At 65.5% G+C, this 113,712-nt stretch carries 112 protein-coding genes, 1 tRNA gene and 2 pseudogenes (2 of these 115 running past the window's edge); 63 read left to right on the top strand and 52 right to left on the bottom strand.

What is annotated here, in order from left to right; all coding sequences use genetic code 11:
- The 4 genes in view from EXR94_03295 to ispE are tightly spaced (at most 32 nt apart) and all read left to right on the top strand, a layout consistent with a single transcriptional unit that may run on beyond the window.
- On the top strand, nt 1–405 hold the 3' portion of the coding sequence (locus EXR94_03295; GenBank protein ID MSR01755.1) for a pyridoxine 5'-phosphate synthase. 318 nt of this gene lie to the left of the window's left edge; 405 of the gene's 723 nt are visible here — the last part of the coding sequence; the start codon falls outside the window, past its left edge; it ends in the stop codon at nt 403–405.
- Between the two features lie 32 nt (nt 406–437).
- Nucleotides 438–935, top strand: coding sequence for a hypothetical protein (locus tag EXR94_03290; GenBank protein MSR01754.1), 498 nt, complete (start codon nt 438–440; stop codon nt 933–935).
- The gene (locus tag EXR94_03285; protein MSR01753.1) at nt 925–1,941 is read left to right on the top strand and encodes a flippase-like domain-containing protein; all 1,017 of its coding nucleotides are present in this window, start codon (nt 925–927) and stop codon (nt 1,939–1,941) included. Before EXR94_03290 ends, EXR94_03285 begins: the two co-directional genes overlap by 11 nt.
- Nucleotides 1,869–2,804 carry a 4-(cytidine 5'-diphospho)-2-C-methyl-D-erythritol kinase gene (gene ispE / locus EXR94_03280; GenBank protein MSR01752.1) on the top strand — a complete coding sequence of 312 codons (936 nt, stop codon included), beginning with the start codon at nt 1,869–1,871 and terminating at the stop codon, nt 2,802–2,804. Before EXR94_03285 ends, ispE begins: the two co-directional genes overlap by 73 nt.
- Before the next feature lie 4 nt (nt 2,805–2,808).
- Here the strand turns inward: ispE and EXR94_03275 are convergent, their stop codons facing one another.
- A complete protein-coding gene (locus EXR94_03275; protein ID MSR01751.1) occupies nt 2,809–3,675 on the bottom strand; it encodes an acetolactate synthase in 867 nt (288 codons plus the stop codon).
- A gap of 140 nt (nt 3,676–3,815) precedes the next feature.
- On the opposite strand from EXR94_03275, the gene EXR94_03270 reads away from it, so the two are divergent.
- The 6 genes from EXR94_03270 (at nt 3,816) to ychF (ending at nt 9,446) form a co-directional block, all read left to right on the top strand.
- Nucleotides 3,816–3,886, top strand: a tRNA-Gln gene (locus tag EXR94_03270).
- A gap of 57 nt (nt 3,887–3,943) precedes the next feature.
- On the top strand, nt 3,944–4,903 hold the full coding sequence (locus tag EXR94_03265; protein MSR01750.1) for a ribose-phosphate pyrophosphokinase: 960 nt from the start codon (nt 3,944–3,946) through the stop codon (nt 4,901–4,903).
- Between the two features lie 21 nt (nt 4,904–4,924).
- Complete coding sequence (locus EXR94_03260) at nt 4,925–5,596, top strand: 50S ribosomal protein L25 (protein ID MSR01749.1); 672 nt, start codon at nt 4,925–4,927, stop codon at nt 5,594–5,596.
- Nucleotides 5,597–5,599: 3 nt separating this feature from the next.
- Nucleotides 5,600–6,187, top strand: a complete 588-nt coding sequence (locus EXR94_03255; GenBank protein MSR01748.1) for an aminoacyl-tRNA hydrolase — start codon at nt 5,600–5,602, stop codon at nt 6,185–6,187.
- A 24-nt stretch (nt 6,188–6,211) separates the two neighbouring features.
- On the top strand, nt 6,212–8,275 hold the full coding sequence (locus tag EXR94_03250; protein ID MSR01747.1) for a sodium-translocating pyrophosphatase: 2,064 nt from the start codon (nt 6,212–6,214) through the stop codon (nt 8,273–8,275).
- Nucleotides 8,276–8,348: 73 nt separating this feature from the next.
- Nucleotides 8,349–9,446, top strand: a complete 1,098-nt coding sequence (gene ychF, locus EXR94_03245) for a redox-regulated ATPase YchF (GenBank protein MSR01746.1) — start codon at nt 8,349–8,351, stop codon at nt 9,444–9,446.
- Here the strand turns inward: ychF and EXR94_03240 are convergent.
- The gene (locus EXR94_03240; GenBank protein ID MSR01745.1) at nt 9,436–10,080 is read right to left on the bottom strand and encodes an MOSC domain-containing protein; all 645 of its coding nucleotides are present in this window, start codon (nt 10,078–10,080) and stop codon (nt 9,436–9,438) included. The two genes, ychF and EXR94_03240, sit on opposite strands and share 11 nt — an antisense overlap.
- Before the next feature lie 168 nt (nt 10,081–10,248).
- Between EXR94_03240 and rpsF the strand changes: the two genes are divergently transcribed.
- From rpsF to EXR94_03185, 11 genes are all read left to right on the top strand, one after another.
- A complete protein-coding gene (gene rpsF, locus EXR94_03235) occupies nt 10,249–10,602 on the top strand; it encodes a 30S ribosomal protein S6 (GenBank protein ID MSR01744.1) in 354 nt (117 codons plus the stop codon).
- Entirely contained in the window at nt 10,599–10,820 is a 222-nt protein-coding gene (gene rpsR, locus EXR94_03230; protein MSR01743.1) for a 30S ribosomal protein S18, read from the top strand. Before rpsF ends, rpsR begins: the two co-directional genes overlap by 4 nt.
- Before the next feature lie 53 nt (nt 10,821–10,873).
- On the top strand, nt 10,874–11,752 hold the full coding sequence (locus tag EXR94_03225; GenBank protein MSR01742.1) for a DUF2232 domain-containing protein: 879 nt from the start codon (nt 10,874–10,876) through the stop codon (nt 11,750–11,752).
- The gene (locus tag EXR94_03220) at nt 11,733–12,176 is read left to right on the top strand and encodes a 50S ribosomal protein L9 (GenBank protein MSR01741.1); all 444 of its coding nucleotides are present in this window, start codon (nt 11,733–11,735) and stop codon (nt 12,174–12,176) included. Before EXR94_03225 ends, EXR94_03220 begins: the two co-directional genes overlap by 20 nt.
- Nucleotides 12,177–12,179: 3 nt before the next feature.
- On the top strand, nt 12,180–14,018 hold the full coding sequence (locus EXR94_03215; protein MSR01740.1) for a DegV family protein: 1,839 nt from the start codon (nt 12,180–12,182) through the stop codon (nt 14,016–14,018).
- On the top strand, nt 13,978–14,391 hold the full coding sequence (gene rsfS, locus EXR94_03210; GenBank protein ID MSR01739.1) for a ribosome silencing factor: 414 nt from the start codon (nt 13,978–13,980) through the stop codon (nt 14,389–14,391). Before EXR94_03215 ends, rsfS begins: the two co-directional genes overlap by 41 nt.
- A 2-nt stretch (nt 14,392–14,393) precedes the next feature.
- A complete protein-coding gene (locus EXR94_03205; protein MSR01738.1) occupies nt 14,394–17,651 on the top strand; it encodes a hypothetical protein in 3,258 nt (1,085 codons plus the stop codon).
- Nucleotides 17,621–19,075: a hypothetical protein gene (locus EXR94_03200; protein ID MSR01737.1), complete on the top strand. Its 1,455-nt coding sequence runs from the start codon at nt 17,621–17,623 to the stop codon at nt 19,073–19,075. The genes EXR94_03205 and EXR94_03200 overlap by 31 nt, the downstream gene beginning before the upstream one ends.
- 78 nt (nt 19,076–19,153) lie before the next feature.
- Complete coding sequence (gene smc / locus EXR94_03195) at nt 19,154–22,633, top strand: chromosome segregation protein SMC (GenBank protein ID MSR01736.1); 3,480 nt, start codon at nt 19,154–19,156, stop codon at nt 22,631–22,633.
- 6 nt (nt 22,634–22,639) lie between these two features.
- The gene (gene aroF / locus EXR94_03190) at nt 22,640–23,680 is read left to right on the top strand and encodes a 3-deoxy-7-phosphoheptulonate synthase (protein MSR01735.1); all 1,041 of its coding nucleotides are present in this window, start codon (nt 22,640–22,642) and stop codon (nt 23,678–23,680) included.
- 3 nt (nt 23,681–23,683) lie between these two features.
- Entirely contained in the window at nt 23,684–24,448 is a 765-nt protein-coding gene (locus EXR94_03185) for an outer membrane lipoprotein carrier protein LolA (GenBank protein ID MSR01734.1), read from the top strand.
- Here the strand turns inward: EXR94_03185 and EXR94_03180 are convergent.
- From EXR94_03180 to EXR94_03135, 10 genes are all read right to left on the bottom strand, one after another.
- Nucleotides 24,445–24,792: a DUF2520 domain-containing protein gene (locus EXR94_03180; GenBank protein MSR01733.1), complete on the bottom strand. Its 348-nt coding sequence runs from the start codon at nt 24,790–24,792 to the stop codon at nt 24,445–24,447. The genes EXR94_03185 and EXR94_03180 overlap by 4 nt on opposite strands.
- The gene (locus EXR94_03175; protein ID MSR01732.1) at nt 24,737–25,297 is read right to left on the bottom strand and encodes a hypothetical protein; all 561 of its coding nucleotides are present in this window, start codon (nt 25,295–25,297) and stop codon (nt 24,737–24,739) included. The genes EXR94_03180 and EXR94_03175 overlap by 56 nt, the downstream gene beginning before the upstream one ends.
- A gap of 1 nt (nt 25,298) precedes the next feature.
- Nucleotides 25,299–26,606 carry a PDZ domain-containing protein gene (locus tag EXR94_03170; GenBank protein ID MSR01731.1) on the bottom strand — a complete coding sequence of 436 codons (1,308 nt, stop codon included), beginning with the start codon at nt 26,604–26,606 and terminating at the stop codon, nt 25,299–25,301.
- Nucleotides 26,606–27,250 (bottom strand): dTMP kinase, encoded by a 645-nt coding sequence (tmk, locus tag EXR94_03165; GenBank protein ID MSR01730.1) that lies wholly within the window; start codon nt 27,248–27,250, stop codon nt 26,606–26,608. The genes EXR94_03170 and tmk overlap by 1 nt, the downstream gene beginning before the upstream one ends.
- Entirely contained in the window at nt 27,250–27,603 is a 354-nt protein-coding gene (locus EXR94_03160; protein MSR01729.1) for a YlbF family regulator, read from the bottom strand. The genes tmk and EXR94_03160 overlap by 1 nt, the downstream gene beginning before the upstream one ends.
- Nucleotides 27,600–28,466 carry a peptide chain release factor N(5)-glutamine methyltransferase gene (prmC, locus tag EXR94_03155; GenBank protein MSR01728.1) on the bottom strand — a complete coding sequence of 289 codons (867 nt, stop codon included), beginning with the start codon at nt 28,464–28,466 and terminating at the stop codon, nt 27,600–27,602. Before prmC ends, EXR94_03160 begins: the two co-directional genes overlap by 4 nt.
- Nucleotides 28,459–29,517, bottom strand: coding sequence for a peptide chain release factor 1 (locus tag EXR94_03150; GenBank protein MSR01727.1), 1,059 nt, complete (start codon nt 29,515–29,517; stop codon nt 28,459–28,461). The genes prmC and EXR94_03150 overlap by 8 nt, the downstream gene beginning before the upstream one ends.
- Before the next feature lie 3 nt (nt 29,518–29,520).
- Nucleotides 29,521–29,745: a 50S ribosomal protein L31 gene (locus EXR94_03145; GenBank protein ID MSR01726.1), complete on the bottom strand. Its 225-nt coding sequence runs from the start codon at nt 29,743–29,745 to the stop codon at nt 29,521–29,523.
- 109 nt (nt 29,746–29,854) lie between these two features.
- Nucleotides 29,855–30,394: a hypothetical protein gene (locus tag EXR94_03140; GenBank protein MSR01725.1), complete on the bottom strand. Its 540-nt coding sequence runs from the start codon at nt 30,392–30,394 to the stop codon at nt 29,855–29,857.
- The gene (locus EXR94_03135) at nt 30,391–30,852 is read right to left on the bottom strand and encodes a hypothetical protein (protein ID MSR01724.1); all 462 of its coding nucleotides are present in this window, start codon (nt 30,850–30,852) and stop codon (nt 30,391–30,393) included. The genes EXR94_03140 and EXR94_03135 overlap by 4 nt, the downstream gene beginning before the upstream one ends.
- Before the next feature lie 105 nt (nt 30,853–30,957).
- On the opposite strand from EXR94_03135, the gene EXR94_03130 reads away from it, so the two are divergent.
- From EXR94_03130 to EXR94_03120, 3 genes are read left to right on the top strand one after another with little or no spacing between them, the layout of a single operon-like run.
- Nucleotides 30,958–31,635, top strand: a complete 678-nt coding sequence (locus EXR94_03130; GenBank protein ID MSR01723.1) for a Crp/Fnr family transcriptional regulator — start codon at nt 30,958–30,960, stop codon at nt 31,633–31,635.
- On the top strand, nt 31,586–32,491 hold the full coding sequence (locus EXR94_03125) for an MBL fold metallo-hydrolase (protein ID MSR01722.1): 906 nt from the start codon (nt 31,586–31,588) through the stop codon (nt 32,489–32,491). Before EXR94_03130 ends, EXR94_03125 begins: the two co-directional genes overlap by 50 nt.
- Entirely contained in the window at nt 32,367–33,200 is an 834-nt protein-coding gene (locus EXR94_03120; protein MSR01721.1) for a tetratricopeptide repeat protein, read from the top strand. Before EXR94_03125 ends, EXR94_03120 begins: the two co-directional genes overlap by 125 nt.
- A gap of 2 nt (nt 33,201–33,202) precedes the next feature.
- Here EXR94_03120 and EXR94_03115 read toward each other — a convergent pair whose 3' ends face one another.
- The 11 genes from EXR94_03115 to larE all read right to left on the bottom strand — a co-directional run bounded on the left by EXR94_03115 (nt 33,203) and on the right by larE (nt 41,195).
- On the bottom strand, nt 33,203–34,468 hold the full coding sequence (locus EXR94_03115) for a DUF4105 domain-containing protein (GenBank protein ID MSR01720.1): 1,266 nt from the start codon (nt 34,466–34,468) through the stop codon (nt 33,203–33,205).
- Entirely contained in the window at nt 34,465–35,694 is a 1,230-nt protein-coding gene (locus tag EXR94_03110) for a Gfo/Idh/MocA family oxidoreductase (GenBank protein ID MSR01719.1), read from the bottom strand. Before EXR94_03110 ends, EXR94_03115 begins: the two co-directional genes overlap by 4 nt.
- Nucleotides 35,561–36,769, bottom strand: a complete 1,209-nt coding sequence (locus EXR94_03105; GenBank protein MSR01718.1) for a SpoIID/LytB domain-containing protein — start codon at nt 36,767–36,769, stop codon at nt 35,561–35,563. The genes EXR94_03110 and EXR94_03105 overlap by 134 nt, the downstream gene beginning before the upstream one ends.
- Before the next feature lie 34 nt (nt 36,770–36,803).
- Nucleotides 36,804–37,307: a YajQ family cyclic di-GMP-binding protein gene (locus tag EXR94_03100; protein ID MSR01717.1), complete on the bottom strand. Its 504-nt coding sequence runs from the start codon at nt 37,305–37,307 to the stop codon at nt 36,804–36,806.
- Nucleotides 37,308–37,316: 9 nt separating this feature from the next.
- Nucleotides 37,317–38,186 (bottom strand): RNA polymerase sigma factor RpoD/SigA, encoded by an 870-nt coding sequence (locus tag EXR94_03095; GenBank protein ID MSR01716.1) that lies wholly within the window; start codon nt 38,184–38,186, stop codon nt 37,317–37,319.
- Nucleotides 38,187–38,296: 110 nt separating this feature from the next.
- Nucleotides 38,297–38,713, bottom strand: coding sequence for a hypothetical protein (locus tag EXR94_03090; protein MSR01715.1), 417 nt, complete (start codon nt 38,711–38,713; stop codon nt 38,297–38,299).
- A gap of 32 nt (nt 38,714–38,745) precedes the next feature.
- A complete protein-coding gene (locus EXR94_03085) occupies nt 38,746–39,015 on the bottom strand; it encodes a hypothetical protein (protein ID MSR01714.1) in 270 nt (89 codons plus the stop codon).
- Nucleotides 39,012–39,206, bottom strand: coding sequence for a response regulator (locus EXR94_03080; GenBank protein MSR01713.1), 195 nt, complete (start codon nt 39,204–39,206; stop codon nt 39,012–39,014). Before EXR94_03080 ends, EXR94_03085 begins: the two co-directional genes overlap by 4 nt.
- A complete protein-coding gene (locus EXR94_03075; GenBank protein ID MSR01712.1) occupies nt 39,203–39,853 on the bottom strand; it encodes a hypothetical protein in 651 nt (216 codons plus the stop codon). Before EXR94_03075 ends, EXR94_03080 begins: the two co-directional genes overlap by 4 nt.
- Complete coding sequence (gene thpR / locus EXR94_03070) at nt 39,850–40,401, bottom strand: RNA 2',3'-cyclic phosphodiesterase (protein MSR01711.1); 552 nt, start codon at nt 40,399–40,401, stop codon at nt 39,850–39,852. Before thpR ends, EXR94_03075 begins: the two co-directional genes overlap by 4 nt.
- The gene (gene larE, locus EXR94_03065; GenBank protein ID MSR01710.1) at nt 40,398–41,195 is read right to left on the bottom strand and encodes an ATP-dependent sacrificial sulfur transferase LarE; all 798 of its coding nucleotides are present in this window, start codon (nt 41,193–41,195) and stop codon (nt 40,398–40,400) included. The genes thpR and larE overlap by 4 nt, the downstream gene beginning before the upstream one ends.
- Before the next feature lie 57 nt (nt 41,196–41,252).
- Between larE and EXR94_03060 the strand changes: the two genes are divergently transcribed.
- Together EXR94_03060 and EXR94_03055 are read left to right on the top strand one after the other, a co-directional pair.
- Nucleotides 41,253–41,660, top strand: coding sequence for an aminoacyl-tRNA hydrolase (locus EXR94_03060; protein ID MSR01709.1), 408 nt, complete (start codon nt 41,253–41,255; stop codon nt 41,658–41,660).
- Entirely contained in the window at nt 41,653–41,952 is a 300-nt protein-coding gene (locus tag EXR94_03055; protein ID MSR01708.1) for a DUF4031 domain-containing protein, read from the top strand. Before EXR94_03060 ends, EXR94_03055 begins: the two co-directional genes overlap by 8 nt.
- On the opposite strand, the gene EXR94_03050 is transcribed toward EXR94_03055, so the two are convergent.
- Both EXR94_03050 and EXR94_03045 read right to left on the bottom strand, forming a co-directional pair.
- Nucleotides 41,949–42,497: an SRPBCC family protein gene (locus tag EXR94_03050; GenBank protein ID MSR01707.1), complete on the bottom strand. Its 549-nt coding sequence runs from the start codon at nt 42,495–42,497 to the stop codon at nt 41,949–41,951. The genes EXR94_03055 and EXR94_03050 overlap by 4 nt on opposite strands.
- Nucleotides 42,494–42,991, bottom strand: a complete 498-nt coding sequence (locus EXR94_03045) for a MarR family transcriptional regulator (GenBank protein MSR01706.1) — start codon at nt 42,989–42,991, stop codon at nt 42,494–42,496. The genes EXR94_03050 and EXR94_03045 overlap by 4 nt, the downstream gene beginning before the upstream one ends.
- A gap of 130 nt (nt 42,992–43,121) precedes the next feature.
- On the opposite strand from EXR94_03045, the gene EXR94_03040 reads away from it, so the two are divergent.
- Genes EXR94_03040 through EXR94_03025 form a run of 4 tightly spaced genes read left to right on the top strand, consistent with a single transcriptional unit; the run spans nt 43,122 to nt 46,149 of the window.
- Nucleotides 43,122–43,799: a TonB family protein gene (locus tag EXR94_03040; protein ID MSR01705.1), complete on the top strand. Its 678-nt coding sequence runs from the start codon at nt 43,122–43,124 to the stop codon at nt 43,797–43,799.
- A complete protein-coding gene (locus EXR94_03035) occupies nt 43,796–44,557 on the top strand; it encodes a LamB/YcsF family protein (protein MSR01704.1) in 762 nt (253 codons plus the stop codon). Before EXR94_03040 ends, EXR94_03035 begins: the two co-directional genes overlap by 4 nt.
- A gap of 14 nt (nt 44,558–44,571) precedes the next feature.
- Nucleotides 44,572–45,204 carry a 5-oxoprolinase subunit PxpB gene (gene pxpB / locus EXR94_03030; protein MSR01703.1) on the top strand — a complete coding sequence of 211 codons (633 nt, stop codon included), beginning with the start codon at nt 44,572–44,574 and terminating at the stop codon, nt 45,202–45,204.
- Nucleotides 45,205–46,149 carry a biotin-dependent carboxyltransferase family protein gene (locus EXR94_03025; protein MSR01702.1) on the top strand — a complete coding sequence of 315 codons (945 nt, stop codon included), beginning with the start codon at nt 45,205–45,207 and terminating at the stop codon, nt 46,147–46,149.
- On the opposite strand, the gene EXR94_03020 is transcribed toward EXR94_03025, so the two are convergent.
- Nucleotides 46,103–47,077, bottom strand: a complete 975-nt coding sequence (locus EXR94_03020) for a metal-dependent hydrolase (GenBank protein ID MSR01701.1) — start codon at nt 47,075–47,077, stop codon at nt 46,103–46,105. The genes EXR94_03025 and EXR94_03020 overlap by 47 nt on opposite strands.
- A gap of 38 nt (nt 47,078–47,115) precedes the next feature.
- On the opposite strand from EXR94_03020, the gene EXR94_03015 reads away from it, so the two are divergent.
- On the top strand, nt 47,116–47,631 hold the full coding sequence (locus EXR94_03015; GenBank protein ID MSR01700.1) for a hypothetical protein: 516 nt from the start codon (nt 47,116–47,118) through the stop codon (nt 47,629–47,631).
- A gap of 187 nt (nt 47,632–47,818) precedes the next feature.
- Nucleotides 47,819–48,235 (top strand): hypothetical protein, encoded by a 417-nt coding sequence (locus tag EXR94_03010; protein MSR01699.1) that lies wholly within the window; start codon nt 47,819–47,821, stop codon nt 48,233–48,235.
- Here the strand turns inward: EXR94_03010 and EXR94_03005 are convergent.
- Together EXR94_03005 and EXR94_03000 are read right to left on the bottom strand one after the other, a co-directional pair.
- Nucleotides 48,222–49,751: an ATP-binding protein gene (locus tag EXR94_03005; protein MSR01698.1), complete on the bottom strand. Its 1,530-nt coding sequence runs from the start codon at nt 49,749–49,751 to the stop codon at nt 48,222–48,224. The two genes, EXR94_03010 and EXR94_03005, sit on opposite strands and share 14 nt — an antisense overlap.
- Nucleotides 49,752–49,854: 103 nt before the next feature.
- On the bottom strand, nt 49,855–50,184 hold the full coding sequence (locus tag EXR94_03000) for a heavy metal-binding domain-containing protein (GenBank protein MSR01697.1): 330 nt from the start codon (nt 50,182–50,184) through the stop codon (nt 49,855–49,857).
- Nucleotides 50,185–50,319: 135 nt separating this feature from the next.
- Here EXR94_03000 and EXR94_02995 point away from each other — a divergent pair, with 135 nt between their 5' ends.
- The 3 genes and pseudogenes from EXR94_02995 to EXR94_02985 all read left to right on the top strand — a co-directional run bounded on the left by EXR94_02995 (nt 50,320) and on the right by EXR94_02985 (nt 52,450).
- On the top strand, nt 50,320–51,156 hold the full coding sequence (locus EXR94_02995; protein MSR01696.1) for a hypothetical protein: 837 nt from the start codon (nt 50,320–50,322) through the stop codon (nt 51,154–51,156).
- A 19-nt stretch (nt 51,157–51,175) separates the two neighbouring features.
- Nucleotides 51,176–52,264: an alcohol dehydrogenase gene (locus tag EXR94_02990; GenBank protein MSR01695.1), complete on the top strand. Its 1,089-nt coding sequence runs from the start codon at nt 51,176–51,178 to the stop codon at nt 52,262–52,264.
- Between the two features lie 18 nt (nt 52,265–52,282).
- Nucleotides 52,283–52,450: pseudogene (locus EXR94_02985) on the top strand (SPFH domain-containing protein).
- Nucleotides 52,451–53,155: 705 nt separating this feature from the next.
- Here the strand turns inward: EXR94_02985 and EXR94_02980 are convergent.
- From EXR94_02980 to EXR94_02970, 3 genes are all read right to left on the bottom strand, one after another.
- Nucleotides 53,156–53,410 carry a hypothetical protein gene (locus EXR94_02980; GenBank protein ID MSR01694.1) on the bottom strand — a complete coding sequence of 85 codons (255 nt, stop codon included), beginning with the start codon at nt 53,408–53,410 and terminating at the stop codon, nt 53,156–53,158.
- Nucleotides 53,411–53,472: 62 nt separating this feature from the next.
- Entirely contained in the window at nt 53,473–53,823 is a 351-nt protein-coding gene (locus EXR94_02975; GenBank protein ID MSR01693.1) for a hypothetical protein, read from the bottom strand.
- A 3-nt stretch (nt 53,824–53,826) separates the two neighbouring features.
- Nucleotides 53,827–56,487, bottom strand: coding sequence for a penicillin acylase family protein (locus EXR94_02970; protein ID MSR01692.1), 2,661 nt, complete (start codon nt 56,485–56,487; stop codon nt 53,827–53,829).
- On the opposite strand from EXR94_02970, the gene EXR94_02965 reads away from it, so the two are divergent.
- From EXR94_02965 to EXR94_02915, 11 genes are all read left to right on the top strand, one after another.
- Entirely contained in the window at nt 56,471–56,917 is a 447-nt protein-coding gene (locus tag EXR94_02965; GenBank protein MSR01691.1) for a hypothetical protein, read from the top strand. The genes EXR94_02970 and EXR94_02965 overlap by 17 nt on opposite strands.
- Nucleotides 56,918–57,102: 185 nt before the next feature.
- Nucleotides 57,103–58,839, top strand: coding sequence for a D-aminoacylase (locus EXR94_02960; protein MSR01690.1), 1,737 nt, complete (start codon nt 57,103–57,105; stop codon nt 58,837–58,839).
- Complete coding sequence (locus EXR94_02955) at nt 58,836–59,558, top strand: GntR family transcriptional regulator (GenBank protein ID MSR01689.1); 723 nt, start codon at nt 58,836–58,838, stop codon at nt 59,556–59,558. Before EXR94_02960 ends, EXR94_02955 begins: the two co-directional genes overlap by 4 nt.
- Before the next feature lie 13 nt (nt 59,559–59,571).
- Nucleotides 59,572–60,891, top strand: coding sequence for an amino acid permease (locus EXR94_02950; protein ID MSR01688.1), 1,320 nt, complete (start codon nt 59,572–59,574; stop codon nt 60,889–60,891).
- 7 nt (nt 60,892–60,898) lie between these two features.
- Nucleotides 60,899–62,221: an amino acid permease gene (locus EXR94_02945; GenBank protein ID MSR01687.1), complete on the top strand. Its 1,323-nt coding sequence runs from the start codon at nt 60,899–60,901 to the stop codon at nt 62,219–62,221.
- Between the two features lie 87 nt (nt 62,222–62,308).
- A complete protein-coding gene (locus EXR94_02940) occupies nt 62,309–62,887 on the top strand; it encodes a TetR/AcrR family transcriptional regulator (protein MSR01686.1) in 579 nt (192 codons plus the stop codon).
- On the top strand, nt 62,656–64,458 hold the full coding sequence (locus tag EXR94_02935; GenBank protein ID MSR01685.1) for a TolC family protein: 1,803 nt from the start codon (nt 62,656–62,658) through the stop codon (nt 64,456–64,458). Before EXR94_02940 ends, EXR94_02935 begins: the two co-directional genes overlap by 232 nt.
- Nucleotides 64,455–65,576, top strand: a complete 1,122-nt coding sequence (locus EXR94_02930) for an efflux RND transporter periplasmic adaptor subunit (protein ID MSR01684.1) — start codon at nt 64,455–64,457, stop codon at nt 65,574–65,576. Before EXR94_02935 ends, EXR94_02930 begins: the two co-directional genes overlap by 4 nt.
- Nucleotides 65,577–67,185: 1,609 nt before the next feature.
- Nucleotides 67,186–68,877, top strand: coding sequence for an efflux RND transporter permease subunit (locus EXR94_02925; GenBank protein ID MSR01683.1), 1,692 nt, complete (start codon nt 67,186–67,188; stop codon nt 68,875–68,877).
- 7 nt (nt 68,878–68,884) lie between these two features.
- On the top strand, nt 68,885–69,325 hold the full coding sequence (locus tag EXR94_02920) for a hypothetical protein (GenBank protein ID MSR01682.1): 441 nt from the start codon (nt 68,885–68,887) through the stop codon (nt 69,323–69,325).
- Nucleotides 69,326–71,215, top strand: a complete 1,890-nt coding sequence (locus tag EXR94_02915; protein ID MSR01681.1) for an ABC transporter ATP-binding protein — start codon at nt 69,326–69,328, stop codon at nt 71,213–71,215.
- Between the two features lie 34 nt (nt 71,216–71,249).
- Here EXR94_02915 and EXR94_02910 read toward each other — a convergent pair whose 3' ends face one another.
- From EXR94_02910 to EXR94_02900, 3 genes are read right to left on the bottom strand one after another with little or no spacing between them, the layout of a single operon-like run.
- The gene (locus tag EXR94_02910; protein ID MSR01680.1) at nt 71,250–73,421 is read right to left on the bottom strand and encodes a xanthine dehydrogenase family protein molybdopterin-binding subunit; all 2,172 of its coding nucleotides are present in this window, start codon (nt 73,419–73,421) and stop codon (nt 71,250–71,252) included.
- Nucleotides 73,422–73,427: 6 nt separating this feature from the next.
- The gene (locus tag EXR94_02905) at nt 73,428–73,820 is read right to left on the bottom strand and encodes a hypothetical protein (protein MSR01679.1); all 393 of its coding nucleotides are present in this window, start codon (nt 73,818–73,820) and stop codon (nt 73,428–73,430) included.
- 1 nt (nt 73,821) lies between these two features.
- Nucleotides 73,822–76,116, bottom strand: a complete 2,295-nt coding sequence (locus EXR94_02900; GenBank protein ID MSR01678.1) for a M6 family metalloprotease domain-containing protein — start codon at nt 76,114–76,116, stop codon at nt 73,822–73,824.
- A 223-nt stretch (nt 76,117–76,339) separates the two neighbouring features.
- Here EXR94_02900 and EXR94_02895 point away from each other — a divergent pair, with 223 nt between their 5' ends.
- From EXR94_02895 to EXR94_02880, 4 genes are read left to right on the top strand one after another with little or no spacing between them, the layout of a single operon-like run.
- A complete protein-coding gene (locus tag EXR94_02895; GenBank protein MSR01677.1) occupies nt 76,340–77,521 on the top strand; it encodes a pyridoxal phosphate-dependent aminotransferase family protein in 1,182 nt (393 codons plus the stop codon).
- 17 nt (nt 77,522–77,538) lie between these two features.
- Nucleotides 77,539–78,654: an N-acetyltransferase gene (locus tag EXR94_02890; protein MSR01676.1), complete on the top strand. Its 1,116-nt coding sequence runs from the start codon at nt 77,539–77,541 to the stop codon at nt 78,652–78,654.
- Nucleotides 78,558–79,619 carry an NAD(P)-dependent oxidoreductase gene (locus EXR94_02885; GenBank protein MSR01675.1) on the top strand — a complete coding sequence of 354 codons (1,062 nt, stop codon included), beginning with the start codon at nt 78,558–78,560 and terminating at the stop codon, nt 79,617–79,619. Before EXR94_02890 ends, EXR94_02885 begins: the two co-directional genes overlap by 97 nt.
- Nucleotides 79,616–80,470: a phosphatase PAP2 family protein gene (locus EXR94_02880; protein ID MSR01674.1), complete on the top strand. Its 855-nt coding sequence runs from the start codon at nt 79,616–79,618 to the stop codon at nt 80,468–80,470. The genes EXR94_02885 and EXR94_02880 overlap by 4 nt, the downstream gene beginning before the upstream one ends.
- Here the strand turns inward: EXR94_02880 and EXR94_02875 are convergent.
- Both EXR94_02875 and EXR94_02870 read right to left on the bottom strand, forming a co-directional pair.
- Nucleotides 80,436–81,590 (bottom strand): hypothetical protein, encoded by a 1,155-nt coding sequence (locus tag EXR94_02875; protein MSR01673.1) that lies wholly within the window; start codon nt 81,588–81,590, stop codon nt 80,436–80,438. The genes EXR94_02880 and EXR94_02875 overlap by 35 nt on opposite strands.
- Nucleotides 81,591–81,725: 135 nt before the next feature.
- Entirely contained in the window at nt 81,726–82,199 is a 474-nt protein-coding gene (locus EXR94_02870; protein ID MSR01672.1) for a hypothetical protein, read from the bottom strand.
- 127 nt (nt 82,200–82,326) lie between these two features.
- Here EXR94_02870 and EXR94_02865 point away from each other — a divergent pair, with 127 nt between their 5' ends.
- The gene (locus EXR94_02865) at nt 82,327–83,085 is read left to right on the top strand and encodes a hypothetical protein (protein ID MSR01671.1); all 759 of its coding nucleotides are present in this window, start codon (nt 82,327–82,329) and stop codon (nt 83,083–83,085) included.
- 409 nt (nt 83,086–83,494) lie between these two features.
- Nucleotides 83,495–83,698, top strand: a complete 204-nt coding sequence (locus EXR94_02860; GenBank protein ID MSR01670.1) for a hypothetical protein — start codon at nt 83,495–83,497, stop codon at nt 83,696–83,698.
- Nucleotides 83,699–83,784: 86 nt separating this feature from the next.
- Here the strand turns inward: EXR94_02860 and EXR94_02855 are convergent, their stop codons facing one another.
- From EXR94_02855 to EXR94_02810, 10 genes are all read right to left on the bottom strand, one after another.
- A complete protein-coding gene (locus EXR94_02855; protein MSR01669.1) occupies nt 83,785–85,110 on the bottom strand; it encodes a hypothetical protein in 1,326 nt (441 codons plus the stop codon).
- Nucleotides 85,107–85,814 carry a c-type cytochrome gene (locus EXR94_02850; protein MSR01668.1) on the bottom strand — a complete coding sequence of 236 codons (708 nt, stop codon included), beginning with the start codon at nt 85,812–85,814 and terminating at the stop codon, nt 85,107–85,109. The genes EXR94_02855 and EXR94_02850 overlap by 4 nt, the downstream gene beginning before the upstream one ends.
- Nucleotides 85,708–86,220 (bottom strand): DUF3341 domain-containing protein, encoded by a 513-nt coding sequence (locus EXR94_02845; protein MSR01667.1) that lies wholly within the window; start codon nt 86,218–86,220, stop codon nt 85,708–85,710. Before EXR94_02845 ends, EXR94_02850 begins: the two co-directional genes overlap by 107 nt.
- Nucleotides 86,220–87,533 carry a hydrogenase gene (locus tag EXR94_02840; GenBank protein ID MSR01666.1) on the bottom strand — a complete coding sequence of 438 codons (1,314 nt, stop codon included), beginning with the start codon at nt 87,531–87,533 and terminating at the stop codon, nt 86,220–86,222. The genes EXR94_02845 and EXR94_02840 overlap by 1 nt, the downstream gene beginning before the upstream one ends.
- Nucleotides 87,534–87,573: 40 nt before the next feature.
- Nucleotides 87,574–90,642, bottom strand: a complete 3,069-nt coding sequence (locus tag EXR94_02835) for a 4Fe-4S dicluster domain-containing protein (protein MSR01665.1) — start codon at nt 90,640–90,642, stop codon at nt 87,574–87,576.
- Nucleotides 90,596–91,192, bottom strand: coding sequence for a hypothetical protein (locus EXR94_02830; protein ID MSR01664.1), 597 nt, complete (start codon nt 91,190–91,192; stop codon nt 90,596–90,598). Before EXR94_02830 ends, EXR94_02835 begins: the two co-directional genes overlap by 47 nt.
- A 166-nt stretch (nt 91,193–91,358) precedes the next feature.
- On the bottom strand, nt 91,359–92,174 hold the full coding sequence (locus tag EXR94_02825; GenBank protein MSR01663.1) for a TrmJ/YjtD family RNA methyltransferase: 816 nt from the start codon (nt 92,172–92,174) through the stop codon (nt 91,359–91,361).
- Nucleotides 92,171–92,386, bottom strand: coding sequence for a hypothetical protein (locus tag EXR94_02820; protein ID MSR01662.1), 216 nt, complete (start codon nt 92,384–92,386; stop codon nt 92,171–92,173). The genes EXR94_02825 and EXR94_02820 overlap by 4 nt, the downstream gene beginning before the upstream one ends.
- Nucleotides 92,383–93,273 carry an NAD(P)-dependent oxidoreductase gene (locus EXR94_02815; GenBank protein ID MSR01661.1) on the bottom strand — a complete coding sequence of 297 codons (891 nt, stop codon included), beginning with the start codon at nt 93,271–93,273 and terminating at the stop codon, nt 92,383–92,385. Before EXR94_02815 ends, EXR94_02820 begins: the two co-directional genes overlap by 4 nt.
- Before the next feature lie 19 nt (nt 93,274–93,292).
- A complete protein-coding gene (locus EXR94_02810; protein ID MSR01660.1) occupies nt 93,293–93,793 on the bottom strand; it encodes a ferritin in 501 nt (166 codons plus the stop codon).
- Between the two features lie 584 nt (nt 93,794–94,377).
- On the opposite strand from EXR94_02810, the gene EXR94_02805 reads away from it, so the two are divergent.
- Nucleotides 94,378–95,043, top strand: a complete 666-nt coding sequence (locus tag EXR94_02805) for a TetR/AcrR family transcriptional regulator (protein MSR01659.1) — start codon at nt 94,378–94,380, stop codon at nt 95,041–95,043.
- A 24-nt stretch (nt 95,044–95,067) separates the two neighbouring features.
- Nucleotides 95,068–96,939 carry an acyl-CoA dehydrogenase gene (locus EXR94_02800; GenBank protein ID MSR01658.1) on the top strand — a complete coding sequence of 624 codons (1,872 nt, stop codon included), beginning with the start codon at nt 95,068–95,070 and terminating at the stop codon, nt 96,937–96,939.
- Between the two features lie 37 nt (nt 96,940–96,976).
- Here the strand turns inward: EXR94_02800 and EXR94_02795 are convergent, their stop codons facing one another.
- Nucleotides 96,977–99,151, bottom strand: a complete 2,175-nt coding sequence (locus EXR94_02795) for a hypothetical protein (protein MSR01657.1) — start codon at nt 99,149–99,151, stop codon at nt 96,977–96,979.
- A 72-nt stretch (nt 99,152–99,223) separates the two neighbouring features.
- Between EXR94_02795 and queF the strand changes: the two genes are divergently transcribed.
- Nucleotides 99,224–99,610, top strand: coding sequence for an NADPH-dependent 7-cyano-7-deazaguanine reductase QueF (gene queF, locus EXR94_02790; GenBank protein ID MSR01656.1), 387 nt, complete (start codon nt 99,224–99,226; stop codon nt 99,608–99,610).
- On the opposite strand, the gene EXR94_02785 is transcribed toward queF, so the two are convergent.
- Nucleotides 99,599–100,315, bottom strand: coding sequence for a hypothetical protein (locus EXR94_02785; protein ID MSR01655.1), 717 nt, complete (start codon nt 100,313–100,315; stop codon nt 99,599–99,601). The genes queF and EXR94_02785 overlap by 12 nt on opposite strands.
- Before the next feature lie 141 nt (nt 100,316–100,456).
- Here EXR94_02785 and EXR94_02780 point away from each other — a divergent pair, with 141 nt between their 5' ends.
- Entirely contained in the window at nt 100,457–101,740 is a 1,284-nt protein-coding gene (locus tag EXR94_02780) for a citrate synthase (GenBank protein ID MSR01654.1), read from the top strand.
- A 22-nt stretch (nt 101,741–101,762) separates the two neighbouring features.
- Here the strand turns inward: EXR94_02780 and EXR94_02775 are convergent, their stop codons facing one another.
- Both EXR94_02775 and speA read right to left on the bottom strand, forming a co-directional pair.
- Nucleotides 101,763–104,576: a UPF0182 family protein gene (locus EXR94_02775; protein MSR01653.1), complete on the bottom strand. Its 2,814-nt coding sequence runs from the start codon at nt 104,574–104,576 to the stop codon at nt 101,763–101,765.
- Nucleotides 104,509–106,380, bottom strand: coding sequence for a biosynthetic arginine decarboxylase (gene speA / locus EXR94_02770; GenBank protein ID MSR01652.1), 1,872 nt, complete (start codon nt 106,378–106,380; stop codon nt 104,509–104,511). The genes EXR94_02775 and speA overlap by 68 nt, the downstream gene beginning before the upstream one ends.
- A 113-nt stretch (nt 106,381–106,493) precedes the next feature.
- Between speA and EXR94_02765 the strand changes: the two genes are divergently transcribed.
- Genes EXR94_02765 through EXR94_02750 form a run of 4 tightly spaced genes read left to right on the top strand, consistent with a single transcriptional unit; the run spans nt 106,494 to nt 109,866 of the window.
- On the top strand, nt 106,494–107,891 hold the full coding sequence (locus EXR94_02765; protein ID MSR01651.1) for a TIGR01777 family protein: 1,398 nt from the start codon (nt 106,494–106,496) through the stop codon (nt 107,889–107,891).
- On the top strand, nt 107,888–108,607 hold the full coding sequence (gene queC, locus EXR94_02760; protein MSR01650.1) for a 7-cyano-7-deazaguanine synthase QueC: 720 nt from the start codon (nt 107,888–107,890) through the stop codon (nt 108,605–108,607). Before EXR94_02765 ends, queC begins: the two co-directional genes overlap by 4 nt.
- A 6-nt stretch (nt 108,608–108,613) precedes the next feature.
- Nucleotides 108,614–109,249, top strand: coding sequence for a 7-carboxy-7-deazaguanine synthase (queE, locus tag EXR94_02755; protein MSR01649.1), 636 nt, complete (start codon nt 108,614–108,616; stop codon nt 109,247–109,249).
- 14 nt (nt 109,250–109,263) lie between these two features.
- Nucleotides 109,264–109,866 carry an HD domain-containing protein gene (locus EXR94_02750; protein MSR01648.1) on the top strand — a complete coding sequence of 201 codons (603 nt, stop codon included), beginning with the start codon at nt 109,264–109,266 and terminating at the stop codon, nt 109,864–109,866.
- A gap of 144 nt (nt 109,867–110,010) precedes the next feature.
- Here the strand turns inward: EXR94_02750 and EXR94_02745 are convergent.
- A pseudogene (locus EXR94_02745) lies at nt 110,011–110,622 on the bottom strand (carbonic anhydrase).
- Between the two features lie 295 nt (nt 110,623–110,917).
- On the opposite strand from EXR94_02745, the gene EXR94_02740 reads away from it, so the two are divergent.
- The 3 genes from EXR94_02740 (at nt 110,918) to EXR94_02730 (ending at nt 113,445) form a co-directional block, all read left to right on the top strand.
- Entirely contained in the window at nt 110,918–111,241 is a 324-nt protein-coding gene (locus tag EXR94_02740; GenBank protein MSR01647.1) for a hypothetical protein, read from the top strand.
- The gene (locus EXR94_02735) at nt 111,241–113,010 is read left to right on the top strand and encodes a serine/threonine protein kinase (GenBank protein ID MSR01646.1); all 1,770 of its coding nucleotides are present in this window, start codon (nt 111,241–111,243) and stop codon (nt 113,008–113,010) included. Before EXR94_02740 ends, EXR94_02735 begins: the two co-directional genes overlap by 1 nt.
- A 222-nt stretch (nt 113,011–113,232) precedes the next feature.
- Nucleotides 113,233–113,445, top strand: a complete 213-nt coding sequence (locus tag EXR94_02730) for a cold-shock protein (protein MSR01645.1) — start codon at nt 113,233–113,235, stop codon at nt 113,443–113,445.
- 84 nt (nt 113,446–113,529) lie between these two features.
- Here the strand turns inward: EXR94_02730 and EXR94_02725 are convergent, their stop codons facing one another.
- A protein-coding gene (locus tag EXR94_02725; protein MSR01644.1) for a translation initiation factor IF-1 crosses the window boundary here: on the bottom strand, nt 113,530–113,712 show its 3' portion. It continues 36 nt past the right edge of the window; only the last 183 of its 219 coding nucleotides appear in the window; its start codon lies off the right edge, out of view; the stop codon is at nt 113,530–113,532.

Below are 113,712 nucleotides of genomic sequence, written 5' to 3'. Positions count from 1 at the left end.
TCCGGTGACACCAGCCGGCTTCGGGCGGTCATCGACCAATTGGCCGAAGCGGGCTCCCGGGTCAGCCTCTTTATCGACCCGGATCGAGCCACCATCGACCAGGCCAAGGCACTCGGCGTTCCGGCCATCGAGCTTCACACCGGTCGGTATGCGCGAACCTATGCCGCTTCCAGTACTGCCCTTGCCGATCTCCGGACCGCGGCCGGCTACGCCGCCGCGCTCGGCCTCGCGGTGCACGCCGGTCATGGCCTGACGTATGCGAACACCGCTGCGGTGGCAGCCATTCCGGAAATCGAGGAACTGAATATCGGCCACAGCGTCGTCAGTCGTGCCGTGATGAGCGGGATGTACGGCGCCGTGTCGGAAATGAGCCGGATCGTAAGAACCAGCCGGCCTCCTCGTTGACCAGACCCCGAGAGGCGGCCTACTCTTCAGGGATGAACGTGCCGTCCGGCCGCCTCCAATGCTTCGTGCTCGAAGCCTCCCATTACTTGGAGCGTCTGGCGGGTATCGCCGCTCGGCCTGCCGCCCCGGACGGCCCCATGGCCATCCGCCGAGCGGCCGCCGCGGTGTCCCGGCTGGTCCGGGATATCGCAGACGACGGCCAGGCGAGCGGTGAGACCCCCGAAACCGAGATCGTTCCGATCGAATCCCTCGCGCCCGACGAGCCGGCGCTGCCGGCGGCCAGGACGGATTTCGAAACGAGCTTCTCGACGTACCATCGACCCCAGGCCATCGCACCGGCCTCGGAAGAGATCGAGACCGACGTCGTGCCGATTGGCGCGCTGCTTTACCGCGGCCGAGCCGCGCTCCTTCGCGCCGACGATGTCCGTCGCGAGTTGAGCGGCGCCCTCAAACGGAACCTTCCCTTCCACGGCATCGAGCCCCTCGTGAGCGAACTGATCGACCTCGTCCCCCTCGCCCTTGAAGACTAAGACAATCGCCGGTCTCATCGGGGCGATCGTGACGATCGCCCTGCTCAGCTGGGTTCTCAAGGATGTCGCCTTCGCCGACGTGTGGCAGAGCGCCCGGCAGGCGAACTGGCTGTACCTGAGTATTGCCGTCGCCCTCGCCACTCTGAGCTTCGCGGTGCGAGTGCCCCGGTGGCAGATCCTCCTTCACAACGACGACGGCACGACCATCCCCCCGTTGCCGCTTTGGCATGGGATCGCCATCGGGTTCATGGCGAACAACCTGATTCCATTTCGCGCCGGCGAAGTGCTTCGCGCCATCGCGATCAATCGACTGGCCAAAGCCGGCGTTGCCAGTGCCCTCTCCTCACTCGTCGCCGAGCGCCTGTTCGACGGGATCACCATCATCGCCTTGATGTTCGTCGGCCTGCTCACCGCCGGGATTCCGGCAACAGCGGAAATCAACGGGTTCCCGGTGGCCACCCTGGCAGGTCGGCTCGCGATTGCCCCGGCCATCCTCCTCCTGGCCTGCATCGCGACCCTGGCGTTCCCAGAGCTTGCCAAGCGGATCGTCCGCGCGGTCATTCCCTCGCCCAAATTCGTGGAACGGCTGTCCCAGTTCATCGACGGGATCCGGGCCGGCCTTGGGGCCCTGACCTCGCCAACCCGAGTACTCGGCGCCGCGGGATGGTCCATCGTCCATTGGCTCAACAACGCCCTCGCCTTCTACGTCGCCTTCAAGGCGTTCGGCATCGACGTCAGCTTCGGTGGGGCATTGCTGATGCAGAGCCTCCTGGTGGTGCTCATCGCCGTCCCGTCGACGCCCGGGTACTTCGGGGTCTTTGAGTCCGGCATTAAGGCCGTCCTGATCGTCTTCGGCGTCGACGCCAACACGGCGGTGGCCTATGCCCTGACTTTCCACATCACCACGTTCATACCGATTACCGTGCTCGGCTTGTGGTCGCTGTCCCGAACGCCGATCACCCTGACCGCCGCCTCCGAAGCCCCCTCACCTCCAGCCAGCCGGTGACCGAGCCGACGCTGACGGGCAAGGCCCCGGCCAAGCTCAACCTGTTCCTCAGGGTCCTCGCTCGGGAACAGTCCGGGTACCATGGCATCGAAACCTTGTTCTGCCGGATCGGCCTGGCCGACGACATCTCGGTCACGCTCGCCGAGCCTTCCGCGGGTGTTCAGCTCGAAGTCGACGGCCCCGACCTCGGCCCCCTGGAAGAAAACCTGGCGTTTCGGGCCGCCGAAACGGTCCTCAATGCAACGGGACGACGATTCGGCCTCCGGGTCAGGCTCCGCAAGCAGATTCCGGTCGCCGCCGGGCTCGGGGGCGGCTCCTCCGACGCCGCCACCGTGCTCGAACTCGGCAATCAACTCGCCGGTAATCCGATCCCGCGGGCCGAACTGCTCCACTACGCCAGCCGGCTCGGTGCCGATGTGCCGTTCCTCCTGTCCGGCGCATCATTGGCCCTGGCGTGGGGCCACGGCGAGCGGCTCCTCCGGCTTCCGGCGCTCCCGTCCGCACCAGTTTTGTTGCTGGTTCCTCCGGTTGGGATCAGTACGGCCACCGCGTACGGCTGGGTCGATCAAGCCCGGCAAAGCGCCGCCCCGCGGGGTGCGCTGGCCCTGGATCTCGACAGTGTCAGTCGATGGAGCGACATCGCCCGGATGGCTGGCAATGATTTTGAGTCGGCGGTCTTCGGCCGCGAACCGAAGATCCGCGAGGCATTCGAGGCTTTGGCCCGGACCCAGCCGCTGCTCTGCCGGATGACGGGGTCCGGATCGACGGTGTTCGCGCTCTACCGGACCGTCCGGGATCGGGACGATGCCAAGATGATGTTAGGCAAGAAACATGGTTTGACCCTGGCGACCGACACCGGGTGAAGGCCTACCGCTTCCGGCTCGGCACCACCACCTCGACCTGCCACTCAGCCCCCCGCCCCACCCGGTACCGGCTCGCGAAGCTCGCCTGATTGAGGGCAAACGCCAGGTCGAGCAAGCTGTCGAGGTATGCCAACGGCCGGTCCCGCCCCACCGCACCAAAACTCTTGACGAAGGGCAGCCGGCCTTGGAATCGGATCGTCCCACCCGATCGGATCGTCACGGCAAGGGAGTCGCCAAGCCGGACCCCGGCGCTGTCGAGCACCCCGGCGCGGATATTCGTCCAGACGTTGCCAAAGGGCTGATCGAGGGCCAGGATCGTACCCCGAATCACCGAGCCCACCGCGACCGGCGCGGCGTGGGGCAACTCCACCACTCCGCCTGCGACGAGCGGCCCGACCCCCTCGAAATCGATCGCGCCCGCCGCCAGTCGGGCGCCCGTATAGGCGAAGATGTCGCGGCCGTGAAAGGTATGCGACCGTTCCGAGCCCACCAGCCGATTGATCGTTTCGTCGATCTCCCGAACCGCCGCAATCCCGAGCCGCTCCGCCACGAAGGTGAAAGTGCCGTTATCGGGCCCCACGAAGAAATGCCCGGTCTTACTCTGAACAACGACGGCCCGCCGCGCGGTCCCCACGCCCGGATCGACAATGGACACGAAGACCGTGCCGGTCGGCCAGAACGGAGCCGCCTGCTGCAACCGAACGGCCGCTTCCCAGACATCGTAGGGCGGAATCAGGTGGGTCAAGTCGAAGATCCGAAGGTTCCGGTCCACCGAAAACGCCACACCCTTCATTTCCGCGATGCTGCCTTCAGCCAGTCCAAAATCCGTTTGGAGGAGGAGCGCGGGTTGACTTGCCACCGGTCGGACCATGGGGCCGGTGACGGCCGCGGCCGCGAGCAAAACCAGGCGAAAGAGGTTATTCATGGGCCGTATCTTACTCGGGGATACCCTCGACAGCGACCAGCCCTTTGACTAACTGCTTTGGCCGGTTGAGATTAACGGCCTCGTGCTGGCCCCTCGTCCAATGGCAGGACATCAGACTTTGACTCTGAGAATGGTGGTTCGAATCCACCGGGGCCAATTGAACCACCCCCTGCCAGGTTGCCCCAAACCCTGTCCTGGGCTATAGTTAGGGGCTATGGCTCTGCCGAACCAATCCCTGGTCTTAAGCCCCATGATGCTCCTCTCGGGTACCGCGAATCGGGCCCTGGCGGAGGAAGTGGCCAGAGAACTTAATCAGCCGCTCTGCAAGGCAACGATCCGGCGGTTCGCCGATGGGGAGATTTTCGTCAAGATCGACGAGAATGTCCGGGGCCGGGATGTCTACATCATTCAGCCAACCAACCCACCGGGCGACAACCTGCTCGAGTTGTTGCTGTTGATGGATGCGGCTCGGCGGGCCAGCGCGGCCCGAATTACGGCGGTCATTCCGTACTTCGGCTACGCCCGGCAGGACCGCAAGGACCAACCGCGGGTCGCGATTAGTGCCAAGCTGATGGCCAACATGGTGTCGATTGCCGGCGCCGACCGGGTCCTGGCTATCGACTTCCATCAGCACCAGATGCAAGGCTTTTTCGACCTGCCGGTCGATCACTTATACGCGGCCCCGGTGTTCGTGAACCACTACCGCCAGAAAAATCTCAAGGATCTCGTGGTGGTGGCCTCGGATGCGGGCGGCGCAAAAATGGCCCGGAGTTTCGCCAAGCGATTGAATGGCTCGTTCGCCATTATCGACAAACGCCGGACGGCGGCCAATGTCGCGGAGGTCGTCAACGTCGTCGGCGACGTCGACGGCAAAGACGTCCTGATCCCGGACGACATGATCGACACCGGCGGCACCATGGCCGAGGCGATCGTCGCCCTGAAGCGGCTCGGTGCGCGAGATATCTACGTCTGCGCCACCCATGCCCTGCTGAGTGGTCCGGCGGTCGAACGGCTGGTGAATTCGCCGGTCAAGGAAGTGGCGGTTACGAACACGATTGCCCTGCCGGAATCGAAGCGGTTCGACCGGCTCAAAGTTCTCTCGATCGCCGGCCTCCTGGCCAAAGCGGTTGGCTACACCCACAGCGACCAATCGGTCAGCTCGCTGTTCGATTGACACCGAAGGACGAGGCACGACATGGCTAAGGCAGCTCTTCTCAGCGCGAACATCCGAACCGGGGCCGGCAAAGGCGCCGCCCGTTCCCTCCGCCGCAGCGGCAAAATTCCCGCGATCGTCTACGGACGCGGCCGGGAGGCCGAGTCGCTCGAACTCGATGCGGTGGCCCTCGAACGGCTGCTGACCAAGGTCCGGGCCGGCAACACCCTCCTCGACGTCACCGTCGCGGACCGCCAGCCGATCAAGGCCCTGATTCGCGAAATCCAGCGAAACCCGGTTCGGCCGAGCGACATTCTCCACGTCGACCTGTACGAGGTCCACGCCGACGAAGCGATTGCCGTCGAGGTGCCGCTCAAGTTCGTCGGAACCGCCGAAGGCGTTCGCAATAGCGGCGGTGTCTTCGAAGCCGCCTTGCACCAGATCGAAATCAAAGTCCTTCCGGGCGATATTCCGGAGTACGTCGAGGTCGACGTCACCGCCTTGGGCCTCGGCCAGTCCCGTCACGTAAGCGATCTCGTGGCCGGCAAGTTTGAGATCATGACCGATGGGGCCGTCACGATCTGTCTCGTCGTGTCGCCGAAGGCCGAAGAAGTGGCCCCGGTCGCCGCCGCCGATGAGGCGCCGGCGTCCGAGCCCGAGCTCATCCGCAAGGCCAAGGCGACCGACGAGGACGAGGACGCCAAAAAGGACTAGGCCCTGCGGACCATCCTTGGGCTCGGCAATCCGGGCCCCGAATACGATGGCACCCGGCACAACGCTGGGTTTGCGTTGGCCGACCATCTCGCGGCCCGCTGGGGCCTCGGTGCCTTTCGCCGGGACGGACAAGCTCGTGCGGTTCGAGGGTCGGTTCGCGGTCGGGCGGTTGAGTTGTTGAAGCCCCAGACTTACATGAATCGCAGCGGGGCCATCCTCGGCCCGCTGCGGGCCCGAACGGGGTTTGATCCGGGTCGGGACCTCCTGGTATTGGTCGATGAGGTGGCGCTGCCGGTCGGCCGGTTCCGGCTCCGGGCCAAGGGCTCGGCCGGCGGCCACAACGGGCTGAAGAGCCTCGAAGGTTCGCTCCGGACTCAGGACTACGCCCGGCTCCGAATCGGGGTGGGTCCGATCCCACTGGACTATGACGACATGGCGGACTTCGTGCTCGGTGGGTTCGATCGCGAGGAGGCCCGTACGATAGAGTCGTTGCTCGATCCGATGGCGGACGCCGTCGAGTGTTGGCTCGCTGACGGGATCGAAACCGCCATGACTCGGTACAACAAGAATCCCAAGCCGACTGAGCCCTGACCCCACCCCGATAGGCTGCGGCTCATGATTGCAAACCTCACCCTCTATGCGTTGGCGATCGGCATCGTTGGCCTAGTCGCCACGTTTTTGACCTTTGCAGGGATGTGCCAGAAGCCGGCCGGCTCCGAGGCAATGAAAGACCTGGCCGAGCAGATCCATCTCGGCGCCATGGCCTTCCTCAGGGCCGAGTACCGAATTCTGCTCCCCTTCATTCTCGTCGTGGCCGGGCTGTTGGCCTGGGCGGTCGACCCCAAGACCGGCATCGCCTACGTCTTTGGGGGCCTCTGTTCGATCCTGGCCGGCTGGATCGGGATGCAGGGCGCCACCAAGGCCAACGTCCGGACGGCGGAGGCGGCCCGCGGTAGCGGCCAGGCGGCGGCTCTCAGCATCGCATTCTCCGGCGGAGCGGTCATGGGGCTTGCCGTAGCCTCTCTCGGCTTGGTAGGCATCGCCGTCGTCTTCATGTTCCTCGGGGCGCCTGAGGCCGCGGCCAATGCCCCGCTATTCTCCCAAATCATTTCTGGCTACGCCATGGGCGCCTCCTCGATTGCCCTGTTCGCCAGGGTCGGTGGCGGAATTTTTACCAAGGCCGCCGACGTCGGCGCCGACCTCGTCGGGAAACTCGAGGCCGGCATTCCCGAAGACGACCCCCGCAATCCGGCAACCATCGCCGACAATGTCGGCGACAACGTCGGTGATGTCGCCGGACTCGGCGCCGACATCTTCGAGAGCTACGTCGGGGCCATCATCGCGGCCGTCGCGTTGGCGGCGACCTCAACGCTGATCACCGACGACAATAAAATGACGGCCATGCTGCTCCCGGTGGCCTACACTGGAGCCGGTCTGGTTGCCTCGCTCATCGGGGTCCTGACCATGCGGCTTCTGGCGGCCGGCAACCCCGCCAATGCGCTCCGCCTCGTGACCGTCATCGCCGCCGGGCTCTTTCTGGTCTTCGCTTTTGTCTTGACCGGGATGATGCCGCTCGGCATGACCAACGAGGCCGGCATCGTCTACCCGCTCTATGGACCGTTCTGGGCGGTCGTCGCCGGGACGGTGTCCGGCATCCTGATCGGCCTCGCCACCGAGTACTACACCTCGAGCAAGCCGGTCGAGCGAATTGCCGAAGCGTCGAAGACCGGCCCGGCTACGAACCTGATCGCCGGCCTCGCCGTCGGGATGCAGTCCTGTGTCATCCCGGTGCTCCTGATCGCTGGAGCGATCTACGTCTCCTATGAGGTGGCCGGCCTCTACGGCATCTCGATTGCCGCTGTCGGCATGCTGGCGACAGTTGGCGTCACCATGACCGTCGATGCCTACGGACCGATTGCCGACAACGCCGGCGGCATCGCGGAGATGAGCCATCTCGGCGCCGACGTCCGGAAGATCACCGACGGGCTCGATGCCCTCGGCAATACCACGGCCGCGATCGGCAAGGGCTTCGCGATCGGCTCCGCGGCCCTGACGGCGTTGGCGCTGTTCAGCGCGTATGCCTCGGCGGTCGGACTCAACGCCACCGGGCTTAACCTGATCGACCCGATGGTCGTCATCGGCCTCTTTCTTGGCGGCGTGATGCCCTTCTTCATCGGCGCCTCGACGATGACCGCCGTGGGCCGGGCGGCCCAGGGAATGGTCGAGGAAGTTCGCCGGCAGTTCCGCGACATTCCTGGCCTGCTGGAGGGCAAACCTGGGGTCAAGCCCGACAGCGCCCGGTGCGTCGAGATTTCGACCAATGCAGCCCTCAGAGAGATGATTGTGCCCGGCATCTCCGCCCTGGCGTTGCCGGTCGTCGTCGGCGCCCTCCTCGGGGTGAAGGCGCTCGGCGGCCTGTTGGCCGGGGCCACCGTGACCGGCGTCATGATGGCCCTCTTCATGGCCAATGCCGGCGGCGCGTGGGACAACGCCAAGAAGTACATCGAGGCCGGGGCCCACGGCGGCAAGGGTTCCGACCCCCATCGGGCGGCCGTGGTCGGCGATACCGTCGGCGATCCGTTCAAGGACACCTCGGGCCCCGCCATGAACATCTTGATCAAGCTGATGAGCGTCGTCTCATTGGTGTTGGCGCCCTGGTTCGCAAGCCTGCACAAGTAGGCTCCCCGATCTTGGTTTCCCGAGAGCAATCCGGCGGTAGAAACCGACCGGTCAAACGCTTAGGTTGTACGCTATGCTTCGACTCGGAATCGTCGGTCTTCCCAACGTTGGAAAATCGACTCTGTTCAATGCGCTGACATCGGCCAAAGCTCTGGTCGCCAATTATCCGTTCGCCACGATTGAGCCCAATACCGGGGTGGTAGAGGTCCCCGATCCGCGCCTCGGCCGGATTGCGGAGTTCGTCAAGCCCGAGCGAACGGTCCCGGCGGTCGTCGAGTTCCTCGATATTGCCGGATTGGTCAAAGGGGCCAGTCAGGGCGAGGGCCTCGGCAACCAATTCCTCGCCAATATCCGGGAAGTCGACGCCATCGTCCACGTCGTTCGCTGCTTCGAGGACGACGACATTCAGCATGTGATGGGTCCCGTCGATCCGGCTCGCGATCGCGACATCATCAACATCGAACTGGGCTTGGCCGACTTGGCCGCAGTTGAAAAGCGCCTCGACAAGAGCGTCCGCGCTGCCAAATCGGGCGACCCCCAAGCCAAACTCGAGGCCAAGCTCTTGACGGCCCTCCAAGCGGCCCTGGCTGAGGGCAAGGCCGCCCGGACCGTGATTCCGTCCCAGGAGGAAGCGGCCACCTTCCGGCAATTCAATCTGCTGACCGCCAAGCCGGTTTTGTATGCGGCCAACGTCAGTGAAACCGAGATCAACACCGGGAACGCCCACGTCGAGGCGCTCCGGGCCGCCATCGTCACCGCGGGCGAAGCAGCCGAAGTGGTGTTGTTCTCGGCCAAAGTCGAGATGGAGCTCTCGGAGCTTGCCCCCGAGGACCGAAAGGATTTCCTGGACTCCCTCGGATTGACCGAATCCGGACTCGACCGGCTGGCTCGGGGGGCCTATCACCTGCTCGGTCTCCAGAGCTATTTCACCGCGGGCGAGAAAGAGGTTCGGGCCTGGACCATCCACAACGGCGATCGGGCGCCGCAGGCGGCGGCGGTCATCCACACCGACTTCGAGCGGGGCTTCATTCGAGCGGAAACCGTGGCGTTCGATGATTTCGTCCGGGTCGGCGGGTGGAAGCCCGCCCGGGAGCAGGGCCTGGTCCGTTCCGAGGGCAAGGAATACCTGGTGCAGGACGGCGACGTCCTGCTCTTTCGCTTCAACGTCTAGCGCCGAGCTTAGCCCGCCAGTCGGCAAGCAACGCCGGGCAGGACGCCAGCAGCGCGGCCTCATCGGGGTTCCGAGTCCGCTTGACCCTCGCCGCCCGGTCGATCGTCCATTGCGGGTACGGCCGGTCGAGGAGCGTGATCGGGAGGCCTTTCTCGAGCCATCCCTCATTGAGTACCCGGACGTACCACCCACTCCGATCGGTGGCCACCACTCGCTCGATCGCCTCCGGCCGCCGGAACCGCCGAACCAAGTTCATGCAGGGCTCCCTCGGCCCCGACACCTCCACCCGGAGTTCCCCTACCTGGAACAGATCGCCGACGCAGACCGATTGTTCCCGAAGGCCGCTCACGGTCACGTTCTCGCCGAACCCGCCGGGCCCAATGTCTCGCTGGCCCCACTCGGCCCGCCATTCCTGGTAGTGCTCGAGGGGATACCAGAGGAGCGCCCGCTCGGGTCCCCCGTGTCCCTTCTTATAGACTTGGGTATCGCCGGTCAGGCCCTCCGCCCCGGCCGAGACCCGCCCCTCCACCGGCTCCTTCCAGATCGCACTGGTCCAGGCCGCGTCGAGCGGATCGGCTGAGGCTGGGTTCCCCAGGGTGCGCGGCTGGCCGGCTTGGATCGATTCAACTTGCATATCAGGAAGCTAACCTTTTCAATCCAAAGGGTTTCCGTCAGGGCGACCGGCTCGGAGCTCGGGTTGTCAGGGCCCCAGCGTGCCGCTATCTTTGCGTCGTAGTCAAAATATCTCCTCCCCCGCCTTCTGCACCCAAGGCGGGGGCAACCTGACCAAAGGAAGGTGTGCATGGCCCGACCGTACGAGGTGGTCTACATTTTCGATCCGGCACTGGACGAAGAGACCATCAACACCAAGCTGACAGCGTTTCACTCGCTCCTGGCAACACCGGAGGCCGAAGCGCCCCAAGTCAATCATTGGGGCCGCCGATCGCTCGCCTACCAAATCAAGAAGCGGGACACCGGCTACTACGTGGTCGCCACGTTCGCCGCCGATTCCACGGCGCTGCCGGAGTTTGAGCGGGCCATCAAGCTCGACGACGCCGTCATCCGCCATTTGGTTGTCGTCAACGACGAACCCCCGACCCCCCCGAACTACGCGGCCGTCAAGCCGGCCGATTCCGAAGAGGGGGATGACGAATGAGCCGCCATCGCAAGGGCGATCCGTTAGCCGAACTGCGGATCCGGATTGTCGACTACAAAGACGAGAAGTTGCTCTCGCGTTTTCTGACCGAGCGCGGCAAGATCCTGCCCCGTCGGCTGAGCGGCGTCACCGCCCGCCATCAACGGCAGCTCGCCGTGGCCATCAAGCGGGCCAGATACTTGGCCATTCTCCCCTATATCAAGGGGTACGCGGGCTGACCACGCCGGCGGAGCCGGGGCAGCGCCCCGCGTTCGGGACCGCATTTCTGGTGGTGGCGTTTCTGTTCTTGGCGCCACCACTTTTTCTATTGGCTCCCCTGGCCTTACTCCTGGCTTTTTCCGGCCCGAAAACGTCCCGGGAATGGATTTGGATCCTGTTGGCGGGAGGCGGCAGCCTCAAGCTCGTTCTCGACATGGGCCGGGCCGATTTGCCCTCTCGGTTGATCGGAACGGCCGGCCTCTTGTCGGCCGCGGCGTTCGTCGTCGTGGCCAACCTCTTACCCAGGTTGTCGACGGTGGTCCGGGGCCTGATCGTGGTCGGAGTGAGCGCCGCCGGTCTGGCCACCTGGATTCTCTGGTACGCCATCGACCTCGGCCCGGTCGACACGGCCATCGCCGATCAGATCCGTCGCTCGGTCGACCTCTGGCTCCAAGGGGCGGCCGGCGATCAGGTGGCCGCGGCCAAGGAATCGGCCGCATCGGTTGCCCGGCTCTTCCCGGGGATGGTGGCGCTCCAGGCCCTCCTGGGCCTCGGTCTCTCGTGGCGCTGGTACCACCGGATCGCCAGCCGCCCGCTCCCCCCGCCACCCGACCGGTTCCGGGCGTTTCGGTTCAACGATCACCTCATTTGGGGTGCTATCCTTACGCTCGGTTTGGCGCTGGTGCCGCTCGGCGAACCGACCGGCCGGATCGCCGAGAATCTGTTGGTCATCTGGGTCGGTCTCTACGGGGCCCGCGGGCTCGCCGTGGCCCGGCACGCGTCCCGGGCTTGGCCGCTGCCTGGCAAGCTTCTGATGTTGGCATTCGCTGTCCTCGCGCTCCCCATTGCGTTGGGAACGCTCGTCACCCTTGGGCTGGCTGATACCTGGCTCGATTTCCGGAACCGTCCGGTTCCCGACGGAGGTAACACCGATGGAAGTCATTCTTCGTGAAGATGTCAAAGGCCTCGGCAAGGCTGGGGCCTTGGTCAAGGTCAAACCTGGCTACGGCCGGAATTTCCTCTTGCCCCGCGGGTTGGCGTTCGAAGCCACCGAGGGAAACAAGAAGCGGATCGAGCACGAGCAGCGCGCCCGGCTGACGAAGCACTCGGCCGAGAAGTCCGAAGCCGCCGACTTGGCCGCCAAGCTCGGCGCCGCTCACCTGACGCTCAAAGCGAAAGCCGGCGAGGGCGACAAGCTCTTCGGTTCGATCACGACCGGTGATCTCGCCGATGCGCTCGCCAAGATCGGCTTCGCCATCGACAAGCGGAAGATCGAACTCGAGCATCCCCTCAAGCAACTCGGCGTTCATGCCGTCGCGGTTCGGCTCCACGCCGAAGTCCGGGCCGAGTTCAAAGTGACGGTGGAGTCGGAGTAACCCATGCCCATCGGCATCGCGTACGTGGACGGACCGAGGCTGGCTCGCTCCATGTACGCGGCGGCCGATTGGGTCCAGGCCGGCCGGGATGAAATCAATCGGTTGAACGTTTTTCCAGTGCCTGATGGCGACACCGGAACCAATTTCAGCCTGACGCTCAGGGCCGTAGCCGACGCGCTCCGAGCTCGCGGCGACACCCCGTTGGGCGAGACGGCCCAAGTCGCGGCCCGGGCCGCGGTCCTTGGCGCTCGGGGCAACTCGGGCATGATGCTGGCCCATTTCCTCCTGGGCTTTTCCGAGTCGATCGGCAACCGGGCCACCGCAACCGCGCCCGACTTGGCCAAAGCGCTTCGGCGGGCCGCCGACGCCCTGTACTCGTCACTCGACGAACCCCGGGAAGGCACCATTCTGACCGTCGCCCGGGACGCCGCGTCGGCCGCCGAGAAGGCCGCCGAAACCAGCGTCGACATGGCGGAGTTCATGCGCCAGATGCTGGCCGAAGGGCAGGAAGCCCTGGCCCGAACCCCCTCGCTCCTGGCTGTTTTGCGGGAAGCCGGCGTGGTGGACGCCGGCGGCAAGGGCTTCGTTCGGATGCTCGAGGGGGTCGTCCGCCTGATCGAAGGCGACCCGATTCTCGCGGTCGTCGCCTCCGAGTCAACCACGGATTTCAACCCGGCCGCGGAGTTTACCGTCTCGGCCGAGCGCGGCTACCAGTTCTGCACCGAGTGCATCATCCGCGGCGAGCAGCTCCCACCATCGAACGAAGTTCGGACCCTGCTCCACCAGTTCGGCGGGTCGGTGGTGGTGGCCCAGATCGGCGACATCCTGAAGATCCATGTCCACACCGATACCCCCGAGGCTGTCTACACGGCCGTCGGCAAGTGGGGCACGATCGCCAGCCGGAAGGCCGACGACATGCGGGCCCAGCACCGGGCGCTCAGCCATGACGACCGCCGCCCGGTCGCCATCCTGGCCGATTCCTCGGCCGATCTTCCGGATGCCGTACTCGACCGGCACCGGATTAGTTTAATTCCACTCCAGGTCACCTTTGGCGACACGACCTTTCGCGACCGGGTCGAACTCAAGCCCGAGGAGTTCTATCAGAAGCTTCGCGGCGCCAAGGCCCTGCCGACGACCTCCCAGCCCACGCCGGGTGAGTTCGTCAAGGCGTTCCGATCAGGGCTCGCCGAAGCCGAAGAGGTGGTGGCCGTGCTCCTGTCCGGGGCGCTCTCGGGTACCGTTCAGGCCGGCCAGGCGGCGGTCCGGGTGGGCAACCTCGAGCATGTGGAGCTCTTCGACAGCCGATCGGCCTCGCTCGGGCTTGGAATGCTGGCCCTCCGGGCCGCTGAGCTGGCGGAGTCAGGGTGGAACGCAAAAGCAATTGTCAGAGAGCTGGAAAGGGTACGGTCCCAGTCGGGGCTGTTCTTAACGGTGGATCGCTATGAGAACCTGTTGCGCTCCGGTCGGGTATCGAAAGGAAAGGCTTGGTTGGCCGGGATGCTCGACGTCAAGCCAATCCTTTCGCTCGACCCGGCGGGCCGGGTCGTCCCGATCGACCGAGTCCGGGGTCGGGAGCAGTTGGTCTCCCGGGTTCTCCAATGGGTCGACCGGGCCCTTACGCCTCGTCCGAAGACCGTCCGATTTGGAGTTGCCCACGCCCAGAGCCCCGACACGGCTGAGCGGTTGCGGACGGCCTTGGTGGCCGCGTACCAGCCCCGGGATTGTTTTGTCTCGCTGGCAACCGGAGTGCTGGGCACCCACGCCGGCCCGGGTGCTTGGGCCGTCTGTTATCAGGTTGAAGATGGTACGCCCGAGCACCAAACCAAGGAACCTCGTGGTTGACGTCCGTACGAAGCGATTGCCCGCCGTCATTCAGGCCGCTCTCGAAGCGGCCGATGACCGGAAGGCCCAGCATATCGTGGCCCTCGATTTACGAGGGCTCTCGGATTCGACCGATTACTTCGTCGTGGCGAGCGGAACCTCCGACGCCCACGTCCGGGGCGTGGCCGCCTCGATCCTCGATCGGATGGCTACCCTCGGACTCCAGCCGCACCATGTCGAGGGACTCCAACACGGGCGCTGGGCTCTGCTCGATTTCTTTGATTTCGTCGTCCATGTATTCCACCCGGAAGCTCGCGGCTTCTATCAGCTCGAGCGGCTCTGGAACGACGCGCCGGTGGTAAGTTTCACTCCGGCGCCCGAACGAAAGGTTTGACCATGGGTCGTCTAGCCTCGTTGCTTTTTGGATTGATCCTGGTGCCGGGGCTGCTGTCAGCCCAGTATTTCGGCCGGAACCGGGTGCAGTATGGCCGGTTCGATTTCAAGATCATTCAGACCGAGCACTTCGACGTCTACTACTACGAGAGCGAGCGACCGGCCGCCCTCGACATTGCCCGGATGGCCGAACGGTCATACGCCCGGCTTTCGCGAGTCCTCAGCCATGAGTTCGAGGAACGAAAGCCGATCATTCTGTATGCCTCGCACAGCGACTTCCAGCAGACCAACCTGGGTGGCGGGGACGTCGACGAAGGCACCGGCGGTTTCACCGACTTCCTGCGGCATCGGAATACCTTTCCGCTCTCCGGCTCCTATGCCGACAACGAGCATGTCCTCGCGCACGAAATGGCCCACCAGTTCCAGTTCGACATCTGGACGCGCGGCCGGGGCGGTGCCGGGATCCAAGGCATCCTGAGCGCCAATGCCCCGCTCTGGTTCGGCGAAGGGATGGCCGAGTATTTCTCGCTCGGTCCGATCGACACCAAGACGGCGATGTGGCTCCGCGACGGCGCCATTGAAGGCAAGCTCCCGACCGCGAACGACTTTCTGCAGGTGTTTCCCTACCAGTTTGGGCACGCTCTGATCACGTACATCGGTCAGCGGTGGGGCGACGAAGCGATCGGGGCCATCACCAAGAACGCCATCGGCGGCGGGCTCGAGGTGGCGCTCCGACGGGTCCTCGGCATGACCTTCGATCAGTTGGTGGTCCAGTGGCAGGACGCCGTGACCAAGCAGTACCTGCCGGAAATCGGCAAGCGGGTCAAGGCCCGGACCATGTCCACCCCCCTGCTGACCCAGAAGATCGCGGAAGGCACCTGGCACCTTGCCCCGGCCCTGTCACCCGACGGATCGCGGGTCGCCTATTTCAGCGAGAAGGATTTCTTCTTCGTCGACCTCTGGATGGCGGACGGGAATACCGGCAAGCCGATCAAACGGTTGCTCAAATCGAGCTTCTCCAGCAACTACGAGAGCTTTCGCTACTTCAACTCGTCATCCGCCTGGTCGGAAGACGGCAAGATGTTGGTCTTCGCCGCTAAACGAAGTGGCAAGGACGACATCGTGTTGGTCGATCCGGCGCGAAACAAACAGATCGGCCGGATTTCGGTGCCGTTGGCCGGCGTCACCACACCGACGTTCAGCCCGGACGGAAAGCAGTTGGTCTTTACGGGGCTCGACGGCGGGATCTCCGATCTCTACCTCATCAACATCGACGGCACCGGGCTTCGCCGGCTGACCAACGACAAGTACGCCGACCTTCACCCGGTATGGTCCCCCGACGGAAAGACCATCGCCTTCTCGACCGACCGCGGCCCCAAGACGGATTTCGTGGCCCTCAAGTGGGGCGACCTGCGGCTGGCGCTGCTCCACCTGGAAAGCGGTCAAATCGAAGTCCTCCCCGGCATGGACCAAGGCCGGAACTCCAGCCCCCAGTGGGCCCCGGACGGGCAGTCGATCGGCTTCGTATCGGACCGGGATGAAGTCGCCAACCTGTTCCTGTTCGACCTCCAGGACCGTCAGGTCTATCAAATCACCGATTTCTATACCGGCGTTCAAGGCATCACGCCGCTTTCGCCGGTGCTGTCGTGGTCACGGGGTGCCGACCGGATGGCGTTCGTGTACTTCGAGCAAGGCAAGTACGATGTCTACTCTCTGGCCAATCCCCGGTCGCTGAAGAAAGCCCCGTGGCAGCCCAGCCAGAACTCGGCGCCGCAGGTGCTGGTACAGGCGCAGCCGGTTCCCCGCTTCGTTCTCCCGGCGGCGGACACCACGACGCCCGGCACGCCGAAGTCACCCGAGGTCCTGGCCTCCAGCGCGGTCTACCGGGGACCGACCGGTTTTCGCCGGACCGACTCACTGCCCCCGGTTCCGGATTCGCTTCGGGCGCCGGCGCCGGTCACCATCGCCAAACTGCTCGACTCCGTCGACATCAAGACACCCGACACGACCGACTTCATCAACCGCCCCTACAAGGCCAAGTTCGAACCGGAGTACGTCGCCCGCCCGACGATCGGCTATGTCCGCGACAACTTCGGCCGCGGCGTAACGGGCTCGGCCACCATTGTCCTTGGCGACATGCTCTCCAATCAGCAGTTGGTGTTCGGGGCCTCGCTCAACGGCCGGCTCCCGGAAACCCAGTTCGTGGCCCAGTATGTCAACCTGAGCAAGCGACTCAATTGGGCCCTCGGGGTCCAGCAGCAGCCCTACTTCTTCTACGACAACAGCTCGATCGAACCGGGCCCGTCGGCGGACGAGAATACCTTCGTCACCAGCATCCGGCGCTTGGTGCTCCGGGACGTGTCGGCGCAGCTCTTCTACCCGTTCAGCCGGTTTGCCCGGGTCGAGGGGAGTGTCTCCTTCGCCAACATCCGCGACGACCTGCTGCAGATCAGAGAACCGTACTTCGCCAATAGCGGCGTTCCGAGCCGGCAACCGAGCCTGGAGACGAAAGGGCTCGAAAGCATCACCTACCTTCAGCCCTCGATGGCCTACGTCTACGACAACTCCCTGTCCGCCTACGTCGGCCCGTTTCTCGGCCGCCGGGCCCGCTTCGAGATCGGCCAGAACCTCGAGGTGATCGGCAAAGGGTGGAAGTTCACATCGATGACCGCTGATATGCGTCGATACGACCGGCTGATCGGCAACGTCGTTCTCGCCACCCGGGGAATGTTCTACGGCCGGATGGGGCGCGACGAGAGCCGATTCCGATTCTACGGCGGGAATACCGAGCTGATCCGGGGCTACACGGCGGGCTCGTTCCGAAAGAACGAATGTCTGGATGCGAACGACCAGCAGTCGATTACCGGCTGCTCGTCGTTCGATGAGTTGATCGGCACCCGGGCCGCGGTCTTCAATGCCGAGATCCGGTTCCCCTTGATTGCCGGCGGGCTCGGATTCATTCCCCTGCGCGGATTTCCGGGAGCCATCGAAGCGGCGGTGTTCTATGACGCCGGGGTGTTCTGGGAAAAGGGCATGACCGTGGCCCTGAACCGACCCGCCAATCAATCCAACGCGTGCGCCCGCAATCCGCAGACCGGAGAATTGGTGGGCACCTGTACCCGAGTCCCGTTGACCAGCTACGGGGTTTCCCTGCGAGCGAACCTCCTTAACTTCCTCATCCTTCGGCTGGACTACTCCCGGCCGCTCCAACGCAGAGGCCTAGGTGGGGTGTGGACGATCAGTCTCGGACCGACCTTCTAGTATCCAATCGACCACGCCAATGGCCGGCGATCAGGGGCATCACCCTGATCGCCGGCTTGGTGTCGTTGGCGGGGTGCCCGGCGGCGGATTTCGCATCCCCGCCGGACCTTCCGGCAGTCGGCGGACAAGTCTCGGTCATCCGGTTGCCGGAAAGCGGCGGGCTCGTGGAGGCGTTCAACCCCGAGAGCCTCGACACCCCGATTTGGAGCAGCCGAGCTTCGGTTCCGAGGATCCGGGACCTCGTCGGGATCAACCCGGAAGCCCGGCTGCTCTGGGCGGTTGATACCGCCAAAAACTTGTTTGCGATTGATCTTGAATCACGCGGGTTCCGGCCGTTGGCGGCCGGCGTCGAGTCCGCCACCATGGTACCCAACGGCAACCTCTACGTCCTCGGGCCAGGGCGGCGGATCTCGCGGTACCTGGCCGGAATCCCGAGCCTCTACAAGACCGCCTTGCCGGTCACGCCGACGTTCCACACCGGCACCTTGGGCGATCGATACCTGGCGGTGCTCGGCACCAAGCCCCGGCGCCTCATTGTCCTGTCGCAGGAACGACAGGTTCATGCCGTGGAGATTCCCGAGGGAGAGGTTGTGGCGACCTACTGGGGAGACCTCATCGCGGTAGCCGGCCCAGAGGGCGTCCGGCTCTATCAAACCGATGAGCCGTTCGGGGTCCGATCCCTGGCCTTCAAGGCCCGGCCGCAGCACGTGGCGTTTAGTCCCTCAGCCCATCGACTCTATGTGACCCACGAGGACCCGACCATCGATGTCGTCGACCGGTACTCGCTCGATCGCATCGCCTCCATCGCGCTCCCAGGCCGGCCGGCCACGATCCGCACGGACGCCTCCGGTCGCTGGCTCCTTGGGCGTCCGGCCTCCGGCGACAGTGTCTGGGTCGTCGATCTGGCCACCAATCGGCTCGTCGGCACGGTCGCCGCCAGCTGGGAGGACGACCTCCCGACCGTGGCCGGCGCCGCCACCTTCCTCGGCCGGAACGAGGGCGACTTAGTAGCCGTCTCCCTCATTGGACCGGCCCGCGAGATCGGCCGAATTCCTGGCGGCGGCGTTGACCGGTGGGCGGTCACCACTTGGCTCCCGCGGGACCGCCAAACCTTGGCGGCCGCCGCAGCCGAGTCGGCGTTGGTTGCCCAGGACAGCCTGCTGGTGGCCACAGACCCCGACCCGACGACCGCGGATCGGCTCTTTCTCCAAGTGAGCAGTTCCCAAAGCGCCGAATGGTCCCGGGACTTTGCCAAGCAGTTGTCCGACGCCGGCTTTCCCGCCAAAGTGATCGACCCGACCACGCCCGACGAAGGCTATCGCGTCATCGTCGGGCCCTACGGTACCCGGGAGGCCGCAGAGGAGACCGGCCGGAAACTCGGACGGCCGTATTTCGTCCTGACCAACCCGCCGATTCGCCAGTAGCCGCACCGTTACTACCCCGGCTATTTTTGCCCCGGTGCGGCTCGGCCGCCCCTCGCTCCCGTTCTCCTCGGAACCCACATGAAACTGCTCAAGCTTGAGCTCTCCGGCTTCAAGTCGTTCGCCGATACCGTCACGCTTAATTTCGACCATGGGGTGACCGCGATCGTCGGGCCGAACGGCTGCGGCAAGTCCAACGTTGCGGACGCGGTCCGCTGGGTTTTGGGCGAAACGTCAGCCCGGCTGCTGCGGGGCGGAAAAATGGAAGATGTGATCTTCCAGGGTTCGATCAACCGCCGCCCGGTCAACGTCACGGAAGTCTCACTCTTCCTCGACAACACGGCCGGCGACCTTCCGATTGCCTACAACGAGGTGGTCATCACCCGGCGAATGACTCGCTTGGGCGGCAGCGAATATTTCATCAACAAGAGCTCGGTCCGCCTCCGCGATGTCAACGATCTGCTCCGGGGCACGGGCCTCGGCAGCGATGCCGGCGTGGTCATGGAAGCCAAGATGATCGATCTGCTCCTGTCCGACCGGGCCGACGAGCGGCGTTCCCTCTTCGAAGAGGCCGCCGGCATCGGGCTCTACCGCGACCGGAAACACAGCACCGAACGCCGCCTGGAAGAGACGGCCACCGACCTCCAGCGCCTCGAGGACCTCCTCGCCGAGGTCCAGTCCCAGATTCGGAGCTTGGCCCGGCAAAAGGGGAAAGCCGAACGTCATGCCAAGTTGAGGGAGGAAAAGTTCTCGGTGCAGCTGACCTTGGCGCATCGCCTCCTGGAAGAACTGTCCGAGCGAGCCGCCGGAATGGAGGCCCGCCACGACCAACTGAAGACCGTCCTGCCCGATCTCAAAGAGCGGCTGGCCGGTGCCACCCAGCATCAGGACGTCGGCTCGGCCGATCGAACCCGCGCCGAGGAGCACCGGACCATCGTGGGCCGCGAACTGGCCCACGTGCAGCTCGCGTTAGGTAGACTCGACGGGGATCTCGCCGTGGCGGCCGAACGCATGGCCCATGCCCGGGCCCGTCGCGACCGGGACGAAGAGGAGCGCCAGCAGGTCGAAGTCCGGACCGAGCAAGCGGCCGTGGAACGCGACCAGGCCGCGGCGGACCGCGCCTTGGCCGAAACCGAACACGGCCAGATTCAGGAGCATCTCGTCAGCCGGGCCCAAGTCGAAGAGGAAGTCCGCCACCGCCTCATCAGTCATCGTGACGACGTTCGCCGCCTCGAAGAGGCGGTCCACGCTCGGGCGCAAGCGCTCCGGGCCCTTGAGGGCGAGCGGACGGCCCTCGACCGCGATCTGGCGACCCTCCGCGACAACTTGGCCCAGCAACAGGCTCATTGCGCCGGCCTGGCTCAAGATTTTGTCGCTGCCGAAACCCGGGCCGCAGCCGCCGAGCAGGAAGCCGCGACCCAGGTCCATGAGACGCTCCAGGCCACCGCCGCGGCCGACCGGGCCCGGCACGCCGTGGCCGAGACCCGCGAACGGGAGGCCACCGAGCGGGACCAGCGGCGTCAAGCCGAGGAATCGCTTGCCCAACTCACCGCCCGACGCCAAGCGCTCGAGGAGTTGGAGCGCGACCGCGTCGGACTCGCCCCCGCCGCTCAGGCCCTGTTGGCGGCCAAGGAGCGCTTCGGCGATGGCGTCCTCGGCCCTCTCAGCGACTTCATCAACACGACCCGGGAGGACGCCGAGTTGGCCGAGCGGTTGCTCGGCGAGTGGATGCACGCCGTGCTGGTCCGCGACTGGGCCACGATCACCGCGATCCATCCTTGGTACGAAGAGGCCCAGCCGGGCGCCCTAGTGCTCCTGCCGGTCGAACCCGGCCCCCAGACCGACCTCAGCGGAATCCATCCCCTGACCGATCGGCTGTCAGCCGAAGGGCCGGCCGGGGCGTGGATCAATGCGCTCTTGAAGGGCTCTGAGGTCCTCCATCCGTCCGGCCGGGTTCTCAAGCGGGCCTCCGGCGCGGTCCTCCTCACGGGAACCGCCGCCCCGTCCGGCTCGATCCGGCGCCGCGCCGACCTTGTGGCGCTGAGCCAAGATATCGGCTCCCAAGAAGCGCACCTTCACGAGGTCGTCAGCCGGCTCACGGCCACCCGCGAGCAACTGGTGGACCGCGAGCGGATGGCCGCCGAGTCGCAATCCGTCGTCGAACGGGCCCGCGAACGCGAGCGCCAGGCGGTCGTCAGCCGGGATGACAGCCAGCGCCTGCTGATGACCCTCGGCCGGGAACGCCAGGAGGCCGACAACCAACTCGGGCGGATCAACGACCGGATCGAAAAGTCGGCCCAGCGCCAGGCCGAGGTCGGCTCCGCTCTCCGCGACGGCGAAATCGCCCGAGCACACCAGGACGAAGCCCTCGGATCGACCCGGTCCACCCTCGCCACGCTCGAAGCCGAGCAGGAGGCCGCTCGCGAGGGACGGGTCCATTGGCAGGTCCAAGAGGCCCATGTCGCCGCTCGGCTCCGGGCCACGACCGACCGGCTCGACCGGGCCAACCAGACGATCACGTTGGCTCGGCAGGCCGCCGAATCCCTCCAGCACGAGATTGCCCAGCTCGATCAAGAAGCCGGCACCCTGGCGGCCCAGCATGCCGAATGGCAGGAGCAGCGACACGAGCGCCAGATGGCGCTGACGGAACTCGAAGCCAATTCGGCCACCGCGGAAGGAACGCTGGCGGCGGCGTCAGCCACCCTGCTAATTGCCCAACAGACCGTCCAAGCCCTGCGGGATGAGGTCGACTCATCGAGCGAAGAGTTCCACCGGCTCGAAATCGAGCTGACCGAGATGGCCGGGGCTCGCGGCAAGATCGTCGACCGGATCGAGGCGGAATGGCGATCCCCGGTCGAAGAGTTGATGGCCCGGGTTCAGTTGCTCGACCTCGACCGGGAATCGCTCGAACCCGAGCTCTCGCGAATCGTTCAGGGCTTGGAGGCCATCGGGCCGATCAACCCGTTGGCGGTCGAAGAGCACGCCGAGGAAACCAAGCGGCTTGAGTTCCTCACCGCCCAACGCGACGACCTGGTCGCCGCCCGTCAATCGCTGCTCCAGGCCATCCGGGAAATCGACGGGACCGCCAAAACGTTGTTCCTCGAAACCTTCGTGGCGGTGCAGGCCAATTTCCAGCGGGTGTTCGACACCTTGTTCGGCGGCGGCGAGTGCAGCCTGAAGCTCTCGAACAGCGACGACCCGCTTGAAGCCGAGATCGAGATCCACGCCGCGCCCCGCGGCAAGAAGACCCAGCGGATTCACTTGTTGAGTTCCGGGGAGCGAACCTTGGTGGCGGTCTCCCTGCTCTTCAGCATCTATCTGACCAAGCCGAGCCCCTTCTGTCTCATGGACGAAGTCGATGCGCCGCTCGACGACTCCAACGTCGGCCGGTTCACTAACTTGCTGCACGAGTTCAAGACCGGAACCCAGTTCGTCGTGATTACCCACAATCCCCGGACCATGCAGGCGGCCGACGCGGTCTTCGGCGTCACGATGCAGGAGCCGGGCGTCTCCACGATCGTCGGAGTCCGGTTGGGCGGCCAGGACAAGGCCGCTGCCTGACGACCCATGTTGATCCTCTTTCGTGCCGATGCGTCCGCCACCGACGAGCAACGGGTGGCGGCCCTGGTCCAAGAATTGGGGGCGAGCGCCCAGCCGATTCCAGGGCTCCGCCGCCGGGCCATGGCCATTGTCGACAACGACGGCCAGATCGATAGCGCCCGGTTCGCGGCGCTGCCCGGGGTGGAAGAGATCGTACCCCTGACCAAGCCATACCGGATGGTGGCCAGAGACTGGCGGCCCGACCCGACCGTCATCCAACTTCCGCACGGCCTGGCGATCGGGGGAACCGATCTTTTTGTCGTGGCCGGCCCGTGCTCGGTCGAAAGCGAGACCCAGATTTTTCGAACCGCCGAGGCCGTGAAACGGTCCGGCGCCGTGGCCCTTCGGGCCGGGGCCTTTAAACCTCGCACCTCACCCTACGCGTTTCAGGGACTCGGGACCGCGGGCCTCGATCTCCTTCGTCAGGTCCGGGATGCCACGGGTTTGTTGATCGTCACCGAGGCCATGGACGACGAGGGACTCGACGCCGTGGCCGCCATCGCCGACATCGTCCAGATCGGCGCCCGCAACATGCAAAACTTCAGCCTCCTCAAGCGGGCCGGCCGCTGCGGCAAGCCGGTGCTGCTCAAACGAGGTCCGTCGGCCACGGTCACCGAGTGGCTGATGTCGGCGGAGTATCTGATGGCCGAGGGCAATCCCAACGTCGTGCTATGTGAACGGGGCATCCGGGGGGCCGATGCAACCGCCCGAAACGTGTTCGACCTCAATGTCATCCCGGCCATCAAGCAACTCTCGCATCTGCCGATCATGGCCGATCCGAGCCATGGAACCGGACGCCGAGCCATGGTCCGACCGATGGCCCGGGCCGCCGTCGCCGCGGGAGCGGACGGCCTCCTCGTTGAGGTCCATGTCCAGCCCGACCAGGCGCTCTCCGACGGAGCCCAGAGCCTCTACCCCGAACAGTTCGACCTGCTGATGGACGAGGTTCGCGCCCTCGCTCAGGTCCTCGGCCGAACCGCCGCCGGCTTCACGGCGGCGGCGCGGTAAGCGGTGTTGACCAACCGCTCGGCGATCGTCCTCTTGGGGGTCCGCTATTCCGGGGCCAATCATTCGGGAGCATCAGTGGAACCCTGCCCCGTTCATTCCTGGAAGGCACGCGCCGGGGGCGCCGCCCTCGGGGTCCTCTTGGCCCTTGGCTCCGCGGCCCCAGCCGGGGCCCAAGACGCCGCCGCGATCATCGGGCGGGCCGGCCGGATCTACCGGAACCTCGGATCGCTCCAAGCGGATTTCGTCCAAACCATCGAGGACCGTTCCCAGGGCGATACCCTGGTGAGCCGGGGGACGGTCACCCAATCGGGGAACAACTTCTTGGCGATGCGGTTCACCGACCCCGCCGGTGAGGCCGTGGTGGTCGACGGCAAGTATATCTGGACCTATACGCCAAGCACCTCGCCTGACGTCGTGTTTCGGTCGCCCCTGCCGAACGACCCGGTCTATGGCGTCAACCTCCTGGCCATCCTGCTGGATCGGCCGGAGAACCGATATCGGGCCACCTATGTCGAGCGGGATAACACCGGCGGCCGATCCCAAGACGTCATCGACCTGGTCCCAACCTCGAAGAGCGTCCCGTTCCGGAAAGCCCGGCTCTGGCTTGGCACCGACGACGCCCTGCCGAGGCGCATCGAACTCGACGAGGGCGGCGGAGCTCGCCGGACCCTGATCTTGACCCGGCTCCGGCCGAATAGCCCGGTATCGCGAGCGACATTCCAGTTCGAGGTTCCGAAGGGCGTCAAGGTCGTGGCCGCACCGGCCTAACGGCCGGCGAGGAGACGTTCCATCTCCGCCAGCCGCGGCAGCAGCAGCAGCGGCAACGTCCGAGCCAACGCCACAGCCCGCCGGGTCAGCAACACATACAGTTCCCGACCCGCCTTCGCCAACGCCGCCAGATGCGCCTTGATCGTGGCCACATCCCCTCGACGGACGGCCCCCGTCATCGCGCGTGGCGCGGCGGCAGCAACCGCAAGTTGTCGATTGCCCCTTCCATGAGCGGCAAGAACATCACTCGGGCATGCTTGGGCGCGATACCTGCCCGCTCCACCAGGCCTACCGCCAGCTGATAAGGACCCCGAGGAAGGTCGACACGAACGTTCCGGCCGCATGGTAGGCCGGTTTGGATCCGGGCGGCAGGAGCACCGGAATCAGGCCCAGCACGGTGGCTAACCGGCGGCCGGCTCGAATCGCCCTGGCCTCGCCCTCCAATCCGGCGAACGAGCCCGGAAGGCGGTTGATCGCCGCGGCGGCCACGGCCACGCTTTGGAGGGGGTGCATGGACCCGAGTGCCGCACCCGTGAGCCGGAGCGGTTTCAGGGCAGCTTGGTCGAGCGCACCGGAAAGGTGCAGCACCACGTGGCGGCGACCAACGACGTCGAGATCGGCAAGCCGCCGGGAGGCTGCCCAGATCTGGTCGTCGGGCGTGGCGACCAAAATCCACCGAACCCCCCGATACGCCGCCGGGTCATCGTCCAGGAACCCAGGCGCCGGAAGGTTCCGGCCACCTCGGCGGACGACATACCGGACCCGGGCGCCCTCGCCCACCAGGCGCTCGCCCAGGGTTCGTCCCAGGCGACCCGCCCCGATGATGGCAATCGATGGGAGGCCGGCCACCTCAGGACGGGTCGAGCGCCGCGATCAGAGCCTGCCGGGTCTTCGCCCCGGACAGCAGCCGTCGGGCTAGCTCCAGCGCCGGATCGCTGACCCGGCTTGGCTCAACGCCGACCACCACCTCGCGGTCGGGAACGACGCCCCCGCCGCCGAGGATCGTGCGGCCGGCATCGGTCTTGAATCGGGGCCGCGGCGGCACACTGTCGGTTGGGGCGTCGGTAGTCGCCGGCAACCGGAACCGCTGCAGCGTCCGCCCGCTCGGCGTAATCCAGAGGGCCGTGGTGAGCCGAAGAATCGACCCATTGGCCAGCGGGAAGTACGATTGCCGCGCGCCGCGCCCGAATGTCGTCTCGCCGACGATGGCGGCCCGGTCGTGGTCTTGGAGCGCGGCCGCGACCACTTCGGCGGCACCGGCGGTGGCCCGATCGACGAGCACCACGAGCGGCACGGTCCCGGTGGTCGTCGGACTCTGGTCTCGGAACCGGACCGAGTCGGTGCCGCTCCGGCCCCGCACCGTCACGATCAGCTCCCCTTGATCGAGCAACCCATCGGCCATCGCGACGGCGTCGGCCAACGACCCCTCGACGACCCCGCGAAGATCGATCACGACCCCACGGCCCCGGGCGATGACCGCCGAATCGACCACGGCGCGGAGCATCGCCACGCTGGCCTGATCGATCTGGCGGATTCGGACCTGGACGATGGATCCGTCGCCGGCCGACGTCGGGCCCGGCAGGGCGGGAACCGGCCCGCGAGCAATCGTCACCCAAAGGGGAGCCGACTGACCCTCGCGGCCCAGCCGAATCCGAACCGAGGTCCCGGAGTCGCCATCGATGAGCCGAATCAGCTCCTCCGGCCGCCGGTTCTCCACCGTGGTCTCCGCCACTCGAACGACGGCGTCACCCGGACGAATGCCGGCCGCAGCGGCCGGCGATCCCGGAGCGACCGCCACCACCTCGACAAAATCCTCCACTCGGTCGAGATACACACCCTGGGCCGGGCGGGCCCCGATCCGATCCGACTGGGCCGTATCAGCGGCCGATACCAGCGCGGCATAGGGATCGGGTAGCTCGCCCAATACCCCCGAGGTGGCCAGCCGGTAGACCCCGGATTCATCCAACGAATCGACCGCGTAGCCCCGAACCGTTTCGAGCACGGCGGAGAAGAGCCGAGTCGGTGACATCGAAGGTGCCGAGGACCCGGCCGCCGCCTCACCGCTGCCCATGGTAGCGAGCCCTCGACGAAGCAGCCACCCGCCGGCCAAGAAGGTCCCGACGGCCACCACGAACAACCCGACCCACTTGAGCCGCATCACAATGCCTTTTTCCCGCCGGTGCCGAAGAGATCGGCCCGGACGCTGCCGAGGATTTCCCACACCCGTTCGGACAGCATCGCGGGCGAGACCGTGGCGTCCAGATGCATCAATCCGGGCCCGGTCGCCTCGTGATAGGCGGTGCGGACCCGGCGATGGAAATCCAAGGACTCCCGGTCGAGGCGGTCACGAACCTTGCCCTGCTGGAGCTGGCGGACCTCGCCGACCTCCGGTGGCACGTCGAGGACCACGGTCAGATCTGGGGTGAGCCCCCCCGTTGCAGCCCGGTTGACCCAATCGACATGGGCCATCGGGAGCCCCCGACCGGCGCCCTGGTAGGCCCGAGTCGAGAGGTCGAATCGATCCGACACGACGACTCGGCCCCGGTCGAGCGCCGGGCGAATCAGTTTGGCGACGAGATCCGCCCGAGCGGTGCACATATAGAGCAGTTCCGCGTCCGGCGTCCAGGCTCGGCCGTCGTGGAGCAACTCGTGTCGCAAGGCCTCGGCGGCCGGAGTCCCGCCGGGTTCCCGAACCATCAGCGGGTCCAGGCCAACCGCCAGCAACCGACGACCGAGGTCCTGGGCCAGCGTCGTCTTCCCGGCCCCTTCCGGTCCTTCGAGCACTACAAAGAAACCGGCCATTATCCCAACGTGATGATGCTGCTCGTTGCCCCTCGCTCCATCCCGGCGGCGATTTGCTGGTTGACCCGGCCCATCAGCTTATCGAAGTTGGCCCGCGCCACGACATACGCTTGGCCCACCACCGACAACTCGAGAGCCCGGACCGCCTCTTCGTACTCGGTCGTGGTGGCTTCCTCTGGCATCTGGCCCTGGGCCACCTGTTGATCGATCCGTTTGGCCAACGATTGAATGCTGTCGAGCTTGGCCACGATGTCCGGGTCGCTCTTCATGGCCGTTTCAGCCCGCCGCATGGCCTGATACTCGTTCGATTGGCCGATGAGGCGGCCCAATTCCGTTGCCCGTTCTTCAATCATGTTCCCACCTCCCGCCGCGCTACCAAGTACCGCGGCCGCCCAAAGAGATCCTCGTCGACGCGGAGGTCGCGCCAACCCAGTGCGTACGCCAAGCCGTGGAGCGCCTCACCCCTGGCCGAAGCGACCTCCATGATCATCCATCCTCCGGGCCGAAGCACGCGGAGTCCATCGTGAAGCAACCGTCGGGACGCGTCCAGTCCGTCCACCCCACTGGCCAGCGCGAGCCGCGGTTCGAAGTCCCGAACCTCGGGCCCCAATTGCGCATACTCCGACTCGGATACGTAGGGTGGATTCGACACCACCAAATCAACCGACCCCGAAGCCACCGCCGTGCCGAGGTCGCCGAGCACCAAGTCGATCTCGAGCCCAAGATGGCGGCGATTGTGATCGGCCAAGCCGAGCGCCTTCCGGTCGATGTCCACGGCGAATACCCGCTGATACCGTCCCTCCGCCCGGAGCGAGAGCGCCAGACAGCCGGTGCCGGTGCCCACGTCCAGCGCAACGCCCCCGGCTGCGAGCGCGAGCGCCCGGTCGACGATCCCTTCGGTTTCGGGGCGCGGAATCAGGGCCCGCGGATCCGAGCGGAGCACCAAAGTCCGGAAGCCCGTGATACCGGTGACGTAGGCCAGCGGCTCGCCCGCCGCCCGCCGCTCCACCGCCCGGTTGATCCAGCGGCGCCGGTCGGGCTCGATCACCGACCCGCGCTCCAACATCACCTCGGCCGGAGTCAGATCCAAGAGATCACCCAGGAGGCGAGTCGCATCGCGTCGGGGACCTTCGATCCCGGCCTTGGCCAATGTCTCCGTCGCGGCATCGAGGGCACCCTGGACGGTCAACCGGCGCTCCATGATGCCCTCAGCCATCGGCTGCTTCCTCGCGGCTGGCCAGCCGGAGCGCCTTGACCAATTCGTCGAGTCGGCCGTCCAGGATTTCCGCGAGGTTGTGGAACGACTGGTTGATCCGGTGATCGGTCACCCGGCTCTGGGAATAGTTATAGGTCCGGATCTTCCCCGATCGGTCTCCGGTTCCCACCATCGCCTTCCGATCGCGGGCCCGGGCTGACTCCTGTTCGGAGATCATCTTGTCGAGGAGCCGCGCCCGCAACACTTCCATCCCTTTGAGTTTGTTCTGGAGTTGCGACTTCTGATCCTGCTGCGAGACCACGAGCCCGGTGGGCAAGTGGGTGATCCGGACGGCGCTGTCGGTCGTGTTGACGCTCTGCCCGCCGGGTCCCGAGGACCGAAACACATCGATCCGGAGGTCCTGCGGATCGATCTTCACATCGACTTCTTCCGCCTCGGGAAGGACCGCCACGGTCGCGGCAGAGGTATGAATCCGTCCCTGGGTTTCCGTCGCGGGGACCCGTTGGACGCGATGAACGCCGGACTCGCGCCGGAGCAAGCCATACGCCTGGACGCCCTTAACCACCACGATGGCTTCCCGGATTCCGCCTAACGTTCCATCGCTGACCGACATCGGTTCGACTTTCAGACCGTTGCGCTCGGCGAACCGGGTATACATCCGAAGGAGGTCCGCGGCAAACAAGGCCGCCTCATCGCCCCCGGTACCGGCACGGATTTCGAGGATGGCGCTCCGGTCTTCCAGCGGGTCCGGTGGAACCAGGAGGTCTTCCAACCGGGTTTCCAACCCCGCCATCTCGACCTGCAGGCCCCCGGCGTCGGCAAACGCTAACGCCGACATTTCCGGATCATCAGACGCGATCAACTCCCTGGCCTGGGCCAGTTCGTCATGCAACTGCAGATACTGCTTTCCAAGACGCACAATGGGCGCGAGTCGAGAATGCTCGCGCCCAAGGGCGGTCAACCGGGCAGGATCTTTCGCGAGGTCCGGCTCGGACAACTCACGCTCGACCTCCTCCGCCCGCTGAATCACCTGGCGGAGTTTGGCCTCCACGGGCTACTCCTTCGCGGCTGGCTGAGCCTCCGCGGCCCCGTACTTCCGGCGGAACCGGTCAACCCGACCGGCGGTGTCGAGCAAGCGCTGCTTGCCGGTGTAATAGGGATGGCAGACCGAGCAAACTTCGACGCTGATCGCGGCCGAGGTGGAGCGGGTTTCGAACGTGTTCCCGCACGCACATTTGGTCATGATCTTGTTGTACATCGGATGCAGATTCGGCTTCACGTCCGGACTCCTGCGGCTAAACCGTTGCCCGGGAAGAACTTGGTCCCTTCCCGGTAAGCCCATAAATGTAGCGGCCGTGGGGTCGTCGAGCAAGGGTCCGGTCAGGCCCCTACCGCCGGTACCGCAGCCCGGCCGCCGCCGTCACCAAGCCCAGGCCTCCCGCGCCGATATCGGACCGCTGGAGGTTGGTATGGTACCGAGCTTCCAGGCGCGGACTGAGTCGGCTCCGGGCCGCGCCAAGCTCGACTCCTGCCCCGATGCTACCGGAGAAATAGCCGAGCCCAGCCCAATCGGTCACCGTTTGACCGCTTGGCACTTGGTACGAATAGCGGCTGCTCCATTGATAGCTTCCGGCTCCCGCCACGAGAAACGGCCTGATCCGCTCGCCGGGCCAGGAAACCCGGGCCACTAGGCCAACCGCCCAGGTCCGAGTCGCTGCGCCGTGCGTCACGCTGTACTCTGGACCCAGGAACCAGCGGCCAGACTCGAAGCCGAAGCTGCCGTGGCCCCCGAAGACCGCCTCCTGCACTGGCCCCTGAACCCGGGCTCCGACCACCGCGCCAAGGGATACCGATCCCACCGATTGCCCATTGGCCACCGGCACCAGCACCGTCCCCAAACCGACCACCAGCCTTCCAACCGCCCTCACCGAAAGATCCGTTTCCACCGAGGAATGGCTGCGCCCACGATCGCCCCCAGTCCGAGGCCCGCGGCTCCGCCCAACAGGCCACCCGCCGCCAGACCGGCTGCCTGGCTTGGGCAGTCGGCGTCACCAACGCTAGCCACGATCAGACCAAGAAAGGCCCCCGCCCCAACCCCGGCAACCGCCCCGACAATGGCGCCGATCTTCGTCGCCCTGCCCCGCACCCAGAGTCCGGTTACCCGATCGAGGGCCAGCCGCTCCACCGCGGAATCCCTGGCTACCAGGAGTTCGCCGACCCCGAAGCGCTGGTAGGTTCCGACCCACACGGCGCCGGGCACCTCCACCTTGAGCCGGTCGCCGGTCTTGAGCCGCCCGAGCGCCTGTTCGACCGGAGTGGACTGGGCTGCCGCGGCGGAAATGCCCACACCGAGCATCAGCCAGGTCATCGCAAAGAAGTGTCTCATCGTGCCAGGATATGCCTGATCGGCGTGACCGGCGCGTGACCCGCTGGATCTTCGAAATTCCATCGTCGGCTTGCGAGCCCAGCCGCCATACCCTATGCTGGATCGATGTCCATCCCGAGCTCTGACTTCCTCAAGGCGATCCCGCTCTTCCGCCATCTCGGCGAAGAGGAACTCCTGGCGCTGGCCGGCTTGCTCCGAGAGAGCGTGCTGGCCAAGGGCACCGTGATCGTGACCCAGGGCGACCCCGGCGATACCCTCTTCCTCATCGCCGACGGACAGGTCAAGGTCGCCGTGTTCGGAGAAGATGGCCGCGAAGTCATCCTGTCCGTGTTGACCGAGGGCAGGTTCTTCGGCGAAATGGCCCTCCTCGATGACGAACCCCGCTCGGCGCACGTCATCGCCATGACGGATGCCAGTTTGTGGCAACTGCGCCGGGATGATTTTCGGAGCCGGCTCCGGGCCTCGCCCGATTTGGCGATCGCCATGCTCCGGGAACTCTCCCGCCGGCTTCGCCGGGCCGATGAGACTATCGCGAGCCTCGCCCTGCTCGACGTCAACGGTCGGATCGCCCATCTCCTCCTCGGCATGGCCCGCGAAGAAGGTGGCAACCGGATTACCAGGAAAATGACCCACGCCACCATTGCTCAGATGGTCGGTGCCAGCCGGGAAACCGTGTCCAGAACGATGCGAAGCCTCGCGATTCGGGGGGTCATCGTCATGAACCGGAAGGAAATTGTCATCCAAGATCCCGATCAACTTCGAACGGCCGCCCGGCGGGGGTAGGGTGCCGCTCTCGATCCGATTTTGGGGCACTCGCGGGTCGATCCCGACGCCGGGGCCTCGAACCGTCCGGTACGGCGGAAACACCCCCTGCGTCACGATCGAGGATGGCCAAGGGCATCGCCTGATCCTCGACGCCGGTTCCGGCATTCGTCCCCTCGGCAAACACCTGAACTGGTCCGCAAAGACCGCCCAAAACCTGGTGGTGCTCCTCTCCCACACCCATTGGGATCACATTCAGGGCCTTCCCTTCTTTAGCCCGCTCTACACCGCCGGCAACGCGATCCGAATTCTCGGCCCCCGCTCCGCCGGCGCGCCGCTGGCAACGACCCTTCGGTCCCAGATGGCCCCAGCGGTCTTTCCGGTACCGCTGACAGCCATTGGCGCCGCGCTGGAAGTGGACGAAATCAAGTCCCCAGAGTTTTCGACACCGGGGTTTTCCGTCCAAAGTGTCTCGCTCTGTCACCCGGCGCCAACTCTTGGATTCGGAATCCGGCCCGCCGCCGGGGGCCCTTCGGTTAGCTATTTGACCGACAACGAGTTAGCTGGAGCCGAGGCAGCCAGAATCAGGCCGGAACTTGTCCGCTTCTTGCATCGTACCGATACGCTGATCCATGACGCGATGTATTCCGAAACCGAGGTTGCCTCTCGGCTCGGGTGGGGCCACTCGAGCGCGGCGCAGGCCACCGAGTTGGCGCTCGAAGCCGAGGTCCGAAGGCTGGTCCTGTTCCACCATGACCCCGAGCATGACGACGCCGCGCTCGAGGCACTTCTGGACGAGGCGGTGCAGTGTCGGGAGCGCCTGGGTGGCACTCTCGAGTTGGTCATCGCAGCTGAGGACATCGTCCTCAGTTGCTAACCGAAGGACCACGATGCGACGGATTGCTCTGATACTGCTGTTGGCTACCGCGGTCGGCGGAGTGGCCCACGCCCAAGACACTCGGCCCGGCGTGGCAGTGCTTCCCTTTGAAAACGGCGGAAGCTACGGCAAGGATAAAGAGGACTTCGAGGCCCTCCGGAAGGGAATCGCCGGAATGCTCCTCTCGGAGCTCTCCCAGAATCCGGCGATCCGGCTGGTTGACCGGGAGCAAATCCAGAAGTTGCTCGACGAGCATGGCCTCACCGCTTCCAACAGTGTCGACGCGCAGACCGCCGCCAGGCTCGGCAAGCTGGTCGGCGCCCGCTACATGATTGCCGGGACGTTCATCGACCTGTACGGCGATTTTCGGATCGACGCCCGGATCATCGATGTCGAAACGAGCGAGATCATCAAGGTTGTCAAAAGTGACCCGAAGCTCACCGATCGAAAACAGATGTTCCGGGTCATTCAGTCGGTTGGGGAGCGGGTGATGGACGGGGCCAAACTTTCGCCCCTACCGGCCGCGAAGGCCCAGGCCGTCCGCGCTCGGAACGTTCCGACCGAAGCGGTGGCCCTCTATAGCCGGGCCCTGCTCTACCAGGACCAGGGTGACAAGCAACGGGCCATTGAATTCTACGATCAAGCGATTAAGGCGTTCCCCGAGTACGCCGAGGCGCGCGATGGCCTGAAGCGGCTTCGGGGCGGCTGACGCTACGCTGACGGACCGGGTCCGAGCGCCCGAAGACCCAACCAGACGCCCAAATGTGCCGGGAGGATCAGGGCGATCATCTCCAGGTTGTTCTGTCCCATCTGGGGTAGGACTTTCAAAATGAGTCCGAGAGCTGAGCTGGCCGCCATGACGGCGGCCAGCCTCACCCCCTGGCCGTACCGGGCTTGCCCTCGCCAGATCGCCCGAGGCAATACCAACGCCAGCGCCATGGCCGCAAGGTTGAGTTGGAGGACATTCTCGTTCCAGTAGCTGAATCGGTGGTCGCTCAACGCCCACAGCAGGACCAAGACCACTCCACCGAGCCCGGACCCGGCCGCCCAACCGACCGAGACGACCCCGAATCCCAACCGACCACCCAGGGAACGCCGCCCTAACCGCCCGAGCCCGACCAGAATGCCCCCAAACACCGACCCGACCACCAGGTATCGAAGCGTCCAGTTCGACGGCCGGTCCTGAACCGAGAAACGGTTGCTCTCGACCAGATGACGCTCTTCCCGGACCAACGGGTGCCGGCGCCCATCCGGATCGGCAACCGTCAGCTGGTTGAGGTACGGCCGGAGCATGATGGGGAGGAACATCTCCTCCCAAGGTGACAGCGCCCGGTCCACCGGTTGGCCGAGACCAAGCATCAACAGGGTGTAGGTCGTCGGGCTGTTTTCGGTGGTTCGCCGGGTATGGTCCCGATAGGTCATCTGGGTGGTGGTCGACTCAGCCCAGGCCTTGAGTTGCCCGGCGAGCACTCGATCCAGGGCGTCGCGAATCCGGGTCGAACAGTTGTCGAGGTAGTAGTGGTACTGGTAATACTTGTTCTCGTCCTTGGCGTTCCACACGAGAAAATCTCGGAGCGCCAGCCGGGCTGCCGGGGGCAGATCGAGTTCCTGCGACCAGATCGAGCGACCAGCCCGCTGGTACCCCGCGAGGTAACTCCGCGCGTCGCCGTCACCCATCGAGTAACGCAGATCCGCGGCGGCAAATCGGCCGGCGAACCGGAACACACCGCTGATTGTCTGGCCGAACTGAAATCGGCCATAGTCGTAGGCCCAATCCACGCCAGACCGCCTGTCACGTATCCACAAGGCGTTGTGACCGAACCGCTCCCACACCAATCCACCAGGTTCAAACGTCAGGAGATAGACGGTGAGCTCGTCCCCGCTCTCCGGCACCGACGCCGACTGGGTACTCGGGCTCGGTCCGGCCGCTTGGAGTGTACCAAGGGTGAACACCGCTGCCCGGATGAACCCGATCACAGCAACACGTCTCGGCCGTCGGCGTCGGAGCGGTAGATCGCCTCGATGACCTTGAGAACCTGGACCTGCTCATCAAGGGACGGCATGGCTATCCGGCCGCCGGCCGCCGCCAGGAAGTGGGCCCATTGGGCCCGGAACGACGCGGCAAACGCATTCTCGCGGCTGAACGAGCCCGTCGGCGATACGTCGTGCGCCATGCCGTGGATTTCCTTCCACACGTGGAGCGGGTTGATCCCGGCGGAGCCCTTCGAGCCCCGCAGGCCGGCCCCGAACCGCTCCCCTTCCCCGATATGCCGCCAGGTGACATCGACAAAGATCGAGGCCCCGTTTTCGCATACCACCATGGCGCTGCCGGACTGCTCGACCGATCGTTCCCCGCTCGGCCGGCTGAGACTGGCACTCACCCGCGCCGGGACAGGGTTCCCCGCGAGCCAGAGGCCCAAGTCCACCATCGTGAGGCCCAAATCGAGCATGACGCCGCCGCCGGACTCACTCCGCTTTTCCCGCCAGCCCAGGGGGGTCCGGGCCGGTCTGGCCAGATGCCAACTGGCCCGAACGCTGGTGATTTGACCAAGTTCCCCCGCCTGCACGAAGCTCCGGACGGCCTGCACGTCGGGCCGGTATCGGTGGGTCATCCCGACCATGACCACCCGATCTCGCTTTTCGGCCATCCGGACGATCTTCTGGGCCCCGGTCGACGTCAGCGCCATCGGTTTTTCGACCAGCACATGGAGCCCGGCCGAGAGGGCGGCGACAATGTGCGACTCATGCAGGTGGTTCGGCGTCGCGATCAGAACGGCCTCCAGCCGCTCATGTTGGAGCAGATCCTCGAAATCATCGTAAACGCTCGGAATCCCGGTTCGCTCGGCCAACGCCCGAGCTTTGACCAAGTCCGAATCGCACAGCGCCACCAGCTCGACCGCTTTGGTCTTCCGCAGCACCGGCAGGTGGGCCACTTGAACGATCGCACCAGCCCCGATGATGCCAAGCCGGAGCGGGGGCTGGAGCCCTTCGAGTTCAGGCGAGCGGGGCGAGGCGGCGGACGGACGGGCATGGGGCCCGGAACGACGAACACTGGTCATTGGCGGACCCTCAATAAAGGCGGCGGAGCTCCGTACCCGGAAAATAAGCGGCGAGGATCGCCTGGTAGCCGGCCCCCGAGCGGGCCCGGCCAATGGCCCCCCACTGGCACATCCCGACCCCATGACCGTTCCCGCTGCCGTCAATGGCCAGGCGGACGATCCGGCCCCCTCCCCGACTCGCCTGAATCGAGAACTGGGCGCTTCGAAGCCAGCCGCCATCCCCGGTCCGGAACACTTGCCGGATGACTTGCTGCCCGACGATCGGCACCATGCGTCCGGCGGCAACCATGACGAGGTCGCTCACCCGTCCGGATGGCGATCGGCCCCCGATCTGGAGGTCGCCGAGGAATCCGATGGCTTCGGCGGTTGCCCCGAGGAGCCGGGCGTTCTCCCGGACCACCCGGGCCAACTGGTCGCCGGTCCATTCCTCCCGCCATCGGAACCGGGGTGACAGCGCGCAATACACCGCTCCGCTCGGGCTTCGATCGGAAACCGACTGCAAATAGGGCTGGGCCGCACCCGAGAACACCTCATCCACCGCCTCGGTGCTGCCCCCGCAGGTCGAGTGGAAGAATGCCTCGATCACGGTCCCGCCAAACATCAACACCTCGCCCCGGGTTGCCCGGACCGCCGCCCATCCGGCCCCGGTTTCCGTCATGACACCGCCATAGGCCTGATCGGAGATGGTGCTAACGACGTCATAGCCCCTGACCCGATATCGCCCCAGCGCCCGCATCGCGACGGTTCGCGAAATGACCGCCTGAGCTCGCACCGCTTGACTGTCGCCGGCAGGGCGGCGGCCCATTTCCGCGTTCACCACGCCGGCAACGTAGTCTTCGAGCGACACCAAGTTCACGGCCAGCACACCGGCCGGTGTCGACGACACCATCAAGGATCCCCGATAGTCTCGGCCGTTGACCCGGATGTAGCCGAGCGAGTCAACCGAGCGAACGGTCAGCACGGTTCCCGCCGGCGTGCTGAGGCCGCCGACCCGTGCCCGCACCGTCGTCCCGTTGCCCCTGACCTCAGCGCTCGATCCGGCGGGAATCTCCGTCAAGCCCCCGCCGTCGGGGCCGGAAAGCAGCAAACCTGCCCCGCCTCCGATGGACAACTCTGTCTGCGGCAGGCCGATGCCAACCCGCACCATCGGCTCGGCACTCGCCGCCCCGGGCAAGCCCGCGACGCCGCCGACTTCGGCCCGAGGGCAGCCGAGCATCATAGCGAGGGCCAGGACGGCCGCCGCGCGGCACCACCTAACCGCGGTAATTGCCGAACTTGAGTTCGATTTCAAAATCCTGAGTACGCAGGAAGGCCATGACCGTCTGCAGTTCGTCGCGCGAAGGGCTGGTCACCCGGACTTCCTCGCCCTGAATCTGGGTTTGCACCTTCTTGAAGCCCCCTTCCTTGATCGCCTTCGAGATCTTCTTGGCGGTCTCTTGGTCAATCCCCTGTTTCAAGGTGATGACACAGCGAACGGAGGTGCCCGTGCCGGGTTCGAAGTCGGACTTGGAGAGATTTTGCGAGGGCACTTGGCGCTTGGCGCACTTGGCCTCCAGCACGTCGATCACTTGTTTCATCCGAAACTCGTCGTCGGCAAACAATTTGACCGTGGCCGAGGCGCGATCGAACTCGATGGTACAATGAGTGCCTTTGAAATCGTACCGCTGGCCAATTTCCTTCACGGTCTGATTGACCGCATTGTCCACTTCCTGAAGATCGGCGCCGGTCGAAATGTCGAACGAAGAGTTTGAAGCCATAGTCTCTAGTTAGAACAGGTAACTCTCAAGGGCCTTCGAGCGACTGACGTGGCGGAGCCGGCTGAGCGCCTTTTCCTTGATCTGGCGCACCCGTTCACGGGTGATGCCCAAGGTGGCTCCGATTTCTTCGAGCGTCATCGGCTCCGGGCTATCGAGACCGAAATAGAGCCGTAAGATCTTCGCCTCCCGCTCCCGGAGTCCCGACAACACTTCTTCGATCGAATGGGTCAAGGCCCGCTCGAAGGTCTCGGCGTCAGGGCTGGGATTCTGGGTGTCGGCCAGATAGTCGAGGAGGCAGTTGTCCTCGCCCGGAGCCAAGGGCGCGTCGAGCGACACGTGGTTCAGCGAAATCGCCAAGGCCTTCTCCACCTCGTCGACCCCTATATCCATGCCCTCCGCCACCTCGGCCGCCGTCGGCTGGCGACCCAACTCCTGCTGGAGGGCGGCGCTCCGACGGGTGATCCGGTAGAGGGTTCCGGCTCGGTTCAGGGGAACCCTGACGATCCGACTCTGTTCGGCGAGCGCCTGAAGAATGGCCTGGCGAATCCACCACACCGCATACGAGATGAACTTGATGCCCTTGGTCTCATCGAACTTGTGGGCGGCCCGAATCAGACCAAGGTTGCCCTCGTTGATCAGATCCGACAGCGACACGCCCTGGTTCTGATATTTCTTGGCGACCGACACGACGAACCGCAGATTGCTCCGGACCAGTTTGTCGAGCGCTTCTTCCTCGCCGGTTCGAATCCGTTGAGCCAGGGTCACTTCCTCTTCTTGAGGAATCAGCGGATACCGGCTGATTTCCCGAAGATAGATGTCGAGGGACCCATCATCGGACCCTGACCCGTTTTCCCCAGCACCGACCCGAATTGGACGCATGTCCGTCGAGACCCTTCGAAAGAAATCGATCCGCAACCGAACCTACCCCGCGTCGCGGCTACTTCGCAACCACCACCTCAACCGTGAGAATGGAATGGGAGAGCAGAGGGCTACGGACAAACCCAGGTGGCGGCCAGCCTGGCGTACCCATTGCGCGGAAGGATGGTTGCGGCCGCAAGGATGCCACCCCAGATCAGGACCAGGATCGAAACCGTGTGCGCGAGCCCCATCCGGTGCCGCCAACTGGTGATCATACCCCAAACACCGCTCAACCCGACCATCCCGATCGCCCCGAGATAGAGGAAGAGCGCCGTGCCGCACGCGTGGAAATATGGCCATTGGGTCATCCCGGCGGCGAGCGCCGCCCCGAGACCGACCTTGAACCAAGTCGCGAGCACCGCGCGGCGCCCGACCGGACCGATGGCTTTGCCTCGGGCCGGAGCGGCGGCGGCCGGACCACCGACATTCGACCGTTCCGCAGGCTGTGCCGGTGGAGTCTTGGCAAGGATCTTGTCGATATCTGCCATCTCTTTGTCCCAGTCCCGCGGTTGGCCTCCGGTCACTTTGATTCCCGGTTCAGTTGGTACCGTTCGATCTTCTTGTAGAGATTCGACCTCGGCATGGCCAGGGCGCGGGCGGTTTCCGACACGTTCCAGTCGTGCTCGCGGAGCTTCTGGGGCAGGAAGACCCGCTCCGCATCCAGCTTGAACGACCCGAAGCTGCCGTTGGGTTCGGCGCCATCCGGCGCCTCAACCGGGGCGGCAGCAGGCCCCGGCAGGAGCCGTTCGACGTCCCCATGGGTCACCGATTTCCCCGGCGACAGGATCAAGAATCGAGGCCGTCGAGGCCGGCCATCTTGACATCGAGCACCACGACATGGGGCCGGAACTCCTCGAACAAAGTGAGCCCCTCACCCCCGGACCCCGCCGTCCGAATATCCATCCCTTCGTACTCGAGCACTTGCCGGAGCGCGTCACGGACCGAGGGCTCGTCGTCCACCACCAAGATCCGCGATTTCATGGCACTCGCTCGGCCGGGCCGCCGAACAACACCGCACCCTCCGGAGTGACCCGAATCCCGGTGATCCACCGATCCACCGGGAACGAGAGCGTTCCGCTGGTCCCCGGAATGAGCAGGCTCAGCATTCGCTCCCAGAGTCCCCGCGGAAGCGGCAAGCCTCGAACGGTCACCTGGTCCACCCGCCATTCCGCGACACCGAGCCGGCGAAGCACCAAGGGGCCCTGAACCGCCACCGTTTCCCGGCCGGTTACCCATTCGGCCAACGGGCCCAAGGCACCCTTTGGCAGCCGGGCGGCGTCGACTTGGGCCCGGATGGCGACCCCACCGTCGAGCAGCTCAACGACGACGCTGTCGGCCACGCCCACCGCCCGCCGGTCGACCTCAGCCACCACCATCGTGGCCACCTCCCGGGGTGTTAGGACGACCGAATCTGCCAGACCCCGAGCCAACGAATCGAGCCGGGCCTCGGCCCGGCGGCGAAGCTCGGCCGGCGTCACCGTGTCGTCGGGCGGCGGCGTGGGCGCGGCGGTGGCGCGGTGGACCCAGCGCCGGACTTCGGCCCGATTGACCCATCCCACATACCCGATCCCGACCAGCAACGCGGTGCCCATCAGGCGAGCGGGCCACGCCAGGCAACTCAAAATCATGTGAGGACCACTTCGTGCCGAATCGCGTAGGTTGGCCCGGCGGGCGTCAGCTCGCTCTCGAACAACACCACCCGGTCGGCCAAGAAGGCCTCGCCGGCCGGAATCCCCTCGACCTCGGCCTGCCAACCCTCCGGCAATCGATGCCCCTCGCGAACCCGACCAAGCGTGAGATGGGGGCGGAACGGGCGCCCCTCGGGCGGGTAGCCGAGTTGTTCTCCGCCCCGCTCCACCCGGTCCTGCAGCAGTTCGAGGCTCGGCTCCGGATCGATGCCGAGATAAATGACCCGGGGTTGACGCACGGAGGGGAAAACGCCCCCGGCCGAGAGAGTCATGGTCAACGGATGCAGGCCCTCGGTGGCAAAGTTGAGCATCTCGAGAATCGCATCGACTCGGTCGGTGGTCGTCTCGCCGAAGAACTTGATCGTTAAGTGAAGCCCCTTGTCCCGGACCCAACGGACCGGCCATTCGCGGGCCCGAAGCCGGCGGAGGATCGCGGCGACCTCGGCCTGGGTCGGTGCCGGAAGCGGAATCCCGATGAAGAGTCTCACGACGCCACCGGCAGGAGCTTCCCGCGCCGATACCCGGTGGGATCGCGTTCGACGCTCTCAAACCCGAGGGCAGCGAACCCCGACTCGATGGCCGCCCAATGAGTGTCCACTAGCAGAAACATGTCGGGCTTTACCTCGATGCGGGCGACGTCGTCGTAATGGCGAACCCGTAGATCGCCCCGAACGCCCAGCGTACGCAGGAATTCCTCACCGAGTTCTACCTGGCGGAGCCGCTCCGGGGTCACGGCCAAGCCGTAGCGAATCCGGCTCGACAGACAGGGTGCCGCCGGCGCATCCCAAATCGGCAGCCCGAGGACTCGGGCCTCCTCGCGAATCATCGCCTTGGTCCAGCCAAGTTCGGCAAGCGGCGAACCGATCCGGCGTTCGGCCGCCGCCCGACCTCCGGGGCGATGCTCGCCAAGGTCGTCGGCATGGGTGCCGTCGATGATCGTGTCGAAGCCCGACGCCTCCGCAACCTCCGCGAGTCGAGCCCACAGTTCCGATTTGCAGAAGTAGCACCGCTCCGGCGAGTTGGCGCGATACTCTGGATTCGCGAGTTCAGCGGTGTCGATTTCGAGAACCGGCACTCCGAACAAGTCTGCGATCGACCGGGCCTGGCGCCACTGGACTTCGGGAAACGAAGCACTCCGGCCCAGGACCGCCAGGAACCGGTCGGGACCGAGCGACCGTGCGCCAACCACCGCCAGCAACGCGGAATCGACGCCGCCCGAATAGCCAAGCAACACCCGGCCACGGCCTCGAAACCACTCCTCCAAACCCCTCCGGCTTTCCATGGTGGAAACGTAACGGCACGAACCGGCTACGGAAGCGAGGTTATACTTTGGCCCGCTATGGTGCCATTGCTCATCCCGGACCACGAGCTGGAATTTCGGGCCACCCGCTCGGGCGGACCCGGCGGCCAGCACGTCAACACCTCGTCAACCCGGGTCGAAGTCCAGTGGAACCTCCGGACCTCGTCGGTGGTCACCCCCGATCAGCGCGCCCGTTTGCTGACGAAGCTGGCCTCGAAGATCGACGCCGAGGGGTGGATCCGCGTCGTGGCCTCGGACTCCCGCAGCCAGCTTCGCAACAAAGAGGCCGCCCGCGAGCGGCTCCAGGACCTCGTGGGCCGGGGGCTTGTGGTCCCGAAACGGCGGAAGGAAACCCGAATCCCCAAAGCCGAAAAAGCCCGGAGACTGGAGCAGAAGCGGCACCGGTCGGGCATCAAGCGGGATCGTCGGCGGCCGCCGAATGACTGAGCCCCGGGCCGGCTGGCGCTACTTTCAGACCCGCGAAGTCACCCTGGCGCGAGTCTGGGCGGCCCAAGGGGGAATTGCCGTGCACGAGAACTTGTTCAAGTTCCGGGAGCGGCGGACCTGCCACCTGCTGGCGGTTGATGAAGCGGCGCTCGTTGCAGCGGCCGTATCGCTGGGATGCTCCGCCCGGTCTATCCATCGCAGCAAGACCCTCCATTTTGACTTGGTCGAGATCTACTTGGAGCGCGCGCTGATCCACTGCAACGTGTTGCCGGATCGCAACCCCCTGCCCTAGTCAGCTGCCCGCGAGGCCAACTGGTCTCGTCGCCCCGCCAGCCGGCGAGCGAGGTCGGCGGTCAGGGCGTTGAGGCGCGCCCGGTCTCCGAAGATACCAAGGACCGTCCGCATGATCGGGTTCCTGAGTTCTCGCTCCTCGCGAACGGTGAGTTCGCTCCCGCGATCCAGCACCCGAATGTCATAGACCCACCGTCGGCCCGGCTCGGACGATTGGACGACGAGGCGCCGCGGCGACACCGATTCGACCCGCTGGTAGGTCGTGGAGCGTCCCGCCGATCGAACCTCGATCCATCGCACCTGCCCCTCGACATCCGGGAGCCGCTCCAAGGCCTGGATTCCGCGACGCCAGGTGGGCATCCCGTCCAAGTCCGTCAACACGGCCCATACCGTTTCAGCCGAGACAGTGAAGTCGGTCCGCTCCTCCTCGACATGCCGGGCCGGCAGTAAGAGGCCGACCAGCCACAGCAGGGCCGCCAGTCCGGGCGGGCCAAACCAGCAGAGCAGCCGAATCCGGGCGCGACGAAGGCGTTGCCGACGGTTCATGAGCGACCTCGTGGATGGCGGTCTGAACGACTCGCGGACGACGACGACAGCCCGAGCCGCTGGGCGGCCCGGGCTAAGACCACAACCGCCTCGATCCCGGCGGTGCGCTCGGTGAGACTCAAGGAGGCAAGCAGGGCCCGGACCCTCACCGGGTCGAGCAACGACCGGCTCCGGGCCAACCGGCCCCCCGCCTCGGTCAAGCGGAGGGCTACGCGACGCCCGTCACCCGGATCGCGTTCCCGCTTGACGAGACCCAAGCCCTCCATCCGGTCAACGGACAGGGACATCGTCGGGAGCGCCACACCCATCGCCACGGCGAGGTCCGTCAGGGTCCGGCCCACCGCCTGATCGAGTTGGGCGAGCAGCGTGAGTTGGTGGGCGGTGACCGCAACCCCGCCCGGACCGCCACGAACGTCCCGTTGGAGCAGGGCGTGGTGGAGGACCGGGTAGGCGGTGAGCAGTTGGGCGACCGGATCTTTGGACACGACCAGAATCTATTACAATTACTTTTATTAGTCAAATAAAACTATTCTACCTCGAGACAAACCGGCCCGACCGAAACCCCGAGGCCCTTGCCGTCGTCGGGACCAGAGGCCTAGTGTTGATCCGCAAGGAGGGTCCTCGGTGACCCATTTCGAATTGCTACCGCCCCCGCCCCCGAGATTCGACATCGGGGCGTTGATGAGCCTCGCGATCCACGCGATGATCGTCGGGGCCATCGCGACCGGGTCCGTGCTGGCCGAGGACCGACCGGGCCCCCTCGACCAACTCGCCGTGTTCTTGGTCCCGCTCGACCGCGACCTGGGTCGCCGGACACTGGGCGCGGCCATTGACTGGTCGGCGATCGCCGGCACCGGCAGGGCCACCGAAGAGCCGATGCCCAAGGTCGACCAGCCGGAGCAAACGCTCCCGATCGGTACGGCGGGCGATACCGTGACGGTGCCGTCCGAGCCGTCGGCCCCAGAGGTGGTCGAGGAAACCGCCCTCAGCGAAATCGAGGTCGATTCCGCCGTCGTTCGTGATCCGAACAGTATGGCGCCGGCCTATCCGGCCGCCCTACTGGCCAAAGGGATCGAGGGAGGTACCTTCGTGCATTATGTCGTGGATACCGCCGGCCGAGTCGAGGTGTCGACCATCCAGATCATCCGGACCGCCCATCCGGAGTTTGCCACCGCGGTCACCGAGGCCCTGGCATTGATGCGATTCCAGCCGGCCGTTCAGGGATCGCAGCGGGTCCGCCAGTGGGTCCAGCAGAATTTTGCTTTCAAGATCGTCCGCTCCGCGCCGGCTGATACCACGTGACGTCGGTTGACCTGAACGCCGATCTCGGCGAAGGATTCGGACGGTACCGCCTCGATTCCGACCTCGAACTCCTCGGCTTGGTCAGTTCGGCCAACGTGGCCTGTGGTTTCCACGCCGGTGATCCGACCGTGATGCGGGAAACGGTGTCGCGAGCCGCCGCCCGGCGGGTCGCCATCGGCGCCCATCCCTCGTACCCCGATCTAGTCGGGTTCGGTCGTCGTGAACTCGGAGCAACGGTTGAGCAGATCGAAGCCGACGTGGTGTACCAGATCGGCGCGCTGGCGGCTTTCTGCGTCGGCAACGGCGCCAGGCTGCGGTACGTCAAGCCCCACGGCGCCCTGTACAACCGGGCAGCCACGGAGGCTCCGGTTGCCCGCGCGATTGTCCGCGCGATCCGGAGTGTCGATCCCGAACTGATGCTGCTCGGGCTCGACGGTTCGGCCATGATCGCCGAAGCGGAGTCAGAAGGCGTCAGGGCCGCCCGGGAAGCGTTCGTCGACCGCGCCTACCTCGCCGACGGTCGCTTGGTGCCTCGGGGCCAGCCGGGCGCGGTGTTGGATGATGTTGCCGCCGTGGTCGAACGGGCGGTCCGGATGGTTACCGAGCGCTTCGTGATCGCGATCGACGGGACCCGCCGGATCGTCCGGCCGGACTCCCTCTGCGTTCATGGCGACGGGCCCCATGCGGTGGCCATCGTCCGAGCCCTCCGGGAGCGGCTCGAAGCCATCGGCATCGATATCGCCCCCTTCGCTCGGTGACTTCCCCACCCCGCATCGCCCCCCTCGGCGACGCCGCGCTCACGATTTCATTCGGCACCCGGATCGACCCGGCCGTTACCGACGCGGTCGCCCGCTCGGCGGCGGCATTTGCGGCCGAGCCGGTCCGCGGGGTGATCGAGTGGGTCCCCGGTTACACCACATTGACGGTGCATTTTGACCCGACGGCGACGTCAATCCTCCAACTCTCGGACGACCTGCGCCTTGCCATGATCGGTCGACCCGAGCCCGGCATCGGGTCCTCCGGCCGCCTGGTGGAGGTCGTCGTCCGGTATGACGGACCGGACCTCGCCGACGTGGCGGCCGCGACCGGACTGTCGGTGCGGGAGGTCGTCGCCCGGCATTCGGCCGTCGAGTACCGGGTCCTGTTGCTGGGCTTTGTCCCCGGGTTTGCCTACCTCGGACCGATCGATCCCGCCCTGGTCCTGCCGCGACGCGCGTCGCCGCGAACTCGGGTGCCGGCGGGGTCAGTGGCCATCGCTGGGGCCCAGACCGGGATCTATCCGGCCGAAACGCCCGGGGGTTGGCACCTGATCGGGCGCACCGCGGCGGCGCTGTTCGATCCCCGCCGGGCCTCGCCGGCGCTGCTCGCCGTCGGCGACCGGGTGCGGTTTGCCGAGGAGCGTTAGATGCTGACCATCATCCGGGCCACGGGCCTCGTCACGGTCCAAGATCTCGGGTGGGTCGGCCACCGGAGCATCGGCTTGCCGCCGGGCGGCGCCATGGATCCGGACGGGCTTCGGATCGGCAATGCGCTGGTCGGCAATCCGGACGGCGCGGCCGGGCTGGAGCTGGCCCAGGGAGAGCTCGTGTTAGGCTTTGACGCCGCGGCGGCCGTGGCGGTGGTGGGAGGGGCCGTGGTGCGGCTGAACGGCGCCGAGGTCCCGAGCTCGACACAGCTCGCTATCCCGAAGGGCGGTCGCCTCGAGATCGCCTCCGAAGCGGGCCGGCGGTTTGTCCTCATGGCGATCCAGGGCGGAGTCAACGTGCCGCTACTGCTCGGCAGCCGGTCTACCTACCTCCCGACGGCGCTCGGGGGGCTCGAGGGCCGCCGGCTCACCGCGGGCGACCAACTCCGGTGGGGACCCCGTCCGCCCATGTCACCCGGGCCCGGCACCTCGGTACCGTCACCGCCGCCAGACCCCGGACCGATCCGAGTGGCCCCTGGCCCCCAAGCGCACGTCTTCGCGACCGACGCGTACCTCCGACTCGCCGAATCGCCCTACCGGGTGGCGGTCAATTCAGACCGGATGGGAACTCGACTCGAAGGCGCGCCCCTGGCGGTCAAGGTGACCGCGACCCTTCCCTCCGAGGCAACCTGCCTGGGCGCCATTCAGGTACCGGACGACGGGCAGCCCATCGTCATCCTCCGCGACGGGCCGACGGTCGGCGGCTACCCCAAGATCGGCGCGGTGATCAGCGCCGACCTGACCCGGTTTGCGCAACTGGCGCCTGGGAGCACGGTGCGGTTTGCCTGGGTCTCGACTGACCAGGCCGGGCCGCTGTGGCGGATGTCGGTGGCCCGGCTTAGGGCGTCGCTGGCAGCGGTCCGAGCGTCGGCTCAATCGGATTGACATCGAGGCTGGCCCATGACGGGTCGCGGCCGTCGGTGTACCGCAGGTCGAAGAATCGGAGCCGTCCTCCCTCGACCTCCCGCACGACCGGATAGCGCGACCACCGTAGCAAGGCTCGCCCCGGCGCGCTCTGCTTGAGCGCGGCGACCGCCTCGGCAAATCGAGGGTTCCTCGTCATGGTCGAGTCCACTCGAGTGGTCCGGGTCAACAGGTCGACAGTCCCAATCCGATAGTGCCCGCCGTCGTCGGCGATGAGTTGTTTCCGAAATGGCGTGACCGGCAGGGCGGTGACCATCAGCCGATCCCGGTCGACATTACCTAACGATCGAACCGCGATCGCCCGGGCGGCCGTGGTGCCCGCCATCATTCCCCCGATATAGACCAACCCGATGGCCAACGCGATGCGGAGCGGGCGAGCAGGGTCATGATGTCCAGCCCGGCGACTCCGGCCCGCCAAGTAGAGCCCGAGCCCCAAGACGAGATAAAGCCAGGGGTCCACGATGAACAGACTGTCACCGTAAAACCATCGATCCCGGAAGGGCATCAACCAGCGCATCCCGTAGTTGTTGAGGTAGTCGAGAACGGGGTGGGTCAGCACCCCGACCGCCGAGATCGCGGCGACCGGTCCGAACCGGACAGGGGGCTCCCCTGGCACCGGACGCCATCGGTCGAACAGCAGGGCCGCCGCGGCGATCAGAAACGGCCAGACCAGCAGCGCCGGAACCCCGTGCGACACGCCCCGCCGCCACGCCAGGTTCTCTCCCACCAGCGTGGCCACAACATCGACATCGGGCGCGTTAGCGGCGAACATCAGCACCGCCGTGGCCCGCGGCGTCCAGCGGTCACACCCGCCTTTCGCGAGGGCGGCGCCAACCAGCGTGTGGCAAAACGGATCCATCCTGCTGCCTTTCCGGTCCCAAAGGCTCATATTGTCCACCAGTCACCAACCCTAATGAGGACCGACCGATGCGACCATTGGCATGGCTGACCGCAATATTGGTGTTGGTGGGCCGGCCCGTAGCGGCTCAAGAAAAACTCCTCACGGATTGGGGGACGTTCGTGTTCGAGCGGGACCTCGGTTCGACCAGCGGCCTCGTCGCCGGACCCGCTGACAGCGTGTACCGGGTCCTCAAGGCATTCTTCGCCGACGTCAAGCTCGCAATGAAGGAGGACGATCCGGCCAACCACCAGCTTGGGGTCAAACGCCTCCGGGTGAGCCGCCGGATCGGAACCAAACCGGTCTCGGCGTTCCTCTCCTGCGGCGAAGGCATCACCGGGGCCAACGCCGACCTCTGGCATGTCTTCCTCAACCTCGGCGCCCAGGTATCCCCCGCGCCCAAGGGCTCCCGACTCCAGATCCTGCTCAGTGCGGACGCGGTTGACGTCCCGGGAGGCCGAAGCGAACGGGTGCCCTGCGCAACCACCGGCCGCTTGGAACTCAACATCCTGACCCACCTCCGCCAGGTATTCCCGGGTACCTGAGGTCCGGTTTCCGGTCCCCTGCCGGTCGCCGCACAACATCTGGCGCGGCACTGGCTGCGTACCAGCCGTGTCGGACCCGCGTGTCGTTCCAACACGGGGTGCCTCGGCCGGCGGCTACCGGGCCCTATTCAGTGCACTTAGCCCTTGAACAAGCTGGTACGGGGATTGCCCAAAGGACGCCGGAGGCATGACCCGAATGAAGCATTGGCACTGGATGGCCGGGGCCGGATTGATCGCCGGATGTTTTGGGCTCGACCCGACCGAGGTTCCGCTGGGCGAGGAATTTGAGATCGCGCCAAACCAAAGCACCCGGATCGTCGGCACCGACCTGACGGTCGGATTTCGACGGGTGGTCGGCGACAGCCGGTGCCCGATCGACGCGGTGTGCGTGGTCAAGGGAAAGGCTGGAATTGAGCTGGGCGTCTTTGGAGGGTCCACCCAGGGTCCGGTGCTGATCGATGCTGGACTGCCGGCGAGCGTGACCGAGGGCCGCTACATCATCGAGGCGATAGACTTGCGACCCTATCCGGCTCTGGTTCGCGGGATCATCCGCCCGGAAGACTACCGGCTCCGGCTGGTGGTGAACTTGGTCAGCCCCCAATAGACCGATCCAGGCCGCGGTACTGCACCGCCTCGGCGACGTGGGGCCCCCGAACCCGGTCCTCCCCTCCAAGATCCGCAATCGTCCGAGCCACCTTGAGAACCCGGACATACGCCCGGGCCGACAACCCGAGCCGCGCCAGGGCCAGCGCCAGGAGTTTCCGGCCCTCGGCGTCAGGGGCGCACCACCGGTCCACCCCGCGGCCTGACAGATCGGCGTTGACCGAGGCAACCGAATGGCCGTCGAACCGAACCCGCTGCCGTTCCCGGGCGCTCCGCACTCGGGCAGCGATCGCGGTACTTGACTCAGCCAAGTCACCGTCCACGAGTTCAGACCAGGCCACGCCGGGAACCTGGCACTGCAAGTCGATCCGATCGTAGAGCGGTCCGGATATCCGGTTCCGGTAGCGACGACGGACCTCGATCGTACATTGGCATTCCCGGGTCGGGTCGCCGAAGTAACCGCAGGGGCAGGGGTTCATTGCGGCCACGAGCATCATCCGGGCCGGGTAGGTCACGGTCATTTGCGCCCGCGCGATCGTGACGATCCCATCTTCAAGTGGTTGGCGGAGGGTGTCGAGCACGTTGCGGCGGAACTCGGGCAGCTCGTCGAGGAAGAGCACGCCGCGGTGGGCCAAGCTCACTTCGCCGGGGCGGGAATGGGGGCCGCCGCCCGCCATGCCGGCATCACTCACCGTGTGGTGGGGAGCCCGGAACGGCCGGCTGCTCCGGAGGCCGACCGCGGATCCACCGAGCCCCGCCACGCTATGGACTTTAGTTACCTCGACGGCCTCGGCGGCGGTCATCGGGGGCAGGATGGTGGGCAGCCGGCGGGCCAACATCGTCTTGCCACTGCCCGGAGGACCGACCATGAGCATGTTGTGGCCACCGGCCGCCGCGATCTCGAGGGCGCGCTTCGCAAGCACCTGCCCGCGGACTTCTGAAAAATCCACGCCGTCCGATGGCGCGGCCACAGCCGCGATGCCGGCGGGTCCGGAGAGCAATTGGACCCGGCCCCGGAAATGATCCGCAATGGCCCGCAGGGACGGAGCGGCCAACACCTCGATGCCTTCGACCAACGCTGCCTCGGCCCGATTGGCCGAAGGTACCAGGACCCATCGAGCGCCGAGGGCCTGGGCGCAGCTCACCAGGGAGAGGGCGCCCCGGACCGGTCGAAGGCTCCCCTCGAGGCCGAGCTCCCCGAACGCGAATCCGTCCGCCAGCCTTGGGATGGCCAGCTGACCGCTGGCCACCAAAACCCCGAGGGCAATCGGGAGATCGAAGGCCGAGCCGGCCTTGGGAACATCGGCGGGGGCCAAATTGGCGGTGATTCGTTTGAGCGGGAACTCGAACCCGGAATTCGCCAGAGCGGCCGACACCCGCTCCCTGCCCTCCTTGACCGCGCCGTGCGGAAGGCCAACGGTCGAGAACGACGGGAGCCCGTTGGCGAGATCGATTTCGACATCGACCGGATAGGCATCGATGCCGATGACGGCGGCAGAACGGACTTTGGCGAGCACCACGACTCCGGTGGATGGATGCCCGCGGATGATAGGCCGCCAGCGGCGGAGGCGTTAACCCAATTGCTGCCCGACCAGGCCATCACAACGCGATTCGACCGAATCAGACCTGCTCAACAACGACAGCCGTTCCGTAGCACAGGACTTCGCTGACACCCTGCAGGACCTCGGTCGCGTCGTATCGAATGGCGATCACGGCATTCCCACCGGACTGCTCGGCATGCTGGAGCATCAACTCGAACGCTTCCGAGCGGGCCCGTTCACAAAGCTGCACAAACCGGTCGATTCGGCCGCCCCCTAGCGTTTCAAGGGACGCCGTGATGAACCCGAAGAACGAGCGAGACCGCACGGTGATTCCAAGTACGACGCCGAGGGTTGCGGTGACCCGGTACCCGTCGAGGGTAAACGCCGTGGTCGTCAGGTGGTGCTGGATCTTGTTCGGATTGGCGAGATGGCGGGACACGAGAGAACCTCATTCGAAGGTAGCGAAGGATAATAGCCGTTTCACCGGCTCGTTGTTTCGCGGTGCGCCGTTTGGTAGATTCGACCAACGCCGATCGAGCTTCCGATGATCTTCCTCGACCATGCCATCGTGTTTGTCCGAAATTTGGAGTCGGCGGCGCACCACTACCGCCGGCTCGGGTTCACGCTCACCGAGCGGGGCGGCCACCCCTCCTTGGGGACCGCTAACCACACCATCATGCTCGGCCGCGACTACATCGAACTCCTGGCCGTGCTCGATCGGTCGACCGGCAGCGAGCGGTGGGCCCGGATTCTCGAGCGCCGCGAGGGATTTGGGGCCATGGCTCTCGGCACCACCGATGTCAGGGCCACCCGGACGGCCCTGATCGACCGGGGGATCGACGTCCCGCCCGTCGTCGATTTCGAGCGGCCGGTTTCCTTGCCCCATGGAGAGGTTCGGGCTCGCTTCAGCGTCGCTCACCTGCCCGAGGAGTCCAGCCCGGCCCTCCCGGCCTTCTTCTGCCAACAACACACTCGCGAGTTCGTCTGGCGACCGGAGTGGCAGCACCATGCCAACACGGCTTTCGGAATCGCAGGAATGACCGTGATCCACCCGGCCCCTGAGGTAGCAGCCGTGGCCTATCAACGGCTTCTGGGCAGAGCCAGAGTTCACCCGCACCCGGGCGGTGTTGCCCTCGACCTCGGGGCCTCGCGCCTTTGGTTGGTGTCGCCGGGCTATGCGGCCGCTCGCCTCGGGCCCAGCCTGTCGACCAATCCGCCCTCCGCTGAGCCCATCGGGCTCACCGTGTCGATTCATGACCTGAACACGGCGACCACCCATCTCCGTCACGAGGGCGTGCCGTTTCGGCCGTTCGGACCCCGTTCGATCCTGATCCACCCTGACTGGAGCAGCGGCGTGCAACTCGAACTGCTCGCGGTCTAGCCGAGCCCGCCAGATGACCATCACGTGCCTTGCGGCTGTCATGCCCGGCCCCAACGAACCGATTCGTCTCGAGCAGATTGCGATTCCGGCCTTGACCGCCGGCGCCGCCCTCCTCGAGACGATGTACTCCGAAGTCTGCGGAACCGACGTGCATCTCCACCACGGGCGACTCTCGGGTGTTCCCTACCCCTTGATCCCCGGGCACGTCTCGGTCGGCCGCATCGCTGCGATGGGGAGCCCGATCAAGGACATCGACGGGGTTCCCTTTCAGGAGGGCGACGTCGTCACCTTCCTCGACGTCCACGAGACCTGCAACCAGTGTTACCAGTGTTTGGTCGCCAAGCAGACCACCCGGTGTCCGTCCCGCCGGGTGTACGGGATCAGCTACAGCGCCAGCGAAGGGCCGCTCGGAGGGTGGGCGGAGCGGATTTGGATGAAGCCCGGCGTCAAGATGATCCGGCTCCCCGCGGCGCTCGAACCGGAGACCTTCATCGGCGGAGGATGCGGGTTGACGACCGCGGTCCACGCGGTCGATCGAGCCGAGATCAAGCTTGGGCAAAGCGTGGCGGTCCTCGGTGCCGGCCCGGTGGGCCAATCAGCGATTGCCCTGGCGGCGTTGTCCGGTGCGGGCGAGATCATCGCCGTCGGGGCACCGGCGGATCGACTGGCGTTCGCTCGGCGGATGGGTGCCACAACCACCTTGGACCTCGCGGTGCCTCCCGCCGAACGACTCGAGACAGTGCGCCGCCTGACCGGAGGGCGGGGGGTGGACGTCGTCATCGAAGCCGCCGGGCGGCCAGAGGCCGTTCCCCAGGCGCTTGATTTGGTTCGCGACGGGGGCCGGGTGGTGGTGGTCGGCCAGTATACCGACCACGGCACGGTTCCGATCCACCCCCACTTTCAGATCAACCGGAAGCACGTGGACCTCCGCGGGTGCTGGGGATCGGACTATTCGCACTTCCATCGGGCGGTCGAATTGGCCGCGCGGTTTCAGCACCGGATTCCTTGGCGAGAGATGGTGACGGCCCGATTCGACCTGGCCCATGCCGGGGACGCACTCGCAGCGGTCGCATCGCAGACCCTTCTCAAGGCCATCATCATCCCGTAGTCACACCCCGGCCCGGCGAAAGGAGCCGTCGGCATGGTCGAGAACGCGTTCGAGCTCCTGTCCAAGCGAGGGATCGTCCACCTCGACGATGAGCGGAAGGCGTCAATGGTGCCGAATCTCCTCGTGGTGCTCTGCAGCGAGCGGTCGACCCAACCGGTGATAAACGCCGGATCGCTCTACTCCTGATTCCCGTGGCCGAGCGGAAGTCCGTCCTGATCCGAATTGACCCAGCGTTACACGACGCCTTGCAGCGCTGAGCCTCGGCCGAGCTTCGAAGCCTCAACGGTCAAATCGAATTCGCCTTACGGCGAGCGCTGACCGAGGCTGGCAAACTGCCTCCGCCGAGGAAGAGCGAGTGACTTTTCGCCTCTTGTTGGCCGCGCTCATTGCCGGCATCGGGGCCGCCCTGCCCTGGGCCGACGCCGCCCCGGCTCCTCCGGACTATCTTTCCCGGCACGAGGCAATCCTGGGGGTTCCGATGAAATGGCTGATGTCCGTAATGCTGATTGCCGTCCTGGGCGATCCGGCGGCCGCCCAAGATTCACCCGCCGCCAAGCCCAAAGTCAAACGTCAACCGAATGTCATCGTCGTCGAAGAAATCGATGCGATCCGGACCGAGGTCAACACGGCGCGGGACCTCGTTCAGCGGTTGCGCCCCGGGTTCCTTCGGAACCGGGGCGCCAGCTCCTTCGGCAATGCGGCCAGCGGCACCCCCACGCCAACCGCCCGGGTCGTCGTGGATGGGGCCCCCCGGGTCGGGGTGGGCGCGCTGGCGGAAATCTCCGCAATGATCGTTCGGGAAATCCGCTACCTCAATGCCGCCGACGCCAGCATTCAATTCGGAACAGGTTACGACGGCGGCGCCATCTTGGTCTTCACTCGGTAACGGGCCTACTTCTTGGCGGTGAGGCTCTCGAACACCGACGTCACCAAGTCGTCCGCCTTCATGAAGCCCTTACCCCAAGTGGCGTCAAACGCCGCACTGGGCTTGGCCGCCAGGACCTGAACCAAGGTTTGTCGACCGGCAACCAGCTTCTTCACCTTGTTTCGCACCGCCACCAACATGTCCCGATAGGGCGCCACCGAGATGGCCTGGATCCGGACCGTGTCCTGCTGCCCCTCGGCCGCGTTGGCTGACCCGATCAAGATCAGCGCGGTGATTGCGGCCTTCAGGTGATTTGAACTCCCAATGTGAGTGAAAGGTCGGTCTACGCATCCTCGGCGAGCGGCCGGCGAAGGGCGACCCCGAGACCCGCGGCCCCGAGGCCAAGGAGGAGCGCCAACCCAAGCGTGGCACCGACCAGGGCCGGGGGAGCGATCGGAACCAACTTGCCTACCATGGCGACCAGCGCCGGAAATCCGTCAGCCCGGGCGCTCCGGAGCAGCAAGCCAGCCCAGCCGAGCACGCATCCGGCCGGGACCGTGAACAACGGACGGGACCGCCGGGGTGCAAACAGTGCCCCGACCAGCCCGATGACCGGTACCGCGTACCACCCGGCGGCGAGGGTGCCGAAGGCCACGCCGTTGGCGACGACCAGCATCCAATAAACCATCACCATGGCCTAACGCCCCTTTCCGAACGTGAGGCGACTCTCGATCCGATCGGCGGGAAAGGTCTCGGGCCGGGCGGGGACGACCAATGAATCGAGGGCGCCGGTCAGCCAGCCGTCGAGAAAATCTCGATAGTGGCGGCTGGTGGGGTTGCCGGACTGGCCGCCCGGATAGGTGGCCCAGGCCGTCACCTCTTTTCCAAGCTCTACTACCATCCGCCAGCTCGCGCCACTGGTCCCGGCCCCACTCGACGGGCTCAAGGTGGAGGGTCCCGAGGGAACCGACAACTCGAGCGCCGAGAGCGCCGGGATCTTCAGGAGGTGGTAGATGTTGGCGTGGTGCGCATTGCGCCAGAGCCAACCGGCGCTGTCGGCCGGGCCATGCCGGGCCAGCGCCGAGTCCAGTCCGGCGGCGAGGGAGGCCTCGAGGATGTCATCCCGGTGCTCGATGACGCTTGTCGTCGCACGATCGTCCCACCACCCGCTCGTTGAATCGCCAAGGAGCCCCAACAAAACGGATTCAGCCGGGCGAAGGCCCTGGCGCGGCTCGGTCGAGGCGAGCTCGTCCCAGGTCCGGCGGACGAGTTCCCGCATCACCGCCTCGAACAACGCTGGGCCGCGACTCTCGAGCTCGTAGCGGCCATTCCAGGAGGCCAGCAACCCCCGAGCCTCGACGACCTTGGCCGGGGCTCGAATCCGCTGGAGCGAATCGCGGCCTAACAAGAACGGCAGGAACCGATCGGCCCGGGCACTGCCGGGGTCGGTTTGAAACCGTCGCATCGCGTCGGGCGTGACCTGCGAGTCGGCCCGGAGCAAGGTGTTGATCCGGATCGCCCGCCAGGGGCTGTACCAATTGGCTCCGAGATATCGCGAGTTCTGGCTCGGGTCGACCGGCTGTTGGTTGGCCGACGACAGATACCCCCGGGCCGGATTGATCGAAAACGGATAGAAATCGAGGGGCAGGTCGCCGGTCCAGTCGTTGGCCGACCGGGTGCCGTCTTGAATCAGATCCCCGCGGCCGGCGCCGGGCCGAACGGGATAGCGACCGGTAGACCGAATCGCGATCGTTCCGCGCCGATCGGCTACCACCATGTTCTGGGCGGGCACCGCATACGTGGCGGATTTCTCGAGGAATTCATCGGTGCTCCCGGCCCGGCCCATGGCGAGGAGCTCGGAGCCGTTGTTGGCGGCCCCGTACGCGGTCCAGGCCATGGACATCCAGACGGAGTCGGCCTTCCACAACGGCCCTCGGTGGGTAAATCGGACCGTATCGACCGCGAGCACCGCCCCTAGGGGCGATCGAAACGTCTCAACCCGGAGCTCCAGGTCCCGCCACCCGCCGTCGAGGCGATACCGGGTCGGGGTGACCGGATCATCAACAGACTCCCGGTAGAAGTCGTTGGCGTCCGATCCGGTGTTCGTAAACGACCAGGCAATCGAGCGATTGAACCCGATCACCACCCACGGCGCCCCCGGGAGCGTGACGCCGGCCACATCGAGCCGGTCAGGCACCACCAGGTGGGCCTGATACCATATCGATGGCAGCGTCAGCTCGAGATGGGGGTCTCCCGCCAGCAATGCGTGGCCGGTGGCCGAGCGGGCCGGGCCCACGACCCAGTTGTTGCTCCCGAGCGCCTCCTCCCCGGACCAGCGAAGAAATCGGCCTAACGCCAAGTGAGCGGTCGTGGCGGCGGCGGCCGCCTGCCGGCCGGTGGAATCGGGTGGGCCGGGCGCCGGGATCGGGACGAACGCCAACCGAGTCGAGTCCACGGGGTTCGGCTGGATCGGCTCCTGAATCGGCGCGTCCACCGGGAACAGCGCCTCCGCCGCCGGCCAGCCGACCTTGGCGGCGGCCGCCGCCTTCTGAATCGAGGCGTCATTGTAGGCCAACGTGAGCGCCATCCGGCCCAGCAAGAGGTAGGTGTTCCCGACCGACCATGGCGCCGGCCGAGCGCCCAAGAGCCGGTACTCGACCGGGAGGTCGCGCCCGCTCATGGCCGAGATCCAGGCGTTCACGCCTTCGCCGTAGGCTTGGATCGACCGGAAGGCGTCCGAGGTCGTGTCCACCGTCGCGAGTCCGCGTTCCACCATTCGGCGAAAACCCAATCGCCTGGCGTCGCGATCGACCGGAAGCGCCCGGGCACCCACGAGCTCGGTCAACGTCCCGGCCGCGGCCCGAGTCTGGATCTCGAGCTGAAAGAGGCGGTCTCTGGCGACCAGGTACCCAAGCGCCCGAAAGGCGTCGAGTTCCTGGTCCGCATAGATGTGCGGGACGCCCCGGGTGTCCACGATGGCGGTCACTGCCCCTTCGAAAATCGGGAGCCGAATGGCCTCGGCGGTCCTGGGCCGGGCGGCGATCGGCAAGGCCCAGACCCCATGGCCGGGGTCCAGCAAGGGGCCCAGAGGAGGCAGGCTCCCGAGCGGGCGCGATCCGAAAACGAGCGTGCCGAGCCCAAGGGCCAATCCCGCTCCACCCAGAAGTATTCGCTTGATCATGGGGGCAAAGGTTCCGGTCGGAGGCGGCGTTGTCAAGCGGTCGTGCCTCGCGAGCTTGCGGAATCGGGGGTCCCTGAAGTTAGATCCGAGGAACCGGCTCCCTCGGAGATCAACGTCATTGCAACCAAACTTCGTTGACAATGACGCCGCCGAGCGGATCATGCGGATCCGGATCATCCTCTGTCCGGCCCTCGCCGGGCTGGTGATCGGCGGTTTGGGTGGCGTTTACCTCGTCGCCCAAGGGCGGACCGGTCTCGGTGGCGCCATCCTGGCCGCGGTCGTGGTTGGGGTCCTGGGAGCTGGGTTGGGGATCGTGGCGTGGCGGCTCATCGGCCAGATGGGCCACGGGTTCGTGGCGTTGGTCACCGCCTCAAGCGCCCACCGCGGCGACCCCACCTTTTCGCAGGAGGCCTCGCTGGTGGCACGAGGGCAATTCGCCGAAGCCGCGGATCGGCTCCGGACCCACCTCAACCGGATTCCGACCGACCACGCCGCCCGCCTCATCTTGGCGGATCTGCTCACCCGTCATCTCCGGGCCGCCGCCGAAGCGGCCGCGCTCTCCGAGACCGTTCGCGATCGCTTGGTAAACCCGAGCCAAGTGCTCTAGGCGGCCAAGCACGAGTTGGCGGAACTCAAGGCGCGGGAGTTGTAGCCGCCGCCCGACGCCGGTTCCACTGCTTGCGGGACTGGCTCCGGGATCGTAATTTTTGCATACAAATCTGTTCTGTTGTCGCGCCGCCAGCCCAGCGACAACCATGCTTCGGACATCATACCAGCGTGAGGCCCCCGACGATGGTCCCGCCAGCCCGATCGCTCGCTGTTGGTTTCCTCTTTGCCACCCTGGCCTGTCAGCCGCCGACCCCGGCGGGGGGCGTGCCCTCCGGCGACGGACCCGAGTACGACCTGATTCTGACGGGCGGACGAATCATCGATGGGTCCGGCAATCCCTGGTTCTACGGCGACGTCGCGATTCGGGGCGAGCGGATTTCGCGAATTACCCCCCCGGGAATGTTGGCCAAAGCCGCGGCCAAGCAACGACTCGATGCCACCGGCCGAGTGATCGCTCCGGGGTTCATCGATATCCAGGCCCAATCGGTGGCGGCGTTTACTCTTGGTGATGGCCGGGTGATTTCGAGCGTCACCCAAGGCATTACCACGGCCATCCTGGGCGAGGGCTCCACGCCGGCGCCGTCCAACGACCGGATCATCGCCGCGCTGGCCGGCAGCGAGGTAGCGCTGAAGCCGGCGCTCGAGAAGTTTCGGGGCCCCCGCGGTTTCAACGCGTGGCTTGAGATGATGCGTGACCACGGGGTGTCCCAGAACGTGGGGTCGTTCCTCGGGGCGGCGACGGCACGGATCTACGCCAAGGGCGAGGCCCAGGGTGAGGCGACACCCGCCGAACTCGACACCATTCGAACCGTGGTCAAGCACGCGATGGAAGACGGGGCCTTTGGGGTCGCGAGCGCCCTGATCTATCCGCCCGCGAGCTACGCCTCGACCGAGGAGTTGATTGCCCAGGCCAAGGCCGCCGCTCCCTACGGTGGCGTCTATATCACCCACATGCGTTCCGAGGCCGACCGGTTTCTCGAGGCGATCGACGAAGCGATCCGGATCGGACGGGAAGGCGGCGTCCCGGTTGAGATCTACCACTTGAAGGCGAGCGGGACGGCCAACTGGTCCAAGATGCCGCTCGCGATCGCCAAGATCGACTCGGTCCGGAACGCAGGCCAGGATGTGACGGCCGACATGTACCTCTATACGGCCGGGGGCACTTCGCTGGCCGCCTGTGCCCCGCCCTGGGCGGCCGAGGGCGGCAAGCTGCTCGCCAACCTGCAGGACCCCACGGTTCGCGCCAAGATCAAGGCCGAGATGACCGGGGCCCGGATGACCAACTCGGAAGGTCTCTGCACGTTAGGCGGTCCCGGGGGAGTCCAGGTGGTTGGCTTTACGACGGCCGGACTGAAGCAGTATGAAGGCCAACGTCTGGACCACATTGCCACGGCCATGAAGAAGGACTGGTTCGAGGCCTGGTCGGATATCGTGGTCGGGGAGAAGGCGGCCATCGGGGCGATCTTCCACATGATGACCGAGTCCAACCTGCCGTTGCAGATCCGCCAGCCCTGGATCAAATGGGGCACCGATGCCGACGGCATGGATCCCGACAACACCGGTGGCCTGTTGGCGCATCCGCGCGCCTACGGGAACCATCCCCGACTGCTGGGCCGCTACGTCCGGGAGCAGAAGGTGATCGGTCTCGAGGAGGCAATCCGGAAGGGCACCTCGGCGGTCGCCCGCCGTTTGATGATCAAGGAGCGCGGCCTGCTCGAGGAGGGGTACTTTGCCGATGTCATCGTGTTCGATCCGGCCACGGTCATCGACCGGGCTACGTTCGAGCAACCGCACCAGCTTTCGGTCGGCATCGAGCACGTCTTCGTGAACGGTATGGCGGTGGTGACAGCCGGGAAGCACACGGGGGCGAAACCGGGCAAGATCGTCCGGGGCGCGGGCTGGACCGGACGGAATCAATGACGCCGGCCAACCGGGCCGAGCCGGAAGGTGCCGCTCGTACCGATCGGCCCAAGCAGGTCTATAAACAGCTCCGTGAGTTGATCGTATCGGGTCGTCTCGCGCCAGGCAGCCGGTTGGTCGAAACCGACATCGCGACCCGCTTCGGGGTGAGCCGGACGCCGATTCGAGGGGCGCTCCAACGGCTCCTGCAGGAAGGCTATATCATCGACTCGCCGTCGATGCAGCAATCCCGGCCAACGGTGGCGCCACTCACGGGCGAGGACGCGCGGGAGCTGTTCAATATCGTCGGCGAACTGGAGGGACTCTCCGCCGGCCTTGCGGCGCGACTGCCCGCGGCGGCGCGACAGGCCTTGGTCCAAGAACTCAGGCCCATCAACAACGACCTCCGGAGAGTGGCGCAAGCGTCGAGCCCCGACCACGACCGGCTGTGGGTGCTCGATGATCTCTTCCACCAGCGGTGCGTCGACGCCGCCGCGGGCCCTCGCCTCACGGTGCTGCACTCGGCGGTGAAGCCTCAGGCCGAGCGGTACGAACGCCTGTACGTCAGCTTCCTGGCCGGAGAAGTCGGCACCTCGGTGACCGAGCATGAAGCCATCATCGACGCGATCGAGGCCGGCGATGCCAAGGGGGCCAAGACGGCAGTGGAGTTGAATTGGCAGAACGCGGCCGAGCGTCTTGGCCGGGTCATCGAGCGGGTGGGCGACCGCGGACGCTGGTAACCAACGAGGCTACATGACCGACCTGAAGCGGATTTTTACCTGGCGGGCCATCGCCATCCTCACCCTCGGAACCGTGATCGGTTCCGGAATCTTCGTGGTACCGAGTGCGGTGCTTCGGGACTCCGGCGGATCGGTCGGGCTCGCGACGATGGTATGGATCGTCGGCGGGATCCTGTCCTACCTCGGAGCCCTGACGTACGCCGAGTTGGCGGCGATGAACCCCGGGTCGGGCGGCCTCTATCTCTACATCCGAGACGCGTTCGGATCGGCCGTGGCCTTTGCCTACGGGTGGACCCTGTTCGTAGTGATCGGCTCCGGCACCGTCGCGGCCCTGGCGGTTGCCTCGTCCACCTATCTGTCCGTGTGGATCCCGATGTCGCCGATGACGCAGCGCATGGTCGGGGTCTTTTTTGCCCTCCTGGTTTCGTTCGTCAACGTGTTGGGGACCCAGCAGAGCACCAGCGTGCTCAAGGCCGGCACCGCCATCAAACTGGGGGCGATCGCGCTGCTGGTCATTGCCCTCCCCGCCCTGGGCTCGGGCTTTTCCGAGGTCACTCAAGTCTGGCCGACCTTCTCGACGCCCGGCCTGGCCGCCACGACCGGACTGGCGCTGGTTTCGGTGCTGTGGGCCTACGAAGGCTGGCAGTATCTGACCTTCATGACCGGAGAGACGATCGACCCGCAGCGGAACTTTCCGCGCGGGCTTGCCCTCGGGGTGTTCGGGTTGATTGTGATCTACGTCCTGTCGGCGCTGGCCTATGTGGCGGCCCTCGGGCCCGCCGGCGTGATGGCCTCGAACCGGGTCGCCGCCGACGCGGCGGGCGCGGTTCTCGGCGGGTCCTGGGCCAAGATCATTTCTCTCCCGATCATGATCTCGATGCTCACCGCCGCGCAGGCCAACTCGATGATGTCGGCCCGGGTCTACTTTGCGATGGCCAAGGACGGCGTCTTTTTCCAACGGATGGCTGGCGTCCATCCGCGGTTCGGCACGCCGGCATTTGCCTTGATGGCGGCGGGCATCTGGTCGGCGATTCTGGCGGCCTCCGGCACCTTTGATTTGCTGCTCCAGTATGTCGTCTTCGTAGGGTGGCTGTTCTACAGCCTCGGCGGGCTCGCGGTGCTGGCCCTCCGCCGCAGCCGGCCTGATGCGGTCCGGCCGTTCCGGGTTCCCGGCTACCCCGTGACCCCGATCCTCTTCGTCTTGTCGGGCCTCGCGATTGTCGTCAACACCGTCGTCCAGTCGCCGCAAAAGGGGCTCATCGGCCTCGGCGCGACCGCGGCGGCGATTCCGATTTACGCCATTTGGCGCCGTCTCGCCCCACCCTCGAGGTGAGCCCTCCATGAGCGAACTCAAGCGCACCCTCAGTGCCAAGGATGTCGCGGTCATCACGATCGGGACCATCATCGGCTCGGGGATCTTTCTCACGCCGGGCGGTGTGCTTAGGAACAGCGGCGGGTACGTCGGCGTCTCGTTGTCGGTCTGGGCCGTGGGTGGGTTCCTCACCCTGCTCGGCGCGCTGTCCTACGCCGAACTCGGATGTATGCGGACCGGAGCTGGAGGCCTGTACGCCTATATCCGGGATGCGTTCGGACCGGTCACGGCGTTCGTGTATGGCTGGACGTTGTTTGCGGTGATCGCGAGTGGGAGCGTCGCGGCGCTCGCCGCCGCAGCCGGCGACAACATGGCTGCGCTCGTCCCGGGGATTTCTCCGATCGGACGGAAGTTGGTGGGCTTGGCCGCGATTGCCTTCCTGGCCTTCATCAACGTCCGCGGCACCCGACAGAGCACCACGGTTCTGGGCGTGGCCACGGCGCTCAAAGTGGGGGCCCTGCTTTTCTTGATCGTGGCCTTGCCGCTGGTCGGCCACGGATTTTCCGAGGTCACGGTCGCCTGGCCGGCGACCTGGGATGCCACGCTGGTCTCCGGGGGATTGGCGGCCATGGTCGCCGTCCTGTGGGCCTACGAGGGATGGCAGTACGCGACCTTCGTCGGCGGGGAGGTCGAGAACCCGCAACGAAATTTCCCGCTTGGCCTTGTCATCGGGACGGCCGGCTGCATCGCGGTCTATGTGCTCGCGAACCTGGGCTATGTGGCGGGCCTCGGACCCACCGCCCTGCAATCCTCGAGCACGGTGGCGTCGGACGCGGTCGCCGTGGGCTTTGGAGCCGGCGCCGGCAAACTCATGGCCATCCCGGTGTTGGTCTCCATCGTGAGCGGGGCGCACGGGATCATGCTGACCGCGTCCCGGGTGTTTTTCACCATGGCGAATGACGGCGTATTTTTCAAGAAACTGGGTGAGGTCCACCCCCGGTTCGGCACGCCGGCAAATTCCGTGTTGGCTGTCAGTGCTTGGGCGGCGGTGCTGGCGTTGTCCGGACAATTCAATACGCTCCTGACCTATGTCGTATTCGTCGGTTGGATCTTCTACGGTCTAGGCGGACTCTGCGTGATCGTCTTTCGACAAAAGGACCCCGATGCGCCCCGGCCGTTCAAGGTGCCCGGGTATCCGCTGACTCCGTTGCTCTTCGTGGCCGCGGCGGTGGTGATCGTGGTGAACACGGTCGTCTCGAATCCGGCGCGGGGCGCCATCGGCATTGGCGGTACTTTGGTCGGGATTCCGATCTACTACCTCTGGAAGCGAAGCAAGCCGTCAGTCGGCTGACGGTTAACTCGTTGTGAAATAATCACTTGAAATGCAAGCAAGTGACCACTTGCTTGCCATTTCCTGGTCGATTACGATTCGCGGCCTATGGAACTCCGCGATCGCATTCTCGAAGCCGCCGCCCAGGTCTATTCCGAAACCGGCTTCCGGGGCGCCACGACTCGGCGGATTGCCGAGCGGGCCCATGTCAACGAAATCACGTTGTTCCGCCACTTTGGGTCGAAGACCCGGCTGCTGCACGAAGCAATCCAATGCGCCAGCAGCTCGACGCCCTGCGCCCTCCCCACTCGATCGGCCAACCCTCGCGGTGAACTGCGAGTCTGGGCGTTGGCGAATCATCACGAGATGTTCGAACGCCGCTTCCTGATCCGCACCGCCATGGGTGAGATGGAAGAGCGACCGGACATCTTCCCGATGGATCGGAGTCAGGCCGTGTGTGCGGGCCTCGAACTCAAGGCCTACCTCGAGCGGCTTCAGGCGGAGCACCTCATCGCGGCGGAGATCGACCTCCGGGCTGCCACCACCATGTTCATGGGCACCCTGTTCGCCGACGCCATCAGCCGCGACATCCTGCCGTCGATGTACCCAGACCCACCCGAGATTTCGGTCGACCAATACCTCGATCTGTTCGCCCGGGCCCTCGCTTTGAAGGAGCCGTTATCGTGACCTATCGCCGTCCTGCCCTGCTCGCCGCCGCCCTGTTGGCGTCTCTCACCGTCCGGAGCCACTCGCAGGCGCAGCCTCCCCGCACGCTATCGCTCGAAGAAGCCCTGACGCTTGCCCGGCCGGCGAGCGAGGCGGTCGGCATCGCCCGGATCGGAGTTGAACGAGCCCGGGGCCAGGTCTTGCAGGCCCGGAGCGAACTGTACCCGCAGCTCGCCGGATCATTCTCCTACAGCCGGCAGCTCAAGTCCCAGTTTGACAACGTGTTCGGCGGGACCGTCGACACCTCCACCGCCCCGCCGCCGCCGACGAGTTGCGACGCCTTCGCCGCCGATCCGACCAAGCCGATCGGGCAGCGACTCGACGATCTGGAGCGGGCCGTGCGGTGCACGACGACCGTGAATCCGTTCGCCGGCTTCAGCCGCCTGCCGTTTGGCCGGAAGAACACCTACACGCTCGGGCTCTCGGGGTCGCAAACCTTGTTTGACGGAGGCCGGATCTTCGGCCAGATGCGGGCGGCTGAAGCCGGCCGGGCCTCAGCTCGGATTGCGCTCACCAGCGCCGAAGCCCAACTCGTCCTCGACGTGGTCCAAGCCTACTACGACGCCGCCCTCAGCGACCGTCTCCTGGCCATTGCCCAAGCGACCTTGGCGCAGGCTGACACGACGTTAGGCCAGACTCGGCTTCGGCGTGAGGTGGGCACCGCACCGGAGTTCGACGTCCTCCGGGCCACCGTGGCGCGCGACAACCAACGGCCCTTGGTCATTCAGAGCCGGACCCAACGGGTCCTGGCCTACATCCGGCTCCGCCAACTCCTCAACTTGCCCGTCGACCAGCCGTTGGCCCTGTCGACCGAACTGGCGGACACCGCGGTCGCCAAGACCCCGTCGCTGGCCCGGCTGGCGGCCTCCGCTCCGGATACGGTGGCGGCCCACCGAGCGGCCGTTCGTCAGGCGGCGCAGGCGGTCCGGGCCCAGGAAGGTCTGGATCAGGTCTCCCGGTCGCTCCGATTGCCGAGCCTGGCCCTGACCAGCCAATACAGCCGGATTGCCTATCCATCCCGAGGGCTCCCCGGTCTCGATGAATTCGTGACCGATTGGCGATTGGCGTTAGGCATCCAGGTCCCGATCTTCACTGGGGGCCGGCTCAAGGGCGACCGGGTGCTGGCCAAGGCCGGCCTCGACGAGGCCCGGCTCCGGAAACAGCAAGTAGCCGAGGCCGCCGAACTCGACGGACGAAACGCCCTCTCCCAACTCGAGGCGGCCGCCGCCAATTGGCAAGCCAGCGAAGGGACCGCCGCCCAGGCGACCCGGGCCTATCAAATCGCCGACATTCGGTTCCGGGAAGGAATCTCGACCCAAACCGAATTGCTCGACTCGCGGATCGCCCTTCAACAGGCCGAGGTCAATCGGGCCCAAGCGGCACGCGATCTCCAGATTGCCCGGGTCCGGGTGGCCTTGTTGGCCGATCTGCCGCTCGGAGGCGCCCCCGAGGCCGCTCCCGCAACCCGCACTCAATCGAGCCGCCCCCAGGCGGCCCAGCCGGCTTCCACCGGAGGTCAGACGTTCCCATGAGATTCCCTGTGTTGCTCCGCTCCACGATGGTGACCATAGCGGTCACGGCCCTCGCGGGCTGCGGTAAGGCCGGCGCCGGTGACAGCGCCTACACCGAAGCAGCGCCCGTGCTGCTCGGACCGGAAGACCTGTTCGTCGCCGAATCGCGAACCCTCCAGAACGGACCGGCGATATCCGGAACGCTGACCGCGGCGCGGTCGGCCACGATTCGGGCCGAGGTGCCCGGCATCGTCGTGGAGGCGCTCGCGGACGAGGGACAGGCCGTACGAGTGGGGCAAGCACTTGGGCGCCTCAACGACGATGCGATTCGTGACCAGGTGTTGTCGGCCCAAACCGGACTGCGGACGGCCACCGAGGCCCTCGTGGTCGCGAGAAGAAACGTCGAGCGGTCGGGGAAATTGGCCCAGGCGGGGGCCGTCGCCGAGCGGGAACTGGAACAGTCCCGGTGGTCGGTCATGAATGCGGAGGGCGCCGAGGCTGAGGCCACGGCCCGTCTGGCCAGTGCCAAGAAGCAACTGGGGTATACCCGGATCCGGTCGCCGCTGAACGGGATCGTCAGTGAACGCAACGTCAACGCCGGCGACAATGTCTCCGCCGGCAATCCCCTGTTTTCCGTCGTCGACCCGTCGAGCCTCCGGCTCGAAGCCCAAGTCCCGGTGGCGGCCGTCGGCCGTCTGACGGTCGGCACGCCGGTCGGCTTCACGATCGACGGCTACGGCGACCGGACCTTCGACGGCAAGATCAGCCGGATCAACCCAGCGGTCGATCCGGCCACCCGGCAGGTACGGATCACGGTCACCCTTCCCAACCAGGCCGGTCGCTTGGTAGCGGGAGTCTTTGCCCAAGGGCGCGTCGCCGTCGAATCCCGGACGGGCCTGGTGGTACCGAGTTCGGCGGTTGATCGCCGCGGGATCCGCCCCACGGTGACGAGAATCCATGGCGGCATGGCCCAGCGACTCGAAGTGGCCCTCGGCATCGAAGACCAGACGATCGACCGGATCGAGATCACCAGCGGCCTCGCCGTCGGCGACACGGTCGTGATCGGGTCGGCGCGCGGCCTCCAATCCGGTACCAAGGTCCGTCCCTCCGCTCCGGCCGAACGGGCCGGGAGCAACTGACCCGGAGACGACGATGATCATTTCTGATTTTGCGATTCGGCGGCCGGTCATCACGATCGTCGCCATGATGTCGCTGGTGGTGTTCGGCATCTTTGCCTTGCTCCGGCTCAAGACCGACGAGTTTCCCGAGATCAATCCGCCGTTCGTGACCGTCGCCCTCATCTATCCGGGCGCCTCGCCCGATGGCGTCGAGAAGGAGGTCCTCGATCCGGTCGAAGAGGCCATCGCCGGGATCGCGGGCGTCAAGCGAGTGATCGGGGCCGCTGAGGACGGGTTCGGACGCGTCTTGGTTGAATTCCAGTTCGACAAACCACTGGGCGAAGCCACCCAGGACATTCGCGACGCCATTTCCACGATCCGGAACGACCTTCCCCGGGAAATGGAAGAGCCGATCATCAAGAAATTCAACGACACCGATCGGCCAATCGTGTCGCTTGCCCTTTCCTCGGTCACTCTCTCCTCGGGTGAACTGACCCGGCTCGCCGACCCGGGGGTTACCCGCGAACTCCGCTCGATCGCCGGCGTCGCCGAGGTCACGGTCGCTGGAAAGCAGGACCGCGAGCTGACCATCGAACTTCAACCGCAAGCCCTTCAGGCCACTGGGGTAAGCGTTGGACAAGTAGTTCAGGCCATTCAAGCCCAGAACATCGCGGCCCCGGTGGGGCGGCTCGGATCCGGCGATGCGGAACGCTCGATCCGGCTCAAGGGGCGGCTCGAGAGTCCGGCGGAGTTCGCTCAAATCGTGGTCGTCGAGCGCCAGGGCCGGGTCATTCGCCTTGGGGAGCTGGCCACCGTCCGCGACGGGTTCGAGGAACAGCGAAGCGTGGCGTTGTTCGACGGAGTCGAGGCCGTCGGGATCGACATCAAGAAATCCCAGGGGTACAGCACTACCGAAGTGAGTAGCCGGCTCTTGGAACGGATCGAGCGGGTGAAGCACCGTCTGCCGGAGAGCGTGAAGCTCGAGGTCATTCGCAATTCGGGCGAGCGGGTCGAGAGCTCCGTGTGGGAGGTGGAGAAGGCCCTGCTCGAGGGTGCCCTGCTGACGGTGCTGGTGGTGTTCGTGTTCCTCAACTCCTGGCGGTCGACGGTGATCACCGGACTCGCCTTACCGGTGTCCGTGTTGGCGTCGTTCATTGCGGTCTGGGCCTTCGGCTTTACGCTCAACACGATGTCGTTGCTCGGATTGTCGCTCGCCATCGGGATTCTGATCGACGACGCCATCGTGGTGCGGGAGAACATCGTCCGGCACGTCGAGATGGGCAAAGACCATTTTCGAGCCGCCCATGAAGGCACCGACGAGATCGGCTTGGCCGTGACAGCAACGACTTTCTCCTTGCTCGCCGTGTTCATTCCGGTCGCTTTCCAAGGCGGCTTGACCGAACAGTGGATGAAGCCGTTCGCGCTGACGATTGCGTGCGCGGTGGCGGTATCGTTGCTGGTGTCGTTCTCACTCGACCCGATGCTTTCGGCCTACTGGCCCGACCCGTACGTTCCACCCGAGAAGCGCGGCTGGATCACCCGCCAGTTGGACTGGTTCAACCTCTGGTTCAACCGGCAGGCAAACGGCTACCGCCGAGTGGTGGCCTGGGCCCTCGACCACCGGCTATCGATGCTGGTCCTGACGGTGGGAACCTTCTTCGCGGCGTTCACGCTGCCGTCAAAGGGGCTCCTTGCCCTGCTCGGCGCATTGATCGGCGTCAGCATTGCGGCGTGGGCCGCCGGACGGGCAGCGTGGCCCACCAAGATCCTCGGTACGGCCGTCGGGATCGGCATCTCAGTCGCCCTGGTCCAGGTCGCGCCGACTTACAAGAAGGTCGGCTTCGGATTCTTTCCCATCGATGACCGGTCCGAGTTTAACATCAAGGTGGAAACCCCTCCCGGCTCGAGCCTCCTCTACACCCGCCAAAAAGCCGGGATGGTCGAGCGGATCGCCCGCAGCGTCCCCGAGGTCCGCTACACCTATAGCACGATTGGCGACGGCGCCACCGGGTCGGTGGACGCCGGCACGATCTTCGTGCGCCTAACTCCCAAAAAGGACCGGGACCGAAGCGCCGACGACATCGCCGCCGTGGTCCGGGACTCGGTCAAGGCCACCACCGGGTTCACGACCTCGGTCTATACCAGTGATTTCAACGGCGGCCGGAAACAACTCGCGCTCAACATCCGGGGCGAGGACGGCGCGGTGCTCAATGCCGTGGCGGAGCAAGTGAAGTCGATCGTCGCACAGGTCCCGAACGTGGTCGACCTGTCGCTCTCGACGAAGGGCCAGAAGCCCGAGGTCAATGTCGAGCTCAACCGCGGCCTTGCCGGCAGTCTGGGCGTTACCGTAGGGCAGGTGGCGCTATCGATCCGCCCCGCGTTCGCCGGCATCGACGCCGGCGACTGGGTCGACCCGAGCGGCGAGACCCGGGACGTCCGGATTCGCCTGGCCCCCGAGTATCGCGAACGAATCACCGATCTTGCCCAACTGCCCTTGGTGGTGGCTGGACCGAACGGGCCCGTGACGATTCCCCTCGGTCAGGTGGCGGAGATCCGCCAAAGCATCGGCCCCGCCGTCATCAACCACTTGAACCGTGACAACAACGTCGCCGTCGAGTGGAACGTCGCCGGCCGCTCGACCGGAGAAGTGATGGCCGACGCACAGGTCAAGCTCCAGGCACTCGATCTCCCGCCGGGAGTCGAGATCGCCACGGGTGGCGACCAGGAGGGCCAGGACGAGGCCTTCGGAAGCATCTTTTTTGCACTGGGCGTCGCCGTCTTGCTGATGTACCTGGTGCTCGTGATGCAGTTCGGGTCATTCCTCGACCCCCTGGCCATCATGGCGTCCCTGCCCTTGTCCCTGATTGGGGTCTTCCTGTCGCTTTCCTTGGCGAATTACACCATTAATATCATGAGCCTGATCGGCGTCATCCTGTTGATGGGGATCGTGGCCAAGAACGCGATTCTGCTGATTGACTTCGCCAAGTGGGCCCAGGAGGAAAAGGGTCTCTCGATCCGGGATGCCCTGATCGAGGCCGGCGGGATCCGGCTCCGGCCAATCATGATGACGACCGTCGCGCTGATCGCCGGCATGATTCCGATCGCGCTGGGGACAGGCGAGGGCTCGCAGTTCCGGTCCCCGCTCGGCGTGGCCATCATAGGCGGGGTGATCACGTCGACCTTGCTGACGCTGTTAGTTGTGCCGACCTTCTACGAGGTCCTCCACGAGACCAGGGCTCGGTTCTTCGGCGCCAAGAAGGCTGCTCACCGGAACCTTGATCCGGCGGCCGCCCCGCCGCTGGCGCCGAAGCACACTCCATGAGGTTCCGATGATCAAAGAGTATCCCGACCACCATGACGCGGAGTTGGTGCTCCGCGCCTACGACCTCCGCCGTGAGCCGGTCCTCCGAGAGGCCCGCAAGGCCATCGTAATGGACTGGTGGCCCAAGAGCCTCGACGACGTCACGGCCATCGCCGCGTGGAGCCATCCGCAAAACGGAATGTTCCGCCAGGTCACGAGCTACTGGGAGTTGGTGTATGGGATGGCCCGGCACGGCATCGTCCATTCGGAATACATGGCCGACTCCGCCGGTGGCGAAGGGTTGATCATCCTCGCCAAAGTCTGGCCGTGGCTGACGGAAGTGCGGGCCGGAGGAAGCGGCGCCCGTTTCCTTCGGAACACCGAGTGGATCGCCACCGAGACCGAGGCCGGCCGCGAGATGTTTGGGCGCCTCAAGGATCGAGTCGAACAGATGCGATCGGCCCGCTGAATGAACCCGCCTCCGAAGAAGAAAAAGGTCGACTACAAGGCCGCTTGGCCCGAGGCCAAGGCGCTGATCTGGAAGCATCGGCACCGGATCGCCCTGGGCATGGGCCTGATGCTGATCAGCCGGGTGGTCGGGTTGGTGCTGCCGGCCAGTCCCAAAGTCCTGATCGACTATGTCTTGGTGCCAACCGGAGTCGCCGGCGTCTGGGCCCGCCTGCTTCCGCCTGACCACGGTGATCGCCTGTGGTTGATCGCGGCGGCGGTGGCTGTGGCCACCCTGATTCAGTCGATTACCAGCTTTGCACTCACCCGAATCCTTGGCGTGGCCGCCCAGCGAGCCATCACCGACATGCGGCGGAGCGTCATGGAGCACGTGGTCCGGCTTCCGATTCGGGCCTTTGACGCCACGCAGACCGGCCAGTTGGTGAGCCGGATCATGAACGACGCCGAAGGAATCCGCAATTTGGTCGGTACCGGGCTGGTCCAGATTACCGGCGGGTTGGTGACGGCGGTGATCGTGCTCGGCGTGTTGTTCGCTCTGAACTGGCAGTTGACCGCCGTGACCCTGATCGTGTTGCTCCTGTTCGGCGGCGGCATGGCGCTCGCCTTCACAAGACTCCGGCCCTTGTTCCGGGAACGCGGCAAACTCAACGCCGACGTCACCGGGCGGCTGACCGAGACCCTCGGCGGCATCCGAGTCGTCAAGTCATACGTCGCGGAGCGCCGCGAAGAGTGGGTGTTCACCAAGGGCGTTCACAAGATGTTCCGGAACGTGGCCACGACCATGACGGGCGTGTCCGCCGTGGGGGCCGGTTCAGCCCTGGTCGTCGGCGTGATCGGAGCCTTGATGATCGTGGTCGGAGGCGGCAGCGTCCTGGCCGGCCGGATGACCATCGGCGACTACTTCACCTATGCCTTGTTCACCGGCATGATGGCCTTTCCGCTGGTTCAACTGGCGTCGATCGGAACCCAGTTCAGTGAAGCCTTCGCGGGGCTGGATCGGATTCGCGAACTCAAGTCGATGGCCACCGAGGACGACGAGGATGCCGAACGGTCGCCGATCGGCGCGATCACCGGCCGAGTCGCCTTCGAGGACGTCTGGTTCGAGTACAATCCGGGGGTGCCGGTCCTCAGAGGCATTTCGTTTCAGGTTCCCACCGGCACGACGACGGCGTTGGTTGGATCGAGCGGTTCGGGCAAGAGCACCCTGATGGGCCTGGTCATGGCGTTCAATCGCCCGACCAAAGGGCGGATCACGATCGACGGACAGGATCTGGCGGGGCTCAAGCTCCGCGACTACCGGGCCCACCTCGGCATCGTGCTCCAAGACAATTTTCTGTTTGACGGAACGGTGGCCGACAACATCCGCTTTTCGCGGCCCGACGCCAAGCGGGAGGACGTGATTCAAGTCAGCAAGATCGCCCACTGTGACGAGTTTATTCAGGGGTTTGCGGACCAGTATGATACGATCGTCGGGGAACGGGGCGTCCGCCTGTCCGGTGGTCAGCGGCAGCGGGTCGCGATTGCCCGGGCCATCTTGGCCGAGCCCTCGATTCTCCTGCTCGACGAGGCCACCTCGAGCCTCGACAGCGAAAGCGAAGCCCTGATCCAGAGCGGGCTCAAGGCCTTGCGGACCGGTCGCACCACGTTCGTCATCGCCCATCGGATGAGCACGATCATCAGCGCGGACCAGATCCTCGTGATCGAAGGGGGTCAGATCGTTGAGCGCGGGACCCACACCGAGTTATTGGCGGCGGGTGGCCGGTACCTTCAGTTGTACGAGAAGCAGCATCGGATCGAGCAGGACCGGTTTACCAATCCCGGCGAAGAACTCGTCGCCGACCGGGAGCCGGCAGTGGCGACCAGCGGGGCGGCCAAGGCAGCCCCTGCCTGACCCGCGGGGTTGCCCTTAGGCGGCGGCGAGTGGGCTACGTCGCGGGAAGCACCGTGATTGGCAGCGAGCGGACCCGGCGGCCGGTCGCGGCAAAGACCGCGTTGGCCACGGCCGGGGCAATGGGGGGGGTGGCCGGCTCGCCGACCCCGCCCGGGTCAAATGGGCTCGACACGATATGCACGTCGATGACCGGCATCTCCGACATTCGAAGCATCGGATAGTCGTGGAAATTGGTCTGTTTGACCTTACCGCCCTGGATCGAAATGCGTCCCTTGAGCGCGGCGGTGAGCCCGTAGACAATGCCGCCTTCCATCTGGGCCCGGACCGTATCCGGATTGACGACCGTCCCGCAATCGACCGCACAGACCACCCGGTGCACCCGAACCACGCTCCCGGTGACGCTGACCTCCGCCACCTGAGCCACCCAGCTCCCGAAGGACTCATGCACCGCCACCCCCCGAAACCGACCGGCCGGAAGCGGGGTGCCCCAGCCGGACTGCTCCGCCGCGAGGTCCAGGACCGCCCGATGGCGAGGCGCATCCGCGAGGAGAAGGCGACGGAAGGCCACCGGGTCCCGGCCGGCAGCCGCCGCGAGTTCGTCGATCATGCACTCAACCGCGAACGCGGTGTGAGTATGGCCAACCGAGCGCCAATACCCGACCGGCACCGGGAACCGGGCCTCGGCGTATCGAAACTCCCGGTTCGGAACCGGATAGGCCATGTCGACCGCGCCCTCCATCGCGCTTTGGTCGACCCCGCCCTTGAGCGGGCCAGCCAAGTGCGCCATCCACTCAGGCACGACGCTCGGCAAGAACTTGGCGAAGATCGATGGCGACGCCACGATGTGCCTCCACAGGACCGGAGCGCCGGTGGCATCGAGACCCGCGGCGATGGCATGCCTGGCGATCGGGCGGAAGAAGTCGTGTTGCATATCGTCTTCCCGCGTCCACACCACCCGGACCGGTGCCTTGACCGACTTGGACACTTCGACGGCCTCTCGGACGAAATCAACTTCCGACCGACGCCCGAAGCCGCCCCCCAGGTGGGTCGTGTGGATCTCGACCTGATCGACCGGCACTCCCGCAATACTGGCGGCGACTCCTCGGGCCCCCCCGCCCGCCATAAAGCTCGGCGCGGCCTGAAACTGAGTCGGCGCCCAGACGGTGACGCCGTCAGCCCGAACATCCGCGGTACAGTTCATCGGCTCCATGGTGGCATGGGCCAGATACGGCACATCGAACACCGCCTCGAGCAGCGTGGCGGGCACCACCGACGCGAGGTCGCCCGCCGATTCCGCCAGCCGCCCCCCGGACGCGATCAGGGTATCGAGTTCCTCCGAGATGGTGGCATCGCTCAACGCCGCTGCGGCCCCCTCGTTCCAGAGGACTTTGAGGGCGTTTCGTCCGGTCCGGGCGGCCCAGAACGTGGTGGCCACCACCGCAACCCCGCTGGTGGTCGGGAATACCTGCTTCACCCCGGGAACCGCCAGGGCACCGATCGGATCGTAGGTCACCAGCTTGCCGCCGAGCGTCGGACTCCGGGCGATCACGGCCACCAACGCGTCCCGCGGGCCGGCATCGGACCCGAATACCGCTCGGCCGGTCACCTTGTCCAGCAGATCGAGCCGCCGAAGCGGCTGGCCGATCAACCGGAACTCACTCGACTTCTTGAGCGTCACCGCCGCAGGAACCGGAAGACCGGCAGCCGCCTCCACCAGCGCTCCATAGCCGGCCCGACGGCCCGACCCGGCGTGGACGACAAAACCTGCTTCGGTCCCGCACTCCTCAGGCCGGACCTTCCACTCGGCCGCGGCCGCCCCGATCAGCATGGCCCTCGCCGTCGCGCCCGCCTGCCGCAGCGGCCCCCAGGCGGCCCGCACCGACGTGCTTCCGCCGGTAGCCTGAATCTTCATGATTGGGTTGTAATAGGCCTCATTCGCCGGCGCGAATTGGTATCGCACCAACCCCCAATCAGCATCGAGCTCCTCGGCCACGAGCATCGGGAGAGCCGTACTGATGCCCTGCCCCATCTCGGACCGGTCGACCATGACCGTGACCACACCGTCCGGGCCGATCCGAATCCAGGCGTTAGGCGCGAACGCGGCCGTCGATGAGGGGGCGGGTTCGGAACATCCGTCGAGCGACACCGCCAGCGTGAGTCCGGCGCCGACGCCGGCGGCTACTCGAATGAATTCGCGGCGTTCCATTGACCGCTACTTGCGAACGACCGCGGAGTACCCGAGCGGGTCATTCAGGGCGAACGTCAGGCGGTCCGCGGCTTGATCGACCCGGGCGCTGTAGGCCGATCCGGTGTTGACGTCGCTGACTCGAATCTTGAAGAGATCCCCGGCGCTGAGGGTGCCAAGCACCACCACCCGCGTGGTGGTCGGTCCGAGCGGCGCCGACGCCACTTGGTACCCGCCCACCGCCTTGACCTCCGAAATCACCCCGGTCACGACCAACAAGAGCGCCCCGTCGGTCTGGCTCGGACCCGTGTAGGCGACCGTCAGATCGCCGGCCACCGGCTTGGTGGGCTCGGGCCCGTCCTTACCGCCGCAACCCGCCAACAGTCCGATCAGAACGGCCCCGCCAATTGAGCGTCTCATCTCAGGCCCCCTTCGTGGCGATGGCCCGGAGCAACTCGGGCGACGGTACTTGGCCCTTTCGCCTCAACAACGACAACAAATCGCCGATATCGTAGACCCCGTTCCGATTCCCCAGTTGATCGAGGAACTCCTTCTGGTCGCTCGTCAGCCTAGCGGTGCCGAGGATTTCCGTGGTGGCGTCGGCGACCGGCACGTCCAGCTCCACGATGAACGTCGCTTCGAGATCATAGGGCCGTCCCATTGAGACGGTGATCGTCGGGATGGCGATCGTCGTATCACCCCGCCAGCCGACGAACAGCGATCCGGCGGCCGGAAGCGCCGTCAGCACCGCCGGCGTCCCCTCCGTCAGAAAGAACCCGGCCGTGAGGTCGCCGGTTTGGTTGGCGGTGACCGTTCCCTGCCCGACACCCGTTCGGACCACCTGGAGGCGATGATCGGCAGCAAAGGTCGCCGAGATGGTATCTGGCTTCACGCCGCTGATGACAACTTGGCGCCGCGGCCCGCCGATGCTCCAGGCCAGGAACCGCCCTCGGGTCCGGCCGGTGAACACCTCCTGAACCGAGTCAGCGTCGAGCCGCAACGCCTCGCCCTGGGCAATCACGTCTTCAAATCGGCCCCAGAGCTGGTCATTGACCCGGACCGAGGCGCCGGGAAGGGTCGAGCGCACCACCGACGGATTCCGGCGAAGAAACCGAAACCGGATGACTTGGCTTGGCAACGCCTCGATCCGGTCCACGATGAAGCCCGCGTATTCTCCAAAATTCGACCGGGACGCCGGGGTGGTGGTCAACGACCACGTGGTATTGCCGGTCGACCCGGGATAGGGATCACCAATGTCGCCCCGATTTCGGGTCGACCCGCTGCTTCGGAGATTGTTGAGGCCATCGGCTTGCTTCAGCGCCACGCCCTGGATCGAGCCGGTATTGATCCGGTTGGAGGGGCGCCCCGACGCGATTCGACCCAGGTCGATATGCCAGAGCAGCAGGCCCGGACCTTTCAGACAATTGGAGCGACAGTTCGCCGCCGTATTTCCGCCGGGGTTGAGCGCCGCCGTGTCCGACTCGACCGCTTGCCGGTTCTCGATCAGCAGCAGCTCGTTGTTGGCCTCGAGTCGCGCCAAGAAGATGGTATCGGACGCCTGCCGCGGACCGGTCTTCACCGTTCGGCTGGCATTGAGCGTGTCGACCGTAACCCAGCCTAACTCATTGAGCGACCAAGCATCGTAACCGGTCGGGCTGTACGCTCTGGAGTAGTTCCCACTGCCCATGATGCCCCATTCGCCGATGCCCTCCGTTCCGCTACCGCTGACGTCAGTGTCGTAGAGGTCCGGCAAGCCGAACGCATGCCCGGTCTCATGGGCCACGGTGCCGATCGGCATGATGAAGCCCGCACCGCACCCCGAGGCCCCGCCCACTTGGCTCTGGATCGTATAGTTGTTGACCCGGACGAATTGCCCCGCGATCGGTTGGCCGGCACCATTCCGCCGTGGGGTCTTGGTCACGTATTTGGACCCGCCGTTCCATCCCGCGATCACAAACCGATGGGCCCACACCCCTGGGGTCGAACAGGCCCCATCGACCGTCGGTTGCAGGAAGGTGACGAAGTCAACATCGCCGTCATCGTCACCGGAGTTCGGAACGCCGTCGGGGCCGTCGTTGTCAAACTGATTCCACACGGTGTCACCACCAGCTCGGTTTGACACCGAGTCCAGCACGGCAATCAGCATGTTCCCGAGTCGCTGGCCGCCATCGGAGCAGGTAGTCCGGACGCCGATGCCGTTGCAGCCGTTCTCGTAGTAGGTGTTGCTCGAGTCCACCCGAACGCCGTCGAACACCCGGCCGTCCATTCCGATCCGGCCATTCGAGACTTGCTCGTAGTACGACTTCAGCGTGAAGGGGCGTTGGTCTGGCGGGGTGGCGCCGAACAGGACCTGCTGGAAGTTCGGCACCGGATAGGCCACGTCGATGTTGTTGTAGGCAATGGCCAGCACCGGAACGAAGAACGTGCCGGTCACCGCAAAACTGCTGGCGCCGCCGCCCGGCGCGCCGAGGGCAAGCAACCGGCCGCTGCTGTTGAGCGACCGGAAGTCGCCCCGCTCGATCGCAGCCCACCGATTAGCCCGAACCTGCGCCGCTCGGGCCCGCCAAGCCGAGGTCGGAGCCCAATCCATGCCCGGCACCTCGAACCGGCCGGCCACCGCATTCGGCCGCTGCGCCGCCAGGCTGGTGGCCGCGCCGACCGTGAGAAGTCCGATCATTCCAAGCCGAGCTAGCATCCCCATCCTCCCCGGAACCATCCCGAACCCGATCGGGAATACTGCGAATACTACTAGGACACGGCGCCACGGCGCACCACCCGACCCGGCCGGCCCCTCCCGTCCCGTTCCGAGACATCCAGCTTGTGCTCGGCCCCCCGGCCTAATAACTTAACTCCTTGTTGCGTAACGGGATCGCTCCATGTTTCCCGTCAACACTTCAGCGGCGAGGGACCCCATGTCGAGCACCACTGTCACCACCGACATCTCACTGTTCAACAAGTGCCGGGACTTCACCCGGGCCGACGAGGTCAAGGCGGCCGGTCTTTACCCCTATTTCAAGCCCATTTCCGAGTCGGAAGACACGGTTGTCGTCATTGAAGGCCAGAAGCGGATCATGCTGGGGTCGAACAACTACCTTGGCTTGACCCACCATCCGAAGGTACTCGAGGCCGCCACCCGCGCACTGCACCTTTACGGCTCCGGCTGCACCGGGAGCCGGTTCCTGAACGGCACGCTCGACCTCCATCTCCAACTCGAAGACTCGCTGGCCCGCTTCCTCGGCAAAGACGACTGCATCGTCTTCTCGACCGGCTACAATGCCAATCTCGGCCTGATCTCCGGTTTGGTTACCAAAGGCGATGTCGTCTACCTCGACAAGCTTGATCATGCCTCGATCGTCGATGGCGCCAAAATGAGCTATGGCACCACCGAACGGTTCAATCACGGCTCGCTCGAAGGCCTGGAGCGGAAGCTCGCCCGGCACGATGAGTCGGGCGGCAAAATGGTGATCGTCGACGGGGTCTATTCGATGGAAGGTGACATCGCCGACATCCCGAACCTCCTCAAGGTCTGCCGCCGCCATGGGGCGGCCCTGGCGGTCGACGACGCTCACTCGATCGGCGTCCTCGGACCGAACGGCGACGGCACCGCCGCCCACTTCGGGCTGTCCGACGAAGTCGACATCATTGCCGGCACGTTCTCCAAGTCGCTGGCCTCGATCGGTGGATTCGTCACCGGGTCCAAATCGGTCATCAACTACCTCCGCCACCACAGCCGGCCGTTGATCTTCACGGCCGCGTTGCCGCCCGCGAACACCGCCGGCGTCTTGGCCGCGCTCGAAGTTCTCCAGCAGGAGCCCGAGCGGCGGACCCAGTTGTGGGCCAACACCAAGCGCCTGGCCGACGGCTTCAAGCACCTCGGCTTTGACGTCGGCCCGTCGGAAACCCCGATCATTCCAATCCTGATCGGACCGCTCGACCGGACGCTCATGATGTGGCGGAAGGTGTATGACGCCGGCGTGTTCACGAATCCGGTGGTGCCGCCCGCTGTACCCCTGTCCCAATGTCGGCTCCGGACCAGCGTCATGGCCACTCATACGGCCGATCAGATCGACTATGCCCTCGAGACGATCGGGAAGCTCGGCCGGGAGATGGGCGTCATCTGAGCGCGCCCGTAAGGGTCTTGGCGGTCTCGGACCGCGCCGGACTCAAGGCCTTCATCGATCTGCCGTTTCGACTCCACCAGCGGGACCTGTTATGGGTCCCGCCGTTGCGTCGGGATGTCGAGATCCTCCTCTCTCGGATCAAGAATCCATTCTTCGAGCACGGGGAGGCCGAGTATTTCCTGGCCGAACGCGGAGGCGAAGTGGTGGGCCGGATCGCGGCGATCGTCAACCGGCTCCACAATGAGGCGCACCATGACCGGGTCGGGTTCTTCGGGTTTTTCGAGACGATCGACGATCACACCGTCGCAACGGCGCTCGTCGAAGCCGCGGCAGCCTGGCTCAAATCCAAGAGTTTCGATTCAATCCGGGGTCCGGCGTCGTTTTCCGTCAACGACGAATACGGCCTGCTCGTCGCCGGGTTCGACACGCCCAACACCATCATGATGCCCCACAACCCGGCCAGCTACGCCCGACTGCTCGAAGGCGCCGGCTTGGCCGGGGTGAAGAACCTAACGGCCTACCAAGGGGGCGACGAAAAACAGTTCGTGACGCCGCCCGATCGGATCCGGCGAGCGGTCGACATCGCGAAGAAACGGTTCGGCATCACGGTCCGGGCGCTCCGCCTCAAGGACTTCAAGGCCGAAGTCGAGACCGTCAAGACTCTCTACAACCGGTGCTGGGAATCAAACTGGGGCGCCGTGCCAATGACCGATCCCGAGATCGATCACTTGGCAGCCCAGTTTAGGCCGGTGGTGGTGCCCGATCTGGTACCCTTTGCCGAGCGCGACGGTGAACCCATCGGCTTCGGGCTGGCACTCCCGGATTTCAACCAGATCCTCCGGACCAATCGGCAGGGACGGATGTGGCCGGCCGCGCTCCAATTGCTGTGGGCGGTGAAACGGCAGAAAATCCGCCGGACCCGGATCCTTCTCTTGGGCGTCCTGCCTGAGTACCGCGGGAAGGCCGTCGACGCCCTCCTTTATCATTGGATCTGGACCAAGGCAGGCGCCCGCAACATGACCTGGGGCGAAGGTGGATGGGTGCTGGAGGACAACCCGGTCATGAACGCCGGACTGACGAACCTGGGGATGACCCCGTACAAGACCTTCCGCGTCTACGAGCGCCGCTTGTGAACGTGCTGGTCACCGGTGCGACCGGCTTCGTAGGTGGCCACTTGGTCGACGCGCTACTGGCCGGTGGACATTCGGTCTCGGCCCTGGTGCGAAGCCCATCGAAAGCCGGCGACATGACGGCCCGAGGCGTCAAGGTCATCGCGGGCAACGTCGATCGCTCCGACGGCTTGGCGGAGGCCTGCGAAGGCCACGACCTCGTCTATCACGTGGCCGGACTCGTCGCCGCCCGGAGCCAAGCCGAGTTCGATGCCGCCAATCGAGACGGCACCGCCCGCCTGGTAGCCGGCGCCATCGAGGCCCAATGTCCCAGATTCATCTTGGTGTCGTCCCTGGCCGCTGGGGGCCCTACCGTCAGAGACAGGCCCTTGACCGGGATCGAGCCCCCCCATCCGGTCACTCAGTACGGCCGGAGCAAGCTCGCCGGCGAAGAGGTCGTTCGTGCGTCCGCATTGGACTGGACGATCATCCGCCCACCCGCCGTCTACGGCCCCGGCGACCGGGAGTTGTTCCGAGTATTCCGAGCCGCGGCGTTAGGGTTTGCTCCGGTATTCGGCAGTGGCGCTCAGCAGCTTTCGTTCGTGTATGCCCCGGATCTGGCGGAAGCGCTCGTCGCGGCCGGGACGGCCCCAACAACGTCGCGGCGAACCTATTATGCTTGCCACCCGGAGGCGATCTCCAGTCGCCGGTTGATCGAACTCGTCGGGGCGGCGATGGGAAAACGGGTCAAGATCTTCGGCATTCCAGAGCCACTCGGCCGAGCCATCCTTTGGGCCACCGATCGGGCGGCCCGGGTGGCGGGCAAAGCCACGGTACTCTCCTTCGACAAGGCAGCCGAGTTCTTCGCGCCAGCCTGGCTCGCCGACCCGGGGCCGTTGACCACCGCTACGGGGTGGACAGCCCGGCACGATTGTGAGACGGGTGCCCGCCTGACGGCTGATTGGTATCGCCAGCATCGGTGGTTGTGAGGCCCCGACCATCCGAGTGGCTGCTTGGCGGCTATGCCACGGTCGTCATCGCCACGGGACTGGTCCGGATGGATCGGTATCCCGCCGCCGCGTGGGCGGTGGTGGCCCATGGACTGCTGCTGGTGCTCTTGGGGCTGTTCCAATCTCCCCGACTCGGGCCGGCCGGCCGGCTGCTCCGGGGCGCCGCCCCGTTCGTCGTCCTGCTGGCACTCTACGGAGCCCTCGACCTCCTGAGCGGCTTCGGGGCCGAGCGAACCTACGACGTCCTGATCCGGCAATGGGAACGCGGCCTCTTCGGCCACGAGATCAGTGCGGAATGGTGGCGCCGGGCGCCAAGCCCCTTTTGGTCCTCGGTGCTCCATGCGGCGTATTTTGCCTACTACTTCGTCGTTCCGGTCCCGATCCTGATCTCGATAGTCCGGCGCGACGAGCCCCGGCTGGTGTTCGCCAGTTTCGCGTTGATGGCCACCTTCGTCGTCTGCTATTTGTGGTTCATTTTCTTTCCGGTGGCGGGGCCCTACTACGAATACGTTCGGCCCGACGCGTGGTTCACGGCCAATGGGCCGGCCCGGGCCGTGTACGGCGTACTCGAGCGGGGGAGCTCATACGGGGCCGCGTTTCCATCGTCACACGTGGCGGCCACCTGGGTAGCGGCCGCGATGACGTGGCCTGCCTCCCGCCCCGTGGGCGGCGCACTCATCGTCGCCGCCGGGCTCCTCACCGTCGGGGTGGTCTACTGCCAGATGCACTACGGGATCGACGCCCTCGCGGGGGCGATCGTCGCGGCGATGGTCGTTCCCGCCACGCGGTGGATCTTCACTTCGGCTGGTCGTACCGTTCCAGGTAATTGATCCCGTCCGCATCGATGTGCCGGACGTAGACCCCTCGAGCCCCAAAGCCCACCACCCGGCGTCCAACCGGCAGGGTCACCCGGCGAGCCACCGCGCCATCGGGGCCGATCAAGTCGTAGGTCCGCGCGGCACCGGCCGGGCCCGATCGCTCGATCCAGAGGATCCCGTCCGGTGCCGCGAGCACCAGACCGGTCGCGGCCGGCTTCGCGGCGGGCCACTCCGTTGCGGCAATGTCTTCGGCCTCTTCCCTGGCTCCGTCGGATCGGCCTCGGCTGAAGTTCATCGAAACCTGTCCGTTGCGGTTTTCCATCGAGACCGAGAGTCCGTTGGCGGCCTGGTCCGCCTGGTATTCCTTCTTCTCGGCCTCGCGAATGGGCACGGCGACAGCCGGTATCGGCTTCCCAACCGTTCGGACGCCAGCCGCTGAGACCCAGTCGACCCGGTACACCGGAGCCCGAACCAGCGCGACTCGGCCATCCGGAGCAACCGCCCACGAATCCTGGGGAGGGTACGGCGTCGGCCGCTGGCGCATGTTGCGGTTGTTGGGTCCGCCCGACTCCTTGGTGATCATCGAGGGGAGTTTGACTCGGGCCACGGTGTCGGACCGGCCCGACGCCCGATCCCAGCGAATCACGACCGTGGAGTCGGCTCGGGGTCCGCCGCCCAGCGGCTGGTAGTAAATCCGGCCGGCCGCATCGACCGCCCTCGGAAAGATCAGCGAGAACGCGCCCTGGCCGGGCTGGCCCTGCGCAATCGGAATCGACTCACGGTACTTGCCGGCGCCATCGAAGATGCTGAGCCGGGCATTCCCGAGATCGACGACCATCGTGGCCTGGCCCGGCAGCGGAAAGAGCGCGTCGGGTGCCTTGTACTCACCCGGCCCCTGCCCCGACCGACCGACGGTGTCGAGCTTCTGCGTCGCCAAGTCGACCCGGAGTACGACATTGTCGATCCCATCGGCAATCAGCACCCGGCCATCCGCCAATTCCCTGGCGCCGCCGATGGTACTGAATTGATGGGCCAGCCTGGCGGCCGGCCTGACGAGCTTGGCCTCGGGTTGGGCCGCCGCGGGTGCCGCGGCCGCGAGCGAGAGGAGCGCGAGCAAGCAGCGTCGGGGCATGGGGATCTCCGGGGAATGGCGGTGGCAACGGGTGTCCGATGGGGATGCCCCGCCCCGGCGTTCCGTCGCGGGGCGGAGCGAAGAAACAAAGGCCCCGGCGTAACCGGGGCCCCTGAAATATTCGAGATCCACCAACTACTTGATGATGAGGTGACCGTTCATGTTCATGGCCATGTGCGGCGTGCAGGTGAACTTGTAGTCGCCGGTCGCCAACCCCGCGAGCGAGATCTCGTAGGTCTGATTCGGCTCGGTCAGGAGCGGCCCGTTCAACTCACCCAGCTTGTCGCCCAACATGGCGGCATCAAGCGCCGCGGCCGAACCAGCCGGAATGCTGTCGGCGAAGAACTGCACGTTGTGGGGCCCGCCGCTGACATTTACAAACACGATCTTGTCGCCCGCCTTGGCCTCGATCATGGCCGGGACGAACTTGTAGGCCGTGCCGTCGTACTCCATGTTCACGGTGATCACGCCGCCGGCCGGAGCCGGAGCCGCCGCCTCGGTCGAAGCCGCCACCGCCGTGGAGTCGACCGCCGGAGCCTTCTCGCCGCCGCCACAGGCAGCCAACCCAACAACCGCCGCCACTAGTCCGATCTTCCGCATTCTCCGCATCCCCCAATTTGGCCGTGGTCTCGGGTCAGAACCTGGATCGCGCTTGCCACGAGAGCGCGATCGCTTGTGAAATGATTCACAAGTATAAGGGACTTGTTCCCCCACTTCCAGGGCCTAGGTTCCGGCCATGGCGAACATCCCCAGTTGCAGAGACGTCGGCGCCCAATGCCACGGCCTGGACGTTACCCTCCGGGTGGCCAAACTCGATGGCGGTCCCGAGTCGGGCGACCACGAGGCGACTTGGCTCCTCGGCCATACCGAGCGGCTCGACTTCGGCCCCCTGACCGGCCACGGTGCCGAGCTTCGGTGCCAGGCGTACTTGGCGATTCCCTGCCGGTTCGCCACGGTCGATGGGCCGAACGTTGCCTGCGGCGCCCACGGCTTCAGCGGGTCGGCCCCCCGCCCCGTGCGGCAGCGAGCGGAGCGGAAACTCGCCGGGAATCAGGTCTCACTGGCCCATCACGGCCGGCTTCAGCCGATTGAAATCTCACCGGTCCCCGATCGGGGACTACCAGTCCTCGGGGGCGACAACCCCTGCGCCACCGCGCGATGTCGGACCGCGGATCGGACCGTCGGCGCCGCCTGCTGCCGGGACCTCCAGATCGAGATCCTGTGTTCACCCGAGGAGAGCGAACGCGAGTCCCTGGTTCGGGCCCGGAAGTCCCCTTACCTCTGCAAGGTCGACCGCGAGAGCCCGGATTCCCTCGGAGCCGAGGTCATCTCCGCGTGCTCGTTCCTGGCCGCAGATCGGGTCAGCTGCAGCCTCCATGGGCGCCAGCGGCCGGACGGTCGAACCGCAAAGCCGGACCTCTGTTTCGACTGGCCCAGCCCCGGCGATGTGTACCACTCGGGATGTGTTTTTCAACCAGCCCAGTTACCTAAGTAGTTGTCCGAAAACGCTTTAGATGATCGCATCGAGCAGAATCGGGCTGGAGGCGCCTGGAACCTGTGCAATTGGCCTCAGGTCAAGCGTCATCTTAACTATTGTCGGAACGCGGACGACCGGGGGGAGGGGGGGAAGCTCGGAATGACCGATGAACTAGAGCGCCTCTACAAGTCCACCTACACGGCAGTAGTTCGATTTCTGTACCGAAAGGTCTTCATCCGGGCGATGGCGCACCGTCCCGAGAAACCGCGGGCCTGGGTTTTCGCGGTGGCGGCCAACTTGGCTCGCGACGAAGCCCAAGCGGCCATTCGGCGCCGGAAATGCCGGCAGACGAGGTCATGGAGCAGGACGAACGCAGAGCCTCCGTCAATCTGGCCCTGGCCGAATCGTTCAGACCATTGAGGGGCCGATGGATCGGGTTCAGGATCTGGTGGTCCGGCACCGAGCGCAGCACGCGGGACTCGGCGCCAGTCAACCCGACCTGACGCCTCCGGACTATCTCAGCGACGGGGCGGTCAGCGCCCGGCGGGGGCTCCGGATCCTTACGGTCACCGGCCAGCTTCCTGCCGACTCGCTCAACCTATTGGCTCGGAGTATCGCCCTCCGCGAGTAGAGCCGGGGGCGCACAGTATGCGACGAGGGGTCGGCCACCCGGGCCGACCCCTCGTTTTGTCTTATCACTGGACCTGCTCCGAACGGCTACGCGCCGACTTCCTTCGCGGGGCCGTGATCCGCAGCCGGCGCCTCGTGTCCGTGGTGCTGTTCGGCCGCCAGGGTAATCTCCGCCAGCCGCGGGGAAATCATCGGGAACCGTCTGGCGAATACCGCATAACAGAGCAGAAAGAGCCCCAGCATCAGCAGGGTCGGCCCAAGTTCTGGAAGGCCGAAGACCGGACCATGCTCTTTCGTGACCGACGGGAGCACCAAGAGGTAGCGCTCCAGCCACAGCGAGCTGAAGCTCACCAGGGCGAACACGCCTAGAACCAGCGGTGTCCGCTTTGCCGCAACGAAAAGGAGGCCCCAGAACGGCAGCAGGAACATGCCGACGAAGACCGCCCGGCCAATCGGCATCCACTCGCCCCAAAGCCGGGCAAAGACGAACCCGGTTTCCTCGTCCATGTTGCCGTACCAGATGACCAGAAACTGGGACCACATCAGATACGCCCAGAACACAGTAAAGCCGAAGCAGAGCTTACCCAGGTCGTGCCGCTGCTTCGGGCTTACCAAGTCGGAGATCCCGAGGTGGCGACCGCCGTAGATCGTCATCAGGGCCAAGCAGGTATGGGCTCCCAAGAACGAGCCCATGAAATACCACCCGCCCAGGAGATTGCTGAACCAGTGCGGCTGGAGGGCCATCATTCCGTCGAACGCCACGATCGAGAACACCAACGCATAGAGGACGACATAGACGGCGGCCAGGCGGCCAATCTTGGCGTCGTGCGCGGCCCGGCCAGCCGGCGTCGGATCAAACCCCTGCGCGATGCCCTGGTAGAGCCCTTTGCGAGCATCGGTGACGACATCCTTGGCCAGCGAAATGTCCGGCGCCAAGTCGGCCCGAACCAGCGACCACCCAACCCAGTACAGCAATCCGAGGCCCGTCAGCAACCGGCCGAACATGAACGGCTTCGAGAGCCAAAGCGCCTTGCCATGCGAGAACGAATGCAGTTGCTCATGCATGTGGCCATAGATCGGTTCGTACCCGACCGTAAAAATGGCCACCAATCCCGCCAGGGAGACCACCGCGAAGAAGACGTGGGCCTGGGCGAATCGAATGATGACCCCGGACCACTTGGCGTTGGCCAGTTTGTGGACGGCGGACACGGCCAGACTACCGCCGGTGATGCCGGTAAAAAACAGCCAGTTGACGTGGAACAAATGCCAAGCGCGCTCGGAGCCGACCGAGGTCATGGCGTACCCGAACAAGGCGGCGCCAACCACCGCAAGCAACCCGCCGAGATTGAAGAACAGGTCGTAGCGGCCGCTGAGGCCGCGAGCCACCAGGCGATCGCGGAGATGCGAGGTCATTTGACCGTTCCTTCCGCCGCAGGGGCCGGTGCCGGCGCCGTCAGGCCCTGAAGTTTTCGGAGGTAATTCACCACGGCCCAGCGGTCATGCTGGCGGAACATCTTGTCACCATACAAGGGCATGCCCGCCCGCCCATACCGCACGATGCTATACAGATAGCCATCGGTGAAGCTCTTGGCCCGGTCGGTCACGAGCGACATCGCGCCCAGCCGCACGCCGACGGGGCCTTTGCCGTCACCGAGATCGCCGTGGCAGGTGGCGCAAAACGTCGCGTACAGGGTATCCCCCCGAGCTAAGGTGCGAGCCGGATCGGTCGGGTTGACTTGGCGACTGCCGACGAGACTATCGAAGCCGTAGAGCGGAATCGGGCCGGTCAGATTCCCGGTATTCCAGTCGGCCTCGCCTCCGGTAATCGGGACGGTGCCGGGCGGTGTAATCCGGGGCACATCGGACCGTTGGTAGGGACTAACGGCCGGGGATTTGATCATATGATCGAACCACGGCACCAGTTTCATCAGGTCGTCCGGGGACGGCAACGTATTGTAGTACCAGTTGCACCCCGACAGACTTCCAACCACCAGGAGCGTGAACCAGGATTTACGAGCCATGTTCGGTGACCTCCTCCGGCCCGGTTCCCTCGAGGAACGTGCGAACGGCGCCGCGTTGCTCCTGGGGGCAGGGGACGAACAGCCCGATGGTGTCATCGCTGAACTCGGGTTTATAGGGCCGCCCCTTGAGAGATTTCATCGCCGACAAAATGATGACCCCCGCGACGGTTGAGAGCGCGCCGTACAGGATCGTGAGTTCGAACCCCAGCACGACGAACGGCGGAATGGCGACGATTGGCTTGCCGCCGACCAGGAGCGGCCAGTCCACGGCCATCCAAATCGACATCCCGAAACCGGCGGCGCAACCGGTCATGGCCCCGATCAGGGTAAAGGCCCGGACCCAACTGACCGGTTGGTCGAGGGCTTCCTCGATGTGGTGATTCGGCGCGGCCGAGTACACGGTAAGGTCCTTGAAGCCTTTGGCCTTCAAGCCCTTGATCGCATTGACGGCGGCGTCCTCATATTTGAACGAGGCAAGCACGCCCGAAACGGCTTTGGCCATCAGTGTGCTCCCCCCTTTCGACGCGGCATCGGAATCATCTCCTTGATTTCCTGAATCGCGACGACCGGGAAGGTCCGCGCGAAGAGCAGGAAGTACATCCCAAACCAGCCGAACGAGCCGACCAGGATGCCCCAGTCAGCCCACGTCGGGTTCATCTGGCCCCAGGCAAAGGGGAGGAAGTCATTGGACAGCGACGAGGTAATGATGACGTAGCGCTCGAACCACATCCCGATGTTGATGAAGATCGAGATGACGAACAAGGCGGTCAGGTTCCGCCGGACCTTCCGAAACCAGAGTAGCTGCGACACGAACGCGTTGCAGGTGATCATGGTCCACCCGGACCACCACTGGGGGCCGAACGCCCGGCGCCAGAAGGTTTCCTGCTCGTAGGTATTCCCGCTATACCAGGCCACGAAGTATTCCATGCCGTAGGCGTAGAACAGAATCGTCCCGGTGAGCAGCGTGAGCTTGGCCAGGTTATCGAAGTGATACTCGGTGATCAGGTGCTCGATCTTGAGCACCCGGCGGAGCGGAATGACTAGGGTGAGCACCATGCCGATGCCGGAGTAGATGGCCCCGGCCACGAAATAGGGGGCGAAGATCGTCCCGTGCCACCCCGGTATGACCGACATTGCGAAGTCCCAGGATACGACCGAGTGGACCGAGAGCACCAGAGGAGTCGCCAGCGCCGCGAGGTAGAGATATCCTCGGCTGTAGTGCCGCCACTGGGAATCGGCTCCGGTCCAGCCGAGCGACAACGCCCCATACAGCTTCTTGCGCCAGCCGGTCATCTTGTCGCGAACGGCGGCGATATCCGGCACTAGGCCAACGACCAAGAACGTCGTCGACACAGTGAGGTACGTCGAGATCGCGAAGACGTCCCAAATCAGCGGCGACTTGAAGTTCGGCCAGAGCCAGCGCTGGTTCGGGTACGGCAAGAGCCAGTAGAAGATCCATTGGCGTCCGATGTGGATGATCGGAAAGAGACCAGCCGTCATGACGGCAAACACCGTCATGGCCTCGGTGGACCGGTAGACGGCCGTTCGCCACGGAGACCGGAACAGGAACAGGATGGCCGAAATCAGGGTGCCGGCATGACCGATACCGATCCAGAAGACAAACGTCGTGATATAGACGGACCAGAAGACCGGCGGATTGTAGCCGGCCAAGCCGAGGCCCTCTTTCAGCAACGCCACGAAGGTGGCGGCACCGATCAAGAACATGCCGATGGCCGCGAACAGGGCCATGTAGTAGCCCCGGCTTGGCGTCTGGAGGGTATTGACGACGTCGCGGGTGACCTCCGCGTGCGTCATGGCGGGCCGGGAAGAATCGTGAAGCGTGGCGGTCATCGCGTTAGGCCTCCGATCCGGGAACGACCTTGGCGAGGTAGGTCACGGCCGGTCGTACGTTGACTTCTTCGAGCACGTGATAGCCTCGGTGGTTCTTGGCCGCCAGGACGACCCGGCTGTCCGGATTCGTCATGTCGCCGAAGGTGATGGCGCCGGACGGGCACGCTTGCGCGCAAGCCGTGACCACATCGCCGTCGCGAAGTCCCCGATCCTCGAGCCGCGCCTGGTGCTGGGCGCCCCGGATCCGCTGGACGCAGAAGGTGCACTTCTCCATGACGCCCCGGGCCCGAACCGTGACATCGGGATTGAGCTGAAGGTTGAGCGGCTCGGGGAAAGCCTTCTTGGCGTAGGCGTACCAGTTGAAGTACCGCACTTTGTAGGGACAGTTATTGGCACAATAGCGGGTCCCGACGCAGCGGTTGTACACCTGGCCGTTGAGCCCGTCGGGCGTATGGTAGGCGGCGTACACCGGACAGACCGGCTCGCAGGGCGCATTGTCGCAATGCTGACAGAGCATCGGGATGACCCGAGCCGCGATCGGCTGGCCGTCTTCCCCGCCCTCGAAGTACCGTTCGATCCGCATCCAGCTGAGTTCGCGGCCCCGCAGCACCTCCTCCTCGCCGACGTACGGAATGTTGTTCTCCGCATAACACGCCGTGACGCAGGCCGAGCAGCCGGTGCACCGGCCGAGGTCGATGGCCATCCCCCACTGCGGCTCGGTCAGGGCGTAGGCGCCGAGCTTCCGCTTCTCGAGCTGCGATTCGCGGAAACCATCGATGGCTTTGACTTCGAGTTCGGTATTGATCTCGTGACTGGGGTGGCCGGCCGCCTCGTAGGCCTGCTTGACCGTCAAGCCCTTCACCGCCGCCGCGAGCGGCATCGCCTCGGTGATGCCGCGTCCCAACTCCCGGGGATTGCCTTCGGTCTTGGCCACTTTGCGGTAGTGGCCGGTCTTCTCGAGCTTGACCCTAGTCGAGAGATATGGCAGGAAGCCCTGGCCGTCGGCCGCGCCAATGGCGTCGAGCGCGTTGACCCCCCGCGCTTTCGCGAACCGGCCATTTTCGACGTGACCGAGTCCAAGGGGCATCGCGACGACGTCACGGCGGATGCCGGGATAGACGTAGACGGCGGCCTCGACCGATCCCGCCGGTGAGGTCAGCCGGACAAATTCGCCTTCCCGCACGTCCAGTTCGCGGGCGGTTTCGGGATGGAGTTCGACCCACGACTGCCAGGTGATCTTGGTAACCGGATCGGGATTCTCCAGCAACCAAGGTCGGTTGGCGCCCCGGCCATCGTGATACATGGAGCTCGGATACGGAGAGAAGATGAAGTCGCCCTCGCCATCAAAGGTCGGTTTGGCGCCCGACACATCTGCGGCGGTGGCCGCCAAACGGACCGGGGTGGCCGGAGCCGCCTCGAAGATGCCACCCTTGGCGAGGGCGTTGCGCCAGAAGGCCTCGAGATCGGTGGCGCCTCGGGCCCGACCAAGGTCGGCCCAGACGGTCTTGAGATGGGCCTCGTAGGTCGGCGCTGAGAAGCCGGCAAGGGCGCCGCCGACTTTCTTCGCGACTTGGAGCAACACATCCCCAGTGGCCGCGCCTTTAAAGACCGGTTCCATGACCGGCTGGAGCAATCCGCGGACGCCGGCGCGGGGCCGGGCGTCATCCCACCGTTCGAGCGAATGAAGGTTCGGGATCAGGAGGTCGGAAGCCGCCGCGGTGTCGTCAAAGAACAGCGAGGTGGAGACCGTGAGCTTGACCTTCTCGAAGGCCGCCCGGAACCCGCCTTGCTTCGGCACCGAGTAGAGGGGATTGGCTTCGTGCACGATGAGGACGTCGATCTCGCCGGCCGCCATGGACCGCTCGAGGTCGAGCAGGGCCCCGTAGCCGTCGCCGGTCCTTACCTCACCGCCAAACTTGACGGAACGCCCGACGTTCCCGGCGACATAGTTCAGGATATTGACCGCCGCGCAGAGGTCGGCGGCGCCCCGGTGTTGGAGCCCGACCCCTCCGGCCATCACGAGAGACGGACCGACCGACGCGAACTCATCGAACAACCGCTGGACTTGGACCGGGGCCAGGCCAGTGTCGGCCGCCACGCGGTCGAGGCCATACTCGGCCAGCATCGGCTTGAGGACGGCCGCGTCCTCCGGTACATCGGTGCGGGTGTTGACGACGGCGTTGGCGAGGCCTAACGCCAGCGACGTTTCCGATCCGGGAATCGGCGCGAGCCATTGATCCGCATTGATACCCGTCAACGACATCCGGGGGCCGACATAGACGAACTTGGCCATGCCCGATCCATCAAACCCGTGGGCGTCGGCAAAGCCCCGCTGGTTCTCAACCGGCGCGAGCCAGGTTTCCAGAAAGTCGGCGCCGAACGACAGGATGTACTTGGCTTGGCTGAAGTCATGAATCGGGAGCTCATCGGCGCCGAAGACTTTCCGGCTGGCCAGCCGGACCGGCTCATGTCCGAAGGCCTGATACCGAACCAGTTTGCCACCAACCGCCGCGACCCATTGGCCCAGCAAGTCATCGAAGGTTCCCGCCCCTGCCCCGCTGATCACGGCGACCCGACTTCCGGCGGCCTTGACCGATGCGGCCAGCTGGTCGATGGCCTCGTTCCAGAGGATCTCCGACAGCTTCCCGGCGGCATTCCGGCCCCGGGGGCCGGCCAGTCGATCGGGGTTGTAGAGCCCTTGAAGGGCGGCCTGGCCCCGACTGCAGAGCGTGCCGGCGTTGACCGGATGATCGGGGTTGCCCTCGAGCTTGATGGCCCGGGCCTCACGGGTTTTGACGTGCAGCCCGCATCCCGCCGCGCATTCGGTACAAGTACTGGCGTAGATCGTCGGCAGGCTCGGGACCTGATCCTGGGACTGGACCAAGTACGGAATCAGTTTCTCAACCTGATCGGTTGAACAGCCGGATAGCGCCGCGGTTCCCGCCCCGGTGATCCCGACCACCTTGAGGAAGCGACGACGATCGAGGGACTCGTGTGGTGCCGACATCAACTCTCCTTCAGGCGGCCTAGTAGTGACACGCCGTGCAATCGCGATTGACCTTGCGCTCCACATGACAGCTGATGCAGAAGCCCATGTTATTCACGTTGTTAACCTTGAATACCTGGGGCATCCGGGCCACGTCGCCGTGACAGGTGGCGCAGGCATTTGGCCCCATGGCCTTGACGTGCCGCATGTGGGGAAAATGGACATGCTTGGCGAGGGTGTGGATCCGGACCCATTCGATCGGCCGCTTCTGGCGCCAGCTGTCCCGGACCTTCTTGATCTCGACCCGATGGGTCGAGTCGGATCCGCCGATGGCCACATGGCAGCCCATGCAGGTCTGCAGCGTCGGGATGCCCGGTTCCGCCCCATCCGCCACCGAGTAGTGGCAATACTGGCACTGGATCTTGTACTGCCCGGCATGGATGTCGTGCCGAAAAAAGATCGGCTGTTTCGGGCCCTTGAGCTGGCCCGAATCAACAACCGTTAGGCGCGGCGCGACGACCGAGTCGGCGTCGGGTTTCTTCGCTTGTTGTTGTGCGGTCGAAGGCCGGGATGATCCGAGGGCCATGGCCCCGACGATCACCGCGACTCCAACCCCAGCAACCAGGAGCTTACGCATGCGTGGGCATCCGCCGATACGTGGGTGGCAAACCTATGTGAAACATTTCACGAAGTTGGGAAGGCCCCGCAAGTGCAAGCGCACCAAGGTACAAGGCCGCAGGTAAGATAAAAGTGAGAGGCCCCTACACAAGGAGGCCAACTACCCCTTAATTGGGAGTCGAGGGCTACGGATTCTCCGACGGAACCTCACCACCGGGAGCGGATCGCTTCCCCGCGGGTAGCCGGAGCCGCTCCGGGAGTTCCTGGAGCACGCCGGTCCGACTGAGGTAGTGAACGGTCTCCAGGGTCATGGCCCGGAGCAGCTTGGCTTCCCGTTCATCCAGATCAGCGCGAAAGACGATCTCCCGAATCGACCGGAGGACGTTCTCCCCGTTCCGACTCTTGAAGAAATCGACGGCCCAAAGGGCTCGCTCGCTGTCCTGGAACAGGCTGGCCAGATCCTCGGCCCGGGCCTTGACCGTGCGCCGCCGGGGGGACTTCCGAGACGGATCGGCGCCCTCGCGGGCGTTCCAGCACTCGTAGGCCATGATGGCGGCCGCCTGGGCCAGATTGAGCGACCGGTGGGCCGGATTCGTGGCGATCGTGGCCAAGGCATGGCAGCGATCGAGTTCGTCGTTCGTCAGGCCGCTGTCTTCCCGCCCAAACACCACCGCGACGGGCCCCTCGACCGATCGTTCGGTTACCTCGGCGGCCGCCGCGGGGGGACGGAGGAGCTGCCGTTTGGCGGCCCGTTCCCGCGCGGTCATCGCGACGACGAAGACACAATCGCCGATGGCCTCTTCGAGGGACTGACACATCCGGATCCGGTCGACGATATCGCCGGTGTTGTGGGCGATGCCTTCGATCCGATAGGGATCGAACACCCGCGGTTTGACCAAGCGGAGGTACTCGATCCCGAAGTTCTTCGCGATCCGGATGGCGCTCGCGATGTTGACGATGTCCTGGGGCTCGACCAAGACGAGAATGGGCGGGGCGGTCACCCTTCCCCCATGAAGTCGGTGGCGTGGCCCTTCACTTTGAGCGAGGCCAGGAGGCTCGAATTGTCGACGGCCTTGAGATAGGCCTCCCTGGGCTCCACCAGGTTCCGCTCGACGAGATCAAGCAAGGCGTCGTTCAGCGTCACCATGCCCTGCCGCCGGTCGGTCAGGTGGACGTCGACCGGTTCGGGCCGGGTACTCAGCCACTCACTCATCCGCGAACCTCGACCCCCGCCCGTTGTTCACACAGCTTGATTGGTTCGAGATAATCGGCCTCCGGGCCCAATTCCTTGAGGGCGAGCTCCGTATGGGCCCTGACCTGGGACAGAATCGGCGCCTCGAGCCCGACCTGCCGGACCAAATCAAGGGCGATCCCGACGTCCTTGTCGAGCAAGGCCAGGCGGAAGGTCTTGGGCCAGGTTCCCGGAAGGACCCGGGCCGGAATCAGCGACTCGCTGACGAATGACCGACCGCTCGAGGCATTGAGCACCTCGAGGCCGGCCCGGGCCGGCACCCCTGCCTTGACCATGGCCGTCAGCGCTTCGCCAAGGGAGAGGATATTGGCGGCGAGGAGGGCCTGATTGATGGCCTTGATGATGTCGCCCGTCCCAACCGGCCCCATGTGGACGATCAGTTTCCCGAAGGTTTCCAGAAACGGCTTAGCCCGCTCAAACACCTCGGCAGACCCGCCGACCATCACCGTGAGGATGCCGGCCTCGGCGCCGTTAGTGCCGCCACTGACCGGGCAATCGGCAAAGGCAATGCCCCGAGCCTCCAAGGCCGCCGCCAGGCGGCAGGACGTCGCCGAGTCGCCCGAGGTGCAGTCCAGGAACAGGGTACCCCTCCGGAGACTTGGAAGCACGGCGTCCGGGCCATGGAGCAACTGGTCTACATCGGCGGAGGTCGAGAGGCAGGTCATCACGACGGTGGCGTCGGCCACGGCCTCCGCGGCCGATGGGGCCACCCGGCACGACACGTCGGCGGCGAACGCCTCGGCCCGGGCCGCCGTGCGGTTCCAGACCGTGAGCGGGTAGCGGGCCGCCACCCGGGCCGCCATGGGCCGGCCGATGGCGCCGAGCCCGAGAAAGGCGATCTTTGGCAGAGATTCGTTCACCGGAGCCTCAGTCGCTGGAGCCGCGCCGGCCCAGCTCCTTGTCGAACATGTAGAGCCCCGAGGCGTTGTCGCCGATCATCCGGAGCGTGGCCACGATTTCAGAGGAGGTCTTCTCCTCTTCGACCTGTTCGGTGATGAACCACTGGAGAGTGGCCTGGGTGGCCCAGTCCTTGTCGGTGGCCGCGAGTTCGAACAGTTGGTTGATGCCGGCGGAGACCTTGGTCTCGTGGTCGCGGGCGTGTTCGAACACGGCGATCGGCGAGGGGAAATCCGGCGGCGGCCGGTCGATACCTTCCAGCGTGACCCGGCCACCGCGGTCCTCGACGAACTGGAACAGCTTCAAGGCGTGATTGGTTTCTTCCGAGGCTTGCATCCGCATCCAATTGGCAAACCCATTGAAGTTCTTTTCGGCGAAGTAGGCGGCCATCGAGAGGTAGAGGTAGGAGGCGCCGAACTCTTTAGCAATCTGCTCGTTCAGGGCCTTCTGCATGTGCACGGTGATTCGCATAACCATCCGGGTAGGAAGAGACCGAACAAATATACTGGGGGCCGCCGGACTCCTGTGGGTTGGACCGCTTCCGGGTCAGGCGGGCCGGCCTGACCGCATCGCGGCCGAACCGAGTGGTGATGGTGTCCATCGCACCGGCCACGGCGCGGTCGCGGTCGGTCTCGACCGTCTCGGGGCCCGCCCCGAGCAGGGTCAGTTGGGCGGTGGGCGCCGGCGCCTGGAGCCGAGTCAGCCCGATTCCGATCAGCCTCGCGGCCACCCGGCGGCGGGCGCGGAGCCCGGCGAGCAGTTGGCGGGCAATGGCCAACACGGCCCGATCGGTGTCGATCAGCTGCGCCAGTGTCCGACTGCTTTGGCGGGTCTTGAAGTCGTGGGCTCAACGCCGGGCACCGGCTTGCCACAAGAGGGGCAAAACGCCGCATCGCGCTGAAGGGGGACGGCGCAACCGGCGCACACTTTGTCGGGCATGGGACCTCGGTGCGCCAGGAAACCGCCGGAAAGATACCGACGGGAGCCGACGATTGTGGAGCTATTGCGATTGAGAGTAACGAGTTATAACTTGCTTGCCGACCAGCAAGTAGACTATGACAACGATCCCCGCCCCACCCCCAGACAAGGAACGGAACGCCTCTCGTTCGCGCGAGCTGATTCTCGACGCGGCGGAGCGGCTGTTTGCCGAGCGGGGCTACGCGGCCACCAGCCTGAACGACGTCGGCCGGGAAGCCGGGTTGTCGCGCGCCACGCCGGGCTACTTCTTCGGCTCCAAAGGCGAGTTGCACCACGCGGTACTGGAGCGGTGCTTCGAGGCGGTCCGACAGGCGGTCCGGGTGGGGCGGGACCGGGCCCTCGCCAGCGGAGAAACGCCCGAGGTGATCCTCGCCGGCGCCGTGTCGGACTATTTCGACTTCGTGGCCGCCCGGCCGACGTTCGTCCGGCTGATTCAGCGCGAGGCGTTAGGGGATGGCCGGACCCTCGATGGGTTGCCCTTGTCCTTGGTAACCGGCCAGGAAATGATCTCGGCGCTGACCCAGGAACTCGGTCTCGAGGAAGTCGAACCGGCGGAGGTCACCCACATGCTCTTCAGTCTGATCGCCCTCACCTGGTTCCCGCACCTTCAGGGCGAAACCCTCGGACGCGTCATTGGGCTCGACCCCACCGCGCCCGGGTTCTTTGCCCGCCGGAAGCAGCACGTGACCGAATTGTTGTCCGGCTGGCTGATGGCCCGCCGGAGTGCGACTCATGCCCGTTAGGCCCTTCCTCCAGGAACGCCCATCATGACCAGCGTCGCATCGAACCCCGTCGATTCCAAGAACGCGCCCCCGGCTTCCGGTCGCGCCGCCGAGCAGGCGGCCCGCGATCTTGCGGAGGCCGCCCGGGAAATCGAATGGAACCCAAGCTTCGTCAAGGAACTGTTCGAGGGGACACTCGACCTCCGGTTGATCCATCCCTACCCCGAGCCGAAGGCCGAGGACGTGGCCCAGGCCAAACCGTTCCTCGACGCCCTGGAGAAGTTCCTTCTGGAGCATGTCGACGGCGACGCCATCGACCGGGACGGCAAAGTGCCGCCGGAGGTGGTGTTGGGCCTCCAGCAGCTGGGCGCGTTCGGCATCAAGATCCCGACCGAGTATGGCGGCAAGGGGCTGAGCCAGTTGATGTATACCCGGGCCGTCGCGATGGCGGCGTCGGTCTGCGGCAACGTCACCGCTCTGCTTTCGGCCAGTCAATCGATCGGCGTCCCGGTACCACTCAAGCTGTTCGGCACGCCGGAGCAGAAGAAGAAATACTTCCCGCAATTGGCCAAGGGGGCAATCTCGGCGTTTGCGCTGACCGAGAACAACGCCGGGTCGGATCCCGCCGGGCTGTCGACGACGGCCACGCTCAGCGAGGACGGGAAGCACTGGATCCTCTCGGGCGAGAAGCTCTGGTGCACCAATGGGACCGTGGCCGATGTGATGGTGGTCATGGCGCGAACCGGCCCGAAGGCGATCACGGCGTTTATCGTCGAGGCGAACTGGCCCGGCATCGAAGTGGTGAATCGGCTCCACTTCATGGGGCTCCGGGCGCTCGAAAACGGCCTGCTCCGCTTCCACGATGTGAAGGTGCCGGTGGAGAACGTCTTGTGGGGCGAAGGCAAAGGGCTCAAACTCGCCTTGATTACGCTCAACACCGGCCGGTTGACGTTGCCGGCCAGTTGCGTCACCGGAGCCAAACGCCTGCTCGAGATTTCCCGGAAGTGGGCCGGGGAGCGGGTCCAGTGGGGCCAGCCGATCGGCAAGCACGACGCGATTGCGCAGAAGCTGGGCCGGATGGCCTCGGAGACCTTTGCGATGGATGCCGTGAGCGACCTCTGCTCGCTACTGTCCGACCGGCCCCAAACCGACATCCGCCTCGAAGCGGCGATTGCCAAGATGTGGAACTCCGAGACCGGTTGGCGAATCGTGGACGATACCCTGCAGATCAGGGGCGGCCGGGGCTATGAGACCGCTGATTCCTTGAAGAGCCGCGGTGAACGGCCCGACCCCGTTGAGCGGGCGCTCCGCGACTGGCGGATCAACCTGATCTTCGAGGGTTCGTCCGAGATCATGCGGTTGTTCATCGCCCGCGAAGCGGTCGACACCCACCTCAAGGTGGCCGGCAAGCTGATCGACCCCCGGTCGTCCGTCGGCGAGAAGCTCGGTTCGTTGCTCAAGGCCGGGCTCTTCTACGCCTGGTGGTATCCGAGCCAGTATTTCGGCTGGAGTCTCTGGCCGCGGTACTCGGAGTTCGGCGGGCTCGCGAAGCATCTCCGGTTCGTGAACCGGGCATCCCGTCGGCTGGCCCGGAACCTGTTCCACTCGATGATCCGGTTCGGCCCGCGGCTCGAGAAGAAGCAGGCCGTGCTGTTCCGGATGGTCGAGATCGGCGCCGAGCTCTTTGCGATCAGCGCGACGGTGTCCAAAGCCCAGATGATGCTGAAGAAGGATCCCTCGAATCGGGCGGCGGTTGAGCTAGCGGACCTCTTTTGCCGCCAGGCTTCTCGGCGGGTGGCGGTCAAGTTCGAGGAGATCTTCGGGAACGACGACGATCAGGCGTACCGGTTGGCGCAGGATGTCATCGCCAGAAAGCATGTGTGGATCGAGGAGGGCATTGCGGGGTGGGAGGGGTAAGGGCTCGGCACTCGGCGCTCGGCGGCGGGCGTTGGGGTTACGGGCGGCGGCGGATTTCGACTCGGAGTTCGACCCAGCCGTCGACTTGGTAGTACTCGACCCGGAGGCGGTGTTTGCCGGGCTTGATCTCCACTTGGTCGACGGCGGATTCGTGGGGTGACCAGTGGTCGATGGCGAGTTTGTTGTCGATCCAGACGCGGATTCCGTCGTCGCTGATGGTCACGAGCTGGTACTCGGAAGTCTTGGGGAGGTCGACCGTGCCTTCGGCGGCGACCAGGAACCGCTGGGCGGGAAACCCGGGGTGTTTTGGAGTAGACCACACGTAGTCGAGCAGTGAGTCCCGCCGGGTCGCGAGCGGCGACGTCTTGAATGCGGCCCGGTGCCGGTCGCCCTCCTTCCGCGGATCGGTCGTGCTGTCCCAGGCAAAGGCCTGGACCGTCCAATCGATCGGGGCGAGAAACCTTCGGAGCCGAAACCGGTAGGGGTCGCCTGCCCTCCCGACGGCACCGTCGGAACTCACCACCGCGTCACCCTGGTGCTCTAACTCGATATCGACGTCAACGACCGGACCGGCCGCCGGGGTGACCAGGAGCGTGTCACCCACTTTTCCCATGGTCCGGTTCACCACGGCTCCACGGGCCGCCACCAGGTGCCAGGCGCCGGCCGGCCCGATGATCCGGTAGGCCACCTGCCCCAGCACGACCGCGCTGTCGGCGTCCCGAACCGGCCAGGCTTTCGGGGCCCGTCCATCGTACGGCCCCCACTCATCGATCAAGATCCCGGCCCGGCCCCGCTCTGGGGCATCGAGTGAAAACGGATCCACGGCCTTGGCCAAGGGTGGCGGCGCCGCGGGATCGCGGGGGTTCGGGCGCCACGGGGCCAACGGCAACGCAGCCATCCCGCTCCGGCGGGCGTCACGGCGGAAGCCGGCGGTGTCGCCCTTGGTCCGGACGAGGGTGTCAACCCCAAAGTATTTATTGCGGAGCAGGACGGTCTTCTGAGTGTTCTCGAGGGCGAGGGCGACCTTGGTGCCGAGAAACCGATTGTCGTCGATCGTATAGGTGCGGCTCTTGGTGTCCCGACTCTTCGGGTAGCCCCAGTCGGATGGCTCGATCGGGTTCCACCAGAGGCGGATGGCGGTCTGGTCACCCTCGAAGTCGTTGGCCAGGATCTTGTTGTCCTGACCATGTTCAATCGCGATGCCGGTCACGTTGTTCTTGAACCGATTGTTCCGGATCTCCGATGCATAGCTGTAGCCGCCCCACATCCCGTACTGAGCCCCCTCCACGAGATTGCCGATGAACCGGTTCCGGCTGAAGGTGGCCTCGATCCCGTTAGTGGCGGCAAAGCTGAAATCATTGCCGAAGATCAGATTGTCGTTGGCCCCTCCCTGCCCGGTATCCATCGTTGATTGGCCAGCCCAGAGGAAAAGCCCGTCCCCCGAGTGGGTCATCGAGTTGTAGGCCACGACGTTCCGGGAGCTTTGTTCGTAGAGCAGGAGCGCCGCGGAGTCTTGGCCTCTCGCGTAGATCCCGTGGCGGTACCCGCGAATCGCATAGTCGACCCGATTGTGCATGATCCGGTTGTCCGTGGCGCGATAGAGACCGATGCCGAGCCCCGAGAGATAGGAGAAATTGTTGTTCCACACCTCAAGCTTGGATGAACGGACCAAGAGCAGGCCGTTCATGCTTTGGATCGCGACATTGCCGCGAATCTCGCCGCCTTGGACGTCGGCCAAATAGAATCCGGCGCCGAACCGGAGCCACTCGTCTTTCTCGTTGTGGTGAAACGAGAGCCAGTCGACCAGGCTCTCGTGACCGATCCCGCTCCAGAGCCGCGGCTTCCAGTTGTAGCTCACGTCATTGTCCAGCAACGAGAGCCCGACCACCCCGCGGGCCAGCACCCCGATCTTGTAGCCGCGGATGTTCGCGCCCCGAAGCGTGATATTCCGCCCGCCTTCGATCAGCACCCCGATCCCCTGGCCTCGGTCGGGATCGGCGGCGTAGGCCGACCCGATCAGCATCGAACCCGCGAAATTGACCTCGATCCCGTCGCCCTTGATCCGGATCACGGCCGAGTCCTCTGCCAGGGGCTGAAGCCGGTACGGGGCGGGGCGAATGACGACACTCTTGGTAATGACGAGACCCGGGGTCAAATCAATGGTGTCGGCCGGGGCCGGGGCCGCCAGCAACGCTGCGAAGATCAGAAGCATGCCGAGATGCTACTCCTGGATTGGGTTCCCGGCTACACCGGAGCGACTAGATTCCAGCAAACCGGAGGAATCATGGCGACAGCCGAAGGACGTACCGTCCCCTTTGTGGGCCCCGAACATATCGATGTGGCCAGGCTCGAGACCTTCGCCTACGAGGGCCCGGACCAAGACATCGTGACCGAAACCCGCGAATTCAGCGCCGTCTGTCCCTACAGCGGGCTCCCTGACTTCGCCACCCTCACGATCGCCTATACCCCGGGCGCCTGCTGCATCGAGCTCAAGAGTCTCAAATACTACGTGACCAGCTATCGGAACGTCGGGATCTTCCAGGAGCACGCCACCGCCCGGATTGCCGAAGACCTGTTCCGGGTCCTGGCTCCCAAACGCCTGACCGTCAAGACCCTCTACAACATTCGCGGCGGGTTCGAGACGACCTGCTCGGTGACCCTACCCCGCTAGCGCCGGGGGGCCGTCACGCGCGCCGAGGAGGGCGCGGCCGATGGTCCGGGCCAAGGGCCCCAGGGGTACCAGGGCGTCCAGGACCCGGGGAGCCGACCCCAGGTGATGGAGGGCCCAGAACACGGTCCCCAATAGCGCCTCCGGAGCGGCGGCGGGGCCGCCGGTTGGCATCGTTCGAACCCAGACCGGCGCTCGGCGAATCTCCCCAATCAAGTGTTCCGGTGCCTCGTTGGCGAGCAAGACATCGAGCACCTCCGGCACGAAATCCCGCTTGCCCTGAAGAAGCCGACTGGCCGCGACCCCAACCGCGACGGCCGAGTACCCTCCCACGGGGTGGGGGTCGAGCAGGCGGGCCAGGTGGTAGATCCCGGACACCAAATTTCGAGGCGTTTGAAACAGTCGGGCTGCCCCCGCCAGAGCGACCACGGCCGCCCCGAGGCCCGGCCCAAAAGCGGCCTCCGCCGGCGGAGCGCCGGTCCGGGCCAACTCGGCGAGCGACCGGGCCACGACCGGGCACTCGAACGGCCGGTCGAGGTTTTCCACCCACCGCGCGACCACCCGGCCAAGCTCGAAGTCGGGCCTCGAAAGCTCCTCAAGGAGCATCGATCCCAGAACCTGCTCGCCGGTCGCTAGGGCCGCGATCTCAGGCCCAAGGCCAAGCCCCAGACTGAGGCCGGCCAGCCGGTCGGAGGCGGTCAGGGTCATGGACCCAATCTACTCAAGGGCCCCACGGCCCGGCCGATACTTTCCGGGACTCGAAAGGCATCGCGACCTCGCTTACTTTCCAGTCGCGATCTCGACGCGCCGCGCTTCGAGAGCACCCCACCCTTGGAAAGAAGGTTCGCGGTGGCCAACAGCCTCACTATTACCGACAACCGGACCGGCAAGAGCTACGAGGTCCCGATCGCCGAGGGAACGATCAAGGCGGTGGACCTTCGCAACATCAAGACCGATGCCGATGACTTCGGGTTGATGACCTACGACCCCGCCTTCATGAACACGGCGGCGTGTCGGAGCGCGATCACCTACATCGACGGCGACAAAGGGATCCTCCGCTACCGAGGATACCCGATCGAACAGCTGGCCGAGCAGGCTACGTTCCTCGAGGTGGCCTATCTGCTGGCCGAGGGTGAGTTGCCGACACCGGCCCAGCTGGACAAATGGACCGAAGACATCCGGTACCACACCTACGTCCATACCAACATCATCAAGTTCCTCGAGGGCTTCCGCTACGACGCGCATCCGATGGGAATGATGGTCGGTGCGGTGGCCGCGATGTCCACGTTCTACCCCGACGCCAAGCACATCGACGACTCGGCCAACCGCTACGTCCAGCGGGTCCGCCTGATGGCCAAGATGCCGACGCTCGCGGCGTTCATCTTCCGGCATTCGCGGGGTCTGCCCTACGAGTTCCCCCGCAACGACCTCGACTACATCGGCAACTACGTCAACATGATGTTCTCGATCGGCGGGCAGCACCAGCCGAACAAGGTACTGCAGCGGGCGCTCGAGATTCTACTCATTCTCCATGCCGACCACGAGCAGAACTGCTCGACGAGCGCCGTCCGTTCGGTCGGGTCGTCGCACGTCGATCCGTATTCGGCGGTGTCAGCCGGGGTGGCCGCGCTCTACGGCCCGCTCCACGGCGGAGCGAACGAAGCCGTCCTGGAGATGCTCGACCAGATCGGCCACAAAAAGAACATTCCGGCGTTCATCGAGAGCGTCAAGAATGGCGAAGGCCGGCTGATGGGCTTCGGCCACCGGGTCTACAAATCCTACGATCCGCGGGCCAAGCTCATCAAGAAGACCGCCGACGATGTCTTTGCGGAGACCGGCCTCAACCCGAAACTCGAGATCGCGTTGGAGTTGGAACGGATTGCGCTCGAGGACGAGTATTTTATCAAGCGGAAGCTCTATCCGAACGTCGATTTCTACTCAGGGCTGATTTATCAAGCCATGGGGTACCCGACCGACTACTTCACCGTGTTGTTCGCCGTTGGGCGCCTGCCCGGGTGGCTCAGCCAGTGGGAAGAGATGTTGAAGGACAAGGATCAGAAGATTGCCCGGCCGCGCCAGATCTACACCGGTCCGGACGCCCGGGATTTCGTTCCGATCGGCCAGCGGAAATAATCCACATTGGCCAGGCCGTGACTTACGGCCTGGCCTTCGCCGCCTCGAGGCGTTCGAGGATTTGCCCGAGTTGTTTGATCTCCTCGCCATACCTTGCCCAGTCTCCGTCCCGCTGCGCCTGAATCGCATTGGTAAACCGCCGCCGGGCTTCCGCAATCAGGGCCGACGAGTCCGACGACTGTGTTGACTCTGCACCACGAGCTACGGCGGTGGTCGGGTCCGTTGGGCGGGCGGGAGATTCCGTCGAACCGCCAAAGAGCTCCGCCAGAGCCCCCTCCAGCGTCTCCTGCATGACCACCTGATTCTGATAGGCAACGACCACCCGCTTGAGCTCGGGGATCCGGCCCCCTTCCGCCTGGAGGTAGAGCGGCTGGACGTACAGCAGCGCCTTCTCGATCGGGATCACCAACAAGTCGCCTCGGATGACCTTGGAGCCGCGCTGGTCCCAGAGCGACACCTGGCGGGAAATCTCGGTATCCTGATTGATCCGGTTCTCAATCTGTTGGGGCCCGTAGACGAGACTCTGGCGCGAGAGCTGGTACACCCGAAGTTTACCGTAGACGTCGCCGTCGTTCCGGGCCACCATCCAGGCGGCCAGGTTGTCCTTCCCCCGGGGCGTGAACGGTACCATGTAGACGAACTCGGCCTTGGACTCCTCCGGCAAACGCATCACCATATGGCGCATGAACGGCACCGATCCACTGGTCTCGGCCACTACTGGAATTTGCCACTGATCCTCCCGGCGGTAGAAGTCCTCGGGCGCCTCCATATGGTAGGTCGAGTAGAGCGAGGTCTGAATCCGGAAGATCTCGTCGGGGTACCTGAGGTGGCTCCGGAGGTCGGCCGGCAACTGGTCGAGGGGGAGAAAGATTCCGGGAAAAATCTTGGCCCACGTCTGAATCAGCGGATCGGACGGCGCACTGACGTAGGCTTTGATCGACCCATCGTACGCGTCAATCACCACCTTGACCGCGTTCCGCATGTAGCTCGTGCCGTCGGTCAAACGCTGGGAGTACGGGTACCGGCTGGTGCTGGTGTAGGCATCGAGAATCCAGACCAGCGTCCCATCAGCGGCAATGACCAAATAGGGGTCCTGGTCGAACCGCAGGAACGGGAGCGCCAAGGAGGCCCGTTCCTTGATGTTCCGGTGAAAGAGCACCCGGCTCTGACTCGTGATGTCCTGCGAAAAGAGAATCTCCGAGCTGCCGAACCGGGCCGCCAGAGCCAGCCTCCGCAATAGGTTGCCGACCCGGATCCCTCCGGAACCGCTATACACCGAATAGACGTTGGCGTCACCGGCGGGGTGATCGAATTCTCGTTGTTTGGTCCCGACGAAGGCGTAGCCGCCCTCCATTTCGCCGTAGTAGATCTGGGGCCGGGTGACTTTCAGCGAGCCGGTCGAGGCGGGTGGCAGGTCCTTGATAAACAAGACCGGCAGGCCTTCAATGGTGACCTGATTGACCGGTGCAAGCGTCAGTCCCATGCCGTGGGTAAACGTCAGCCGCTCGTTGATGAAGGTCCGGGTCGGCAGCGACGCTGGATTGAGCTCCCGGGGCGAGAGGAGCACCTGCCGGTACTTGCCATCAATCCAATACCGGTCATCATCGACCGAGACGAAATCGTAGTAGGTCCGGATTTCCTGGAGCTGGCCGAAGGTTTGGAGCAGCGGATCGCGGTCCCACAGCCGGACGTTGTCGATCGTGGGCGCGTTGGCCCGGATGTCGGCCAGGCTGAGGCTGGCTTCGCCCTGGAGCTCCCGGACGTCCACGCTGTCGAGTCCCCACGCTCGCCGGGTCGCGTCGATATGATACCCGAGATAGGTGCTCTCCCGGGTCAACTCGGTTGGCGCGACCACGAGCTTTTGAATCGCGAGCGGAATCAGCCCTCGGCCAACGAACGCCACCGCGAGATAGCCGCCCAGGGCCACCAGGGCATAGCGCGGGAGTCGGCGGAGGGCCGCCCCCACCCCAACCAATCCAGCGCCGATCAGGGCCACGACCGCCGAGAGACGGATCGCCGGGAGCCGGGCATGTAAGTCGGTGTAGCTCGCGCCGATCAGGGGCCCCGTGTTCGAGAACACCAGACTCGGTGCGTCCACGAACCAGAGTTGGAGGGCCCAGATGACGAGCACGGCCGCGAGGACGACGCCGAGATGAATACCCGCGGAGGGTTCAATCCGAACAACCCGCGGCCGGAGAATGATGTCACCCCGGGTCCAATAGACCGGGAGAAGCACCAGGAGGCAGATCACGATCAGACTGGACGCGAGCGTGAGCCCCGCGGAGAGGGCCGGCAGGATAAAGACATAGAAGCCGATGTCGTGCGAAAACACCGGGTCGACCGCCCCAAAGGGCGTCCGATGAAGGGCGGCAAGCACCACTTGCCATGCCGGGGTGACCGCGAACCCGAACAGGAGGCCGACGCCGAGCGACACCGGCACCGTCAGCCGGCCCAGCAGCGTGGCGAGATTGACCACCGGCCCTTGGCCAATCGCGCCGACCGTCACAGGGTACGGAACCAGGCCTCGCTGGGCGATCCGGAGATTGAGGTAGACCACCCACGCACTGACGAGACCCACGGCCGTAAAGAGGGCCGCCGTCGTCGCCAGTTCGGTCGTGAAGACGACCTGGTACCCGGTTTCCTTGAACCACCACCAGTCGGTGAGCGCCCGGCTCCCGAGTGGAAAGACCACCACGATCGCCAGCAGAGTGGCGATCCCGAACATGAGGCCCAGCCGACGCGCAGACATCGAGAATCCTTGGGTCCGTTTACCGGACCGGCTCGGCGATCGGAATATCGCCTTCCAGGTAGGTGTACCCCTCGAGCCCGGCGACATAATCGGCGATGTAGGCGTTGGCCTCCGCGCGACTCAGGCTCTGGGCATTCGACACTTTGCGGCGGAAGTTGGCGAGGAGATCGCTCCCGCTAAACTGGACGTAGTTGAGGACTTCGGTCACGGTGTCGCCGTGAACCAGGTCGGTAATCTCATACCCGGTCTCGGTGGCCCGAATGTGCACGGCGTTGGTGTCGCCGAACAGATTGTGGAGGTCGCCCAGAATCTCTTGATAGGCGCCCGTCAGGAAGATCCCGAGAATGTAGGGTTCGCCCGGCCGATGGGGATGGAGCTCAAGGCACGGTTTGCCCTTCCGCCCGCCGGCGAACCGGTCGATGACCCCATCCGAATCACAGGTCGCATCCTGGAGGGTTCCCCGGCGGATCGGCTCCTCGTCGAGCCGATGGATCGGCATGATCGGGAAGAGTTGATCGATGGCCCAGTTGTCCGGGAGCGACTGGAAGATCGAGAAATTACAGAAGTACCGATCGACCAGCGCCGACTCGATATGATTGACGACCTCCGGGAACGCGGCCCGGTCGGATGCAATCAGCTTGGCGATGGCGTTGATGGTGCAGAGATAGAGCTCTTCGATATCGGCCAGCTCCCGGAGGGAGATGGCGTCGCTCGCGAACAGTTCCTGGACCCGTTCTTTAGCCGCGATCGCATCGTGGAAGGCTTCCTCGACCCGGTCAAGCGTCAGGGATTCGAGATTTTCGTGCAGCTCGACCAAAACCCGGTGGGGGGCTTCCCGGAGCGGCGGCACCTGCGGCTCGGTCTGCGCCTCGACATCGGTGACGTTGATCAGCAGCAAGGCATGATGGGCCGTCAGCGCCCGGCCCGACTCCGAAATGATATTCGGCATCGGCATGTTCTGCTCTTTGCAGATGGTGCCCAAACCGTAAATGATGTCATTGGCATACTCGCGGGGCGTGTAGTTCATGCTCGCCGCCCGGGTCGTTCGAGATCCCTCGTAGTCGACTCCGAGTCCGCCGCCGACATCGAGATGCGACAAGTCAAAACCCATTTCCCGGATCTCGGCGTAGAACCGCCCGATCTCTTCGAGGGCGGCCTTGATGTACCGAATGTCGGTAATTTGACTGCCCAGGTGGAAGTGCAGCATCTTGAGCATGTCCTGCTTGCCAAGCTCCTTCAGCCGTTCCAAGAGCCGGAGCAATTGCGGGGCACTCAGACCGAACTTTGACTTCTCCCCGCCGCTCTTGGCCCACCGTCCGGCGCCTTCGGTGGCGAGTTTGATCCGGACGCCGATCGTGGCCTCGACGCCGAGTTCGTCGGCCATCTTCAGCACCACATCAAGTTCATTGAGCTGCTCGAGCACAATGAACACCCGGTGGCCGAGTTTCTGCGCCATGAGAGCGAACCGAAGAAACTCCTCGTCCTTGTACCCGTTGCAGACGATCAAATGGTCCGCCCGGTCGGTGATCCCCATCACGGCCTGGAGTTCCGGCTTGCTCCCGCATTCGAGACCGAGCCCAAACGGCGCTCCGAACTGGACGATTTCCTCGATCACGTGGCGCTGTTGATTGACTTTGATCGGGTACACCGTGTTGTAGTGGCCGGTATAGCCGAACTCATCGATGGCCCGTTTGAACTCGTGCGCCAACAATTCGATGCGGGACCGGAGAATGTCGGAGAAACGGATCAGGAGGGGCAGCTGGACACCCTGGGCGTTGAGATCGAGGGCGAGCCGGTACAGGTCCAACGCCGGGCCATTTTTCGGGTCGGGATGAACGGCCACATGCCCCTCAGCGTTGACCCGAAAAAACCCCTGCCCCCACCCGGCCATGTTGTACAGCTTCTCGGCATCCTTGGCGGACCAGCCAGACGGAACACTCACGGCAACCCCTCGGCTACAGATCGAACGAATTGGGGCCTCAATCTACGAACGCGGGCGCCCGCATGCGAGTGGCGGCTGGCTATCTTCCAGACATGATCATCGAGCGCCGAACCGAAATCGACTCCCCGGCCGGGGAGGTCTTCGCGTGGCACGCGAGACCGGGGGCCTTTGAGCGGCTGGTCCCGCCCTGGGAGTCGGTCCGCCTCCGGGCCCCCCACCCAGGGCTCGTGGAGGGCAGCCGGGCCCTCCTTCGGCTCACCGTAGGCCCGGTGACCACCGACTGGGTAGCCCGGCACGAGCGGGTCGAGCCGGGCCGCGGGTTCGTCGACGTCCAGGAAAAGGGCCCCTTCGCCCGGTGGCGGCATGAGCACCGGTTCGAACCGCTCGACGCCGGCCGGTCGGCCTTGGTCGATCGAATCGACGTCGAGCTGCCCGGCGGACCGTTAGGCGAACTCGCCGAGCCCTTTGTCCGTGCCAAGCTCCGGCATACCCTGCGGTTTCGCCACGACGTCACCGCCGCGGACCTCGCCCTCCACCGAGGGTTCCAGAGTCAACCCCGGCTGACGGTTGCCGTAACCGGTGCCTCGGGACTCGTCGGCCGGGCGTTGGTGGCGTTGCTGACCACCGGCGGGCACCCCGTCGTTCGCTTGGTCCGGCGTCCGGCCGAAGCCGGGGAAATTTTCTGGGACCCCGACACCGGCCGGCTCGATCCGGCCGCGCTCGGCGGCGTCGACGCCGTGGTCCACCTGGCCGGCGAGAGTATCGCCGATGGTCGCTGGACCGAGGAGCGGAAACGCCGAATTCGGTCGAGCCGAATCGCGGGAACCACCACGTTGGCACGGGCCATCGCGGCCGCATCGCCCCGGCCTCGGGTTTTGATCTCGGCGTCGGCCGTTGGCTGGTACGGCAGCCGGGGTGACGAGATCCTCGGCGAAGGGGCGCCGGCCGGGACGGGATTCCTGGCGGACGTCGGTCAGGCCTGGGAACGAGCGACCACGGCGGCCCGCGAGGCGGGCGTCCGGGTGGTCCACGCCCGGTTCGGAATCATCTTGTCTCCCGCCGGCGGCGCCTTGGGTAAGATGCTGGTGCCGTTTTCCCTCGGGGCCGGCGCCACTCTCGGGACCGGCCGCCAATGGACCAGTTGGATCAGCCTCGAGGACTGCGTCGGAGCCTTGGTTCACTTGCTCCAGACGGACGTGACCGGGCCGGTCAACGTCGTCGCCCCCGAACCCGTGACCAACGCCGAATACACCAAGACCCTGGGCCGGGTCCTCCACCGCCCGGCGTGGTTCGGCGTCCCGGCGCCGGTGCTCCGCTTGCTGTTTGGCGAGCTGGCCGATGAGGGCTTATTGGCCAGCACCCGGGTTGCGCCGAGCCGGCTGATCGACTCCGGCTACCACTTCCGCCACACCACGCTGACGGCGGCGCTGGAACACGAGCTCGGCCGAGGCCCGGTATGACCAAGGCCGTCGTCCTCCTGAGCGGGGGCCTCGATTCCGCAACGGCCCTGGCGGTGGCCAAGGCGCTCGGGCTCGATCCGTACGCCCTGTCCTTCCGCTACGGACAGCGACACGCGGCCGAGATCGACGCCGCCATGGCCGTGGCGGCTCGTCAGGGCGTGATTGAGCACCGGATCGTCGATATCGACCTCCGAGCCTTCGGCGGCTCGGCCTTGACCGCCGACATCCCGGTGCCTGAAGGCCGGCCCGCCGGTGAGCCGGCCACGACCATCCCGATTACCTACGTCCCGGCCCGCAATACCATCTTCCTCGCCTATGCCTTGGCATGGGCCGAAGTCCTCGAGGCCACCGAAATCGTGATTGGCGTGAATGCGGTCGACTACAGTGGCTACCCGGACTGCCGCCCGGAGTACATCGCCGCCTTCCAGGCCATGGCCAACCTGGCCACCAAAGCGGCAACGGCCGGCGGCCGGAAGACGACGATCCACACACCCCTGATCTGGCTCTCGAAGGCGGATATCATCCGGCGCGGATTGGCCCTGGGCGTCGACTATGGGTTGACCCGAAGCTGCTACCAACTCGACGAGGCCGGCCGATCGTGCGGACGGTGCGATTCGTGTCTGATCCGCCTCCAAGGGTTCGCCGAGGTCGGGATGGTGGATCCGGGCTCAGCACTCGGCGCTCGGCACTCGGCACTCGGCACTCGGGGAGCATAGGCTCGCATGTACGGGGTGAAGGAGATCTACTATACCCTTCAGGGCGAGGGGGCGCATACTGGGCGGGCGGCGGTGTTTTGCCGGTTTGCGGGGTGCAACTTGTGGAGCGGGCGAGAGGCCGACCGGGAGCGGGCCATTTGCCAGTTCTGCGACACCGACTTCTTTGGCACCGATGGGGAGGGCGGCGGCCGGTTCCCGACCGCGGAGGAACTGGCCGATGCGGTCTTGGCGGCGTGGCCGGCGGGAGCCGTCGGCGGCACGAAGTACGTCGTCTGTACCGGCGGAGAGCCGCTCCTTCAACTCGATGGGCCGCTGATCGAGGCCCTGCACCGCCGGTCATTTGAAATCGGGATCGAGACCAATGGCACCATCCCGGTGCCTGCCGGCGTCGACTGGGTCTGCGTGAGTCCCAAGGCCAACGCGACCTTGGTCGTGCACGACGGAAACGAACTGAAGCTCGTGTATCCCCAGCCAGCCCTGATGCCCGAGCAGGTGGCCGGTCTTCACTTCAGCCACCGGTTCCTCCAGCCCATGGACGGGCCGGCGCGGGCCCTAAACACCGAGCGCGCCATCGAATACTGTCTCCAGCATCCAGAGTGGCGTCTCTCGCTCCAAACGCATAAGTTGACCGGGCTCAAGTAACCTCCGGCAAATCCGTGTACTCCGACCGCATTCACCACGCCTTCGCCTTCGCGGCGAAACACTTTCCCGAACGGGTGTCCCGCTACGACGGGCAGTCCTGCCTGATTCGGACCTCCAGCGTGGCCGTGGTCTTGGCGCGATACGGCGCCGACGAATCCACGATCGTCGCGGGCATTCTCAAGCAACTCGTCGACGCCTCGCCCTATGCCGACCAGGCCACGTTGGCGCGAAGCATCATGGGGAAATTCGGCCCGGTCGTGGCGTTTGCGGTCGGCGAAGCCGCCGAACCTCGGTTCGACGTCATGGGGCGGGAACGGACCTGGAAGGCCAACCGGATGGAGCACCTCACCCGGATCATGGACGCCTCCGAAATCGCGGTGGATCTCTGCGTGGCCGAGGAACTCCACCGGGTCGGATCGGCGCTCACAGCCGTTCGGAGGCTCGGCGTTGAATATCTCGAGGGAGTCGGTACCCCGGCCCCCGATGACACGGTGTGGTGGCTCAACAGTCTGCTCGGGGCCCTCCAAGGGCACCCGTCTTGGCGGCGGACCCTGATGTTGAGCGAGCTCGATCGTTTGGTGACCGAGCTCGCCCTCCGGGTCAGCGAGGCCGACTAGCGACTAGCGCTCCGGCTTCTTCTTTTCGCCGCCGGGGGACTTCTCGCTCTTCTCCTTCTTCTCGCTCGGTGCCGCCTCTTTTCCGGGAGCCTTCGCTGGGCCGGCGGCCCGGGCGGCGATCAACGCCTCCGTGGCCAGTTGGCCGTAGCCCGAAGCGAAGAAGGTATTGACGTGGACCACCGCGTCGTTGAGGGTCCGGAAGGGATAGCTGTCGGTAATCTCCGGCAGCTTGTCAGCCACCTTCTGATCGGTGATCGTCTGCCCCGCCGAGACATAGCGATGAGCGGGAATCGTAGCGCCGACGACTTTTGCCCCCGGCTCGATCACGGCGCCCTCGCCGACCCAGGCCTTGAAGACCATGGCCTGCATTCCAACGAACACGTTGTCATCGACCCGGGCCGGACCGTACACCAACGCTCGGTGCGCCGGCGAGACTCGCTTCCCGATATAGACCGCGTCCTCCCGGCCCCCGACGTTGTAGGTCCGCCCCGGAACTTCTTTGCCATCCTGGACGGTTTCGAGGGCGTGGACGACGGCCCCATCCTGCACGTTGGCCCCGTCGCCGATGAAGATCGGCTGACCTTCGTCCCCGCGGACCGAGGCGAAGGGGGCCAAGTAGGCATTCTTCCCGATCCGGGCATGCCCGACCACGCTGGCCAGCGGATCGACGAACGCCGTCGGATCCAGCACGGGATTCTCGAGGTCATCGTTGAAATCGGTCTCGACGTTCGGACGGCCCTTCGCGAACCCGCGCATCGGCATCGCTTGGGCCAGCGCCGACCGGAGGCTATCGACCGCTCGTTCCAGTTGCGAGAAATCTTCGCCGGTCCGCTTGACCTCCCGCCCCGTCATGACAACCACCCCAACTAACAATGCTCCACTGAACGACGCGGCCCCCGTGGCCACCAGCTTCATCGCGAATATCCGGCTCTCCTTGGCATAGAGTCTGCTTCCTGTCGCTCCGAATAGTATCGACCGCGGTTTCGGAACCTAAAGCCCACCAGCCACTTGAGCACTTTGTGATGAACGGTGGCCACTCTATGTTTGGATCATGGCTATCGAGCAACCTGTCACTTTGCGGATTGATGGGCTGACCGGCGCGTTTGCGCCGGCCGGCCGGCCGGCGCGGTCGGAGGGCGAGTTGTTCGAGCGCTGCCGGCGAGTCGTGGCTGAACGCCTCAATTCGGATCACACCTGGTTCTCGATCACGGCCACGGGCCGGGCGGTTCAGCGATTCGGGCCCAGCACCCCGATCCCGAACCAGGTCGAGGTCTCCCGGCACACCACCGGTTCAGTCGAGGTGGTCATCGATGCCGCGCTCTATACGGCCAAACGGAACGGTGGGGCGATGGTGGTCACCGCTGGCGAGGACTGATGGCGCTCGACCCGGTTGCCCTGTTCGGTGAGACCGAACGACGGCTCGGACATCGCTATCGGCTGGAACGGCTCGTCGCCGCCGGACCGGAGCGGGTCCTCTTCGTTGGCCGCGACACTCTTCTCAACCGCCGGGTCAGCGTCCGGGTCAATTTTTCCGGCAACGACCAACTCCGGACCTGGTTCATCCGCGAAGCGGAGGCGTTAGGCCAACTCGACCACCCCGCCATCCGTCATGTGTACGATGTCGGGATCGTCGATGACATGGCCTTCCGGATCGGCAACTGGATCGAAGCCGAGGGATTGAGCCAGGCCAACGTCCGGGGGCCCCGGCCGATCCCCCAGGTGCACATCCTGGCGCGCGATCTCCTCCGCGCCATCGAACACGCCCACGCCAACGGCATCGTGGTCCGCCGCGTCGTCCCGACTTCGTTGCTCGTCAACAACGTCGGACGGGGGACCATCACCGATCTTCGGTTCTGCAGCTACACCCTGCCCCATATCCCAGCCGGCGAGATCCCGACCGGGCGGGTCTATATGGCGCCGGAAGTCCGCGACGGGTCGATGGGCGACGCGATCGCCGACGTCTACGCGACGGGAGCGGTCCTTTATTTTGCCATAACCGGCGTTGAGCCGACGGAAGATCCAGCAGAACTGATCCCGCCCTCCAAGATTCGGTCCGCCTGCTCCAAGGCCCTCGAACGGGTCATTCTCCGGGCGCTCCAGCCGGCCCCGGAAGCCCGGTTCTTGAGCGCCTCGGAAATGCTCGAGGATTTTGCCTCGGACGCGGGTGCCTATACAACCCTCTCGACGTTGGATGCCCGGCTTCCGCCGACCAGCGAAGAGGGCCCCCGAGCCTGGGAGAAACGGCTTCGTCGGGCGTTCGGCGACGACTACGAGCTCCTCGCCGAAATCGGCGCCGGCGGTTTCGGCCGGGTCTATCGGGTCCGCGACCTCCAGCTCGAGCGGATGGTGGCCCTCAAGGTCCTCCATCAGACCATGATCCAAGACCCGGAGAGCGTCGAACGATTTCGTCGCGAAGCCCAATTGGCTGCCCGAGTTACCCATCCGAATATCGTGAGCATCTACGACATCGGGGGACGCTCCGGAGTCTCGTGGTACACGATGGAACTGGTCGAGGGCTCCAACTTAGCGCAGCTGGTCGAAAAGGAAGGCCGCCTTCCACTCGACCGAGTCACGTGGATGCTGCGGGAGGCCCTCGGCGCCCTGGCCCACGCCCATTCGAGCGGCCTGGTCCATCGCGACATCAAGCCGGAAAACATCCTGATCCCGAAAACCGGCGGACTCAAGGTCACCGATTTCGGCTTGGCCTTGGCGCTCCGCGGCCAGGGTAAGTTCGGCGGCGCCTCGAGCCGGAGCGGCACCCCCCAGTTCGCGAGTCCCGAGCAGCTGCTCGGCGACAGGATCGACATCCGGACCGATCTCTACAGCTTGGCCGCAGTGGCCTACTTTGCGCTCCTCGGATATCCGCCCTTTGCCGGCAGCCGGCCCGAGGTGGTCCTGGCCAAGCAGACCACAAACCAGCTGCCTGACCTCATGGGCGAGCGGCCCGAAGTCGGCGCGGAGGTGGCCCAGGTGCTTCGCCAGGCGCTCCAGGCGGACCGGAACGCCCGCTATCCGACCGCGTCGGAGTTTCTCCAGGCGCTGAACCGGGGCGCCCGCCGGGACCTCCGGGCCAAGGCCACCCCCGGCTGGCTCAAGGTCATCCGACGGTGGCTCGGGCCGCCCCGGAACCCGCCGCCATCTTGACACCTGCAGGATTGCGCGTCACATTCTGGCGGCGTTTGAAATGTGGGCATCGTGCGTCCTACTCAATCATTCGAGTAACTGATTTGACCGGCTGACCCTGTGGGGTGGTCGACCCCGGTCCTTTGTTTCCTGGCGCGGGATGGGCCCGCGACCAAGGGATGGCTACCGATGCGCATCCGCGCCGGTGGCCGCAGGATTCACCGCCTGAGGGAGTTTGGCGTAATGGCTCGTATCACTGGCACCGTGAAGTGGTTCAACGACGCGAAGGGGTTCGGGTTCATCACCCCGGAAAACGGCGAGAAGGACTGCTTCGTCCACCACTCGGCCATCAAGATGGATGGGTTCCGCAGCCTCGCCGAGGGCGAGCGGGTCGAGTTCGACATGGTTAGCGGTGCCAAGGGCCCCGCTGCCGAGAACGTCACGAAGGCGAAGTAAGGGGTTTCGGGAAACAAAAAGACCGCTCACGGGAGCGGTTTTTTTGTTGCTCGGTTCTCGGCACTCGGCACTCGGCGGAGAGAGCTACTTGTGGCGGTAGATGACGCGGCCCCGGGTGAGATCGTAGGGGGAGAGCACGACGCTGACCCGATCGCCTTCGAGCACTCGAATCTTGAACTTGCTCATCTTCCCTGCGGCGTATGCGAGAATCGTGTGCTTGTTGTCGAGGAGAACCCGATAATTCCGATCGGGAAGCACTTCCTGCAC

This window comes from Gemmatimonadota bacterium, from assembly GCA_009692115.1.
Lineage (GTDB): Bacteria > Gemmatimonadota > Gemmatimonadetes > Gemmatimonadales > GWC2-71-9 > SHZU01.
This window is presented reverse-complemented; position numbering and strand designations above follow the sequence as displayed.

Bases quoted from the DNA above. Each gene is read 5' to 3' on its own strand.
- EXR94_02915 (MSR01681.1), top strand. From the start codon at position 69,326: ATGAACCCGCCTCCGAAGAAGAAAAAGGTCGACTACAAGGCCGCTTGG.
- EXR94_03130 (MSR01723.1), top strand. From the start codon at position 30,958: ATGTCCATCCCGAGCTCTGACTTCCTCAAGGCGATCCCGCTCTTCCGC.
- EXR94_03090 (MSR01715.1), bottom strand. From the start codon at position 38,713: ATGGCAGATATCGACAAGATCCTTGCCAAGACTCCACCGGCACAGCCT.
- EXR94_03075 (MSR01712.1), bottom strand. From the start codon at position 39,853: ATGATTTTGAGTTGCCTGGCGTGGCCCGCTCGCCTGATGGGCACCGCG.
- EXR94_03025 (MSR01702.1), top strand. From the start codon at position 45,205: ATGCTGACCATCATCCGGGCCACGGGCCTCGTCACGGTCCAAGATCTC.
- EXR94_02875 (MSR01673.1), bottom strand. From the start codon at position 81,590: ATGCCCCGACGCTGCTTGCTCGCGCTCCTCTCGCTCGCGGCCGCGGCA.
- EXR94_02960 (MSR01690.1), top strand. From the start codon at position 57,103: ATGGTCCCGCCAGCCCGATCGCTCGCTGTTGGTTTCCTCTTTGCCACC.
- EXR94_02950 (MSR01688.1), top strand. From the start codon at position 59,572: ATGACCGACCTGAAGCGGATTTTTACCTGGCGGGCCATCGCCATCCTC.
- EXR94_02740 (MSR01647.1), top strand. From the start codon at position 110,918: ATGGCTATCGAGCAACCTGTCACTTTGCGGATTGATGGGCTGACCGGC.
- tmk (MSR01730.1), bottom strand. From the start codon at position 27,250: ATGGCCGGTTTCTTTGTAGTGCTCGAAGGACCGGAAGGGGCCGGGAAG.
- EXR94_02955 (MSR01689.1), top strand. From the start codon at position 58,836: ATGACGCCGGCCAACCGGGCCGAGCCGGAAGGTGCCGCTCGTACCGAT.
- queF (MSR01656.1), top strand. From the start codon at position 99,224: ATGGCGACAGCCGAAGGACGTACCGTCCCCTTTGTGGGCCCCGAACAT.
- EXR94_03120 (MSR01721.1), top strand. From the start codon at position 32,367: ATGACCCCGAGCATGACGACGCCGCGCTCGAGGCACTTCTGGACGAGG.
- EXR94_02885 (MSR01675.1), top strand. From the start codon at position 78,558: ATGGGTGCTGGAGGACAACCCGGTCATGAACGCCGGACTGACGAACCT.
- EXR94_03095 (MSR01716.1), bottom strand. From the start codon at position 38,186: ATGCGTCCAATTCGGGTCGGTGCTGGGGAAAACGGGTCAGGGTCCGAT.
- EXR94_02940 (MSR01686.1), top strand. From the start codon at position 62,309: ATGGAACTCCGCGATCGCATTCTCGAAGCCGCCGCCCAGGTCTATTCC.
- larE (MSR01710.1), bottom strand. From the start codon at position 41,195: ATGGAAAGCCGGAGGGGTTTGGAGGAGTGGTTTCGAGGCCGTGGCCGG.
- EXR94_02930 (MSR01684.1), top strand. From the start codon at position 64,455: ATGAGATTCCCTGTGTTGCTCCGCTCCACGATGGTGACCATAGCGGTC.
- EXR94_02835 (MSR01665.1), bottom strand. From the start codon at position 90,642: ATGTGGAGCGCAAGGTCAATCGCGATTGCACGGCGTGTCACTACTAGG.
- EXR94_02785 (MSR01655.1), bottom strand. From the start codon at position 100,315: ATGACCCTGACCGCCTCCGACCGGCTGGCCGGCCTCAGTCTGGGGCTT.
- EXR94_02995 (MSR01696.1), top strand. From the start codon at position 50,320: ATGATCTTCCTCGACCATGCCATCGTGTTTGTCCGAAATTTGGAGTCG.
- EXR94_03205 (MSR01738.1), top strand. From the start codon at position 14,394: ATGGGTCGTCTAGCCTCGTTGCTTTTTGGATTGATCCTGGTGCCGGGG.
- EXR94_03160 (MSR01729.1), bottom strand. From the start codon at position 27,603: ATGATTGAAGAACGGGCAACGGAATTGGGCCGCCTCATCGGCCAATCG.
- EXR94_02795 (MSR01657.1), bottom strand. From the start codon at position 99,151: ATGCTTCTGATCTTCGCAGCGTTGCTGGCGGCCCCGGCCCCGGCCGAC.
- EXR94_03260 (MSR01749.1), top strand. From the start codon at position 4,925: ATGGCTAAGGCAGCTCTTCTCAGCGCGAACATCCGAACCGGGGCCGGC.
- EXR94_03290 (MSR01754.1), top strand. From the start codon at position 438: ATGAACGTGCCGTCCGGCCGCCTCCAATGCTTCGTGCTCGAAGCCTCC.
- EXR94_03060 (MSR01709.1), top strand. From the start codon at position 41,253: ATGGTGCCATTGCTCATCCCGGACCACGAGCTGGAATTTCGGGCCACC.
- EXR94_02970 (MSR01692.1), bottom strand. From the start codon at position 56,487: ATGATCCGGATCCGCATGATCCGCTCGGCGGCGTCATTGTCAACGAAG.
- EXR94_02805 (MSR01659.1), top strand. From the start codon at position 94,378: ATGACAACGATCCCCGCCCCACCCCCAGACAAGGAACGGAACGCCTCT.
- queC (MSR01650.1), top strand. From the start codon at position 107,888: ATGACCAAGGCCGTCGTCCTCCTGAGCGGGGGCCTCGATTCCGCAACG.
- EXR94_02730 (MSR01645.1), top strand. From the start codon at position 113,233: ATGGCTCGTATCACTGGCACCGTGAAGTGGTTCAACGACGCGAAGGGG.
- EXR94_02975 (MSR01693.1), bottom strand. From the start codon at position 53,823: ATGGTGATGGTTTATTGGATGCTGGTCGTCGCCAACGGCGTGGCCTTC.
- EXR94_03080 (MSR01713.1), bottom strand. From the start codon at position 39,206: ATGAAATCGCGGATCTTGGTGGTGGACGACGAGCCCTCGGTCCGTGAC.
- EXR94_02735 (MSR01646.1), top strand. From the start codon at position 111,241: ATGGCGCTCGACCCGGTTGCCCTGTTCGGTGAGACCGAACGACGGCTC.
- EXR94_03180 (MSR01733.1), bottom strand. From the start codon at position 24,792: ATGCGGCCGGAACGTTCGTGTCGACCTTCCTCGGGGTCCTTATCAGCT.
- EXR94_03015 (MSR01700.1), top strand. From the start codon at position 47,116: ATGCGACCATTGGCATGGCTGACCGCAATATTGGTGTTGGTGGGCCGG.
- EXR94_03105 (MSR01718.1), bottom strand. From the start codon at position 36,769: ATGATGCTCGGCTGCCCTCGGGCCGAAGTCGGCGGCGTCGCGGGCTTG.
- EXR94_03135 (MSR01724.1), bottom strand. From the start codon at position 30,852: ATGAGACACTTCTTTGCGATGACCTGGCTGATGCTCGGTGTGGGCATT.
- smc (MSR01736.1), top strand. From the start codon at position 19,154: ATGAAACTGCTCAAGCTTGAGCTCTCCGGCTTCAAGTCGTTCGCCGAT.
- EXR94_02910 (MSR01680.1), bottom strand. From the start codon at position 73,421: ATGGAACGCCGCGAATTCATTCGAGTAGCCGCCGGCGTCGGCGCCGGA.
- EXR94_02865 (MSR01671.1), top strand. From the start codon at position 82,327: ATGGCGAACATCCCCAGTTGCAGAGACGTCGGCGCCCAATGCCACGGC.
- EXR94_02920 (MSR01682.1), top strand. From the start codon at position 68,885: ATGATCAAAGAGTATCCCGACCACCATGACGCGGAGTTGGTGCTCCGC.
- speA (MSR01652.1), bottom strand. From the start codon at position 106,380: ATGGCCGGGTGGGGGCAGGGGTTTTTTCGGGTCAACGCTGAGGGGCAT.
- EXR94_03265 (MSR01750.1), top strand. From the start codon at position 3,944: ATGGCTCTGCCGAACCAATCCCTGGTCTTAAGCCCCATGATGCTCCTC.
- EXR94_02845 (MSR01667.1), bottom strand. From the start codon at position 86,220: ATGGCCAAAGCCGTTTCGGGCGTGCTTGCCTCGTTCAAATATGAGGAC.
- EXR94_03215 (MSR01740.1), top strand. From the start codon at position 12,180: ATGCCCATCGGCATCGCGTACGTGGACGGACCGAGGCTGGCTCGCTCC.
- EXR94_03275 (MSR01751.1), bottom strand. From the start codon at position 3,675: ATGGTCCGACCGGTGGCAAGTCAACCCGCGCTCCTCCTCCAAACGGAT.
- EXR94_02860 (MSR01670.1), top strand. From the start codon at position 83,495: ATGGATCGGGTTCAGGATCTGGTGGTCCGGCACCGAGCGCAGCACGCG.
- EXR94_02775 (MSR01653.1), bottom strand. From the start codon at position 104,576: ATGTCGCCGGGCTCGAGGGGTACACCTACCTGGAAGGCGATATTCCGA.
- EXR94_02870 (MSR01672.1), bottom strand. From the start codon at position 82,199: ATGCGGAGAATGCGGAAGATCGGACTAGTGGCGGCGGTTGTTGGGTTG.
- EXR94_03170 (MSR01731.1), bottom strand. From the start codon at position 26,606: ATGCGGCTCAAGTGGGTCGGGTTGTTCGTGGTGGCCGTCGGGACCTTC.
- rpsF (MSR01744.1), top strand. From the start codon at position 10,249: ATGGCCCGACCGTACGAGGTGGTCTACATTTTCGATCCGGCACTGGAC.
- EXR94_03010 (MSR01699.1), top strand. From the start codon at position 47,819: ATGACCCGAATGAAGCATTGGCACTGGATGGCCGGGGCCGGATTGATC.
- EXR94_02830 (MSR01664.1), bottom strand. From the start codon at position 91,192: ATGCGTAAGCTCCTGGTTGCTGGGGTTGGAGTCGCGGTGATCGTCGGG.
- aroF (MSR01735.1), top strand. From the start codon at position 22,640: ATGTTGATCCTCTTTCGTGCCGATGCGTCCGCCACCGACGAGCAACGG.
- EXR94_02765 (MSR01651.1), top strand. From the start codon at position 106,494: ATGCGAGTGGCGGCTGGCTATCTTCCAGACATGATCATCGAGCGCCGA.
- EXR94_03050 (MSR01707.1), bottom strand. From the start codon at position 42,497: ATGAACCGTCGGCAACGCCTTCGTCGCGCCCGGATTCGGCTGCTCTGC.
- EXR94_02925 (MSR01683.1), top strand. From the start codon at position 67,186: ATGCTGGTCCTGACGGTGGGAACCTTCTTCGCGGCGTTCACGCTGCCG.
- EXR94_03055 (MSR01708.1), top strand. From the start codon at position 41,653: ATGACTGAGCCCCGGGCCGGCTGGCGCTACTTTCAGACCCGCGAAGTC.
- EXR94_03020 (MSR01701.1), bottom strand. From the start codon at position 47,077: ATGAGCCTTTGGGACCGGAAAGGCAGCAGGATGGATCCGTTTTGCCAC.
- EXR94_03250 (MSR01747.1), top strand. From the start codon at position 6,212: ATGATTGCAAACCTCACCCTCTATGCGTTGGCGATCGGCATCGTTGGC.
- EXR94_02810 (MSR01660.1), bottom strand. From the start codon at position 93,793: ATGCGAATCACCGTGCACATGCAGAAGGCCCTGAACGAGCAGATTGCT.
- EXR94_02800 (MSR01658.1), top strand. From the start codon at position 95,068: ATGACCAGCGTCGCATCGAACCCCGTCGATTCCAAGAACGCGCCCCCG.
- EXR94_02855 (MSR01669.1), bottom strand. From the start codon at position 85,110: ATGACCTCGCATCTCCGCGATCGCCTGGTGGCTCGCGGCCTCAGCGGC.
- EXR94_02850 (MSR01668.1), bottom strand. From the start codon at position 85,814: ATGACACCATCGGGCTGTTCGTCCCCTGCCCCCAGGAGCAACGCGGCG.
- prmC (MSR01728.1), bottom strand. From the start codon at position 28,466: ATGGCTGAGGGCATCATGGAGCGCCGGTTGACCGTCCAGGGTGCCCTC.
- queE (MSR01649.1), top strand. From the start codon at position 108,614: ATGTACGGGGTGAAGGAGATCTACTATACCCTTCAGGGCGAGGGGGCG.
- EXR94_02820 (MSR01662.1), bottom strand. From the start codon at position 92,386: ATGAGTGAGTGGCTGAGTACCCGGCCCGAACCGGTCGACGTCCACCTG.
- EXR94_03100 (MSR01717.1), bottom strand. From the start codon at position 37,307: ATGGCTTCAAACTCTTCGTTCGACATTTCGACCGGCGCCGATCTTCAG.
- rpsR (MSR01743.1), top strand. From the start codon at position 10,599: ATGAGCCGCCATCGCAAGGGCGATCCGTTAGCCGAACTGCGGATCCGG.
- EXR94_02905 (MSR01679.1), bottom strand. From the start codon at position 73,820: ATGAGACGCTCAATTGGCGGGGCCGTTCTGATCGGACTGTTGGCGGGT.
- EXR94_03220 (MSR01741.1), top strand. From the start codon at position 11,733: ATGGAAGTCATTCTTCGTGAAGATGTCAAAGGCCTCGGCAAGGCTGGG.
- EXR94_03240 (MSR01745.1), bottom strand. From the start codon at position 10,080: ATGCAAGTTGAATCGATCCAAGCCGGCCAGCCGCGCACCCTGGGGAAC.
- EXR94_02840 (MSR01666.1), bottom strand. From the start codon at position 87,533: ATGACGCACGCGGAGGTCACCCGCGACGTCGTCAATACCCTCCAGACG.
- ychF (MSR01746.1), top strand. From the start codon at position 8,349: ATGCTTCGACTCGGAATCGTCGGTCTTCCCAACGTTGGAAAATCGACT.
- EXR94_02945 (MSR01687.1), top strand. From the start codon at position 60,899: ATGAGCGAACTCAAGCGCACCCTCAGTGCCAAGGATGTCGCGGTCATC.
- EXR94_02900 (MSR01678.1), bottom strand. From the start codon at position 76,116: ATGGTTCCGGGGAGGATGGGGATGCTAGCTCGGCTTGGAATGATCGGA.
- rsfS (MSR01739.1), top strand. From the start codon at position 13,978: ATGGTACGCCCGAGCACCAAACCAAGGAACCTCGTGGTTGACGTCCGT.
- EXR94_02965 (MSR01691.1), top strand. From the start codon at position 56,471: ATGCGGATCCGGATCATCCTCTGTCCGGCCCTCGCCGGGCTGGTGATC.